Source organism: Haladaptatus sp. AB618, assembly GCF_024136965.1.
Taxonomy (GTDB): Archaea; Halobacteriota; Halobacteria; order Halobacteriales; family Haladaptataceae; genus Haladaptatus.
Genome location: NZ_JAMYJX010000004.1, coordinates 57,672 through 173,014, shown reverse-complemented (window position 1 = coordinate 173,014; position 115,343 = coordinate 57,672). Strand labels below are relative to the sequence as shown.

103 protein-coding genes and 6 pseudogenes are annotated in these 115,343 nt (G+C 57.7%); 53 read left to right on the top strand and 56 right to left on the bottom strand.

The features are described from left to right. Positions 1-68 precede the first annotated feature (68 nt). The 5 genes from NKF26_RS14175 to NKF26_RS14155 all read left to right on the top strand — a co-directional run bounded on the left by NKF26_RS14175 (position 69) and on the right by NKF26_RS14155 (position 5,435). Positions 69-563, top strand: coding sequence for a hypothetical protein (locus NKF26_RS14175; RefSeq protein ID WP_253225733.1), 495 nt, complete (start codon positions 69-71; stop codon positions 561-563). A gap of 336 nt (positions 564-899) precedes the next feature. Continuing rightward, complete coding sequence (locus NKF26_RS14170; RefSeq protein ID WP_253225732.1) at positions 900-2,210, top strand: MFS transporter; 1,311 nt, start codon at positions 900-902, stop codon at positions 2,208-2,210. A gap of 45 nt (positions 2,211-2,255) precedes the next feature. After that, on the top strand, positions 2,256-3,140 hold the full coding sequence (locus NKF26_RS14165) for an aldo/keto reductase (protein ID WP_253225731.1): 885 nt from the start codon (positions 2,256-2,258) through the stop codon (positions 3,138-3,140). Positions 3,141-3,159: 19 nt separating this feature from the next. Further along, positions 3,160-3,927 (top strand): class I SAM-dependent methyltransferase, encoded by a 768-nt coding sequence (locus tag NKF26_RS14160; RefSeq protein ID WP_253225730.1) that lies wholly within the window; start codon positions 3,160-3,162, stop codon positions 3,925-3,927. A gap of 242 nt (positions 3,928-4,169) precedes the next feature. After that, positions 4,170-5,435, top strand: a complete 1,266-nt coding sequence (locus NKF26_RS14155; RefSeq protein WP_253225729.1) for a macrolide family glycosyltransferase — start codon at positions 4,170-4,172, stop codon at positions 5,433-5,435. Positions 5,436-5,529: 94 nt separating this feature from the next. On the opposite strand, the gene NKF26_RS14150 is transcribed toward NKF26_RS14155, so the two are convergent. Together NKF26_RS14150 and NKF26_RS14145 are read right to left on the bottom strand one after the other, a co-directional pair. Further along, positions 5,530-6,300: a deacylase gene (locus NKF26_RS14150; protein WP_253234475.1), complete on the bottom strand. Its 771-nt coding sequence runs from the start codon at positions 6,298-6,300 to the stop codon at positions 5,530-5,532. 538 nt (positions 6,301-6,838) lie between these two features. Continuing rightward, positions 6,839-7,633 carry a winged helix-turn-helix domain-containing protein gene (locus tag NKF26_RS14145; protein WP_253234474.1) on the bottom strand — a complete coding sequence of 265 codons (795 nt, stop codon included), beginning with the start codon at positions 7,631-7,633 and terminating at the stop codon, positions 6,839-6,841. Positions 7,634-7,862: 229 nt separating this feature from the next. On the opposite strand from NKF26_RS14145, the gene NKF26_RS14140 reads away from it, so the two are divergent. After that, positions 7,863-8,864 (top strand): DMT family transporter, encoded by a 1,002-nt coding sequence (locus tag NKF26_RS14140; RefSeq protein ID WP_253225726.1) that lies wholly within the window; start codon positions 7,863-7,865, stop codon positions 8,862-8,864. A gap of 99 nt (positions 8,865-8,963) precedes the next feature. Here NKF26_RS14140 and NKF26_RS14135 read toward each other — a convergent pair whose 3' ends face one another. Further along, positions 8,964-9,383, bottom strand: a complete 420-nt coding sequence (locus NKF26_RS14135) for a disulfide bond formation protein B (RefSeq protein WP_253225725.1) — start codon at positions 9,381-9,383, stop codon at positions 8,964-8,966. A gap of 350 nt (positions 9,384-9,733) precedes the next feature. Between NKF26_RS14135 and NKF26_RS14130 the strand changes: the two genes are divergently transcribed. The 7 genes from NKF26_RS14130 (at position 9,734) to NKF26_RS14100 (ending at position 17,836) form a co-directional block, all read left to right on the top strand. Then, positions 9,734-9,964, top strand: a complete 231-nt coding sequence (locus NKF26_RS14130; RefSeq protein ID WP_066147018.1) for a ribbon-helix-helix domain-containing protein — start codon at positions 9,734-9,736, stop codon at positions 9,962-9,964. 584 nt (positions 9,965-10,548) lie between these two features. After that, on the top strand, positions 10,549-11,727 hold the full coding sequence (locus NKF26_RS14125; RefSeq protein ID WP_253225724.1) for a cation:proton antiporter: 1,179 nt from the start codon (positions 10,549-10,551) through the stop codon (positions 11,725-11,727). Positions 11,728-11,835: 108 nt separating this feature from the next. Then, the gene (locus NKF26_RS14120; RefSeq protein WP_253225723.1) at positions 11,836-12,432 is read left to right on the top strand and encodes a hypothetical protein; all 597 of its coding nucleotides are present in this window, start codon (positions 11,836-11,838) and stop codon (positions 12,430-12,432) included. Next, positions 12,429-13,091: a hypothetical protein gene (locus NKF26_RS14115; RefSeq protein WP_253225722.1), complete on the top strand. Its 663-nt coding sequence runs from the start codon at positions 12,429-12,431 to the stop codon at positions 13,089-13,091. The genes NKF26_RS14120 and NKF26_RS14115 overlap by 4 nt, the downstream gene beginning before the upstream one ends. A gap of 79 nt (positions 13,092-13,170) precedes the next feature. Continuing rightward, entirely contained in the window at positions 13,171-14,253 is a 1,083-nt protein-coding gene (locus NKF26_RS14110) for a Gfo/Idh/MocA family protein (RefSeq protein ID WP_253225721.1), read from the top strand. A gap of 644 nt (positions 14,254-14,897) precedes the next feature. Beyond that, complete coding sequence (locus NKF26_RS14105) at positions 14,898-15,188, top strand: HalOD1 output domain-containing protein (RefSeq protein ID WP_253225720.1); 291 nt, start codon at positions 14,898-14,900, stop codon at positions 15,186-15,188. A gap of 179 nt (positions 15,189-15,367) precedes the next feature. Next, positions 15,368-17,836: a PAS domain S-box protein gene (locus NKF26_RS14100; protein WP_253225719.1), complete on the top strand. Its 2,469-nt coding sequence runs from the start codon at positions 15,368-15,370 to the stop codon at positions 17,834-17,836. A gap of 84 nt (positions 17,837-17,920) precedes the next feature. Here NKF26_RS14100 and NKF26_RS14095 read toward each other — a convergent pair whose 3' ends face one another. From NKF26_RS14095 to NKF26_RS14070, 6 genes are all read right to left on the bottom strand, one after another. After that, a complete protein-coding gene (locus NKF26_RS14095) occupies positions 17,921-18,091 on the bottom strand; it encodes a hypothetical protein (RefSeq protein ID WP_253234473.1) in 171 nt (56 codons plus the stop codon). A gap of 272 nt (positions 18,092-18,363) precedes the next feature. After that, positions 18,364-18,933, bottom strand: coding sequence for a hypothetical protein (locus tag NKF26_RS14090; protein WP_253225717.1), 570 nt, complete (start codon positions 18,931-18,933; stop codon positions 18,364-18,366). A gap of 207 nt (positions 18,934-19,140) precedes the next feature. After that, positions 19,141-19,728, bottom strand: a complete 588-nt coding sequence (locus NKF26_RS14085) for a DUF998 domain-containing protein (RefSeq protein ID WP_256487342.1) — start codon at positions 19,726-19,728, stop codon at positions 19,141-19,143. A 279-nt stretch (positions 19,729-20,007) separates the two neighbouring features. Continuing rightward, a complete protein-coding gene (locus NKF26_RS14080) occupies positions 20,008-20,847 on the bottom strand; it encodes a DUF1641 domain-containing protein (RefSeq protein ID WP_253234471.1) in 840 nt (279 codons plus the stop codon). Between the two features lie 10 nt (positions 20,848-20,857). After that, a complete protein-coding gene (locus NKF26_RS14075; RefSeq protein ID WP_253234470.1) occupies positions 20,858-22,027 on the bottom strand; it encodes an NAD(P)/FAD-dependent oxidoreductase in 1,170 nt (389 codons plus the stop codon). 145 nt (positions 22,028-22,172) lie between these two features. Beyond that, entirely contained in the window at positions 22,173-23,273 is a 1,101-nt protein-coding gene (locus NKF26_RS14070; RefSeq protein WP_369682150.1) for a rhodanese-like domain-containing protein, read from the bottom strand. 255 nt (positions 23,274-23,528) lie between these two features. Between NKF26_RS14070 and NKF26_RS14065 the strand changes: the two genes are divergently transcribed. Next, positions 23,529-24,707, top strand: a complete 1,179-nt coding sequence (locus tag NKF26_RS14065) for a rhodanese-like domain-containing protein (protein ID WP_253225712.1) — start codon at positions 23,529-23,531, stop codon at positions 24,705-24,707. A 92-nt stretch (positions 24,708-24,799) separates the two neighbouring features. Here the strand turns inward: NKF26_RS14065 and NKF26_RS14060 are convergent, their stop codons facing one another. Continuing rightward, positions 24,800-26,536 carry a SulP family inorganic anion transporter gene (locus NKF26_RS14060; RefSeq protein ID WP_253225711.1) on the bottom strand — a complete coding sequence of 579 codons (1,737 nt, stop codon included), beginning with the start codon at positions 26,534-26,536 and terminating at the stop codon, positions 24,800-24,802. 254 nt (positions 26,537-26,790) lie between these two features. Here NKF26_RS14060 and NKF26_RS14055 point away from each other — a divergent pair, with 254 nt between their 5' ends. Beyond that, positions 26,791-27,189: a DUF5518 domain-containing protein gene (locus tag NKF26_RS14055; protein ID WP_253225710.1), complete on the top strand. Its 399-nt coding sequence runs from the start codon at positions 26,791-26,793 to the stop codon at positions 27,187-27,189. Between the two features lie 154 nt (positions 27,190-27,343). On the opposite strand, the gene NKF26_RS14050 is transcribed toward NKF26_RS14055, so the two are convergent. After that, positions 27,344-27,748: a CBS domain-containing protein gene (locus tag NKF26_RS14050; RefSeq protein ID WP_253225709.1), complete on the bottom strand. Its 405-nt coding sequence runs from the start codon at positions 27,746-27,748 to the stop codon at positions 27,344-27,346. Positions 27,749-27,911: 163 nt separating this feature from the next. On the opposite strand from NKF26_RS14050, the gene NKF26_RS14045 reads away from it, so the two are divergent. Together NKF26_RS14045 and NKF26_RS14040 are read left to right on the top strand one after the other, a co-directional pair. Then, on the top strand, positions 27,912-28,328 hold the full coding sequence (locus NKF26_RS14045; RefSeq protein WP_253225708.1) for a DUF5518 domain-containing protein: 417 nt from the start codon (positions 27,912-27,914) through the stop codon (positions 28,326-28,328). 184 nt (positions 28,329-28,512) lie between these two features. Next, positions 28,513-29,322, top strand: coding sequence for an alpha/beta fold hydrolase (locus NKF26_RS14040; protein ID WP_253225707.1), 810 nt, complete (start codon positions 28,513-28,515; stop codon positions 29,320-29,322). A 633-nt stretch (positions 29,323-29,955) separates the two neighbouring features. On the opposite strand, the gene NKF26_RS14035 is transcribed toward NKF26_RS14040, so the two are convergent. Next, entirely contained in the window at positions 29,956-30,729 is a 774-nt protein-coding gene (locus NKF26_RS14035; RefSeq protein ID WP_253225986.1) for an SDR family oxidoreductase, read from the bottom strand. 188 nt (positions 30,730-30,917) lie between these two features. On the opposite strand from NKF26_RS14035, the gene NKF26_RS14030 reads away from it, so the two are divergent. After that, complete coding sequence (locus NKF26_RS14030; RefSeq protein WP_253225706.1) at positions 30,918-31,724, top strand: DUF1801 domain-containing protein; 807 nt, start codon at positions 30,918-30,920, stop codon at positions 31,722-31,724. A 170-nt stretch (positions 31,725-31,894) separates the two neighbouring features. Here the strand turns inward: NKF26_RS14030 and NKF26_RS14025 are convergent, their stop codons facing one another. From NKF26_RS14025 to NKF26_RS14000, 6 genes are all read right to left on the bottom strand, one after another. Beyond that, positions 31,895-32,863, bottom strand: coding sequence for a transcription initiation factor IIB family protein (locus NKF26_RS14025; protein ID WP_253225705.1), 969 nt, complete (start codon positions 32,861-32,863; stop codon positions 31,895-31,897). A 323-nt stretch (positions 32,864-33,186) separates the two neighbouring features. After that, positions 33,187-34,014: a ZIP family metal transporter gene (locus NKF26_RS14020; RefSeq protein ID WP_253225704.1), complete on the bottom strand. Its 828-nt coding sequence runs from the start codon at positions 34,012-34,014 to the stop codon at positions 33,187-33,189. 196 nt (positions 34,015-34,210) lie between these two features. Continuing rightward, positions 34,211-34,633: a GtrA family protein gene (locus tag NKF26_RS14015; protein WP_253225703.1), complete on the bottom strand. Its 423-nt coding sequence runs from the start codon at positions 34,631-34,633 to the stop codon at positions 34,211-34,213. Between the two features lie 112 nt (positions 34,634-34,745). After that, positions 34,746-35,528 carry a hypothetical protein gene (locus tag NKF26_RS14010; RefSeq protein ID WP_253225702.1) on the bottom strand — a complete coding sequence of 261 codons (783 nt, stop codon included), beginning with the start codon at positions 35,526-35,528 and terminating at the stop codon, positions 34,746-34,748. Between the two features lie 140 nt (positions 35,529-35,668). After that, positions 35,669-37,252, bottom strand: a complete 1,584-nt coding sequence (locus NKF26_RS14005) for an alkaline phosphatase (RefSeq protein ID WP_253225701.1) — start codon at positions 37,250-37,252, stop codon at positions 35,669-35,671. 133 nt (positions 37,253-37,385) lie between these two features. Continuing rightward, positions 37,386-37,934: a hypothetical protein gene (locus NKF26_RS14000; RefSeq protein WP_253225985.1), complete on the bottom strand. Its 549-nt coding sequence runs from the start codon at positions 37,932-37,934 to the stop codon at positions 37,386-37,388. A gap of 570 nt (positions 37,935-38,504) precedes the next feature. On the opposite strand from NKF26_RS14000, the gene NKF26_RS13995 reads away from it, so the two are divergent. The 3 genes from NKF26_RS13995 to NKF26_RS13985 are packed head-to-tail and all read left to right on the top strand — an operon-like array spanning position 38,505 to position 41,542. Next, the gene (locus tag NKF26_RS13995; protein WP_253225700.1) at positions 38,505-39,179 is read left to right on the top strand and encodes a hypothetical protein; all 675 of its coding nucleotides are present in this window, start codon (positions 38,505-38,507) and stop codon (positions 39,177-39,179) included. Then, positions 39,166-39,438, top strand: coding sequence for a hypothetical protein (locus NKF26_RS13990; RefSeq protein ID WP_253225699.1), 273 nt, complete (start codon positions 39,166-39,168; stop codon positions 39,436-39,438). Before NKF26_RS13995 ends, NKF26_RS13990 begins: the two co-directional genes overlap by 14 nt. Positions 39,439-39,442: 4 nt before the next feature. Next, positions 39,443-41,542, top strand: a complete 2,100-nt coding sequence (locus NKF26_RS13985) for a type B DNA-directed DNA polymerase (protein ID WP_253225698.1) — start codon at positions 39,443-39,445, stop codon at positions 41,540-41,542. Between the two features lie 29 nt (positions 41,543-41,571). Here NKF26_RS13985 and NKF26_RS13980 read toward each other — a convergent pair whose 3' ends face one another. From NKF26_RS13980 to NKF26_RS13965, 4 genes are all read right to left on the bottom strand, one after another. Further along, entirely contained in the window at positions 41,572-42,345 is a 774-nt protein-coding gene (locus tag NKF26_RS13980) for an SDR family NAD(P)-dependent oxidoreductase (protein ID WP_253234468.1), read from the bottom strand. Between the two features lie 2 nt (positions 42,346-42,347). Next, complete coding sequence (locus tag NKF26_RS13975; protein ID WP_253234467.1) at positions 42,348-43,547, bottom strand: cytochrome P450; 1,200 nt, start codon at positions 43,545-43,547, stop codon at positions 42,348-42,350. Positions 43,548-43,769: 222 nt separating this feature from the next. Beyond that, positions 43,770-44,390: a TetR/AcrR family transcriptional regulator gene (locus tag NKF26_RS13970; RefSeq protein ID WP_066146977.1), complete on the bottom strand. Its 621-nt coding sequence runs from the start codon at positions 44,388-44,390 to the stop codon at positions 43,770-43,772. Positions 44,391-44,482: 92 nt separating this feature from the next. Next, positions 44,483-45,343 (bottom strand): lamin tail domain-containing protein, encoded by an 861-nt coding sequence (locus NKF26_RS13965; protein ID WP_253234466.1) that lies wholly within the window; start codon positions 45,341-45,343, stop codon positions 44,483-44,485. A 1,304-nt stretch (positions 45,344-46,647) separates the two neighbouring features. Here NKF26_RS13965 and NKF26_RS13960 point away from each other — a divergent pair. Both NKF26_RS13960 and NKF26_RS13955 read left to right on the top strand, forming a co-directional pair. Beyond that, a complete protein-coding gene (locus NKF26_RS13960) occupies positions 46,648-46,821 on the top strand; it encodes a carboxymuconolactone decarboxylase family protein (protein ID WP_253225693.1) in 174 nt (57 codons plus the stop codon). A gap of 468 nt (positions 46,822-47,289) precedes the next feature. After that, positions 47,290-47,673, top strand: a complete 384-nt coding sequence (locus NKF26_RS13955) for a hypothetical protein (protein ID WP_253225692.1) — start codon at positions 47,290-47,292, stop codon at positions 47,671-47,673. Between the two features lie 105 nt (positions 47,674-47,778). Here the strand turns inward: NKF26_RS13955 and NKF26_RS13950 are convergent. The 10 genes and pseudogenes from NKF26_RS13950 to NKF26_RS13905 form a co-directional block, all read right to left on the bottom strand. Beyond that, positions 47,779-48,072: pseudogene (locus tag NKF26_RS13950) on the bottom strand (Glu/Leu/Phe/Val dehydrogenase); the annotation flags it as partial. After that, positions 47,991-48,308 carry a hypothetical protein gene (locus NKF26_RS13945; protein WP_253225691.1) on the bottom strand — a complete coding sequence of 106 codons (318 nt, stop codon included), beginning with the start codon at positions 48,306-48,308 and terminating at the stop codon, positions 47,991-47,993. The gene NKF26_RS13945 and the pseudogene NKF26_RS13950, both read right to left, overlap by 82 nt. Continuing rightward, positions 48,308-49,663 (bottom strand): aspartate aminotransferase family protein, encoded by a 1,356-nt coding sequence (locus tag NKF26_RS13940; protein ID WP_253225690.1) that lies wholly within the window; start codon positions 49,661-49,663, stop codon positions 48,308-48,310. Before NKF26_RS13940 ends, NKF26_RS13945 begins: the two co-directional genes overlap by 1 nt. A gap of 165 nt (positions 49,664-49,828) precedes the next feature. After that, positions 49,829-51,355 (bottom strand): aldehyde dehydrogenase, encoded by a 1,527-nt coding sequence (locus tag NKF26_RS13935; RefSeq protein WP_253225689.1) that lies wholly within the window; start codon positions 51,353-51,355, stop codon positions 49,829-49,831. 200 nt (positions 51,356-51,555) lie between these two features. Next, positions 51,556-51,975: a Zn-ribbon domain-containing OB-fold protein gene (locus tag NKF26_RS13930; RefSeq protein WP_253225688.1), complete on the bottom strand. Its 420-nt coding sequence runs from the start codon at positions 51,973-51,975 to the stop codon at positions 51,556-51,558. Continuing rightward, positions 51,975-52,952 (bottom strand): hypothetical protein, encoded by a 978-nt coding sequence (locus NKF26_RS13925; RefSeq protein ID WP_253225687.1) that lies wholly within the window; start codon positions 52,950-52,952, stop codon positions 51,975-51,977. Before NKF26_RS13925 ends, NKF26_RS13930 begins: the two co-directional genes overlap by 1 nt. Beyond that, positions 52,949-54,111: pseudogene (locus NKF26_RS13920) on the bottom strand (thiolase domain-containing protein). The gene NKF26_RS13925 and the pseudogene NKF26_RS13920 overlap by 4 nt, the downstream one beginning before the upstream one ends. Then, the gene (locus NKF26_RS13915) at positions 54,111-54,884 is read right to left on the bottom strand and encodes a CoA-transferase subunit beta (RefSeq protein WP_253225686.1); all 774 of its coding nucleotides are present in this window, start codon (positions 54,882-54,884) and stop codon (positions 54,111-54,113) included. Before NKF26_RS13915 ends, NKF26_RS13920 begins: the two are co-directional and overlap by 1 nt. After that, complete coding sequence (locus tag NKF26_RS13910; RefSeq protein ID WP_253225685.1) at positions 54,881-55,798, bottom strand: CoA transferase subunit A; 918 nt, start codon at positions 55,796-55,798, stop codon at positions 54,881-54,883. The genes NKF26_RS13915 and NKF26_RS13910 overlap by 4 nt, the downstream gene beginning before the upstream one ends. Positions 55,799-56,062: 264 nt before the next feature. Further along, positions 56,063-56,563, bottom strand: a complete 501-nt coding sequence (locus NKF26_RS13905; RefSeq protein WP_253225684.1) for an Lrp/AsnC family transcriptional regulator — start codon at positions 56,561-56,563, stop codon at positions 56,063-56,065. A 246-nt stretch (positions 56,564-56,809) separates the two neighbouring features. Here NKF26_RS13905 and NKF26_RS13900 point away from each other — a divergent pair, with 246 nt between their 5' ends. Together NKF26_RS13900 and NKF26_RS13895 are read left to right on the top strand one after the other, a co-directional pair. Beyond that, on the top strand, positions 56,810-58,147 hold the full coding sequence (locus NKF26_RS13900) for an acetyl ornithine aminotransferase family protein (RefSeq protein WP_253234465.1): 1,338 nt from the start codon (positions 56,810-56,812) through the stop codon (positions 58,145-58,147). A 10-nt stretch (positions 58,148-58,157) separates the two neighbouring features. After that, positions 58,158-59,387, top strand: coding sequence for a M20 family metallopeptidase (locus tag NKF26_RS13895; protein ID WP_253234464.1), 1,230 nt, complete (start codon positions 58,158-58,160; stop codon positions 59,385-59,387). Positions 59,388-59,436: 49 nt separating this feature from the next. Here the strand turns inward: NKF26_RS13895 and NKF26_RS13890 are convergent, their stop codons facing one another. Then, on the bottom strand, positions 59,437-60,594 hold the full coding sequence (locus tag NKF26_RS13890; RefSeq protein WP_253234463.1) for an FAD-binding oxidoreductase: 1,158 nt from the start codon (positions 60,592-60,594) through the stop codon (positions 59,437-59,439). Positions 60,595-60,957: 363 nt separating this feature from the next. On the opposite strand from NKF26_RS13890, the gene NKF26_RS13885 reads away from it, so the two are divergent. From NKF26_RS13885 to NKF26_RS13870, 4 genes are read left to right on the top strand one after another with little or no spacing between them, the layout of a single operon-like run. Beyond that, positions 60,958-62,091 (top strand): PotD/PotF family extracellular solute-binding protein, encoded by a 1,134-nt coding sequence (locus NKF26_RS13885; protein ID WP_253234462.1) that lies wholly within the window; start codon positions 60,958-60,960, stop codon positions 62,089-62,091. 52 nt (positions 62,092-62,143) lie between these two features. Continuing rightward, on the top strand, positions 62,144-63,232 hold the full coding sequence (locus NKF26_RS13880) for an ABC transporter ATP-binding protein (RefSeq protein WP_253234461.1): 1,089 nt from the start codon (positions 62,144-62,146) through the stop codon (positions 63,230-63,232). Next, a complete protein-coding gene (locus tag NKF26_RS13875; RefSeq protein WP_253234460.1) occupies positions 63,229-64,254 on the top strand; it encodes an ABC transporter permease in 1,026 nt (341 codons plus the stop codon). The genes NKF26_RS13880 and NKF26_RS13875 overlap by 4 nt, the downstream gene beginning before the upstream one ends. After that, a complete protein-coding gene (locus tag NKF26_RS13870; protein ID WP_253225677.1) occupies positions 64,251-65,057 on the top strand; it encodes an ABC transporter permease in 807 nt (268 codons plus the stop codon). The genes NKF26_RS13875 and NKF26_RS13870 overlap by 4 nt, the downstream gene beginning before the upstream one ends. A 648-nt stretch (positions 65,058-65,705) precedes the next feature. Here NKF26_RS13870 and NKF26_RS13865 read toward each other — a convergent pair. From NKF26_RS13865 to NKF26_RS13855, 3 genes are all read right to left on the bottom strand, one after another. Further along, positions 65,706-66,149: a universal stress protein gene (locus NKF26_RS13865; RefSeq protein ID WP_253225676.1), complete on the bottom strand. Its 444-nt coding sequence runs from the start codon at positions 66,147-66,149 to the stop codon at positions 65,706-65,708. A 98-nt stretch (positions 66,150-66,247) separates the two neighbouring features. Further along, a complete protein-coding gene (locus NKF26_RS13860; protein ID WP_253225675.1) occupies positions 66,248-67,402 on the bottom strand; it encodes a cobalamin-independent methionine synthase II family protein in 1,155 nt (384 codons plus the stop codon). 86 nt (positions 67,403-67,488) lie between these two features. Beyond that, positions 67,489-68,907 (bottom strand): amidohydrolase, encoded by a 1,419-nt coding sequence (locus NKF26_RS13855; protein WP_253234459.1) that lies wholly within the window; start codon positions 68,905-68,907, stop codon positions 67,489-67,491. Between the two features lie 198 nt (positions 68,908-69,105). On the opposite strand from NKF26_RS13855, the gene epsC reads away from it, so the two are divergent. Next, positions 69,106-69,672 carry a serine O-acetyltransferase EpsC gene (gene epsC / locus NKF26_RS13850; protein ID WP_253234458.1) on the top strand — a complete coding sequence of 189 codons (567 nt, stop codon included), beginning with the start codon at positions 69,106-69,108 and terminating at the stop codon, positions 69,670-69,672. A gap of 85 nt (positions 69,673-69,757) precedes the next feature. Here epsC and NKF26_RS13845 read toward each other — a convergent pair whose 3' ends face one another. Both NKF26_RS13845 and NKF26_RS24405 read right to left on the bottom strand, forming a co-directional pair. Continuing rightward, positions 69,758-70,705: an oxaloacetate decarboxylase gene (locus NKF26_RS13845; RefSeq protein ID WP_253234457.1), complete on the bottom strand. Its 948-nt coding sequence runs from the start codon at positions 70,703-70,705 to the stop codon at positions 69,758-69,760. Between the two features lie 481 nt (positions 70,706-71,186). After that, a pseudogene (locus NKF26_RS24405) lies at positions 71,187-71,288 on the bottom strand (ArsR family transcriptional regulator); the annotation flags it as partial. A gap of 124 nt (positions 71,289-71,412) precedes the next feature. On the opposite strand from NKF26_RS24405, the gene NKF26_RS24400 reads away from it, so the two are divergent. Then, positions 71,413-71,883, top strand: coding sequence for an HTH domain-containing protein (locus tag NKF26_RS24400; protein WP_369682149.1), 471 nt, complete (start codon positions 71,413-71,415; stop codon positions 71,881-71,883). Positions 71,884-71,979: 96 nt separating this feature from the next. Here the strand turns inward: NKF26_RS24400 and NKF26_RS13840 are convergent, their stop codons facing one another. Together NKF26_RS13840 and NKF26_RS13835 are read right to left on the bottom strand one after the other, a co-directional pair. After that, positions 71,980-72,789: an alpha/beta fold hydrolase gene (locus NKF26_RS13840; protein WP_253225671.1), complete on the bottom strand. Its 810-nt coding sequence runs from the start codon at positions 72,787-72,789 to the stop codon at positions 71,980-71,982. Between the two features lie 138 nt (positions 72,790-72,927). Then, positions 72,928-73,554: a MaoC family dehydratase gene (locus tag NKF26_RS13835; protein ID WP_256487152.1), complete on the bottom strand. Its 627-nt coding sequence runs from the start codon at positions 73,552-73,554 to the stop codon at positions 72,928-72,930. A 208-nt stretch (positions 73,555-73,762) separates the two neighbouring features. On the opposite strand from NKF26_RS13835, the gene NKF26_RS13830 reads away from it, so the two are divergent. From NKF26_RS13830 to phaC, 4 genes are read left to right on the top strand one after another with little or no spacing between them, the layout of a single operon-like run. Beyond that, a complete protein-coding gene (locus tag NKF26_RS13830; protein WP_253225670.1) occupies positions 73,763-74,083 on the top strand; it encodes an AbrB/MazE/SpoVT family DNA-binding domain-containing protein in 321 nt (106 codons plus the stop codon). After that, positions 74,076-74,543 carry a hypothetical protein gene (locus tag NKF26_RS13825; protein ID WP_253225669.1) on the top strand — a complete coding sequence of 156 codons (468 nt, stop codon included), beginning with the start codon at positions 74,076-74,078 and terminating at the stop codon, positions 74,541-74,543. The genes NKF26_RS13830 and NKF26_RS13825 overlap by 8 nt, the downstream gene beginning before the upstream one ends. A 44-nt stretch (positions 74,544-74,587) precedes the next feature. Further along, positions 74,588-75,124, top strand: a complete 537-nt coding sequence (locus NKF26_RS13820) for a poly(R)-hydroxyalkanoic acid synthase subunit PhaE (RefSeq protein ID WP_253225668.1) — start codon at positions 74,588-74,590, stop codon at positions 75,122-75,124. Continuing rightward, on the top strand, positions 75,121-76,392 hold the full coding sequence (gene phaC, locus NKF26_RS13815; RefSeq protein ID WP_369682148.1) for a class III poly(R)-hydroxyalkanoic acid synthase subunit PhaC: 1,272 nt from the start codon (positions 75,121-75,123) through the stop codon (positions 76,390-76,392). Before NKF26_RS13820 ends, phaC begins: the two co-directional genes overlap by 4 nt. Before the next feature lie 43 nt (positions 76,393-76,435). Here phaC and NKF26_RS13810 read toward each other — a convergent pair whose 3' ends face one another. Further along, a complete protein-coding gene (locus tag NKF26_RS13810; RefSeq protein WP_253225667.1) occupies positions 76,436-76,876 on the bottom strand; it encodes a universal stress protein in 441 nt (146 codons plus the stop codon). 142 nt (positions 76,877-77,018) lie between these two features. Then, entirely contained in the window at positions 77,019-77,774 is a 756-nt protein-coding gene (locus tag NKF26_RS13805; RefSeq protein ID WP_253225666.1) for a beta-ketoacyl-ACP reductase, read from the bottom strand. Positions 77,775-78,527: 753 nt separating this feature from the next. On the opposite strand from NKF26_RS13805, the gene NKF26_RS13800 reads away from it, so the two are divergent. Then, positions 78,528-79,787, top strand: a complete 1,260-nt coding sequence (locus NKF26_RS13800; RefSeq protein WP_253225665.1) for an aryl-sulfate sulfotransferase — start codon at positions 78,528-78,530, stop codon at positions 79,785-79,787. Between the two features lie 185 nt (positions 79,788-79,972). Next, a complete protein-coding gene (locus tag NKF26_RS13795; protein ID WP_253225664.1) occupies positions 79,973-80,341 on the top strand; it encodes a VOC family protein in 369 nt (122 codons plus the stop codon). Positions 80,342-81,284: 943 nt separating this feature from the next. Here NKF26_RS13795 and NKF26_RS13790 read toward each other — a convergent pair. After that, complete coding sequence (locus NKF26_RS13790) at positions 81,285-82,082, bottom strand: IclR family transcriptional regulator (RefSeq protein ID WP_253225663.1); 798 nt, start codon at positions 82,080-82,082, stop codon at positions 81,285-81,287. Positions 82,083-82,223: 141 nt separating this feature from the next. Continuing rightward, entirely contained in the window at positions 82,224-83,195 is a 972-nt protein-coding gene (locus NKF26_RS13785) for a D-2-hydroxyacid dehydrogenase (RefSeq protein WP_253225662.1), read from the bottom strand. A gap of 189 nt (positions 83,196-83,384) precedes the next feature. Between NKF26_RS13785 and NKF26_RS13780 the strand changes: the two genes are divergently transcribed. The 5 genes from NKF26_RS13780 (at position 83,385) to NKF26_RS13760 (ending at position 88,590) form a co-directional block, all read left to right on the top strand. Next, entirely contained in the window at positions 83,385-84,776 is a 1,392-nt protein-coding gene (locus NKF26_RS13780) for an ABC transporter substrate-binding protein (protein WP_253225661.1), read from the top strand. A gap of 1 nt (position 84,777) precedes the next feature. After that, on the top strand, positions 84,778-85,692 hold the full coding sequence (locus tag NKF26_RS13775; RefSeq protein ID WP_369682147.1) for a carbohydrate ABC transporter permease: 915 nt from the start codon (positions 84,778-84,780) through the stop codon (positions 85,690-85,692). Further along, entirely contained in the window at positions 85,689-86,522 is an 834-nt protein-coding gene (locus NKF26_RS13770) for a carbohydrate ABC transporter permease (protein WP_253225659.1), read from the top strand. The genes NKF26_RS13775 and NKF26_RS13770 overlap by 4 nt, the downstream gene beginning before the upstream one ends. Before the next feature lie 26 nt (positions 86,523-86,548). Further along, complete coding sequence (locus tag NKF26_RS13765) at positions 86,549-87,718, top strand: ABC transporter ATP-binding protein (protein WP_253225658.1); 1,170 nt, start codon at positions 86,549-86,551, stop codon at positions 87,716-87,718. Between the two features lie 86 nt (positions 87,719-87,804). Further along, positions 87,805-88,590, top strand: a complete 786-nt coding sequence (locus NKF26_RS13760; protein WP_253234455.1) for an inositol monophosphatase — start codon at positions 87,805-87,807, stop codon at positions 88,588-88,590. Between the two features lie 351 nt (positions 88,591-88,941). Here NKF26_RS13760 and NKF26_RS13755 read toward each other — a convergent pair whose 3' ends face one another. The 4 genes from NKF26_RS13755 to NKF26_RS13740 all read right to left on the bottom strand — a co-directional run bounded on the left by NKF26_RS13755 (position 88,942) and on the right by NKF26_RS13740 (position 92,600). Further along, positions 88,942-90,006: a linear amide C-N hydrolase gene (locus NKF26_RS13755; protein WP_253234454.1), complete on the bottom strand. Its 1,065-nt coding sequence runs from the start codon at positions 90,004-90,006 to the stop codon at positions 88,942-88,944. Between the two features lie 208 nt (positions 90,007-90,214). After that, on the bottom strand, positions 90,215-91,285 hold the full coding sequence (locus tag NKF26_RS13750) for a 2,3-butanediol dehydrogenase (RefSeq protein WP_253225655.1): 1,071 nt from the start codon (positions 91,283-91,285) through the stop codon (positions 90,215-90,217). Positions 91,286-91,553: 268 nt separating this feature from the next. After that, entirely contained in the window at positions 91,554-91,877 is a 324-nt protein-coding gene (locus NKF26_RS13745) for a hypothetical protein (RefSeq protein ID WP_253225654.1), read from the bottom strand. A gap of 477 nt (positions 91,878-92,354) precedes the next feature. Then, positions 92,355-92,600, bottom strand: coding sequence for a PRC-barrel domain-containing protein (locus NKF26_RS13740; protein ID WP_253225653.1), 246 nt, complete (start codon positions 92,598-92,600; stop codon positions 92,355-92,357). An 808-nt stretch (positions 92,601-93,408) separates the two neighbouring features. Between NKF26_RS13740 and NKF26_RS24395 the strand changes: the two genes are divergently transcribed. From NKF26_RS24395 to NKF26_RS13730, 3 genes and pseudogenes are all read left to right on the top strand, one after another. After that, the gene (locus tag NKF26_RS24395) at positions 93,409-94,458 is read left to right on the top strand and encodes an LEA type 2 family protein (protein WP_369682146.1); all 1,050 of its coding nucleotides are present in this window, start codon (positions 93,409-93,411) and stop codon (positions 94,456-94,458) included. Between the two features lie 128 nt (positions 94,459-94,586). Continuing rightward, positions 94,587-95,387: a winged helix-turn-helix domain-containing protein gene (locus tag NKF26_RS13735; protein WP_253225652.1), complete on the top strand. Its 801-nt coding sequence runs from the start codon at positions 94,587-94,589 to the stop codon at positions 95,385-95,387. Between the two features lie 119 nt (positions 95,388-95,506). Further along, positions 95,507-96,385: pseudogene (locus NKF26_RS13730) on the top strand (complex I NDUFA9 subunit family protein); the annotation flags it as partial. Between the two features lie 1,253 nt (positions 96,386-97,638). Here NKF26_RS13730 and NKF26_RS13725 read toward each other — a convergent pair. Beyond that, positions 97,639-98,703, bottom strand: coding sequence for a thioredoxin domain-containing protein (locus NKF26_RS13725; protein ID WP_253225651.1), 1,065 nt, complete (start codon positions 98,701-98,703; stop codon positions 97,639-97,641). A gap of 442 nt (positions 98,704-99,145) precedes the next feature. Here NKF26_RS13725 and NKF26_RS13720 point away from each other — a divergent pair, with 442 nt between their 5' ends. Beyond that, on the top strand, positions 99,146-100,477 hold the full coding sequence (locus tag NKF26_RS13720; protein WP_253225650.1) for a glutamine synthetase family protein: 1,332 nt from the start codon (positions 99,146-99,148) through the stop codon (positions 100,475-100,477). Here NKF26_RS13720 and NKF26_RS13715 read toward each other — a convergent pair. Further along, complete coding sequence (locus NKF26_RS13715; RefSeq protein WP_253225649.1) at positions 100,474-101,178, bottom strand: helix-turn-helix domain-containing protein; 705 nt, start codon at positions 101,176-101,178, stop codon at positions 100,474-100,476. The two genes, NKF26_RS13720 and NKF26_RS13715, sit on opposite strands and share 4 nt — an antisense overlap. A gap of 193 nt (positions 101,179-101,371) precedes the next feature. Here NKF26_RS13715 and eat point away from each other — a divergent pair, with 193 nt between their 5' ends. From eat to NKF26_RS13695, 3 genes and pseudogenes are all read left to right on the top strand, one after another. After that, the gene (gene eat, locus NKF26_RS13710; protein WP_253225648.1) at positions 101,372-102,904 is read left to right on the top strand and encodes an ethanolamine permease; all 1,533 of its coding nucleotides are present in this window, start codon (positions 101,372-101,374) and stop codon (positions 102,902-102,904) included. Between the two features lie 99 nt (positions 102,905-103,003). Beyond that, positions 103,004-104,443, top strand: coding sequence for an aldehyde dehydrogenase (locus NKF26_RS13705; RefSeq protein WP_253234453.1), 1,440 nt, complete (start codon positions 103,004-103,006; stop codon positions 104,441-104,443). A 229-nt stretch (positions 104,444-104,672) separates the two neighbouring features. Then, positions 104,673-105,867: pseudogene (locus NKF26_RS13695) on the top strand (iron-containing alcohol dehydrogenase family protein). 58 nt (positions 105,868-105,925) lie between these two features. On the opposite strand, the gene NKF26_RS13690 reads toward NKF26_RS13695, so the two are convergent. After that, positions 105,926-106,645, bottom strand: a complete 720-nt coding sequence (locus tag NKF26_RS13690) for a maleate cis-trans isomerase (protein ID WP_253225645.1) — start codon at positions 106,643-106,645, stop codon at positions 105,926-105,928. After that, a complete protein-coding gene (locus NKF26_RS13685; RefSeq protein WP_253225644.1) occupies positions 106,642-107,796 on the bottom strand; it encodes a hypothetical protein in 1,155 nt (384 codons plus the stop codon). Before NKF26_RS13685 ends, NKF26_RS13690 begins: the two co-directional genes overlap by 4 nt. Before the next feature lie 391 nt (positions 107,797-108,187). Between NKF26_RS13685 and NKF26_RS24390 the strand changes: the two are divergent. Next, positions 108,188-108,331 (top strand): annotated as a pseudogene (locus NKF26_RS24390) (hypothetical protein); the annotation flags it as partial. Here the strand turns inward: NKF26_RS24390 and NKF26_RS13680 are convergent. Then, on the bottom strand, positions 108,299-108,538 hold the full coding sequence (locus tag NKF26_RS13680) for a hypothetical protein (RefSeq protein WP_253234450.1): 240 nt from the start codon (positions 108,536-108,538) through the stop codon (positions 108,299-108,301). The pseudogene NKF26_RS24390 and the gene NKF26_RS13680 overlap by 33 nt on opposite strands. 75 nt (positions 108,539-108,613) lie before the next feature. Between NKF26_RS13680 and NKF26_RS13675 the strand changes: the two genes are divergently transcribed. The 3 genes from NKF26_RS13675 to NKF26_RS13665 all read left to right on the top strand — a co-directional run bounded on the left by NKF26_RS13675 (position 108,614) and on the right by NKF26_RS13665 (position 110,542). After that, positions 108,614-108,982, top strand: a complete 369-nt coding sequence (locus tag NKF26_RS13675) for an IclR family transcriptional regulator (protein WP_253234449.1) — start codon at positions 108,614-108,616, stop codon at positions 108,980-108,982. A gap of 131 nt (positions 108,983-109,113) precedes the next feature. After that, positions 109,114-109,455 (top strand): helix-turn-helix domain-containing protein, encoded by a 342-nt coding sequence (locus NKF26_RS13670; RefSeq protein WP_253225641.1) that lies wholly within the window; start codon positions 109,114-109,116, stop codon positions 109,453-109,455. 775 nt (positions 109,456-110,230) lie between these two features. Continuing rightward, positions 110,231-110,542: a hypothetical protein gene (locus NKF26_RS13665; protein ID WP_253225640.1), complete on the top strand. Its 312-nt coding sequence runs from the start codon at positions 110,231-110,233 to the stop codon at positions 110,540-110,542. A 623-nt stretch (positions 110,543-111,165) separates the two neighbouring features. Here NKF26_RS13665 and NKF26_RS13660 read toward each other — a convergent pair. The 3 genes from NKF26_RS13660 to NKF26_RS13650 form a co-directional block, all read right to left on the bottom strand. Further along, positions 111,166-112,749, bottom strand: coding sequence for an aldehyde dehydrogenase family protein (locus tag NKF26_RS13660; protein WP_253234448.1), 1,584 nt, complete (start codon positions 112,747-112,749; stop codon positions 111,166-111,168). A 241-nt stretch (positions 112,750-112,990) separates the two neighbouring features. After that, positions 112,991-114,487, bottom strand: coding sequence for a sodium/proline symporter (locus NKF26_RS13655; RefSeq protein WP_253225638.1), 1,497 nt, complete (start codon positions 114,485-114,487; stop codon positions 112,991-112,993). A 74-nt stretch (positions 114,488-114,561) separates the two neighbouring features. After that, positions 114,562-115,314 (bottom strand): IclR family transcriptional regulator, encoded by a 753-nt coding sequence (locus NKF26_RS13650; RefSeq protein ID WP_253225637.1) that lies wholly within the window; start codon positions 115,312-115,314, stop codon positions 114,562-114,564. Positions 115,315-115,343 lie beyond the last annotated feature (29 nt).

Here is a 115,343-nt window from a genome sequence, read left to right as displayed (position 1 = left end):
CGCCGACTGCGTACGTTTCGACCATCGAAGTAGCAATCCTTTTCGCCGTTGCGTCCTCATTTTCACCAATGAGTCGCAACTCTAGCGACACGGCGGTTCGGTCGGGGGGCGGACGGGACTGGTGGGGATACTACCGTGCCGCGGTGTTGGTGCTCGTCGGACTCATCCCGTGGGAAATCGTGACGTGGCCGAAGGGGTACTACGTCATCTTCATGTTCGGTTCGACCAAGGTCGGCCTCTCCGGTTTCAACTTCTTCTCACTGCCCCCGCTCACGCCGTTTACCCCCGATTTCATGGTCATGCGGATGGTCGGCGTCGTCTGCTATCTACTGGCGTTGCTCACCGCCGCGCTCGGCTATCTCGGCTATGGCGACCGGCGGATTACCGCCGGGTTGCTGTTCATCTCCGGATTGGAGATGTTGCGGTTCACCCTCGCGTTGAACGACCAGAACCAAATCACCGTCTACCCCATCGGCGTCGTCACGCTTTGGATTGCCGTCCTCTTCGCGTACAGCGGGCGACGGTTCCGGAGCGCGCTCACGCGGACGTTTTCGGGGACGTAATCTCCGGCGTTCGGGGACGTAATTACAGACGTGCGATGAACGTTTTCGATGCGATTCGATCCTGATGAAACGATCGACTAGTTATCGTTCTCGATCCGTCAAGTACGCTCACGATACCACAATGGACTTACTGACGAATCAGTCAGCTAGGTGTGTGAAAACGTCCCGTGTGTTCGGTTATCACCGACGTTTCAACGCTCCAAACGGTCGTCGGTGTTATTTGGGGTACATCGGTTGTCGCGAACCGAACGTTTAAGCGGATGGCTGACTGATTGGTTAGTAAGATATGATTCGGAGCCACAGCACACACAGTACGATCGACAGGGGGCCCCGATAGTGGGTATCCTCGACACCGACAGACGCGTCCTCGCGCTCGCGTTCGCGCGGATGGCCGATTCCATCGGGAACTCGTTCCTCATCATCGTCCTCCCGCTCTACATCGGGAGCGGTATGGTGAGCGGCGGGACGTTCGGCCTCAGCACTGCCCTCGTCACGGGGCTCATCCTCTCCGCGTTCGGCTTCTTCATGAGCGGCGTCCAACCCATCGCGGGGAGCCTCTCGGACAAGAGCGGGAAACGGAAGGTCTTCGTCGTCGTCGGCCTTCTCATCCTCGCCGTCTCGAACTTCGCGTACTCCCTCGCCGGGAATTACAGCGCGATGCTCCTCATCCGCATCGGGCAAGGTATCGGCGTTGCCGTCACCGTGCCGGCGACCGTCGCGCTCGTGAACGACCTCTCTACGGACGACAACCGTGGCGGGTCGATGGGCGTGTTCAACACGTTCCGCATGCTCGGGTTCGGTATCGGTCCCGTCGCGGCGGGCACCGTCATCTACGGTGGCCCGTACACGCTCCTCGGCTACAGCATCACGGGCTTCGAGGCGGCGTTCTACATCGCGACGCTCGGTGCACTCGTCGGCGCACTCCTCGTCTTCGTGCTGGTGAGCGACCCCGACGTCGATTTCGATGCGGAGCACACGGCGGACGCGGGCGGCGATCACAGTATCGCTGTCTTCGAGCAACACGCCGGTCACGGTACCCTCGACTCCGTGTTCACGCTCGGTCTCGCGTCGCTGTTCATGGCCATCGGCATCGCCATCCTCTCTCCCCTCGAAAGCATCATCAACAACCATCTCGGGCAAAGTGCGACGCTCTTCGGGATCGAGTTCGCGGCGTTCACGCTCGGACAGGTCGTCATGCAGACACCTGTCGGCACCGCGAGTGACAAGTACGGCCGGAAGCCGTTCATCCTTATCGGTCTCGTCTTCCTCATTCCCGCGACGGTCGCACAAGGGTTCGTCGCGACGCCGCTCGGAATGATCGGCGCTCGGTTCGTGCAAGGAATCGCGGGTGCGATGGTGTTCGCGCCCGCCTTCGCGCTCGCCGGAGACATCGCGCGGAACTCGAACGCCGGAACGACGCTCTCGGTGCTGACGATGGCGTTCGGTCTCGGCACCGCAATCGGCCCGCTCGCGGGCGGATGGCTCGTCAGCTTCGGCTACGTCGTGCCGTTCGTGTTCGCCGCCGCGCTGGCGACGCTCGGCCTCGTGCTCGTGTACACGCAGGTCGAGGAGACGCACTCCGGCGACGACCTCGGCGCGGAAATCTCTCGGATCTTCCTGAACCGCGACTCCCAACCCGCCGACTGATACCCCGAGACATACGCTTTTGTTGACCGGCAGTAATTAGCTACCATGCAGACGCGCTCATTGGGTACCACCGGTCACGACAGTTCCATCATGACGTTCGGTGCCATCGCGCTCAACTGGCTCGAACAGGAGGGTGCGAACCAGATGGTCGAACTCGTGCTCGATCACGGCATCAATCATTTCGACGTCGCCCCGACCTACGGCGATGCGGAACTGAAACTTGGGCCGAAACTCCGCCAACACCGTGAGGAGATTTTCCTCGGCTGTAAGACACAGGAACGGGGATACGAGGGGGCGAAACGGAAACTCGACGCGTCACTCAACCGCCTCGGCGTCGATCACATCGACCTGTATCAGGTACACGGTCTCGAATACGAGGAGGAATTGGACACCATCACGGGCGATGGCGGCGCGCTCGAAGCGTTTCGGGAGGCCAAAGCCGACGGACGAATCGGTCACATCGGGTTGACGAGTCACGGGAACCCACAGCTTATCCTCGACGCCATCGACCGAATCGACGACCTCGAAACGGTGATGTTCCCGATGAACCCGGTCGTCGTGGGCAAGGACGACGACGAGTACGACTACGAAGCGGTAATCGAACGGGCGAATGACGCGGGCATTGGAACGCTTGGCATCAAGGCCTTTGCGAAGGGACCGTGGCCTTCGACCGACGAACTTCCCGAGGCGGACCGTCCGTATTCGAACTGGTATCAACCGGTCGATACGCCCGCCGAAATCGAGGAGCGATTCGATTTCGCGGCCGCACAGGGACTGACGAGCGTCATCAACCCGGGTGACCCGAAGCTGGTCGCCATGGTGCTCGACGCGGCCGAGCGCTACGACGGAATGGAGGAGGCCGCCCAGCGGTCGCTCATCGAGAAACTCCGCCACGAGCGGAGCCCCGTTCCGGAGCAACTCCATCATTAGGAGTTCGCTCGATACAGCCATGGATATCCCGCGGACCGTTACGACCGCTCTCGCCGACCGTCCGGTTTCGGGCGCGACTTGCCTCGAAGCGGGGGCGGGAATGGGCAACACGACGGCCGGTCTGCTCGCCGACGGTGCCAGCCGCGTCTACGCCGTCACGAACGACCCCGAGCACGCGACTGCCGTCCGCGAGCGGTTCGATGGCGGCGAAGGAGGATGGACTGACAGCGAGGGGGAAGGGGAACGAACTGATGGCGAAAGTGGACGGACCGCCGTTTTGGAAGCGGACCTTCGTGCCCTCCCACTCGAAACCGACTCGGTCGAAATCATCACCGCTCACGGTCTGTTCAACCTGATTGGGCCACCATCACTCGAAGCGGTGGCGACGGAACTGACGCGGGTCGCGGACCTCGGTTGTCACCTCGTGGTCGACGACTACCGCCCACCGCCGGACGACGCCGCCGTGCGCGAACTCTTCGCGCTGGAAAACGCCGTGGCCGAGTTGGCTACGGGCAAACCGGCACTGACGTTCTATCCGGAGGCGGTTCTCGAACGACTGTTCGCGGGATACGGCTGGGAGTTCGACCGGAAGCGGATTCTACTGGACCCGGTGCCGTGGACCGCGAGCCATATCGAGGCGCACGCCACCGCGGCGCTCTCGTTGTGTTCTCGACTTCGACCCGAACTCGGCGAGCCTTTGGCCGCGGAAGTAAAACGGGTCGCAACGGCCATCGGCGAGGAATCGACCGGCACGATGTACAGCGTCGCACTGCGATTGCCCGCTTGAATCGTCGAGCATCGAAGTCTCTTTCCAACTCGGCTCAAGAATTGCGAGACGTCTTTTCGTCCCGAATCCCGACTCACTCCCGTACGTCCGCGTGCGACGATTGGATACCATCCGTGTAGAGCACAACGCGTATCCATGTCGTTCTTTGTCCAATTCGACCGACCCCGTGACGTTCAGGAACTATAATTTTGTTACTTAAATTATCGAAAGAAAGAACCCGGTGGGAGCCGAACCCCGACCAAATGCATCGAATCGAAACATCCGAGTCCGAACGTCGAACCGTCGAGTCCACGCTTCACGTCGGCATCTTCCCGCTTCCCGCGTATGGTCACGTCAACCCGACGCTGCGGACGGCGCGCGAACTCGTCGGTCGCGGTCACGAAGTCACGTATTACCTGCCCGAACGGTTCGCGGACGTGGTCGAACCGACCGGCGCGACGTTCGAGCGTCTCGGCGAGGAGTTCGACTTGATGAGTCGGATGAACGACGACGGGAAACCGGGCGTGAACCCGTCCGACGACGGTCAGGGTTCGCGCCGCGAACGCCTCGTCCGTTTCATGTCCGAGACGCTCGATTACGCCCCGCCGCTCGTCGACCGTGTCGCCGGTGACGACGTCGACCGCGTGGTTACCGACCCGATGTGCCTGTGGGGTCGTGTCGTGGCGAACGAACTCGACGCTCCGACGGTGTCGTTCAACACGAGTTTCGCCATGCGGGAGGGGTCGCCGCTGATCGAGAACGTCCGTTCGTTCGACGACGAGGAACCCGGATTCTCCGGCGAGATACTGGAGCTACTGGCCGACGTCGGCATCGAAGACCCCGACCGGAGTGACTTCTTCGTCGCGGATACCGACCGCGCGCTGGTTCCGTTGACCCGCGAATTTCAGCCCGATGCGGCGTCGTTTGGCGACGATCACGTTTTCGTCGGCCCGATGGTGCGCGACGGTGGCGAACAGCGCGACGCCGACCTTCCGCTCGACCGCCTCGCCGAGCGTCGGTCGGTGTACGTTTCCCTCGGAACCGTCATTTGTGGGGACGACGACTTCTTCCGCGTCTGCTTCGATGCCTTCGACGACGGCGAATGGGAGGTCGTCCTCAAGGCGAAGACCGATGCCGACCGCCTCGATGCCGAGAGTCCGGAGAACGTCCACGTCCGCTCACGCGTCCCGCAACTCGACGTGCTCGACCGCGTCGACGCGTTCGTCACCCACGGCGGGATGAACTCGACGATGGAGTCGCTATCGTTCGGCACGCCGACGGTCGTCGTCCCACATATGGCCGATCAGCATCTCGTCGCCGAGCGGGTCAGTTCCCTTGGGGTCGGCGTCGTCCTCGATGACGAGGAGGTAACGGCCGCGGCGGTCCGCGACGCCGCCGACTCGATCACGGCCGAACCGTATCACGAAGCTATCGAGGAGTTCAATGTGTCGGCTCGGTCCGCTGGCGGTGCTGAACGGGCGGCCGATACCATCGAGGAACTGGGAACGACACCCCAACTCGAAGGCTGATCGGTGTCGTGTCTACGTCGTACGGGTGGACGTAACGACCGTAGTGAGACCGATTTCTCGACCCCCTCGCCCACTCACCCGGAAGACCGGTCCGTCAGTTCTCGTAGGTTCGTTCGATTCCGTGGCGACGCAACAGGTGGCGCACGATGTTCAGTTCCCATCTCGTCCTCGTTTCGAGGTCCGTTTTGTATCGGGTCGCCTCGACGATGAATCCGGGTTTGCCGAGGTCCGCATCGACTTTATGGATGAGCAACGGTCGGGTTCCGTTTATCGTGTTTCCACGCTTGAACCGGTAGTACTCGGGGAACGAGTCCGGGAGGTGGTGTCGGTTCATGTACCCCGCCGCCTGCACTGCGTCCTCACCGGCACCGGACGCGGTAGTGGGATAGATGGCTTGCCCGACCCCGTCGGGGCCGACGTCCTCGTGATATATCCCTTTCGAGCTATGAAGGTTGATCACGATGTCCGGGTCGGACGATTCGATGACGTCCCAAATCGCCCGTGCGAGCGGCGTGGTTGGGGTCTCCCCCGGCGGGAACTTTCGGTTGAGGTTCCCGTTGTCGTTGACGTAGGTATCGCGTTCGATGGCGACTTGGTTCGCCCGCGGAATTGTGATGAGTTTTCCACTGTCTATCGACCACGATTCGATACCGCCCGCAGTTCGATTCCCGGCCGGTTCGTTCCCCTGAATGCCGCCGACGACGACGGCAGTCGTTCCACCCTCTCCCGTGTCCGTGACGTACACGTCGGTCTCGTCCGGCGTCCCGTCACGAATCGTGTACGTCGTTCGATCCGCAGCACTGCTCGTCCCTTGCATGGCGAGCACGGCAGGGATTCCGGCAGCTACGAGACCTGTACGACGCATAAACGAACGACGCGTTCGATCCGACTCCGCTGTCTCAGTCGTCACCTGTTCTTTCATAACATCCCGCATTACGGACAAATTCGATTTAGTTATAATCCGACATCCCTTTCGAAGGGACCGAATAGCAGCGAACAGGTTCGGCATGAGTCCGTATGTAGTGACGAAACGTATCCGAGCCACGGATATTCGATACCTCGACCGATGGCCGGTCGAACGACCGAAATCGTCGAAAAATCGGACGGACGATCACGGTCGAATTACGCGCATCCATCCACAAATTTTGTTCTTCCTATCAGATATTATCCCGCCGACGAACCTCCATCCGACTCACGCCGCACCGATCGACGGCACTAACCGACGCTCTTCAACTACGTCACCGAGGGAGACGACGTATTGGTGGCCCATAGGACGACGTAGTGGATGCCTGTGGTGCTCTCGAACCTCTGTCGGTGCTCTCGCTGCGTCCAGGAACGTTCCACTCGAATCGGCCCTTTCCAAGCACTGTGGAAGTACGGAGAGGGAGCTGAATCCGGCAAAATTACTCGGAGAGCGTTTCCGCATCGACCGGTGACGAGCGCTGCCAGTATCCCTCGAATTTCCCACGCGCCCACGTGAGGACCGCCTCGTCGTCCGTGTCCAACGCCGCACGAAGGAAGTCGTCCTGATCGCGTAACAGGAGGTGCGTGACGTCGTCGGTAATCGTTACCGCAAACGGGATTTCCCCGTCGTACAGACGGATTTCGGCGTCCCCGGACTCGACGAGGTCACGCAGTTGCTCCCGTAACGCCGAATCGTGTGTGATCATGGCGAGCGCATCCTCGGACAGCACCCCTTCGAACGTCTGTGCTCCGTCCAGTACCCGTTGCCGAATCACACCGAGACTCTGTTCGTTGAACGCGTACGAGAACAACTGGACGTGGCTGGAGCGATGGAGGAGTTCGAGCACTCGCTGAACCGGCGCACCCGGTTTCGTTTGACTCGGCGTCGTGATCGTCGCATCCGAAAGGTGTCGGAGGTCGAAATCCATCGCCTCCGTGGGTAACCATTCGACTACCTCTCGAAGTTTGAGCTCGGTCTCGACGGTTTCCAACAGATCGACGAACTCCTCCGCGACGAGTTGACCGGTCGCCGTGGTGGTGTATCTGCGACCATCGTACGTTATCCATCCCCGTTCCTGCAGGTCACGGAGGATACGTCCAAGCGTCGGCTGGGACGCGGTCAGTTGCTCTTCGAGTTCGCGTCGCGTGTATGAATCATCGCACAACGTATCGAGAACTGTAACGCGATTACTCGACAACGCGAGGAATTCGATCTCGTCGAGTGCGGAGTCCATAGCAACCCCATTTCTCCCGACGCGTATAGCTGTTTTCACACCGTGAATGTTATTCACGGTATGAACGCTCTACACGGAGTAGTTGTTCTTCCACTGTATGAATCTATTTCTGGACAAGTTCATACGGATATACGTCTTTGTTAGAGTGAAGAACGATGTCTACCGGAATTCAATATGAGATGCTCAAGAAAAGTGTGGCTCCGTTTCGTCACTGGAGGTGTCGGTAGGGATGGGACGGAGTCGCTACCACCTCCTCGGTTTCTTCCTCGCCGCGAGCGCCTTCTTCGGCGGAACCTTCGTCGCGGCGAAAGCCGGGTTGAACTACTTCCCGCCGTTGTTGTTCGTCGCGTTTCGGTTCGACATCGGCACGGCGCTGTTGCTGACCTACGTGTTGTTCGCGTTTTCACGGGAGGAGTGGCTTCCCCGTACACGCTCGGATTTTGCCGGTATCCTCGCCGCTGGCGTGTTCACGGTCGGCTTGACGAACGCGTTCATCTTTCTGGGACAGCAGTACACGTCGAGCGGGGTCGGGTCGATCATCTACAGTCTCAACCCGATTCTGACTCCCGCCCTCGCGACCGTGCTGCTATCTGACGAGGACCTCACTCGCGTCGGTGCCGGTGGATTGGCGCTCGGATTCGTCGGCGTCGCGCTCGTGGTCGACATCGACCCCGCTCACGTGCTGGACGGTGCCGTTATCGGGAAGGGAATCCTCCTCGGTGCCGCGGTCTGTGGTGCGCTCGGAAGCGTTCTGATTCGGCGGGCGGGTTCCTCCCTCGGCAGTACCGTTCGCACCGCATGGGCACTCCCGGTCGCCGCGCTCCTCTGCCATACGTTGAGTTTCGCCGCCGGTGAACAACCGGCCGCGATCGCGTGGACGCCGACCGCGTTCGCTGCGCTCGGTTACGTCGGCGTCTTCTCGGGCGCGCTCGCCTTCATCGCGTACTTCGGCCTGCTGGACGAGGTCGGGGCGATTCGGGGGAACTTGATCTTCTACCTCGTCCCCATCGTGGCCACGCTCGGTGGATGGGCACTCCTAGGCGAAGCGATATCGGCACGGACGATCGTCGGATTCGTCACGATCTTCCTCGGGTTCTCGATACTCGGGCACCGAGCGATCGGAGCGGAAGTCTCCCGAATTCGGAACCGCGTCACGACGACGCTCGATCCAGCGTCGAAGCCAGTGGCGACGCGCGTCAACGAGACGTCGAGTTGGGGCGAGCAGGATTGAGTCGAAAACGAAAATTCGTACCGAGGCGACCATAACCCCGAATCAGCGCCGAACCCGTCCCCCGTCGACTTTCATCCGGTTACGCGACCCGGCTATCGGTCAGTTCGACCATCGCGCGATCACGAACAGTACCGCGGTAATCAAGACGAACGCGGTCAACGAGAGGTTCGGGACCGTTATCCCACCGATTCGATACTGCACGATGCCGCAACTGATCTGGCCGACGGAACAGGCCGTCGGAGCCCCCGTGTACTGTATCCACGAGTGGTACGCCGCGATCAAAACGCCGCCGATCGCGAGCGGGAATGCGGTCCGGTAGACGAGCGGTCGCCCCTCGATCGTCGCGACACCGAGTATGACCACGAGCGGATACATCAGGATCCGTTGGTACCAGCACAGTTCACAGGGAACGAGTCCGAGGCCGAAACTCAGCCAGAGACTCCCGCCAGTTGCGACTGCTGCGATGATCGTCCCCACCGCCAGCCATCGTCGGCGATCGATCGTTGTAACGTGTCTCATTGATTTAGCTAACTGACTCGGTAGACTGCCTCCAATGCGGTTACCGTTCGTGATTGGAGTGGGAATCGAAGCCCGAAGGGTGGTATCGAAGACGATGGGGTTCCCGGTTCGACCACCGTCGTACCCGTATGCAGTGGTCGATGAAACTCACCAGACTGCGTACATGACACGGGAACCCCATCGGTCATACACCTACGTATGTAAGCGGGGTATGCTAAATGTTCGCTTCTTTGCACGCGAGCATCGTTCTAGCTCGTCGAAACGAATCGACCGCGTATGGGATGACGCCAACCGGAGGCAAAGAGAACGGAGACCAGAGAATTCATTTGCCCTCGATTATGAGTGGGCGTATGGTCACATTCGAAGTATCCCTCCCCGACCGTATCGACTCCGATATCGACCGACTCGTCGACCAAGGTGATTTCCTGAATCGGGAACAAGCGATCGAAGAACTCATCACGCTCGGCGTGTCGGCTCACGCACCTGCTAACGAGGTTGACGAAGAAATGGCTGAGAGCCTCTTTACCCAGGCTGTCGACGACCAACAGGACCCGGCCAGTTACCAGGACGAACCCCTCTAATTCGAGATCGACCTCGTTCCGGGTTGTGTCTTACCGCTACGGACTTCCGTGGCGGATTCCGTACGCATGATTCGAGCAGGAATCACCGCAGTATCGAGAATAATAGGTGGGTTAGGTGAAATAGGTGAGATAGGTGGGATTTGTGGATTTGGTCGAATAGTTTAAATTGGTGGTGTCGTTCGGTCAGAGGAGATTCCGTAGAGGGAACCGAAGTCGGTTCGTCGTCTACCAATGGTGTCGAATTCGGGACCTCTCCCAACGATGATTTTTAAGAAGCGGTCGAAAGTTACCGTGACAGTAGTATTTTATACTCACCAGAGACGTGTAGTTACCGTTGCTGGAACCGCTAAACTTCGAACATGAGATCTGCATCTCGACGGTGGGGACGAGGCCGCAATCCGTACACTGCGAGGATTCCGACCCTCTTGGAGAGCAGTTCGGTTGCACACTGGGCGCACATCGCTCACGAAGAGTCCCGACAGATTTCCGATTGATTTAGTTATGTTCAGTCAGAATAGACTTCGTGGTATCGACGAAGGGAACCCGATAACCCGACAGTCTACCCATCGAGTTGTTGCACACTAATGTCACTATCATTTCATTTCGTTCTCGTTCTCGCGCTCGTCTATGGAACGAGTCTGGTTTTCAAATCGCTGACCGAGTACAACGTTCCGATATTGGCGGTCGAGATGTTGGCCGGGATACTGTTCGGCTCGATATTCGACATCGTCAATCCATCGATGCCCGGGTTCGAATTCTTCACCGCGCTCGCGGCGTTCGGACTCCTCATGATCATGTTCGACGCCGGTTTGGAACTCGATCCGGATACGATCCGGCGGAATCCACGGCAGATCGCGGAGCTAGCCGTGTTCACGTTTTTGCTCCCGTTCATCTCCGGATTTGCCCTCGCACGAGTGCTCGGACTCAACCTCTTCGCATCGTTTCTGACCGGCGTCACCATCTCGACGACGTCGCTCGGGCTCATCTATCCCCTCGTCGAGGACTTCTCGCTTCTCCAGACCGATACCGGGCAGACGATTCTCTCCGTCGCGGTGATGAACGACCTGTTATCCGTCGCGGCATTGGCATACGGGATCACCTTGATCACCGCCCCGAAGCCGGTGATCGGCGTCATCCTCGTGACGATCGCGCTGTTCGTGTTCTTCATCGGCCTGCCGTTCTTGCTCGAAGACTATCTCTCGAACACGCTTCAGGAGGGAATGTTCGAAAATCCGGTGAAAGTGGGCGTCTTCCTCATGGTCACGCTGGCGTACTGCATGGAACTCATCGGTATTCACGCGATTCTCGGCGCGTTCTTCGCCGGGCTTCTCGTCGCGGTGATCACACACGAGGGCCACTCCATCCAAAACTCGATGAAGCCGGTCTCGGACCTGGTGACCCCCGTATTCTTCTTCTACGTCGGGCTGAATTTCGATCTCGAAAGCTTCTCGTCGGCGAGCCCGCTTCTGCTCGCCGGTATCCTCGTCTTGGGAATCGGATCGAAAGTGGTCGGTTCGGTGGTAGGTGGATGGTTCGTCGGTCTCGAACAGGAAACCGTCGCGCTCCTCGCGTCGTCGATGCCCGGTCGCCTCAGTATCAGCGTTGCCGCGGCGGAGATCGGCCTGACACGCGGCATCATCTCCGAGGGTCTCTACAACGCGTTCCTGATCCTGTCCGTCGTTTCCGTCTTCCTGGCGATCCTTTCGTTCCGGTACTTCGTCTTGCGGGACTCGGAGATGGAGTTACCCAGACAAGTGCTGTAACCGCTCGAAACGAATCCCGCCAACAGATAAGTCGATCCGTGTCGTTCTATAGGGGGGATACCGCAGGTCGCTACGACCAGCGTTCGTGGTCTCTATGGGGGATACGGGATGAGTCAAACACTTCCGGAAACGTGGTTTATCAAGGACACACGAGTGAACGCGATGATCGCATGGGCGCTTGCGATCGTTCTCGTCGCACTCGCAATCGTGAGCTTCCTGAACGTTCTGTTGGTCGAAACGGTGATGGCCACGATTGCGGCGTTCGTCGCCATCTCGCCCGCCGTCGTCTTTCGATCGTGGACTCGAACGGTTCCGTGGCCACTGTTGCTCATCGCCTCGTTGCCGCTGTTCGTCGCGACGGCCCGGCCGGAGTTCTTCGGCGAAATCGTGACCGGAATCAGCGTCGCGACCCTCGCGATGCTCGTCGTCGTCGCGCTCGAATTGACGACGGCGGTTCGAATGACGCCGCAGTTCGCGGTCTTCTTTACCGTCATCGTGACGCTCGCGACCGCTGGATTCTGGGCAGTTGGATCCGCGGCTTCGGCGACGTACCTCGGGACGACGTTCATCAAAACGAACACCGAACTCATGACCATCTTCACGGCAACGCTCATCGCGGGCATCGTCGCTGGCGTGCTGTTCTGGTTGTACTTCCGGCGTCAACTCTCTGCGAACGCCGACCGATCACGGGGGAGTAGCACGTGAGTTTTCACTCGCCCGTTCACGTTTCGGAACGCCGGGAGGATCAGTTGGTTCGGATCCTCCAGGCGGCGATGGCCGCCATCCTACTGATCGGCCTCTGGCAAGGGAACGCCGGTATCGTGGTGAACTCCGGTATCGGTTTGCTCGTCACGTTCCTCCCCGCGCTCTTCGAGCGAAATTACCGTGTCACGATGAACGGCGGAATCGTGCTCTGGATCTCCGTCGCGATGTTTCTACACGCGTTCGGGACGCTATCGGTGCCCGCCTTGGGTTTCATCAGCCCGTACAAGTCGACGTGGTGGTGGGATCACATGACGCATGCACTGTCCTCCTCGCTCGTCGCCGGTGTCGCGTACGCCGTGACGCGAGCGCTGGAAGAACACACGGAGTACATCGTGATGCCACCCCGGTTCATGTTCGTCTATCTCCTGTTGTTCGTCATGGCGTTCGGCGTCATCTGGGAACTCATCGAGTTCTACGTCGGCGTCGTATCGAGCCTCGTCGGCGTCGGGAAAGTCCTCACCCAGTACGGACTGGACGATACGATCTTGGACCTGTTCTACAACACGATCGGCGGATTGCTCGTCGCGACCTTCGGGACCGCCCACCTGTCCGATCTATCCGATCAGCTACGGGCGCGGATGGACTCCGCGAACCGATAGGTGGTTTTCTTCCGTAGCGAGTTCCACGACGTCGTCCTCTCAAAACCATAATATCGATACGGGACGACGAAACGAGCAAATGGAGAACGATGCGCCCTCGATCGGCATCCTCGGCCTCGAAACGCACGGAACGAACTACGCCGAGGTACTGACCGCATTGGACTGCCCTCCCGTCTGTGGCGCGGATGCTGATCCGACCGCTCGTCGCGAGTTCCGGGAGCGATTCGGTGCCACGACCTACGAGAACCTTTCTGACCTCCTCGAAGCCGATCTCGACGCCGTCATCGTTTGTACTCCCACGAAGTTCCACGAACCGACGGCGACGGCCGCGTTGGAACACGGACTCGACGTCTTTCTGGAGACCCCGCTCAGCCACGACTTGGAATCCGCGGAGAACATCGCCGCGGTCGCCAAGGAAACCGATAACATCTGTATGGTCGGCTTCTACGAGCGGTTTCGGAACATCTGTGACGTCACGAAATCGTACATCGAGGAGGGATACTTCGGGGAGATAATTCACATCCACGGGAAGTTCGTCAGACGGCGCGGCGTTCCGGGCCGAGGGACGTGGTACACCTCGAAGGACATCGCGGGCGGCGGTGCCCTCATGGACATCGGTGGCCATCTCCTCGACCTCCTGTTGTACTTCCTGGAGTGGCCCGAACTCTCCGATATCATGGCGACGTCCCGGTCGGATTTCGGCCACCACAAGGACTATTCGTACATCTACATGTGGGGGGACGACGGGGACGCGAAGATGTACGACGTCGAGGATTCGGTGACCGCGTTCTGTCAGTTCGATACGGATACGACCGCGACGATCGAAGTCGCGTGGGCGACGAACACCGAATCCGAACACTCCTACACCATTCGTGGGACCGAAGCGGGTGCCTTCCTGGATCTCACGGACACGTTGCCCGAGGTCGAACCGGTACCGGATCGGCGGAACCATCTCGAACTGTACGAAGCGCGAAGCAATGGCACCGACCACTTCGTGAACTCGGAAGTCGTCGCCCCATCGAACTACGCCTATCACGACGAGTTACGCATGTTTATCGACGCCGTGAGATCCGGCGACCGACCGGAGGCGAACAATATTCACCAGGGTCTCGCAGTCCAACGCATTATCGACGAAATCTATCGGGCCGGTACCGACGACTGAGTATCCTTCCCGACGGCTGTTTGCTCGTCGATTACTCCCGGTCTCGCCCTCGAGAACGAGGGATAGAACCGAATTGCTGACCATGATCGGTAAGATGGATACCTTCTCGGAGTGTATTGACACATGTTACCTATTTACGCATGTGAGTGACTACAATTGATTTTTGTGCTACCGGAACGGGTTTTATCCACCCGCCGAATGGTACAGGTGCACTCTCACCACTTGCCAGGGCGCTTTCCCAAAGTCAGCTATGCGACGCTGCCGCACTTGGTTGGTGGTGAGGGTTTTGCGGTAAAATCGTTCTTCGAGGGGTGAATACCGGTGGTACGACAACCGGCGGTGAAACTGTAAGTGAAAGGGAGAGGTCTATTTCCGGGAGACACCCATGTGGTCACGGGTAATCGACTAGAAACCAGTCAGGAAGTGGTTCGAAGCGGTTGAAACGGTCAGGAACCGGTCGAAGCGACCGAACCGACCGAGGAATCTCGTTCTCTATTTCCAATGCACAATGTTCGGCACTGTTGGACAAAAATACCCAATTAATTTCTTAGTAGTGGCTCCTGTCTACCGACTCGTCAAGGGCAGTAGACACAATAACTCCTTGCGATGTCAGGGTAACTGTTCTTGTGGGAGGAGTGATCCAGATGGACACAACAGAATCCGGGATGGGATCGTCGAAGAAAAACGCGACTCGCTTCTTGAGCACCCGAATTCTCACCGCGATTGCGGAGCGAGACGACCGATCGATAGACGACCTTCGCCCGCTGTACGAGGTGATCGATCCGGACGCACTCGACGCGCTCTTTGCACCGCGAGTGGACGGATCACTACGGGAGGGTGGTTACGTCTCGTTTCCGTATGCGGGATACGTGGTAACCGTATCAAGTGACGGTGTCGTCGAGATCGATCCCGAGGGCGATCAGTCCGACGGTTGAGTGCCGTAATCGGTGGTTCTCGAACTCCACGATCACCGCTCTATCTTCCGTCAGTACCCCACTCGAAGGTAGATCGAGCCGAGGGTCAGGGTCGTCATCGATACGATTATCCAAACTATTATATCGGTTCTCGCTCTTCGATTCCTCCACCGAACGGTGCTACGATATCACATATCACCATGACTCATCAACCCGATCACGGTCACGATTCCGATACCGAGGAGTTCGCAACCCAATTCCGTCGTAATGGCCCTTTCTTTCGTGATCTCGTCGAACATTCACTCGATGGGTTCCTTACGTTCGATCCTGGTGGTACCATCGTATTCTCGAATCACGCGGCCGAACGTCTGTTCGGATGGACCGAGGACGAACTCGTCGGTGAACCGGTCACCCGACTGTTTCCAAAACGGTTCCGTGATTCCTATCTGGAGTCACTTCACCGACACGCTCGCGACGGTTCGGGCGCGCTCGATCACGAGTACGTCGAACGAATCGGGCTTCGGAAGGATGGTTCCGAGTTCCCCCTCGCGTTCTCGTTCTACGAACACGAACACGATGGACGACGACTCTTCACGGCGATCATCCGTGATATTTCGGAGCGAAAGCAACGGGAACGGGAACTGGAGAACACCAAGGAGAAGTACGAGCGACTCGTCGAAGCGGCCCCGGACGCGATTTTCATTGCGGACACGGAAACCGGGACGATCGAAGACGCGAATCGAGCGGCGGCGACGCTCATGGGGAAGTCACAGGACGAACTCTGCGGGATGCATCTGGCGGACCTGCACCCAACAAAACAGCCGGAGCAGTATGCGACACGACTTCACGAGTACTCCGAGAACGGCGGCGATAACGGGGACGCGACGGGCACCAGCGGACACGAACGGACCCGGCATATCGTCCGCGATGATGGAACCCACATTCCGGTCGAGGTCAGTACGGGCGTCACCGACCTCGCCGACAAAACGGTCGTCCAGGGAATCTTCAGGGACGTCTCCGGCCGACAGGAGCGTAAAGAAGAGCTTCGACGGGAACGGGATCTCACCGAACGAATTCTCGAAACGAGCCCGATCGCGATCGGCGTTTTCACACCGGACAGACGGCTCGTTCGGGCGAACGAACAGGTCGCCGCTATTCTCGGCGAGCCAATCGAACAGTTGTTGTCCCGTCCGTCACTGGACGATTTCACTCTGTACGATTCCGAGAACCGACCGATCGATCCTCGAGACGCGATTATGGCAGAAGTCATCGAAACCGGCTCCGCAGCGTACGATTACGAAGCGATTCTCGAACGAGCGGATGGCGAGCGACTGTGGGTTTCGTTGAGCGCCGCTCCACTCCGGTCCCCCGATGGTGAACTCGAATATCTCGTCCTGGTCGGGGAAGACATCTCCGAACGGAAGGAACGTGAAGCGGCTCTCGAACGCCACCGTGATCGCCTCGACACGCTCAATCGGATCAACCGCCTCATCCGTGAGATCAATCAGACACTCGTTCGAACGACGACGCGGGAGGAAATCGAGACCAGCGTCTGTGAACGACTCGCCGCGTCCGACCTCTATCAGGACGCATTTATCGGCGAACGTTCGTTGCCAAATGGCGGCATCGAGCCTCGAACGGGGGCAAACCTCGATGCGAACTATTTCGATCTCCTTGCCGAGACGGATACGGTCGAAACGAGTACCGGCGGTGCTGCCGAAGCGATCAGTACACAGGAACCCCAACTGATCACGTCGATCCAGTCCGACCCTCTCTTCCCCGATTCGTTGCGGGACGAAGCGCTATCCCGGGGATATCGTTCCGTGCTTTGTATCCCGCTCGTTTATCGGGAGACGACGTACGGCGTGTTGGTTCTCCATTCGTCTCGTTCCGACGCATTCAGTGAACGGGAACGAGCCGTTTTCCAAGAACTGGGCAAGACGATCGGCCACGCGATTCATGCCGCGGAGAGTAAGAAGCTACTCCACACGGATAGCCGCTATGAACTCACGTTCGATCTCACCGAGACGACCGCGTTCTTCGTCACTGCATCCGCCGACTTGCAGTGCTCTATCACGCTCGAAGACCTCGTGCCTTCGACGGACAGGGAACTACTCTACTATATCACGTTGGAGAATGCACCAGCCGATGCGTTTCTCGAAATGACGCGTCGGCAATCGATCGTCAAAAAGGCCCGCTGTATCAGGGAGGAACCGGAACAAAGCCTCCTTGAAATCGTGTTCGTTGGAGCATCGACCTCCCCACAGGTTCTCATCGAACGGGGTGCCCGTATCAAACACGCAAAGGTTATCGAAGGGAGTGGATCGATCGTTGCTGAAGCCCCGGCCGATGCCGATATCCGTGTACTCACTGACGCCGTGCAGTCGATCTATCCAAATGCTCGGTTGACGACGAAACGGGAGGTCAAACGGTCCCTCTCTTCCTTCGGTAGACGCCAGATGCACCTCACGGACCAGTTGACTGACCGCCAACAGGCCGCCTTGACCGCGGCATACAATGCCGGTTTTTTCGAGTGGCCACGTGAGAGCACCGGTGAAGCGGTCGCAGATTCGCTCGCCGTATCGGCACCCACGTTCCACCAGCATCTCAGAGCGAGCGAACGAAAACTGTTGCAGGTGCTCTTCGAAGGGACGGAAACGATGGAGTAGCACGTGATTCCTAACTGTTTAGGGATCCCGTTTTTTGGGAGGGATACTCAATCACTGCTCATGAGTACGCATCAATCGACCAACTCAGACCGACTCACAAAAGCTCAGGTCGTCGGCCTGTTGCAGCATCGACATCGTCGTGCTGTCATTGCCTTCCTCAAGCGAGAGCAGACCGGCCGTGCCCGCTTCGATGACCTCGTCGAATACGTTCTCTCCACGAGTCAACGGGAGGAATCGTCGGTCGATCAGCGTCAACGGGTCAAAATCGGGTTACTTCACAACCACCTACCGAGATTGGCGGATGCTGGTTTGCTCGAATACGACCAACGGAGTGAAACGGTACGGTATTGGGGTGATTCTCGATTCGAACCCTTCCTCGAAACCGTTTCCAGCGACGAATTCTCGCGGTAGCCCTTCTTCCACAGTCCCGTCTCAACTCATTCTCCACTGGTCACAACGCACGATAGCGGTACTGAAAAAGGCCGAAATCACCGACTATCCGAATTCGGAGTCCGAAACTCCCGCGATCAGGCTCCTGCTTCGTGCGATCCGCGTCGGCCGCCGGAGTATGCCGACCACCACAGAATTATCGCCGCGATGACGAGGGCGACGAGGTCGAACAGGGAAACGACGAGGTGAATCGCAACGAGCGCTTGCGATGGGTTCGGGACACCCGTGAGGACACCCAGATAGGCTTCCAGCGGAAGTACTGCCGTGGCGGCGGTGAGGCTCCACCGTGTGATGGTGAATTCCTTGACGCGCCACCACGCGAGTCCCGTCGCGACGAGCATCAGCACTCCGGTAACGAACGCCGTCGCCCGGTGGAACCATTCGGCGAGAATCTGTCCATGAGTGTACGTTTGGGAGAGCGATCCGGGGGAGTGAAGCAGGGGTATGTAACTCCCTGCGCACTTCGGAAACCCGCCGCCACAGGCCATCCATCCTCGAAGCGCTACGGAGTACGTCGCTGCACCCATCAGAATGAACATCCCGATCAGCGAGATGGTAACGAGGTATCGGAGTACGGTTCGTTCGGTCGTCGCCCGGCCGTCATCGCCGAACGACTCCCCTGTCGTGTCCGATCCGCTGTCTGTCATGGCTTACCGGGTAATTCGATTCTTCTTCGTATAACTCCCTCGAAACATCGGCGTCGGACTCTCATAACCATGTTCATAATTTCTCCCGGCGGTGACTAGTATCATCCCTTTTGCGGCCTGTACGAGCATCTTCGACGGTATCGTGGACCCTGCTCGATGCACGACCATGTGTCCCTGTGACGTGTGGAAAATGCCGATCTCATCGCGTCAGTGATTCCGTGATGAACGATCGCTACCGAGTAGATATCCCCCAAACGTCGGAACCCAGAGGAGAAGCGGATACGCAACCCATCGTTCGATACCGCCGGAGCCAAGCGCTGCCAACGGGCTAGGTTCCCGGAGGACGAGACCGTAGAAGAAGACGCTCACGAGGACCAGTAAGGACACCCCACCGAACAGGACGCAGAGATATGCGAACGGACGAGCGACGACCCGCGAGGAGAGAACGACGGTGATTCCTCCGCTGAAGAACGTGAGGAGTGCGAAGAGGCCGTGCCAAGGTGTGATGTTCCCGGGAAACACTCCAACGCCGAAAACCCCGATTCCGAACACTGCCAGGGGGACGGTGAGAATGCGACGGCCCCACGCTCGATGAATGAAGTAGGTCGCTATCAGAAGGAGGGCTCCGGTCATCAACATCGTCCCGTTGAAAATGGTCGCGGATGGTTGCTGTATAATCGGATTCGGTGGTTGGGTAGACCCGAGGTCGCTGATGTCCTGTCGGGTCGAATATCCCGGATAGAGAACTTCCCCGGTGATGATTCCCATAAATGCGATTCCACCGGCGAGGATCATACAGACTCCTGCGACTGACGCGTTTACGCCTCCGACTGTAGACGCACCATCCCGACCTCCGGCGTCGTTCATGACACCGAATGCAACGATCAACCTGTTAAAATAGATACGTGATTACTTCTGTCGCATCTCTCCCCTAATAATGGGATTTGCACGACGATTCCCAACCGTGAACGTATTTCGACGACGTTCCGCGCCTCGGTCACTGACGACGGGAGTACGACAATGGGGTCGTGGTCGAGGCCCGCAGCGTCGTCCGCTCCACCGGTGCCGTCCGTCTCACCGTTCGTCGTTCGCCCGTGCCATCCGTCGCGCCGCTTCGACGAGGACGCCGAGCGACTGTTGAACATCATCGTCGCGTAGGGCCGCGAGCAGGCCGAACGGGCCGAGTTTCTTCGGCTTCGTCTCGTCCGTGAACGCGCTCAACCCGGCGTCGAGCGAGTTCACGACCTCGGGTTGGGCGGCCGTCTCGGTCAGCGCGACCAAGCCCTCCATGTTCCGACCCAGTTCGTACATGTCCGGCGTCTCGCGCTCCCGACGGGCGTCAGTGAACCCCTCGACGGCCATCCGGAGATCCGCGATCGGTTCGCGGTTGTTCCGAGCGACGTTCGTGAGTTCGGGAACGAGGTCGTTGGCCAGTCCACGCGTTACGTCGAGCAGTTCGAGGAGTTCGACCAGTGCGTCGGCGTTTTCGCCGAACCGTTCGAGGAGGACGATGGTTTCTTCCTTCTCGAAAGCCGTTCGCAATCGCTCGACTGTCTCACGGTTCTCGCGAACGACCGTGACGAGTTCGGGAGCGAGGTCCTCGGTCAGACCGACGCTGACTTCGAGAACATCCAGCAGTTCGACCAACCGTTCCGAGTTGTTTCCGACCTTCTGGAGCAGGACGAGTGTCTCCTCGCGCTCGAACGCCATTCGAAGCTCACGGAGGGGTTCGCGGTTGTCGCGAGCGACGTCAGTGAGTTCAGGGACGAGTTCCTCCGCGAGGCCCTGCGTCGCGTCGAGGGCGTCGAGCAACGCGATGAGGTCCTCGGCGTTGTCGTCGATTTTGTCCACGAGTGCGTCGAGGTCCTCCGAGTCGCGTTCGATGACCGCCTCCTGTGTTTGTGTATCACTCATTCGTGATCACCTACGGGAGCGGGTCGTAGCCGTGCAACCAGAGGTTCCAGTACACCGACGGCAGCACGTTGACGTCCAAAATCCAGTTCATCTTGCTCTCGACCGGCGCGGAGATGCTCTCCTCATAGTCGAACTCCGCCATCATCGCCTTCCCTTTCCGCGTAAGGAGCGGACAGGCGGCGTATCCGGAGTACTCCGTTCGTGGCGCGCGCCCCTCGATGAGCGCTTCGATGTTGTCAGCGGCGACGTGCGCTTCTTTGCGGGCGGCGGCCGCGGTCTTCGAGTGCGGCGCGTTCTCACAGTCACCCAATGCGAACACGTCGTCGTACTCCGTGTGCTGCAGTGTGCGCTCGTCTATCGTCACGTACTCTCCGCTCTCGCTGCCCTCGGTCAGGGGGGAGCCTTCGGTGATTGCCGTCTGGCCGTACTGCGGTGTCACCGGTGCGAGGAGGTCGTATTCGATCACCCGGCCGTCCGCGCTACGGACGACCCGTTCGTCGGGGTCGATTTCCTCGACGGAGAAGTTCGCTTCGAACTGTATGTCACGGTCGTCCCACAACTCGTAGAGTTTGTCCCGGTAGGGTTGGACACCGAAGTGGTGGTCTGCGTTCCGGGTCATGATGAACTCCGTCTCCTCGCGGATTCCCTTGCGCCGAGCGAAATCCTCGGCGAGCATCGTCATCTTCAGCGGTGCACCGGGACACTTGATGGGCGTATCGGGTTGGGTGACCACGAACGTTCCCCCGTCGAAATCCTCGAACGCCTCCCGCATCGCCATCGCCGCTTCGTAGTGATAGAATGGGTAGACAGAATCGGTTTCCTCCCATCCTTCGAGTAGCCCGGGAATCGCTTCGGGCGCGAGGCGGTGGCCGGTGGCGACGACGAGGTAATCGTACTCGAAATCGCCCTCGGAACATTCGACGACCTTCTCGTCGGGATCGACGCCGGTTACCTCGTCCTGTACGAACTTCATGCCGTTCTCGAAGAGTTCGCGGATGTCTCGACTCTGCTCTTCGGCCTCGAGATAGCCGAAGGGAATGAGATAGAACGACGGCTGATACATGTGCTTCGTGCTCTTGTCGATCACCGTGATATCGGCGTCGGTACCCAACTTCCGTCGAAGGATGTTCGCCGTCATGGCACCACCCGTTCCCGCACCGAGAACGACTATTTTTACCATACCTACTCGATACGTGTGGTCCGACGCCAATCAAGCTGAAGATAGAAGCAATATTGTTGTGCAATACTCACAATATCGATGAATGGCGGAAATTTTTGTATCTTGAAGATCCGGCGGGTTAAAGCCGCTTGAAACGGAATCGGGCTCACTCGGTCTCGATCGGTGCGTCCACGAGGTTTCCCCATTCACTCCACGATCCGTCGTAGTTACGCACGGTCTCGTAGCCGAGCAGTTCCGAGAGGACGAACCACGACAGGGCGGAGCGCTCGCCCACGTGACAGTAGACGATAACATCGTCGTCCTGTGCGATCCCTTCCCCCTCGTAGATGGTCCTGAGTTCGTCGCGACGCTTGAACCTGCCGTCGTCATCGAGAACGTCGAACCAAGGGACGTTGACGGAATCGGGAATGTGCCCGCCCACCATCGTCATCGGCATCCCCTCGCCGTTCGGCGGTGCCCGGACGTCGCCGACGAACTCCTCGGAACTCCGGACGTCGAGCAACGTCACGTCCTCCGTGAGCGCCCGTTCGACGTCGTCGCGAGTCGCCCGTAGGTGGTCGAACGGTCCACTCGCGTCGTACTCACGTTCAGTGACCGATGGTACCTCGGTCGTGGTGGGGTAGCCCGCTTCGATCCAGTAGTCACGGCCCCCATCGAGGAGGTAGAGGTCGTCGTGGCCGTAGAATTTGAACAGCCAGTAGGCGTAGGCGGCGAACCAGTTCGACTCGCCCCCGTAGAGGACGACGGTGCTATCCTCGGTGATACCGTGCCGTCCCAGCACCGCCTCGAATGTTCCCTTTTCCGGAACGCCACGGCCGTTTTCTCCCGTCAGATGCATTTGCCAGTCGAGCTTGATCGCCCCGGGAATATGCCCGTCCTCGTAGGTGTCGCTCGTGTCCACCTCGATCAGGAGGAGCGACGGGTCGTCGTTTCGAACCTCGTCCAACCGTTCGTCGAGCCACTCCGCCTCGACGAGGACGTCCGTTGCGTAGTCGCCCCGGTCCGCCCCGTCCAACGCCAGTCCGTAACAGGTCTGACGGGCGTCACGGAGCGCTGGTGTCGATTCGAGTAAGTCCGCATCGTCGAGCTGTTTGATACCGTAGCGCGTCGTTCGCGCCGATAACATCGTCTCCTCGATGATCGCTTTCTGTGTCATTCGACCGTTCTGGTCGAGTATCTTATAGATGAACTTGGAGCTAGGAGGAAGACCATCGAGTTTCTCACGCACCGAATCCGGATTGGACATTAAATCACTAATTCGTCGTAGCGACTCCAACGTAATGTGATTGCCGGTTCGAAGCGGGTAGTCGAGATAATAGTACACAATACTGCCGAGGTTTTTCATCCCTCGCCGCGAACGCTCTCCGAGAGAGTTGAACGGGCCATAATGGGGCAATAATGTGGTCTTATCGTCCCAATCATCCGATATCGGATCGATGTCCCGGCAATAAATCTGACCTGACGAACCCTTATTATTGCATGGAAGATACAATTCAATGCAATGGTTCAGGAAATTACGGTGGAGCAGTTGCGAGATAAGATCGATGCGAACGACGACGTCACCCTGTTCGATACGCGAAACCCGGACGATTACGCCGACTGGCACATCGCGCACGCCGAGAACGTCGAGTTCTCGGGTGCGAACGACGAACTGGTCGGCGATTTCGACGCCCACCGCGAGGAACTCGCTCCCGACGACGAGGTAATCACCATCTGTGCGACCGGCAAGTCTGCCGGGCAGTTCGCCGAGTGGCTCGAAGCGGACGGGTTCGAGAACGTACTGACGGTCGAAGGTGGCATGGAATCGTGGAGCATGCTCTACGACGTCGTCCCCATCGCAACGCGGAACGATGACGTGGAAATCCTCCAGTTACAGCGCCGCTCGAAGGGATGTCTCGGCTACGTCGTCGGCGACAAGCGGACCGGCGAGGCCGCCGCAATCGACGTGACTCGTGCCACAGGGACGTTCATGAACGCCGCCGCGGAGCGAGGCTTCGAAATCACGCACGTCTTCGATACCCACATCCACGCCGACCACATCTCCGGCGGCCGCCGACTCGCCGACGAACTCGACGTTCCGTACCACCTCGGTTCACCCGCTGCGACGCGCGACCCCGAGTACGATTTCGACGGTGTCGACCCGAACGACACGGTGGATATCGGCGATGTCGATATCAAGGCCGTCCACACGCCCGGTCACACGACGGGTATGACTTCGTGGTTGATCGACGACGAGGCGCTGTTGACAGGCGACACCCTGTTCGTCGAGTCCATCGGCCGCACCGAACTCCAGTTCGCCGACGCCGACGCACGCGACGGCGCACGCGTCCAGTACGCGACGCTCCAGAAGGTCATCCTGTCCCTTCCCGACCACGTGAAGATTCTCCCGGGGCACTTCTCGGTCACCGACGACGGCAAGTACGTCGACGTCACGCCCGGCGTGCCGATGGTCACGACGGTTGGCTCCGTCCGGCGTACCAACGAGATCGTGCAGTTAGCGGAGGACGAGTTCGTCGAGCACATGTTCGAGAACCTCCCGTCGAAACCGCCGAACTACGAGACCGTGATCGCCACGAATCAGGGGAGCTACGTACCGGAAAGCATCGACGAGGAGAACGAACTCGAACTCGGACCGAACCGCTGTGCGGCGACCGAAGACAGCGTCGTTGCCGACGATTAGACAGCACCGTTCTCTCTCGGTACCTGCCCCTCTGGACGATTTCCGAGGTGTGATGGCGATATAACGGCGCTACAACTCCGGATGATATCCGGTCAGTCCGACGCTCCTCGATCGTCGATGATCGCCTCCACGGTCCCCTCCTCGCGAATCTCTCCGAGTGTCTCGTCTAAGGACGCGGCCTCGAACGTTTCCAAGACTTGCTCGTTTACGCCAGCCAAGCGGAGTTCTATCCCACGCGGTTCGAGGGTGCGATGCAGGTCTTCGAACATCTCTACGGACGCGAGGTCGACCATCGGTGAAGTGGAGAGGTCGAAGACGATGAGGTCGACCGGCGATTGTCGCTCCTCGATCCTCTCCAGTAGATCGTCCAGAACGCTGTTCGTGTTCGCGTAGAACAATCCGGCGTCCACACGATACACGAGCACGCCCGGTTCTTCGACCGCTTCCGGGTGTTGCTCTCTGCTGACGAAGTGGTCGGTGTCAGGAATCCGGGCGAGCACCTCCTTCTTGGGGTTGCTCGCCCGCGAGATGGCAATCGTGAGCGAGAGGAAGACGCCGATGAACACCCCCCAGAGCATTCCGAGGGCGAGCACGCCGAGCAGCGCCGCCGCCGCGATGAAGAACTCGTTTCGGCTGATGGTGTGTAGTCGTTGCATGCCATCGACGTCGACGATGCCGATGACGGCGACGATGACGACCGCACCGAGCGTCGCATCCGGAAGCGTCCTGAACAACCCGGTCAGAAACAGGAGGACGACGACGAGGACGCCGACGATCACCGCGCTGACGATCTGTGATTTCCCGTTCATGGAATCGTTGAGCGCGCTTCGGGACATGCTCCCCCCGACGACGAAGCCACCGAACAGTCCCGAGGCGACGTTCGCAGCGCCGTCCGCGAGAAGTTCTTGGTCGGGGTCCGCCCGGTAATCGTTCCGACGTGCAAACGTTTGAACGGCCCCGATGCCTTGCACGTACGAGAGGATGAAGAGGGCGATGGCCACGGGAACGAGCGATTCGATAACCCCGACCGACGGTACCGACGGAACCGTCACCGGGGGGAGGCCACTCTGAATTTGTCCGACTACCGTGACCCCTCGCGCTTGGAGATCGAGTGTCGACGACACGACGATGGAAAGCAGGACGACGAGGAGCGCGGTCGGTGCACGCGGGAGGAAGCGTTTCCCGAGGAGCAACAGGGCGATGGAAACGAGTCCAACCGCGACCGTCGTGGACTGTGCCTCGGTCAAGTGAGTGGCGATGAACCAGACGCGCTGGAAGAAGGTGCCCGACGACCCCGAGATGCCGAGGAGTTTCCCGAGCTGCGTGGAAATGATATAGAGCCCGGCACCGGACGCGAAACCGGTGAGCACCGATCCGGAAATGAAGTTCACGAGGTAACCGAGTCGGAACACCCAAGCGACGACACAGATGATGCCGACGATGATCGTCGTGATGGTGACGAGGGAGGCATATTCCATCCCACGTCCGGTTGCGATCGGTCCCACCTCCGTGAGGAGCAGGATGGCAAGCGGCGACGTCGGTCCGACGATCACTTGCCGGGACGAGGCGAAGAACACGTACGCGAGGGCACCCATCAGGGCGGCATACAGTCCCGTCTGCGGGGGTAGTCCAGCGAGCGAGGCGTACGCCAATCCACCGGGGATGACCGCGGCCGAAACCGTGAGTCCCGACACGATGTCGATCCGTAACCACGATCGGTCGTACTTCGGAAGCCATTCCGTCACCGGAAGTTCCGACTTGAGATCCTCTCTAACTCGTCGTGAAAGACTGTTGCTGGCCATCGATTTCCCCCCGATGTTGGAACCCATCAGTGTACGCTGTCCGAGGGCAAAAGTGTTGTGAGGGAAACAAATTTGGGATTGGGGAAGTTCAGGTTCGATAAGCTGTCGGATGTATGGGTATGCGAGCATCGTGAGTTCACCTCCTCGAACCATCTCCCCCGAGAGACGCCGTACTAGCGGTAATACCAATATTCCAGTGGGACGGGGAAACGAGAACCCCTGATACATCAGATATTTTTATAGAATATTTATCATGTCTTGTGGTGTATTCTTGTTCGATCATGCAAATTGACTGGAGAGCTGTCATCACCGGTTTCTTGACCGCGTTCATTCTCGGACTACTCGCTGCCTGGTTCGTCCCGATTACGGCGATGTCGGGACTCGTCCACGCACTACCTGGCCTCATCGGCGGGTTCGTCGCCGGTTACATGGTCGTCGGGACCGAACGCGGTGCCGTCCACGGTGGACTTGCCACCGTCATCGGCGGGGTCGTTCTCCTCGTCGTGTGGGCAGTGCTCGGCGCGCTGTTCTCCGGTCTCTTCCCGGCGTTCACGGGCCTCGCACTCGGCCTATTCATCCTGCTCATCCAGGCGATTCCCGGTGCCATCGCTGGTGCCATCGGTGGATGGGCGAAAGGTCGCAGCACCGAGACACGGGAAACCGTCGGGACCGCCCGCTGACGGACGACGGCTGGTCGCCATCTTACGGCGACAACGTGTCGTTCGTTGGGAGTAATCGAGTTTTGTATCGACAGGGGTTGCATGCTGCAACCTCTACGTAGCTCGAGTAACGCTGTAACCTCGACACAGCTTGAGTAACTTCTACGTAGCTCGATTACGAGGGGCTCGGAGTCTGAACACGGGACAGATACGCCGTGAGATCCGTCGTGGAAATCATTCCGATAACCCCTTCGGTTTCATCCACCACGGGCATGTGGTGAATTCCGTGTGTAATCATACGATCGGAGACATCGCGGATCGAGTCCTGTGCCGTCGCAGTCATGACATCGGTCGACATGTACTCGGATACCGGCGTTTCGTCCTTGGGTTGTCGTTCGGCAACGATTCGAACGAAGTCGGTGGTCGTCAGAATTCCCAGCAGATGGTTCTCGTCATCGGTGACGATTACCGAACCGATCCCGCTCTCGATCATCTCTCGTGCTGCCTCTTCGACGAGCGTATCGGGTGATGCGGTGTGGAGGGTCGTCGTCATTAGCTGACCGACGAAAATATCGTCCATACACGTAGTCTTTTTTGAATATTGATAAAAGTTGTCGCTACTCACGCTCCTTGCCGACTTTCTCCCCTTCGCCAGTCACGCGACACCGTTCGAAGGCGAACCTCGTTCGAGGATACCCCGATCCAGCCAAAGACATATACGGGATAGCAGTGCATTACTGTTAATGGTTAGCAAACCGGTCTATCTCGGAGCGTCACTCACCGCAGTGATCAGTACGCTCGCGGGGATTCTCGGTGGCAGTGGCGCGCTCGCCCCGTGGGGGATCGTCGGTGGACTCGTCGCGGGATGGACCGCAGAAACGGTCTCGGACGGGCTATACGACGGTGCGCTCGCCGGACTCTTCGGTGCCGTCGCGACCGTGATACTCATGGGTGTCTTCAGCGCGGTAAGTGCCGCGCTTACTGCCGCGAACGTCGGTATCGCTGGCTTCGTTGGTGCATACACGTCCACCGTCATCGCCGTGATGATCGTTCCTACGTTTGCGGTCGAAGGGATCATCATCGGTCCACTCACCCGGTACGCGAAAACCACGCTCCAGCGACGGCCCCCAAACGGTAGCGGCAAGGTGGAGGAAACGTGATCGCGGAGATCGGTTGATCGTCGTTTGCGGGCGATTTTTCGGACGGTGGTCGTCCAACCGAGCGCTCTCGGACGTCGCATCGCATCTCGGCATGTGAACGCGTTCGCCATCCGGTCGACGAGAATCACGCTGGAAGCGACCGCCCGAACCGTTTATGCCTATGTCGATTGATTGATACTCCGCGATGCCATACTTCGAGACCCACGATGGCGTGCCGATCTACTACGAGGATCAGGGACAGGGGGAGACGATTCTACTCGTCCACGGCTGGATGATGAATGCCGAGTACTGGTGGCAGAAGAACTTCGATGCCTTGGCCGACTCCCACCGCGTCGTGGCCCTCGACCTTCGGGGACATGGACGCTCCGGAAAGACTGACGCGGGGCACACCCTCGCACAGTACGCACGGGACATCCGGGAACTGATCGAGACGCTCGAACTCACCGACGTTACCCTCGTAGGATGGTCGATGGGGACGATGGTCATGTTCGAATACTTCGACCAGTTCGGAACCCACCGGCTATCCCGTGCCGTATTCGTGGACCAGAGTCCAAAATTACAGTACGATGACGACTGGCCTCACGGGTCACCCGGTGAGTTCTCGGGTATCGATGGCGTCGATATCACGACGAACCTCACGTACAATCGTCCGTCGGTTGCAAAACCGTTCTTAAAGGCGATGTTCAACGAACCACCGGCGGCGGACACGATCGACGAGATGTACGCCGAGACGACCAAGACTCCGACGAGCGTCGCCATCGATATCTTTCTGGATGTCGTGTATTCCGACTTCCGACCGGTGGTACCCACGATCGACGTGCCGGTCCTGCTTCTCTACGGCGAACGGAACGATATCTTCCCGACGGACGTAGGGGGGTGGCTCGAAGACCACCTCCCCGAGGCGACCCTCGTACGGTTCGAACGGAGCGGACACTGTCCCTTCTGGGAGGAGCCTGAAAAGTTCAATCGGGAGATCACGTCGTTCGTGGAGTGAATCCGTCACGAAGACGATTGCGCCGTGTCCGGATCGATCGTCTTACCGGATCGACTGAGGGTAACTGCTCGTGTGGTCGTTACAGAGTCGGTACCCGTGCCTCAAACGTTCAGACCGGGAATGTGGCACTTTAGGTCGGCCATACTATCGATTCTCACTTTTTGGGAATGCGAAAAAGAACTATGTCCCCTGGAGCAAACGGAATAGATGTGGCGAGCAAGACGGCCACTGGCTTGCTCACTCGACCACCGTCAACACTCTGTGGAACGACAAGGACTGTCGTCGTCGAAAACTGTGGTTGAATCGAGCTTACCCGCGTCGATTCGGCAATCGGAGCACGAAAATTCGCGGTCACCCCGGACCTCCCGGACTTGAATCGTTTCCCACCCGCACCCATGTGACGTTCGACCCAACGGGGAACGAGAGACGCCGGTTTCAAGCACGTAAGGTCCGTGGGACAGGCCACAAACGTCTGCCCGAAATCCTCCCATCGGAAGGTGGGAGGAGAGTAGGCCGTCTCCCGCCAATTTTACACTGACGACGAGATGATCGCCCAGCGCATGCTGTGAATTACGGCCATCGGACACGACTACGGCGACAGAGTGTCGATAAAAATCGATAAAACGGGACGACTTATCCGGTGTTCGTAAGCCCACCGTCCAGCACGAGTGATTCCCCGTTAACGTAATCCGCGAGATCGGAAGCCAGAAACAGCGCTGCATTTGCGACGTCCTGTGGTGTCCCAAATCGCTGCGAAGGAATCATCTGCTCGTACATCTCTCCTTCTTCGGTGCCGACGATTTCGACATCGTCGGTGGTCATCATCGTTTCGATGACCCCGGGGTGAATCGCATTGACACGGATTCCTTCGGAACCGAGTGCGTCAGCGAGCGCGTAGGTCATCAATCGAACGGCACCCTTCGAGGTACAATACGTAACGTATTCCCCGGTTCCTTCGAGTCCGGCGACACTGGAGAGGTTGATGATACTGCCACCTCCGTTCGCCACCATACGCTTGGCAGCGGCTTGCGCCCCGAAGAACACGCCTTTGACGTTGATGTCCATGAGTCGATTGTAGTCGTCTTCGGACACCTCCAGGAAATTTTCACCGCGGAAAATCCCGGCATTGTTGATCATGATGTCGACCCCGCCGAACTCCTCGGCTGCTTCGACGCTCGCTTCGAGATCGTCTTTCTCGGTGACGTCACATTTGACGAACGTTGCCTCGGATCCCGTTTCCGCAGCGATCGCTTCGTGCGTCGGAGTCCCGCCCTCACGCGGAGAGTCACGAATATCGGCAACGACGATGTCGGCACCTTCCTCGGCGAACGTTCTTGCAATCGCACGACCATTGCCACTCGAACCGCCCGTTATGACCGCTACCGAACCGGAAAGCAATTCATCCATGGTACCACTTCTTGTCACACGTTAGCAATCGAAATATCGATTATATAATAGTGGGGTCACGACTCTCGCTCAATTATTGATCCCGTTCGTTATCGTTTCCTTCCGACGTTCATAGTCAAGCTTCTCGGAATCAAGATCGCGACACTTCGCGAAAATATTGATACTCATACACCACCTAGTCGGTGAATATGAGCGTGTCCGGCCCAATTACAGTCCAACGGGTCAACGAACTCGTCACGGCTAATCAAGTGATCAGAGCACCCTACTACCATGCCGACCACGACGAGGGGGTTCGTTTCACGGACCCGGAAAAAGGGCTCCAATGGGGTGCCGACGTCGTTCCTGCCATGATGGGTCTCTTCCGAGTCGAAAAAGACACCCGTGGCGACCACCCCGACGGCTGGGTGGGTTTCGCTCGCCACTGGCGAGGAGGGACGATGCGGCTGGACTTCGACATGTTTTCTAGATCCGATGAGACGGACTCGATCCTGGTCGTGACCGCGATATCGGGGCGAGAGGGAGAGCAGACCATCGTGGACGAAGACTTCGGAGAAATCGAGCTTTCGGACCAGGTTCCGACGCAGGAGGATTGGGGAGGACGGCAAAAACGGTACCAGGCGATTCGGAGGGACGATACTGCCGATGGATCGGCAGCGGTACACGCGTATATTGCGGCGCTGCCGGGGTGGAATCGTGAGATTGCGGCACGATTCGACGAAATCGTTCGAAACGAGTTACCCCACGTGCGCCGCGCCGTGAAGTATCACCAGCCGTTCTACGGCGTCGAGGACCAGGGCTGGTTCGCGTCATTCAGTGCGTTCTCGAAACACGTGAAACTGACATTCGTGTGTGAAACGTACCTTGAGCCGAAGCCTCCCAGCGGGACGGGTCCGAAGAGACAGGCCCTGGACCTGAAGGAGACGGACACACTGGACGAGGAGCAGGTCGCTTCCTGGGTCCAACAGGCCGCCGCCGATCCGGGAATGGGCTGGTGAGGAACCCGACGCCTCCGCCCACGAATCCGACATCGAGGGCGAAGTGCAACCCGTTGACGAACGTTTCGATGAGCAGGTCTCCGAGCGTCCGCGGATTTGCTATTCAAAGACCTATCTTCCTTCCCGAATCGATTGATCAGATAGCGATACGTAGAGAACGATCCGTAGTATTAGCTCTCGTAGGTCTCTAAAAGCTCCGTGTATCGTTTTCGGATCGTCACGGGGGCGATATGGGCAACGGACCCGACCGCTTCCTGTGTCACCGATTCGTTGCTCAGCGTTGCGGCCGCATAGACCGCTGCGGCCGCAAGTGCGACGGGACTCTTTCCGATGTGGACGTTGTGCTGTTTTGCAGTATCCAGCAAAGCACGAGCCTGCCGTTCCGCGTCACCGCTTAGATCGAGTTCGGAGACGAAACGAGGAACGAACCGTATCGGATCCGTCGGTGCGATACCGATCTCCAGTTCGGCCGTGATGTAGCGATACGCTCGGTGAATACGGCGCCGCTCGACTCGACTGACGACCGCAAAATCGTCGAGACTAAGCGGTGCGTCTGCCTGACGAGCGGCAGCATAGAGGCTCGCGGTCGCCATCCCTTCGATCGACCGTCCGGGAAGCAGGTCGGCTTCGAGCGCACGCCGATAAATGACACCGGCGGTTTCGGTATCCGACCGCGGTATATCGAGCGCCGCAGCCATGCGGGAAATCTCCCCCAGCGCCTGCTTGAGATTTCGCTCCTGGTTCGATTTCGAGCGGTACCGTTCGTCCCACGTACGAAGTCGTTTCATTTTCCGCCGCTTTCGACTCCCGAGGGGCTTCCCGTTCGCATCGATGTTTCGATGGCTGATCGTCGTACTCAACCCCTTGTCGTGGAGTTGATTGGTCATCGGCGAACCGACGCGGCTTCGTTGTTGATCCTCTTCGGTAGAAAACGCCCGCCATTCGGGGCCGTGATCGATTGGACGATCGGAGATGACGAACCCACAGTCATCGCAGACTATTTCGGCTGCTTGGTTTGCGACCGAAACCCGTGTCTCACATTCCGGACACTCAAAGGAGCCAGCAGCGACATCCCTCTCTCGACGGTTCGAATGGTCCGTCTCGGTTTGCTGGTCCGGGGGTCGTGTTCGTCGTTCCATTTTAGCAACTCCTTCCGTATCTCAGGTTCTTCTGTGACTATGACTGCCATATACCATAGTCGGGGGCGATGGTTTTCACAAAGTAGGAATGAGGGATGGAAACCAGCGGACTCGAACACACGAAGGATGCAATGATGCTACCGCCGACCGGCTAGCCGTCCTTCCGTGAACGGCCGTCTATCCACCATCGGTCGTCTGAACGTCTCTGTCCATCATCGGTCGTCTGAACGTCTCCGTCTGTCAGTCGATGCTCGTTGAGTCGCCATCGTATTCCGGGAGGCTGATTCAGCGAAACTGTTGGGTCCACTCATCAGGGCGGTACTTCATCCGAGCGAAATGTCGAGATACAGCATCACGATCGTTCCGAAAATCGTCCCGAGGGTTGCGATACGCTCGTACCCTTTCGTGTGTGTCTCCGGAACGATTTCGTCGCTGATGACGAACAGCATCGCTCCCGCGGCGAATCCCATCGCGTAGGGGAGTAAGGCCGAAACTGATTGAACGGCGTACGCACCGAGGACCGCGAGTGGTATCTCGACCAGACCGGAACGAACCCCCGCGAATGCAGCATAGAAGCGTTTGTCCAATCCCGCGTTGATCGCGGCCACCGAAACCGCCAATCCCTCCGGAATATTCTGGATACCGATGGCGAGCATTAGCGGAATCGCCGTACCGAGATCACCGCTGCCGAAACCCACGCCAACCGCGAGTCCCTCGGGCATATTGTGGAGCGTAATCGCGAGAATAAACAGGATGACACCGGAGAGTCGTTCGTCGTCTACGGGTAAATCGGTACTCGGATTCGCGGCGTCCGTTCTCCGTCGACCGGTGAGTAGAAAGTGTGCGTGCGGCACGAGTACGTCTGCACGGTCCAAAAAGAGCGCACCCAGTGCGATTCCGACCAGGACTGGGATGGGATTTCCATCGGAATAGGTTTCGATCCCGGGAATAATGAGGCTCGTAAAACTCGCAGCAAGCATTACGCCGGCAGCGAATCCGAGCGCACCGTCCATCGCCCGCTCGGATGGATCCCGCCAAACGAAAACCAACGACGCTCCGAGAAGGTTGAGAAACGCGATGATCACCCCTCCGATAAGCCCGTTGACGACCGGATCCGACCCAAACCACGCTGTAAACTGCGGGACTACCATCGGAGCCACCTCTCATCGTTCGAAACCATTGTTCCCCGGAGAATATTCACCGTCTTCCCGTATTAATGGTTGAGTGATACTGGTTTCGGGAATCGGTTCACTCGGTCCGTCGGGTCTGGCCCGGCAAGCACGGTCCGGGAGTAGTCTAAAGCCATCACCGCCGGATTTCCGGCGTTTTCTTCGTTCGAGGGCCAGTTCATCCCCACGTCCACCGCGCGTCGAGAACGTACCGGTACACCCCACTGATACCGATCGCAACGGCGTTCGCGAGTAGATAGAGAACGTTCCCCCAGTTCACGAGGCAAAAGAGGATGCCGAGCTGAATCGGGATCGCCGTCCCGCGGACGACGTTCGTTTTGAGCAATCCGACGAGGTAGCCTTTCGAACTCGTGTTTCGACTCGCCTGGAACGTCCACGCGTTATTGAGATTGTATTGAAACAGAATCGTAATCTCGATGGCGATCAGTGCGCCAAACAAGTAATCGAGGCCCGTTTTATCGACGAACATCCATAGCAGGATCGTTTGCACTCCCGCGGCGACACCCCCGACGAAAACGAACCGCCGCAACTGGGGCGTGAACAGGCCGCTGTGGAGATTACGAGGGAATCCCCGTGACATCTCTTATAGCTGAGGTGCTCGGGTCGTGTAGTCCTGTCGCTTCCGTCGTGGCTGTGAACGTCCTTCGACCAACAGGGTGGGACGCCCGTTCGAACGGGAGCGATCGGCCGCTCTAGGCGGCGGGGCGTCCTGTAGTGGTGTCCTCGTCGTCGCTGGCCGTCTCACCAAACTCGTCATCGTCGTCCGCCGTGAGTTCGGTGTACGCCGTTGCGAGCACGGCGGTCGAGAAGACCGTCGTGATAGCGCTCGCGGCCTGTGCGAACACCAAGGCGACGATATCGCCAGCGAGACTCCCACTTGCGAGGTCACCGAGGCCGAAGACGAGGTTGACGAGTACCACGAGGAAGAACACGGCCACGCCCAACACGAAGAGGTTGAGGCGGTATCCACGCGTCAATCCCCAACTGTTGCGGAACGCCGTGATGAAGTTCTGATCTTCGACGGCCACGTACACCGTCCAGAACGCCAAGGTCACGAGCAGGAAGATACCCGGGACGACGAACGCGACCAAACCCAGTGCGACGATGATTCCGAAGACGATCACGCCGACGAAGAGGTTGATCGCGGCCCAGACCATATTCCGGGTGAAGTATTCTCGGGGGAGACGTTCGGTTTCGTCGCTCACGAACACGCGAATGGCCGCGATGCTTACGACGAGCAACGCGATGCCCAACAGTAACGAGACGATTCCTGCACCGAGGGACGGGACGAGCAACGTCGGGTCCACTTGTCCACTGTTGGCGAACTGCTGCCCGGCGTTCAATCGATCGACGCCGAGTCCGAGCACGCCGTCGAGGACGGAGATGACGAAGATGATCCCCATGAGGGTGAGTCCGTTTCGTTCGGTACTGCGGCGGTAGCCACGCTTGAGCACGGCGGTGATATCGATCGGCATAATCACCCGTATAGTACGTCATGTGAGGAGATATAGATGTCGTGTGGTTGCCACCTGGCGAGAACTAGATCGTGATCCACGCCGCGGCGGCGGTGATCAGCGGCCTATCGGGTAACGATCAGCAGTCGACCGGGTAACGATCAGCAGCCGTGGGGGGTAAGCTCCTTCGTGTACAGCGAATCGTCGTTCATATCCTTGAGCGTTACCGTCAGTGCGTCGGATCGACCATCGACGTCGACTTGCCCGAAGAACTGCAGTCCGTCGCTCGGCGGAAGGTTCGCTTCCCCTTCCGGTGGACTCTTCTCGAAGACGACTTCCGGTCCGAAGGTGTCGTCGAGTTCGTTCGGTCCGAACGTTCCGGCGTGAAGCGGACCGGAGACGAACTCCCAGAACGGTTCGAACTCGGAGAACGACGCCCGTTTCGGGTGGTAGTGGTGGGCCGCCGCGTAGTGGACGTCCGCCGTTAGCCAAACGACGTTCCGAATGCCTTCCGAGCGCATGAACGAGAGCAACTCTTTGATCTCCAGTTCCCGACCTTTCGGTATCCCGTCGTCCGCGTTTGCGACCGCTTCGTACTTGTCGCCATCGGTGACCACGAGTCCGATCGGCATGTCCGCCGCGATGATCTTCCACGTCGCCTCGGAGTTCGAGAGCGCGTCTTTGAGCCAGTCCAGTTGCGTGTCGCCGAGGAAGTCCGTTTTCGGCCCCGGTTCCGTCTGCGTGTTCCCCGTGTTCGGACCTCGATAGCTCCGCATGTCGAGCCGAAATACCTCCAGCGAGGGGCCGTACGGGAAGCGCTGATAGATCGCATCGTCGACGTCCTCCCGCGGGCGAATCGGCATGTAGTCGAGGAACGACCGCTGGCTACGTGCCGCGAGTAGGTTCACGCTTTTGACGTCGTGCGGATCGTCCGCCGGTAGTTTCTCGTTCGGGTACCAATTGTTGAGGACTTCGTGATCGTCCCACTGCGGAATCATCGGAACCTCGGAGACGAACTCTCGGTAGTGGTCGTCCCGGAGGTTGTACCGGTAGTTCCCACGAAACTCGGCGAGCGTGTCGGCGACGTCGGATTTCGCTTCCGTAACGACGTTGTGCCAAACGCTGCCGTCGTCGAGTTCGACGCGTTCTTCGAGCGGCCCATCGGCGTAGATCGAATCGCCGGAGTGGATGAAGAAGTCGGGGTCCGTTTTCCGCATCGATTCGAACGTCTTCATGCCACCGAAGTCTGGGTTGATCCCCCACCCTTGCCCGACGACGTCTCCACCCCAGACGAACCGGATATCTGTTCGATCCGTCGGGGGCGTTCGAAACGACCCTCCCACCGGATCGCTTCGGGTTCCTGGCTCCCGAAGGCTCTCGAACTCCACCCGATACTGAATCTCTTCACCCCGAGGGAGTCCCTCGATGTCGATCGTTGCGGTATAGTCGCTGTCCGCGAGTGCCGCCGGTCCACGGATCGTCCGTTTCTCGGAGAACTCCCGGTCGGTCGAAAGGTGGAGGTACATTCGTGCCGGGCCGCTCGCCCGACTCCAGATAAGGGCTCTATCTCCGACGATATCGCCGACCTGTGCACCGTTCGGTGCTGACAGTACGTCCGTCGAACGGGAGTCCCGATCCGCTGGCTTCGACTCTTCGGCTATCGTCGATTCGGGAACCATCGTCCCGCCGAAGGCGACAGCGGCGGTCGTTCGCATCGCATCCCTTCTCGTTACGTTTTCCAGCATGTTGTTTATCGATTCCAGGACGATAATATAGCAGTTTATAAGAGTGAACAATACTGCTATGGTATCCCCCGAAGCTGTACGAGGGGTCATGGAGACGTGGAAATTCGGAGCGAATCAACGGTACGAGAGCGGACTAGTCGACGCGCGGATAGAGGTTTCGAAGGAACCGGTCCCCGAATACGAGGACGAGTAGCGCCCCGAATAGATCGAACAGGAGGTCGAAGAGGATATCCGATCTGCCGTAGGAAACGAGGATCGGTTCGCGGTCGAAGCGGTCGGCGATGGCGTGAATCAGATACTCCATGAGTTCCCACAGAACGCCGAGACCGACGACGACCGCCAGGACGCGCGGACGGGGGTCGCGGCCTTGGCGGCGAGCGGTAACGAAGGCGAGTCCCCCGAGAAGCGTCGCCGAGTGCGTGTGGGTGAGGTGGTCCCACCACCACACGTCGTCGTACGGACCGAGCATACCCACGGTGTGGGTCAGCATCGCGGCGTCCGAATAGACGCGCTGCCACGGTCCAAAGCCGACATCGTACTTGTGGTCGATAGCGTCGGGGAGATACGTCGCTACGAATGCGACCAGCGCGTTGACGGCTGCACCGGGATTTCGCCGACGGAGGCCAAGGACGAACACGGCGAGAATCGCGTACCGGATCCCTCGCTCCGTCTCTCGGGCCATCGGTTGGTGTTGATCCTCTGCCACGGGTATCAATCGGATGATAACGGTTGCGTTGCACAAATACTGTGCGCTTCCGTATGTTCCATCTCCGATGAATCGACGACCGGTCTTTCGGAAGTCGGAATCGGAAACCGTGGAATCGTCCCGAATCTCGAAGCCGCGGTCCCTCCTTCGAGGGGGGATGACGATTCGGGTTCGTGTCCTGCCGTGGTATCCTCGGCAGTGGTACCCCATCTATTGCTCCGCGGTACCGGTTCGATGGGTGGTGGAGCGCTCGTTTCAACCTTACCGGTCGAACCACCCGGCATCATCCCGCCGTCCTCGATTTTCACGAGCGAACTGGCGGATTTTGATCCGCCCGATATTCCGTGACGTATCGTTCTCACAGACCGCCCTCTTCATCGGGGTCCTTCGTCTACACCATCACTCGTTGTGGGGGGTATTCCCGTCACGTTTCGATGTTCGGTACAACGATCACGGGGACTCGGTGACGTCGGTCGTTCCGGTATCGGAACATTCGGAACCGACCCTGGCTTGCCTATCCGATAGTCGGTCGATGTAGCATCCGTGATGATATCCGATACTCCGCCGGAACTCCCGTCGCTCGACTCCGGAGTCACAATGCTCACTACGGACGAACGAACGACCGGTCCGCTCCACTCGCTCGTGCTCGACCGACTGCTCCTCGATCAGGGGTCGGCCGTTTGGGTCGACGCTCGTGGTCACGGAACGACGCGCTCGCTCACCCAAGTCACCCCGTCGATGCGTGTCCTCGACCGGATTCACATCGCTCGGGCATTCACGCCGTGGCAACACCTGAGTCTCGTGCGGGACCTCGCTGGCGAACTCACGGACGAAACGTCGATCGCCGTCCTCCCCGCCGTCGACTGGTTCTATCGGTCGGAGGACCTCCCCCGAGGAGCGGACGAACGCATGCTCTCGGCCGCGGCAGAACGGATCGAAGCGCTCGCCGAGACGTTCGAGAATCCGATACTCGTGACCTTGCATGCGGACGATGCGCTCTCGGCACCGATTCGCGAGATTGCGGATCGGACGGTCCGGTGTGAGCGAACGCGGTTCGGACCACGGTTCACGGGCGATGAGTACGAGACGTTGGTTTACCCCCTGGAGAATGGAATGGTGCAGACGACGCTCGCGTATTGGAAACGCGTCCTGGCGGATCGGCATCCGGCGATGGTCGATGCCGACGTTCCACCGGAGGTGCGTGCGAATGGGGCGCACTAACTCGACGTATCGTGAGTTGCTCCGGGCGACGGAGTCCCGATGGGGTGACTACCGACGGGCACTCCGACGCGCCGACCAGGGCGTCTTCGATCGCCTGTTCGAGTATGCCCGTGCCCATGCCGACGCGAGTGGGCTTTTGAACCACCAACTCGTCGAGATTCCGGCGCTCGTCTCGATGCTGATCGAACAACAGAAGCGACTCGACGATCTGGAAGACCGACTCGCTCACGTCGAGGACGATTTGAACGACCGGGGATGAGGCCATGGTGTACAAAATCGACTACGTCGACGGCGACGTTCTCACCTGGTCGGTAACCGAGTCGGGTGTGAACTGCGAAGTGGACGAATCGTACACGCCGACGATCTACGTGTCGGTGCACGGCGACGGTGAGTTTTCCACGGCACGTGCTGCGCTTCGTGACCTCCCTTCCGTCGTGGAGGTTGCCGTCGTCGATCGACGCGTGAGCTTCCGAAACGATCCCGAGCGCGTACTTCGGGTGGATGTGGTCGACCTCACAGCAGTCGACTCGGTGGCCCGAACGGTGAGCAAGTGGGGTTCGCCCGGCGAGTACCGATGTTACAACGTCGACTTCTCGCGGGAGTTTCGCTACTGTCTCGAAGCGGGAATCGACCCGCTTCCGGAGCACGAACTCTCGCGGATGCGAATCGCCGTCGCGGAGACGGAACTCGCGAGCGGAACCGTCACGGAACTCACGATCGACGACGAGACGGTAACCGGAAGCGGTGCGGACGTGGTGGCCACGCTGTCGGCCCGCGTCGAACGGGCCGATCCGGACGTTCTCTTCCTGAATACCAGCGACCTCGTTCCCGTCCTCTTTGGGCAGGCCGAGCGGCTCGACGTGGCGTTTCAGCTCGGACGACGGCCGGGGTGGCAGCAGTTGGCGGGTGAATCGACGTACGAGAGCTACGGACGAGTCGGCCACTCACCGGCACGCTACAACCTGCCCGGTCGGGCGATCATCGACGGTTCGAACACGTTCATGTGGAATCAGACGAACCTCGATGGCTGTCTGTATCTCGTGAAGCGGTCGGGGAAACCACTGCAGGAACTGGCGTGGTCGTCGATCGGGAACGTTTTGACCGGGATTCAGATCCGGGAAGCCCGCGAACGGGACGTGCTCGTGCCGTGGCACTCGTGGCGTCACGAGCGGTTCAAAACGATGCGCCAATTGCGCGATGCCGACCGCGGTGGATTCACCTTCGCGCCGGACGTCGGCCTGCACGAGGACGTCCACGAACTCGACTTCTCCTCGTTGTATCCGAACATCATCGTCACGCGGAACGTGAGCCCGGAGAAGATTCGCTGTGAATGTCACGCCGGGAGGAAGGACGTGCCGGGAATCGGCTACTCGATCTGTGACGAGCGGGGCTATCTTCCGGACGTGCTCGAACCGCTCATCGAGGATCGAGATAGAATCAAAGCCGAGATTCGCGGGACTGAGAACGAGGAGCGTCGCGACGAGTTGGCGGGCCAATCGAGCGCGATCAAGTGGATCTTGGTGTCGTGTTTCGGCTATCAGGGCTTTTCGAACGCGAAGTTCGGGCGCATCGAGTGCCACGAGGCGATCAACGCGTTTGCCAGGGAAATCCTGTTGGAGACGAAAGCGGTGCTCGAAGCGAACGGGTGGCGGATCGTGCACGGCATCGTCGATAGCGTGTGGGTGACACCGATCGAAGGCGAAGAACGGACGCCGCTGTCCCAGCTTGCGACTCGGATTTCAGAGCAGGTGGAGATTCGGCTCGAACACGAAGCCCACTACGACTGGATCGCGTTCGTTCCGTTGCGCGATTCGGATGCCGGTGCGTTGACGAAGTACTTCGGGAAGGTCGCTGGCGAAGACGAGTACAAGTACCGCGGGATCGAGTGTCGCCAGCGCAGTACGCCGTCGTACATCGACGAGGCGCAGAAAGCGTTGATCCGAGCGGTGGACGAGCATCGTGATCCGGAGGCCGTTTGTGAGGAGTTACGGTCGTGGATAGACCGACTTGAGCGTGGCGCGGTCGACCCGAGCGAGTTGGTGATCACGAACCGGGTTTCGAAAAATCGGGAGGAGTACACGCAATCGACGCGGAGCGTGGCGGCACTGGAGCGAGCGGCCGAGTTGGAGTTGGCGCGGTCGCCGGGTCAGAGCGTGTCGTACGTGGTGGTGGACGATGCGAAGAAATCGCGTGAACGAGTGGCGTTGGCGGTCGAGGAGCCGACCGAGTATGATTCCGGCTTCTATCGGGAGTTGCTAGTACGGGGGGCAGAGAGTGTACTGTCACCGCTGGGATGGCGTGAGAAACACATCGAACGATTCCTCTCGGATCACGACGAACGCAGCCTCAAATCGTTTTTCTAATAAGTACGAATTCGGAAAATTGATAGTATTTAGTCAGCCGCTTGACCACCGTCCACCGGCAGTGTGTGGCCGGTGATATACGAGGCGTCGGACGAACAGAGGAATGCGACCACGCCAGCCATTTCCTCCGGCTCTGCGACGCGTCCCATTGGGACATCGGTCATCGCCGACGTATCGAACGGCATCGATGTCGGGTCACTCCCACTTCCCACCGAGCCGGCCTGAATGTTCGTTTTCGTCGGACCCGGCGCGATTGCATTGACCCGAATACCACGAGTAGCATATTCGAGGGCGGCTGTTTTGGTTAGACCGACAACCCCGTGCTTACTGGCCGAATAACTAGCGAGTCCGCCCATCCCAACCAGTCCCGCCTCGGAAGCTGTATTTACGATTACTCCGCTTCCCTGCTCTTCCATGACAGGGAGTTCGGCCCTCATGCACGCCCAAATACCCTTTAGATTGATCGCGAGGAGTTTGTCCCAATCTGTTTCTTCGATGTCTGCCATCTCTACGAAGCCTGTGAGGATTCCCGCGTTGTTGTGCGCGAAATCGAGGCTTCCGTACGTATCGACCGCGATATCGACCATCCGCTCGACTGATTCGACGTCGGAAACATCGATTTCAACGAACGTCGCGTCACCGCCATCGTCTTCGATCAGATCAACTGTTTCACGTCCAGTTTCCTCGACCACATCCGCGATAACGACGTTTGCTCCCTCCTTCGCGAGACGCTGTGCCGACGCGCGTCCGATCCCCGATCCTGCTCCCGTTACCACTGCCGTCTTTTCGTTTAGTCCGTTCATGATCATTCCTCGATGGTGCACGTGAGCGATTCGAGACCGTACAGGCTGTATAGCGGCTGTAGATCCGTCAAATCCGCCTCTATCGTTTCGAATCGGTCGAGCAGTACTTCGAACGCGACGTCCGCTTCGATTCGTGCGAGCGGAGCGCCCAAACAGTAGTGGACACCCTTTCCGAATGCGATGTGTCGGTTCGGACGTCGCTCGGGACGGAACTCTTCGGGAGCATCGAAGAGTTCAGGGTCACGGTTGGCCGCACCTAGCCACGCCGTTACGACGTCTCCTTCCCGAATCTTGTGCCCGTTCAATTCGACGTCCTCCAACGCAACACGGTCCAACGATTGAATCGGAGAGCGATATCGGAGCACCTCCTCGATCGCCTGTTTTCGATCGATCTCTCCGGTTCGAATCGCATCGGTCATTCCCCGTTCCTCGAAACACCAGAGGGCGTTCGTCAGAAGGTTCGTCGTCGTGATATTCCCCGCAACGAGAAGGAGCATACAGAAACCGATCTGTTCTCCCCTGCTCAACTCCTCGCTCGTCGCGGCAAGCGTAATGAGATCGTCCCCGCTTCCGTCTTGGCGTTCTTCGAGCAACTGGGCGAAGTACTGGCCCATCTGTTGTTGTGCCCACTGAGTCCGCTCTTGGCTCCGTTTGATCGAAGCTTCGGATCCATCCTCGGGACGTGCGACGAGTGCATCCGACCATTCTTTGAACTCATCACGACGTTCGACAGGAATTCCCAACAGTTCAGCGATGATCGTTATCGGAAGCCGAATTGCGAACTCGTCGACGAAATCGAATCGGTCCTTGCCATCGATTTGGTCCAATACTTCTTCGGTCAACTCCTCGATTCGAGGCCGATACTCTCTGAGCGTCCCCGGTTGGAATCGTTCGTTGACGAACCCGCGTAGTCGCTCGTGTCCCGGTGGGTCGACCATGATCATCGTCTGAAACATCGCCCCGTCATCGTCCGTGACGTTCTCGGAGCCTGATCGATTCGCGGTAAACGACTCGTAATCGGTGAGCACGTGATTGACCTCCTCATACTGAAAGAGGTCCCACTGCTGTCGCTGCTCGTCGAAGTGTACAGGAGAGCGCTGACGCATTTCAGCGTACCACTCGAAGGGCTCCAATTGTCCGTTTCGACTACGGATCGCTTCCGGCAGTTCGCTCTTCCCCGCGACCGGATCTGTGGACTGCATGAGTTAATTGACCAATTAATCAATTATAGGCTTTTTTCTTATTCTATCTGATACCGGGGTGCAGAAACACGGGTTGTGCGAAAGCAGGACCTCTACAAACAGCGCTCAGAGGGCCTTATTTCGGAGAGAGGGGGTTTCTCGAATTCGGGCAGAAGTCGTTCGTGATTCCGAAGCGAGGACTCGACGGAAATCGATGACAAACCGCCCACGCGAGAGCGGAGATTAGTCTTCGCGAGAGATGTCCGCTACGATTCCATCGATGATCGTCAGAACTCGTTCGACGGCGTCGTCGCGGTTCGTCGTCGTCCGTGTGTGTAGTCCCTGTTCGATAAGAAAGCAGATGTGGTCCGCCGTCAGTTCCGCATCGACCGACTGGAACTGCCCGCTTTCTATCCCCGCTTGGAGTATTCGGGTGATCATCGTCCGGAGACTGTCCTCTGCTTGCGTCGTTTCCTTTCGGAAGTCGTCGTCCCACGTCGCGTGCGCCCACAGTTCGACGTAAACCCGTGAAACCGCCGTCTCGATGTCCGACGGTGGGGAAAATATGGCTCGTTCGACTTGTGCTGATGTCGGGTGTAGTATCTGTCTCACGAACCGTCTCAGTTCGTCCTCCGCATCGATGATCGGTTGCTCGTTCTGCTGTCCGACGAATATCTCGACGAAGACGTCGAGCATCGAGCGGAGGAGGTCGTCTTTACTATCGTAATAGTGGTATATTATGGAGGGATTTTGACCCAGTTCGTTACCGATATCCTTGATCGATAGATCCGCGTATCCGTGCTCGACTAGCGCGCGAAACGCGGCCTCTCTAATTCGCTGTTCGGTTTCCGGATAGCTGCTCATCGTAGTATCGTTATGTTGGATGTAGGACTAGAAGGTGACTTCAATATTGCCCATGGCGGGAGCGAATCCGATCACGTAAAAAGGAGGTGTCGTTAGTACGCCTTCGTCGCTACCGATGCTCCACCGCTGTCGGTGACTGAAACGGTGTCACCGCCGTTATTCCAAACGGCACCCGACCGACCCCAGTACACATCGCTATTCGTATCCGACCCGCTTCCCGAATGAAGCGTGACCGTCTGGCCCGGACTGAGCGTCAAACTGGAGAACGTGTACGTTTTCCCAGACTCGTCCGAGACGGTCCATCCGGTTACGTCGATCGATGTCGTACCGGTATTCTCCAGAACGACATATTCGTCGTTCAGATTGTCGTTGTCGTTGCCCGCTGCATCCTCGTGGATCCGTGAGATACTCACTGACCCACCGCCGTCACCGACATTTCGACAACCCCATGCGTTCTGTTCGCCGTCCTGTGCCGACGCTTCGGCGCTGTAGTACGAGTCACTCTTGGTGAACGTCGAATCGTACACACGAGCCTGACCACTTTGGACGAGTTTGTAATTGTAATCGGCTCCCCCATAGTAAACGTAGGCGAGGAGACGACCGTAATATCCTCGGTGGTCCGATTCGGAATCGAATTTGAGGGTTATCTGTTTCCCTTCGAGGTTGTTCTTCATGAACGCTTTTGCGTTCTCTCCCTCCGAGTGGAGACAATCCTTTCCGGCTTGTGTGTTTGGAACGCCCTCCCACTCATCAGGAGTGTTTTCACCGTACGTTTCAGGGGTGTCGACGCCGAGTAAACGAACGGTATCGGTCGTCCCGTTTGCATACTGAACGTCGAGGGTATCGCCATCGACGACGTTCGTTACCGTCACTTGTTGGCTATCGGTTATCTCGGCAGTAGCTGGTGTGACGACGAGTGCGACTGTTAGGCCACAGACCAGTAATACTGTCACTGTCGCTATAACAACCTTCGCGCCGCTGTTTTCTTTTCCCACAAGAAGGAATTAATTTGAAGGCGTATGTAAATTTGTATTGGGAATATGATGAAATAAATAGCCGAATATATCGTCCGCTTTTCGGACCGTAGACTATCCCGTCTACCCCTACCCGGTATACAGATTGCCGATATTCTCGCCGGAAAACGTTGTACAACGGTGCTCCTCGTCGCTGATAACGCTCGTTCAGTCGCTGAAAGAGGAAGACTTTCCTCTCGTCTTTTCTTCGTCGGTTCGAGAAGACCCCTCCGACCAAGGATAGATGGAACGCATCAGATGAGCGATTCTCGACGGCAAAGACGGCGATTCCGTCTTTCGTTGTGCCACTGTAACGTGATCGTCTATCTTCGTCAGTCGTCGTTCGATATCCTCTTCGAACTGTGCCAGTGTCTCTCGGTCGATATGTGGATTCTTTCGGAAGCGTTCCAAATCCGACCTGATGTCGAGCAAAGCGCGTGCTCGTTCTTCCGGTTCCTGTTCTGCCGCTCGATTCAACCGCCGTTTCATGTGATTAACTAATGACTTCTTCATCGTTCCCCCACCCGGGCCAGTGATGTGATGAGTGATCAGGGACGACCCGGTATAACCGCTTACCTGGTATGCCGTTGTCCATTAAATTTCTACTGGTAGAATGTCCGGTTTTATCCCGATAGATCCGGTTCTATATTCTTCAGAACATTCGTGAGAACGATTACAACATATCTCCCGATCGCATTTCCACAAACGACAATCGTCTCTAATAACGGCCGAAATAGCTCTACAAACGGTCCGACCGTTGCTGTCGCTTGTGTCTTCGCTGTCCCCGGTTCGATTCTGACACCAAAACACCAGATTATTTATACGATGTTTGTCCGGGATATGTATCTATGGGATAGTATGCGTGGGTATTTCTCACACAGTATCGAAGACGTCCTCTAAATCGAGCAGTGGACCAAATAACGGAAATTTGCCATGATTCGTTCTGCAGTCAGCAACAGTTCGACACGATGTCGAGATGATCGTCTCTGGATGCTAAAGAAAATGGCATAAATCTGCGGTCCACGAGGATAGGACCCGTAAAGACATGAAGGCCGATGACGATTGAATTTTCATGACACGATCTGAAGAGTTGGCCGAGTTCAAAGAATCGCTCGGGGAACTGATCGAAGAGGCACCCGAACTCGAACAGTTCGTCGGGTTCGTCGAGTCCTCGGAAGCGACGTCCGTTATCGACCACAAGACCAAGGAGTTGATGTCGCTCGCCATCGGCGTCGTCACCCGCTGTGATCATTTGCATCCTCTGGCACATCGATGCCGCGCTGGAGGCCGGTGCGACCCACGAGGAGATCGTCGAGACGCTGAAGATCGCCGTCGTCATGGGAGGTGGCCCGGCGATGACCTACGCAACCGTCGCGTACGAGACGCTTCGGGCGCTCGAAGCCGAGCGCGAGACGTAACTCGTCGGTGGACCCATCGGTGCCGACATCGGAAACCGTCTTCTTGAGACGACCGAGGGGAAACTCGAAGCGCTAGCCGACGACCGTCACAAACGCGATGAGGATTCCAAGGACGACTCCCGACACACGTAACATCCGACCGACTGTTCTTTTCAATCCATCAGCCAAAATGTTTACCGACTTCGTGTTCTCATCATTGCGTGGATGCTGGGTGACTCGGCCTTGACCAGTACAACGGTCGATATCATATCGTAGGACACCGAGTCGTCTTGCATCCTTGAGAGGGGGAAGTGACGAACTGATAACTCTCCACGCTTCTCCCGTTCTCCTTCATCGGTTAGCTCGGCGTGTGTTCCCGTCACTGGAACCGATCGTTCTAGAGGCGAGGATATCGAAACGACGCTCGCAAGTCCCGTCCTCGATGTGTCCGGATGAAGTTTATCTTGTTGGGTATCTAACTATCACACGATGTTCCGTATGCTCCTTTCGGCGATCGGTCTCGTCGAACTGTTGTCTCCGGAAGCGCTCATCGATCGGGCGGAGCGCCTCGCACTCGATAATCCCGACGACTGTGAACTGCGGCCATGGGTCGTTCCTGGTGCGCGGGTCGAAGGACTCGTCTTCTTGATTACCATGTGGCGAAGCGACCGCTCGTACGCCGCGTTCAAGCAGTTCCTCGGTGTTATCGGACTTCTTGCGCTGGCGTTCCCACGTGCCTACGTCGACTATGGGACCAAACTCGCGTACACCGATGCCAACGACTGTCGGTGGAAACCGTGGGTCTACTTCGGTACCCGCTTGATCGGAGCGCTGTACGTGATCATCGCCCTCGACGAACTACGGAAGGACTGATCTCGAACTGAGGTTCACGACGAGTTGGCGGTTTCGAGGCGTGTGGTCGGGGACCTGACCGTTCGAAACGGTTCGATCCTCGTCACTACCGTTCACCCATCCGAATCAGGGCCACAATCCACGGGACTCTTTGGCCTCGCCGATTCGGGAGAGGGCGACCACGTAGGCGGCGTCTCGCCACGTCACGTTCAACGCCGATTTGGCGTCGGACACGTCGTCCCACGCGCGGAGCATCGCCGTCTCCAGTTCGTCGTTCACGCGTTCGAGCGACCACGACCGACGGTTGATGTTCTGGAGCCACTCGAAGTACGAAACGGTCACACCGCCCGCGTTGGCGAGGATGTCGGGAACGACGGCGACGCCCTTCGATTCGAGGATCTCGGCGGCCGCGAACGTCGTCGTGTTGGGAGCGGTAACCGGTATAGACCTCGACGGAGCCGTCGTCGCACTTCAGCGGGGACCGTCACACGTTGCACCTTCGTCGGGTGCATCAATCGCTCGACGATACCCGGGTTCACGTCCACGAGTCCCGCAACCCGTTCCAGTTGTCGTCGGGCCGTGTCGAGTGCCGTCTCGGATTCGGGTTCGGCGTGGGATTCAGGCTCCGAGGTCACGTTCCCTTCATGCTTCACCATCAGGTGGTCACCTCCGGCTTGATGCGGCGGTAGACTGACTCGACTGAATCGATAACGGCGTCGGCGATTCGAGAGACCGAGGTCTCACTGAGTGTCAGCGGCGGAGCGAGCAGCAGGTGGTCGCCCGCCAGCCCATCGACTGACCCCTTTCCTGGGTACGTGTAGACGCCGCGGTCGAGTGCCGCGTCGTAGATCCGTTTGTACACCTTCGAGGAGGGGTCGAAGGGCTCTTTCGTCTCCGTATCGGCGACGAATTCCAGTCCGACCATCGGCCCCATCGCACGGAAGTCGCCGACCATCGGGTGGTCTCGGAGCGTGTCGAGTTCGGAGACGAGTTGGCGGCCACGGGTGCGACCCTGTTCGAGCACGTCGTCCGTATACTTGTCCACGACGAAGCTCGCCACGGCCGCGGACAACGGGTTCCCGGCGAACGTGTGGCCGTGGGAGAACGAGACGCCGTCGTGGGTGAACTCCTCGGCGACGTGGTCACGGACGAGCACGGCACTCATCGGCGTGTAGCCGCTGGTGAGGCCCTTTCCGAGCGTCATCATGTCGGGAACGACGCCGTAGTGTTCCATGGCGAACAGCGGCCCGGTTCGGCCGAATCCGGTCATCACCTCGTCCGCGATGAAGAGCACGTCGTACTCGTCGCAGATGTCGCGGACCTCCTCGTAGTAAACGGGGTGCGGTGCGGCCGCGGGGATGCTGGCGCCGCCGACCGGTTCGGCGATGAAGGCGGCGACCGTCTCGGGACCACGTTGGCGAATCGCCGTTTCGAGTTCACGCGCGGCGGCGCGGGCCTGCTCTTCGGGCGTCCCCTCGAACGGCCACCGGTACGGGTACGCGGGCGAGATATGCTCCCAGTCGGCCAGGAACGATTCATAGCCACGCCGTCGAAGCGTGTTCCCGGTCGCGGACAGCGCCCCGAACGTCGCGCCGTGATACGACTGCCAGCGGGAGATCACGACGGATTTCTCGGTCTTCCCGCACGAACGGAAGTACTCTCGTGCGAGTTTGAACGCCGCTTCGTTCGCCTCGCTCCCCGAGTTCGTGTAGAACACTTTGGAGAGATCCCCGGGAGAGCGCGTCGCGAGCGTGCGCGCGAGCCTTTCGGGTGCATCGTGGGAGAAGTGAGACAGACTGAGATACGAGACTTCCGACGACTGTGACTCGAATATCCGATCGATGCCTGGAACCGAGTGGCCGAGATTAGTCACCGCCGCGCCCGACGCGGCGTCGATGAGTCTCTCGCCGTCTTCGGTCACGAGGAACTCGTCGGTGGCGTAGTCGACCCTCGGCAGGTTGGGCTCGATACCACCACCCCATTTGTAGAATATGTGGTTCTGATGTGCCATCTATAACGATTGACTGCACTCTAAGGTGAAATAAGTCTTACTAAGAAAACCGAATTTTGGAGAGGTTACAAACGACTCTGGTCGATATAAAAATGGCGTCGGATGGACTCGCGTCTCGGGGTCGGTATGAATGGAATGGTCGGGAGGCCAGAATCGACGGCGGATTCAGAGCGTCGGTTCCTGCTCGATGGGAATGTGGACCGTCTTCTCTTGGGTGTAGGCGTTGAGCGTGTCGCGGGAGCACTCGCGGCCCATGCCGGAGCGTTTGAACCCGCCGAACGGGCTACCGGTGACGGTGCGTCCGTAGAACTTGTTGACCCAGACGCTTCCCGCGTCGATGTCGGCGGCCGCGCGGTGGGCGAGCGAACCGTTCTCCGTCGCCACGCCCGCGGCGAGGCCGAACTCCACGTCGTTGGCGAGTTCGATGGCCTCGTCGTAATCGCTGAAGGTGATGACCGTCTCGACCGGACCGAATATCTCCTCTTGAGCGATTCGCATGTCGTTGTCGGCGTCCACGAAGACGGCGGGTTCGACGAACCAACCGTCGTCGGTGCCCTCGGCTTCGACGGCGTTTCCGCCCGTCGCGAGGGTCGCACCTTCTTCGACGCCGAGTTCGAGGTACGAGTTCACCTTCTCGTACTGCGCTTCGGAAACGAGCGGGCCGAAGGTGGTCCCCTCGGAGAGCGTGTCACCGATGGTGTGTGACTCCATCTCCTCGACCAATTTCTCGACGAACTCGTCACGGACGTCCTCGTGGACGAGCGCGCGTGAACAGGCGTCACACGACTGGCCGGTGTTGTACGTGATGCTCCCGGCGACGGTCTCGGCGGCCTGCTCGATGTCCGCGTCGGGGAAGACGACGAACGGCGACTTGCCACCGAGTTCCAGCGTGACGGGCGTGATGTTCGAGGCGGCCGACTTCATCACATCCTCGCCGGTCACGTCCTCGCCGGTGAACGAAACCTTCTGCACGTCGGGGTGACCCGTGAGGGGCGCGCCCGCCTCTTCTCCGAATCCGGGGACGACGTTGAAGACGCCGTTGGGCAGAACACCCTCGGAGAGTTCGGCGATTCGGAGCGCCGTGAGCGGACTCTGCTCGGCGGGTTTCAACACGACGGCGTTGCCAGCGGCGAGCGCCGGACCGATCTTCCAGGAGGTGAGGACGAGGGGGTAGTTCCACGGCGTGACGCATCCGACGACGCCGTAGGGCTCACGGCGGGTGTAGATGTGTGCGTCGTTTGCCGCCGCAATCTGCTTGCCGCCCTCGGCGCGACAGATGTTCGCGTAGTATTCGATGAAGTCGATTCCCTTCGTGATCTCTCCTTTTGCGTACGACAGCGGCTTCCCCACGTCGAGGCTTTCGAGGAGCGCGAGTTCTTCGAGGTGATCGCGGAGCACCGACACCCATTCGAGGAGGGTTTCGGACCGCTCCGCGGGCGTCGCGTTGCCCCACTCGCTCTCGAAGGCGTCCTGTGCGGCATCGACGGCCGCGTTCACGTCGACGTCGTCGCAGCGAGGGACCGAGAGGATGGGTTCGTCCACGACGGGGTCGCGCGTCTCGAACGTCTCGCCGCTTTCCGCCGGGCGGGACGACCCACCGATCCACGCTTCGAACGATCCGAACGACTGGGCTTCCTCGCTCGCTTGCTGATGATTCTCCTGAATCGAGTCGGTGTAGTGTTCCAATTCCATGATGGTTGTCCTCGTTCGTCATGCACCTTGGATCGAGCGCTAATAAAACTAACTAGATACCAAAATTGACGAAGTTATTTTGTGATGATTCTAATTTGGAGGGTGTTTGTTAGCTCGGAGATGAATGAGTGGGTGAGACGGTGGCGTAGTTCGGAACGATCGACCGACGACCCGAGTATCGCGTACTCACCCCACGCGAGTCACTCCGTCGCGGGGACGAACTTGAACCCGTATCTGACGACTCCCTCCTCCTCGTAGATTCGGCGAATGCGACCCGAGACGGGCATACCGACCGCCACCTCGGTAGGGTCGACATCCGTGACCTGTGCGGTGATTCGCGGCCCCTCGTCGAGTTCGACGATGGCGACGACGTACCGCCCCTCCGCCTGCGCCTGCCCGGCGAACTCCGGGGGCGCACCACCCGGCGAGAGGACGGTGTAGGAGTAGATGATGCCCTCTCCCGAGAGGTCGGCCGCCTCGAACGCGTCGCTTCGGCAATCGGGACAGGCTCCCTTCGGGGGGAACACGACGGTCCCGCAGTCGGTACAGCGTTCGCCCTCGAACGCCAATCGTTGCCCCACGGTTCGCTCGTACATCGGAATCGAGATGTGTGCACCCATCAGTTCGACACCTCCTGCAATCGCGCGTACTCGGCGTAACTCAACTTCTCGGTCGCATCGAGCGAGGCACCGACGCCAGCCGACGCGCCATCTTCTTCGACCCTGTCGGTCGTCTCGAAGACGAACGCACTTGCACCGTGGCCGTACCCATACCCCGCGACGAGGATTCTGGAACCCGATTCCGCGGCGTCGAGGGCCGCGGAGAGACCGACGAGGGGCGAGGCGACGCCCGCGAATCCCATGCGCTTGACGACGAATCCGGCACTCATCTGGTCGGCGTCGAATCCGAGTCGAGCGCCACCGCGCCATGACATCTTCACGTCGTCCTGCGGGAACACCGCGTGGTCGATATCCTCGGCCGCGCAGTTCGCCTCAGCGAGGGCGTCGTCCACGACGACCGAGAGCGCTTCCACGAAGCCGTCCGTCGTGTACCCGCCGAGCGAGAGGTCGGTCACCTGCCCGTCCGTTCGGAACTTCGCCGGGAGGTAGGCGTCCACGTAGTGGGCGCTTCCGACGCGGACCGCGAGCGGGTCGTCACCGACGACGAACGCCGCGGACCCGGCACCGAGGACGTGCTCGGCGTCCTCGTCTCGCGGAGCGTCGGGCGTATCGGATGCGACTACGAGGGACGACCCGAACGAGAGTCCGACGTCGAGTGCTTCGAGGCCCGCCTTCCACGAGTTGCCGAACTCCAGTGTCCGGCATGCCCCGTCGATACCGAGCGCCCGCGAGAGCGGTCCACTCACCAACGACCCCGACTGCGGATTCGACGTGGTGGCGAACGCGAGCGTCTCCGTGCCCTCTACGTCGACCGCTCGCCCAGACTCCGTGGCCATCGTGATGGCGTCTTCGTCGTAGGAGAGGACCGTCTTGCGGTCGATTCTCGCGGCGAATCGTCCCCACGCCTCCTCGTACGTTTCAGCGGTGACGTGGTAGGACGGAAGCGAGACGGCGTAGTCGGTTATGCCGACGCTCATGCGTCCACCTCGTAGATGAAGACGGTCGCCGCACCGCCGGACCCGCCGACGTTGTGCGAGAGGGCGACGCTGCCATCGACCTGTCGTTCGCCCGCGTCGCCGCGGAGTTGGTCGAACACCTCCACGACCTGTCCGATACCGGTCGCGCCCAGGGGGTGACCCTTCGACTTTAGCCCGCCGCTCGTGTTGACGGGCAGGTCGCCGTCCCGTCGCGTCCGACCCTCGTCGATGAGTCGCCATCCCTCGCCGCGGTCGGCGAATCCGAGGTCCTCGTACGCGAGGAGTTCCGCGATGGTGAAGCAATCGTGGACCTCCGCGAGGTCGATGTCGTCGGCGGTTCTCCCCGCGCGGTCGTAGGCCGCGTCGGCCGCCTCGCGGACCGCCGAGAGCGACGTGATGGTGTCCCGGTCGTGGAGCGCGAGATGGTCGCTGCCGCCGCCGAATCCGGTGATGTACACCGGGTCGTCGGTGTACTCGTGCGCCTCGTCGGCCGGGACGACCATCGCGCAGGCCGCGCCGTCGGTCGTCGGGCAGGCGTCGTAGAGGTTCAGCGGGTCGGCGATTTCCGGCGCACCCTGTGCCTTCTCCAGCGAGACTTCCCGTTGGAACTGGGCTTTGGGGTTCACCGCACCGTTCTCGTGGTTCTTGACCGCGACCTTCGAGAGGTGTTCGTGTTCGGCGTCCGTCTCGTGGAGGTATCGCCGGGCGGCGATGGCGTAGACGCCCGCGAACGTCATGCCCGCGAGACGCTCGTACTCGGTGTCGCCGCTGACGCCCAGCCAGTACTTCGATCGGTCGCCGCTGAGGTCCAGCATCTTCTCGACGCCGCCCGCGAGGACGGCGTCGCTCGCGCCCGACCCGACGGCGTGAACCGCGTCGAGCAGGGCGAAACCGCCGGAGGCGCAGGCGTTTTCGACGCGCTGGACCGACACCCCCGTCAGTCCGAGGTGCGACGTCAGCGACGCGCCCGTGATGCCGAGTTGGTAGCCGCCGACGCCGAGACTGCCGACGTAGGCTCCGTCGAGGTCGTCAGCCTCGAATCCGTGGTCGACGACTCGACCATCGCGTCGTAGGCCGATTCGAACAGTTCCTTGATGCCAGCGTTGGGGTGTTCCCCGTAGGGACTCTGTCCCGCGCCGACGAGTGCCACGTCACGCACTAGTCGCCACCACCCGTGTAGATGCCGTCGGGGTCGAGTTCCTCGCGGATGAGTCGAATCTCGTCGTCGTCGGGGGTCGGCGTCTCGGTCACGTCGTCGGCGAACTGGACCTCCCAACCGGTCGCCTCCTGTACCTCGTCGCGGGTGACGCCGAGGTGCAGCGTTTCCACGTACATCTCCCCGCTGTCGTCGAATTTCATCACGGCCTTGTCGGTGATGACCGCCTCGGGGCCGCCACGGAGGCCCATCTCCTCGCGGCCCTCGCGTCCTTCGATGTACCCCGGCGAGGTGACGAAATCGACCTCCTCGGGGAATCGGCGCTTCTGGTGGGGTGCGATGATGAGTGTCCGATGGGCGTTACTGGAGATTTCACAGGCCCCACCGCTACCCGGAAGCCGAACCTTCGGGTCGTCGTAGTCGCCGATGACGGTCGAGTTGATGTTACCGCGTTTGTCGATCTGTGCGCCGCCGAGGAATCCCACGTCGATGCGTCCGGCCTGAAGATAGCGACTGAAGCCCTCGTACATCGGAACGATGCTTCGAGCGCCCGTTGCGAGAACCGGGTCACCGATGGAGAGCGGGAGCGCGTCGGGGTTCGAATCGACGGTCCCCGATTCGTATATCATCTGGAGGTCCGGCGCGTGCGTCCGCTTGGCGAGGTTACACGCGAGGTTCGGGACGCCGACGCCCACGAGGACGGTGTCGTCGTTCTGCAGTTCGAGCGCCGCGCGCGTTATCATCTGTTCCGTATCGGTGTAGTCGAGGTCGCTCATGCGTATCGCCCCATGTCGATGGGTTCGGCGTAGTCGTGGGTCGGTTCGAGGTCGAGGAGGCGCTCGGCACCGAGTTTCTCGACGTATTCACGACGGTCTTCGACGCCGTAGACCCACTCGTCGAGCCATTCCTGGGTGGTCTCGTGCGTCTTCGACATCTCGTTCCAGTCGAGGTACGCGGCGTTGTCGCGGCCGTAATATCCCTGCGTGTAGGAGGGGTGCGATCCGTAGGGTGCTTCGACCACGTAGTCGACGACGGTCCCCGGAATTTCGGTCCGATTGGGGTCGCTTCGGAGCGTCTCGGCGTCCACGATTTCCTCGACGCAGAGAACGACCGTGTCGGCGGCAAAGGCCGCGTCGACCACGTCGCCAGTTATTCCCCAGAGGTGCGCGTCGCCCTCGGGACTCGCGCGCTGCCCCCGGACGATGGACACGTCAGGGTTCAACGGTGGGACGACACAGACCTGTTCGTCGGGGGCGAACGGGTTCTGAACGGTTCGGATATTGTCGTTGTGCTCCGGGAGACTCGACCCGACGAGGCTCCGAAGGGGAACGAACGGCATGTCACGCGCGCCAGCGAACAGACGCGAGACGAGGCCGAAGTGCGAGTACTCGTCGATGGTTATCTCGTTCGGGACGCCGTCCTCGACTGCGCGACGGAACGCTCGAAGACTCCCGACGCCGGGGTTGCCCGCCCACGAGAAGGTGACTGCCGAGGCGCATCCGGCGGCAATCATCTGGTCGAAGACGAGGTCAGGCGTCGCCCGCATGAGGTGGAGGTCCTCGTACCCCTGTCTGATAATCTCGTGGCCCGCAGCGAAGGGGATGAGGTGCGTGAACCCACCGAGGTAGACGCTATCCCCGCCGTCGACAGCACCCGAGATCGCGTTCGTCAAATCTGTTACCTTCGTCATCTCTGTCCTGATTTGTAGCGATCCTATTTTTATCTTCCCCTCGCGGAACCAATTACAATTCAGACCGGTATATTTTGACTATAGTGCAATATATGGTATGTGTTGGCATTCTACGTGGCGGTAGAATGGATGCGGGATCGAGAGGAATCCGGTGTGTGTGTGAAGAGGACAAGTGAGGATGAGAAAGAAGGTGAGGATGAGAACGGAGGAGAGGGGAGATTCGAAGTCGGTCGCGAATGGCACTTGTCGAACGACCGTCGAGGCTCAGGAACGGAGGGCTTCGAGGTCCTCGTCGTCGTAGTTGACGAGGAGGCGGGGTTCGTCCTTGAACGTCTTGAGGACGATGTTCGTAGCCGAGTGGGAGACTCCGTCGGTGTGGATGATGTCGTCGATGAACTGCTGGAGGTGGTCGTGGTCGCGGAGGTGAGCGATGAGGATGAACGACTTCTCACCGACCATGAAGTACGCCGTCTGGACGCCGGAGATGTTGGAGAGACGCTCGCCAATATCGTCGTATCCGGGGCCGTACTCGCTCTTGATTTCGCTGATAACGGTGAGATTCAGTCCGAGTTTCTTCCGGTCCATATGCGGTACCTCCCCCGTGACGATGCCCCGCTCGCGGTACTTCTCTATTCGGTAGTAGACCGTCGAGGGACTGATCCCGAGTTTGTCGCTCAGTTCCTCTACGTCCACGTCAACGTCGCCTTCTCGATCCAACCAGCGGAGTATCTCGAAATCTTTCTCATCGAGGTTCACGTCGGCCATGGTTGTAGTAAGATGAATAGAGTATATAAGTGCTTTCCAATTTGTTGAGCTTTCATCGATAATTGTCGAGCAGGGGTCGTGGACGGCGGTCGCGTCCGGGGCTCACTGGACCCTATGGTACGATGACCGTTGTCCATCCGCGCGCGGTCCGCATGCGACAATTCAGACCAATAATAGTCGCGCATATTCCGAACTGATGCAATTTTTTCCCTATAATTTAATACTCAGCACAACAGACCCCGTGCCATGAGCAAGCAAGACAATCGGTCGGTAGCGGGACCAAACATCGTGACGGACCTGCCGGGAAAGAAGGCGAAACGACTCGTCGAGGCGGACGGCGAGGTCGTCTCGCCGAGTTCGCCGCGGGCGTACCCGCTCGCCGTCGAGAGTGCGCAGGGACTGAACGTGACCGACGTGGACGGCAACCGCTTTTGGGACTTCGCCAGCGGTATCGCGGTGACGAACGTCGGCCATCGACACCCGAAGGTCGTGGAGGCGGCGAAGAACCAACTCGATTCGCTGGTCCACCCGGCGTTCTGCGACTACTACTCCCCGGAGCCGACGCGACTGGCCGAACGGCTCGAAGTGATCGCTCCCGGTAACTCCCCGAAGAAGGTGTTCTTCGGCAACAGCGGTGCGGAGGCGGTCGAAGCAGGGATGAAACTCGCACGGCATCACACGGGCCGCCACCGATTCGTCGCCTTCGAAGGCGGGTTCCACGGGCGGACGATGGGCGCGCTTTCGCTCACCGCGAGCAAGACGAAGTACAAGCGCGGTTTCGGCCCGCTCGTCCCCGGTGTGGACCACATTCCGTACCCGAAACCCGGAAAGTACGGTAGCGACGAGGCCGCGATGAAAGCGACGTTCGACGCCTTCGAGGACCTGATTCGGACTCGTGTCCCCGTAGACGAAATCGCGGCTATCGTCGTCGAACCCGTACAGGGCGAGGGAGGCTACGTCGTGCCACCGGAGGGATTCCACGAGCGCCTCCGCGAGTTCGCGGATGACCACGGGATTCTCCTCATCGCCGACGAAGTGCAATCGGGATTCGGCCGCACCGGCGAATGGTTCGGGATGGACAACTGGGGCGTCGAACCCGACATTACCCTGATGGGGAAGGGCATCGCCAACGGTCTCCCGATGTCCGCGATGGTCGCCAAAGAAACGGTGATGACGTGGGGTGCGGGAACGCACGCGAGCACGTACCACGGGAATCCCGTGGCCGCTGCGGCCGCGAACGCCGTTATCGACGTCATCGACGACGAGAACCTCCTGGACAACGCGACCGAGGTCGGTGCACACCTGATGGGCGAACTCGACGCGCTCGCGGAGGAGTTCCCGCAAATAGCGGAGGTGCGCGGCCTCGGCTTGATGATCGGTGCCGAATTCGTCGACCCCGAGACGGGGAAACCCGACGGCGACCTCTCGGAAGCGGTCATGCACACCGCTTGGCGACACGGTCTGATGATCCTCCCGTGCGGCCAGAGCACGGTCAGATTCGCGCCGCCGCTTACCATCACGAAGGAACAGGCGACGGTCGGTATCGAACTCTTCGGCGAGGCGCTCGCGGAGGCGCTGGAGTAATTCTCCCGCCATGTCCTCTGATACGACATCCGAGACTTCCGCCGGTATCGTTGACGAGATAGATCCCGACGAGACGGTCGAGTTGCTCCGGGACATGGTTCGGATTCCGAGCCCGTTCTTCGAGGAAGAAGAGATCGCTGCGTACATCTACGACTGGTTGGACCAACGCGGCCTCGACCCGGAGTACCACGCCGTCTCGGAGCCAGAAATCACCGACTTCGAGGGGAACAACGTCGTCGCCCGCCTGGAAGGCACCGACCCCGACGCGCCGACGGTCCTCCTGAACGGGCATATGGACACCGTCCAGCACGTCGACGGTTGGACCGAAGATCCATGTTCGGGCCGCATCGAGGACGGTAAACTGTACGGACAGGGCGCGTGCGACATGAAAGGCGGCCTCGCTTCGCTCCTCGTCGCCTTCGAGACCCTCTCGAAGCGCAACCTCCGCGGCGACGTGATTCTCACGACCGTCGTGGACGAAGAGGGGCCGTTCGGCCTCGGAACCGACGCGACGATTCGAGACGGTCTCACCGACGACTGTGACCTCGCCGTCGTCACCGAACCCGCGCCGACCATCACCCAACAGGACATCGAGAACCCGGCCATCGTCCTCGGCGCTCGTGGCCGCTTTCTCTACGAGGTGACTGTCACCGGAACGGCCGCACACGGATCACAACCGGACATGGGGGTGAACGCTGCGCTCGACGCCGCGCGTCTCGCAACGGCCTTCGAAGGGTTGGAACTCGGCCAGCATCCGAAACTCGGTTCCGGTTCCGTCTGCCTGCTCTCCATCGAGGGTGGAGGCGAACCGCTCTCGGTCCCCAACCGCTGTGTGATGGAGATCGACCGTCACGTCGTGCCCGGCGAGACGGCCGAATCTGTCCTCGCGGACGCGGAGCAACTCGTCGCCAGCCTCGACTTGGAGAGCGACGTGGACGTTTCACTTCGGGGGACGCCGGAGCCGGATATGTACTTCCAGCCCTACGTGACCGACGAGAACGACCCGCTCGTGCGACCGTTCTTCGAGAGCATCCGCACGCTGTTCGACGCCGATCCCGACGTGGGCTACTTCTCCAGTATCGGTGACTTCAACCACCTCGGCGGCCGCGCCGGGATTCCGACCGTCATCGTCGGACCCAGCGGCGCGAACGTCCACGGAACGGGCGAGTACGTCCAACTGGACGGGGTAGTCGAGACCGCACAAGTCGTTTCCGACGCAGTGAGTCGGTTGGTCGAGTGAGCGGTAGGAGAGAGCAATCAGGCCGTTCAGGGTGATCACCCCACGCCACTCACTCGCGAAACACGTCGGTGAAGCCATCGAACCGCGAGAGCCGAACCGCGTCGAAGTATTCCGTCGGATTTCCGCGAAGGAGTTGTTCTGCGACGACGTGTCCGATGACCGGTGCGAGTTGGATACCGGCGGCGTTGAACCCCGTAACGTAGAAGCCGTCTACCTCGGTCCAACCGGCAATCGCGCCGCCGTCGGGTGTCAGCGAGCGCACGCCGACCCACTCGTCCGCAATGCGTGCTCCCTCGGTCCATGGAAAGTACGTCTCGACCACGCGCCGAATCTTCTCGCGGAGGTCCGCGGGAACCGCAGTCGGCGCGTCGGTGGGGTCGATGTCGCGTCTGGCCTCGTCGTAGCCGCCGGGATAGTGGCCCGCGAAGACGGTTCCGTCGGGTTGCTGGCGGAAATAGACGCCGCTCTCGGCGTGTTTGACGCTGAACGTGTCGTAGGGGACGTCTGCGGGCGGATCGAAAACGAGAATCGGGCCGAGGGTGTGTCGAATCGGGAGTTCGAGGTCGACCAATCCCGCGACGTGGGTGTTCCACGGTCCGGCCGCGGCGACGACGGCGTCGAACTCGCGGTAGTCGCCGTCGGCAACCAGACCCGTCACGGAGCCGTCATTCGCCGTCACGTCCTCGACGTTAGTACCCGTCTCGAAGGTCACGCCTCGATCTCGCGCCCGTGCGACGAACTCCGCGGCGAGTTCGGTCGCGTCGAGAAATCCGATGTTCGGACGGAAGAGTGCGCCCTCGACAGTGGATGTATCCAGTCCCGGGTGGAGGAGTTCCGCGTCGAGTTCATCGCCGGGGACAAACTCGACCGGCCCGGAAGCGTACTCGCGGGCCTCGGCTCTCAGCTCTTGGGCCTTCTCCGGTGTTGAAGCGATTCCAAGGCGGGGCGCGAGCGTGTACGACGAGTTCGCCTGCGGAGCTGCGAGGAACTCGTTGTAGAGGCGAACGCCGTAAGCCTTGAGGAGACGATATTCCGGCGATTCATCGCCCCAGAGACCGCAGAACGCGCCCGAGGCGGCCGTCGTCTCGTCCGCGAGTTTGCCTTGTTCGAAGACCGTCACGTCCGCGTCGGCCGTCCCGCCGAGGTGATACGCGACGCTCGAACCGACGATTCCGCCACCGATGACTGCGATTCGTGTCGTTTGCATGGAAGTGGTCGTTACGCCGACCCGGAGGGCCGTACGTCCGTCCCATAGTCGTAAATGGGCGGCATTAACAATTATTCCGATTATCCAGAACGAGATGGGAGATTATATAGACGATGTTGTAGATACTGCAATTGAACGGCAATAATCTCCATCTCGTCCGGGCGGCCTCGCCAGAAAGGCGGCAGGGAACCTCCGGTAAACAGTTGGGTTCTGCGAGCGATTTTTGAGCAACACTCGATTCAACACACTCCATTACTGGATGGCCAATTTTAGAATTTGGACGAAATTATGAACCTAATATTCTACTGCGCCCATCCAGGCCCAAAAATTTTAAGTAGTAGCGATGGGATGGCTCGATATAGTATGATAGAGAAACTCAACCGTCGTTCGTTCCTCAAGGCCACTGGGGCGACGGCGGCGATCGGTTCTTCGGCCCTGGCAGGATGTACGGGGAACGATGGAACGACCACGAAATCCGGCAGTAACGAGATGACCGATACGCTGAAGTTCTACTCGTGGGGTGGATCGACCCAGGAGGCGCTCAACAAGCACGTCATCAAACCGTTCGAAAAGGAGTACGACGTCACGGTCAAGCAGTCGAGCTTCGGCGGCCAGGACAAGATGCTGGCCAACGTCCGGTCAAGCTCCGAGGGTGCCTACGACATCATCATGCCTTCGACATCGACCTCCTACGCGGCGGCGAAGCAGGACCTCGTCGAACCGCTTCGTCTCGACAACATCGAGACGTGGTCGAACCTCATGCCGGTGTTCAAGGACTTCATCGTCGACCCCGGAGAGAAAGTCCACACCGCGCCGCTGTACTACGGTACCATCGGAATGGCCTACAACACCGACCAGGTCGACGACTCCAACGGCGTTTCGTGGGACATGACCTTCGACCAGAAATACAAGGGCAAAGTCGCCATGGAAGGCGTTCCGTACGTCCGCGTGTTCACGACTGCACTCAAACTCGGTATGGACCCGAACAAGATGGTCGGTGACGCCGGATCCTACAAGGAGGGCGTGAAGAAGGTTTACGATGCGATGGCCGAACAGCACGACCTCGTCAAGAAGTACTGGACGAGCGGGCAGGAACTGACCTCGCTGTTCTCCAACGAAACGGCCTACGTCGGCGAGGCGTGGGGCGGTCGTATCCTCTCGCTTCAGGGAGAGGGCTACGAGAACCTGAAGTACGCCATCCCCAAGGAAGGTGCCATGGGCTGGACCGACACGTTCGCGATTGCCAAGGGCTCGAAGAACCGGTACACCGCCGAGAAGTTCATCGAGTTCGCCTACCGCGACGACGTCATCAAGAACCTCGCGCCCGAAATCGGCTATCCGCCAGCGACGAAAGTAACTTCGAGTGACATCAAGTCGCTTCCTGATTTCGACTCGTCCGGCGGTGAGGGTCTGAAATTCCAGGATATGGAGTTCAAGAACGAACACCAACAAGACTGGTCCCAGACGTTCGAACAGATCAAACTTGGGAACTACTGAGAGATCTCAGACAGTTGTTTATATTCAAATACACGATTACCCCCGATACAACATGAGCTACGTACAAATTTCCGGTGTCACGAAGTGGTTTGGTGACGTGCATGCAGTCGACGACGTCAGTTTCGAAGCCGAACGCGGTGAGTTCGTCTCTCTCCTCGGTCCGTCAGGGTGCGGCAAGACGACGACGCTCCGAATGATAGCCGGACTCGAAACGCCGACGTCGGGAACCATCGAAATCGGCGGTGAGGTGGTGACCGAACAACCCCCCTACGAGCGCGACATCGGCATGGTGTTCCAGCACTACGCGCTCTTTCCGCACAAGACCGTCGGCGAGAACGTCGGGTTCCCGCTGAAGATGCGCGGCGTCGGCAAGGAAGAACGTCGAACCCGCGTCGAAGAGGCACTCGAAATGGTCAGACTGCCGGGTATGATGGACCGGTCGCCGACCGAACTCTCCGGCGGCCAACAACAGCGCGTCGCCCTCGCGCGGGCGCTCGTGTTCGAGCCGAACGTCCTCTTGATGGACGAGCCACTCTCGGCGCTCGACCGCGTCCTTCGACAGAAGATGCGCATCGAACTGGAACGCATCCAAGAGGAGATCGGCATCACGACCATCTACGTCACCCACGACCAGATGGAGGCGTTCTCGCTGTCCGATCGGGTCATCGTCCTCGACAGCGGCGAACTGTCCCAACAGGGCAGTCCGCTCGACATCTACGAGAACCCGCAGTCCGAGTTCGTCGGCGAGTTCATCGGCCAATCGACCAAACTCGCAGGGACGATCACCGACGGAGACGACAACGTCGCACTCCGGACCGACTCCGGCTTGACGCTCGAATCGACCGAGAAAACCCTCCCGCCGAACGCGCCAGCGCTGGCCTTCCTCCGGGCGGAGAAACTCAGCATCTCGAAGGTCTCGACCGGGGCCACGAACGAACTGTCGGCGACGGTGAGGACGATGAGTTATCTGGGCGAGAAGACGCTGTTCTTCTGTACGCTCTCGACCGGCGAGGAGATAACCGTCGCCGAACACGGCTTCACCGGCGTCGAAGAGTACGAGTCCGGTGACGAGGTGTTCATCACGATTCCGGCGGAGGAACTCCTCCTCGTGGACAGCAAATCCGAGGGAGAACCCGCATGAGTAGCGAGCAAGAGTCATTCGGAAACGGCGTTCAATCGGCCTCCGTCGAGACGGACGGCCTCCGCGAGTGGCCGTTCAAGATCAGGACCGCGATACTTCGATCCGGGCCCGTCACCGGCCCGTTCGAACGAATCAAAAACCGCGAGAGCATCCTCGCCAGCGTGCAGGCGGGTCTCGGTCTCGGTTGGATGGTCCTGTTCCTCTTCGCCCCGCTCCTGTACATCGTGACGCTGTCCTTCTGGCAGCGCGGCGCAGGTGGTGTCATCATCCAGCAGTTCTCGCTGAGCAATTACGAGTACATCCTGACACAGAACGTCGATCTCGCCACGCTGACGTTCGATAACCTGTATCTAACCATTCTCTGGCAGTCCCTGAAATACGGCTTGTTCGTCACGCTGGGCGCGCTCGCCCTCGGATACGTTCCAGCGTACTTCCTCGGCCGGACCGTCTCGAAGTGGAAGGCGGCGTTCCTTCTCCTCGTCGTCCTTCCCTTCTGGGTTCCGCTCATCATCCGGTACTACGCGTGGATCCTCGTCCTCGGGAACAAGGGCCTCCTCGTGTCGATGCTCGGGTGGGTCGGCATCGAGAGCGGTGGGTTCCTCTACTCGGACCTCGCCGTCATCTCGGGACTCACGCAGGCGTTGCTGCCGTTCATGATTCTCCCGATCTATAACAGCGTCAACGAGATAGACGACTCGCTCATCGAGAGCGCGAAGACGATGGGTGCGACGCCTCTACGGACGTTCTACGAGGTGACGCTCCCGCTGACGCTGCCGGGTATCAGCGCGGGCGTGATTCTCGTGTTCATCCTCTCGGTCGGGAGTTATATGGCACCGGCGCTGCTGGGTTCCCCGTCGAACACGATGGTCGCCAACCTCATCGAGACGACGTTTGGCCAGAACTTCGATTGGCCGCTGGCGAGCGCCATGGGCGTCGTCTACCTGCTCGTGTTGTTCACCCTCATCAGTGTGTTCAACCGGTTCGTTGGCCTCGACGACGTGATCGGAGGTGGTGCCGAATGAGGACCCGCGACGAACTCGGATGGAGCGCGATCAAGGGGACGACCGGGTTAGTGTACCTGTTCCTCCTGTTCCCGCTCCTCGCGGTCGTGATCATCTCGTTCCAACCGTCGAAGTTCCCGACGTTCCCGCCGGAGGGGTTCAGCCTCAAATGGTACCAGGCGTTCCTCAACAGTGACCGGATGCTCACGGCACTCAGGAACAGTTTCATCGTCGCGCTCGGCGCGTCGGTGTGTGCGGGCATCGTCGGCACCATAACCGCCCTCGGATTCGTCCGGCGGTCGTTCCCCAAGAAGGACATCCTGTCGAGCGTGCTGTTCCTGCCGATGATAATCAGTCCGGTCGTCATCGGCGTGGCGCTGACGGCCTTCCTCACGAAGATGGGGTTCCAGAAGAACTACCTGTTCCTCATCGCGGGCCACACGACGCTCGTGTTGCCCTATATCTTCGTCACCGTCCGAGCCCAACTCTACGGGTTCGACCAGGAGGTCGAGGAGGCGGCGATGACGCTCGGGGCGAACGAACTGGAGACGTTCTTCGAGGTGACCCTCCCGCTCATCACGCCGGGGCTCGCCGCTGGGATGCTCCTCGCGTTCGTCATCAGCTTCGGCGAGTTCACGGCGACCCAGTTCTGGGTCCAACCGTCGACCTCGACCGCGCCCATCGAGATTTACACGATGGTCCGCACCAGCATCACGCCGATGATCAACGCGATGGCCACGGTGCTGATGCTCATCACCGTGGTCGTCCCACTCACTTTGGATCTCATCCTCGGCAAGAACCTCATCCTCAAATCGGGGCTCTGAGACGTCGCCGAGAATTTCTTCACGGGTGGGGAGGAAAGCCTGCCACGTCCTCGAAGCATGGACTGGTATCAATAGGATCGATTAGAACGTCGTACGCTCGCCACCGCCAGTGACCGACTAGCCGATTATTCCGTCTTTTGCCAGCGCGGTGCAGAATGAAGTTTTGGAACTGCCGCACTCAAGTCCATTTGAGCAGCGCCGTAGAATTGCTCCCTGCCGACGGGAGTAGTAACGCGGATGATCGAGGTCTCACTCGTCGATCGGAAGATGGACAGTTTCCAGTGGTTCTCGTGTCCCCATTCACTGTGGAGTGTCGACTCGGAATCTCCGACGGACCGTGACCCCAACTCCCAACTCAACCGAGTCAGATGGGATAGATCGAACGGCACTATGCCAGGTAACGTTACACAACTGGAGGGGTTTTTCGGAGTGTCGTGGATGGCCATACCATACTACTTCGAGACCATGATTAAAAATGTAGGTATCTGCCGCTTATCTGAAATCTCGTTCCGTCCGTCTCGTTCGGTATCGGACTTCCCACTGGTGTGACGCGACGAATCCCGTGGTCGTGTCGACATCGCCATTTGGCTACCCACTTCGAAATCGGATCCGGTTACGGATACACACGCGCTGAAATCGCCCTGACCATCAGACCACGTGAACGGGGACGTCGGAAAGGCCGAGGACGCGCTTCGTCGTCGAACCGATGAGGGGTTTGTCGGGGTCCGACCGCCCCCGCCGTCCCATCACGACCAGATCGATGTCGTTTTCGTGGACGTATTCGACTACCTCGTCCTCCGGGATTCCGGATTTTACGACGGTAACACAGTCGACGCCGCTTTCTTTGGCTTGCTCTTTTACTTCGTTTACGAATTTGTGTCCCTTCTTCTCCAGTCGCTTTCGGGTCTCCTTGATATCGCTCGGGATCGCGACGAACCCCGCGTCCCCCATGTCCATCACGTAGAGCGCGTGGACGGTTCCACCGCTATCCTTCACGAGTTCCATTGCTTGTTCCGTTGCGCGTTTCGCCGCTCTGCTCCCGTCGGTCGGCACCAAAACACGCTCGTAAACCGCCCCCTCCGTTTCGTCCATACGTACTGTCTCGACCCGACAACTAATGAATAGACGCCCATTTCTTCGCGCGTTACCGCCTTCGTTGAAGGGAATGTGCTTATTAAATCACCGTCGAATCAGTGGATGCGTTCGGTCGCGATCTCGGCACCTTCGACGAGCGCCCCTAGCTTCTCCCACGCGATCTCGGGGGAGACCATTCCGAGTCCGGCCTGCGTGCCGAAACCGCAGTCAGGCGCGGCGATCAGCGGCGTCGAATCGTCGACCGCGTCGACGACCCGTTCGAGGCGATCCGCGATCGTTTCGGGGTGGTCGATGATGTTCGTCTTCACGTCGACGACACCGGGGATCAGCGTCCAACCGTCGGGTACCGGGTGTTCGGCGAACGCACGGTACTCGTGTTGGTGGCGGGGGTTGGCCTGCTCGATGCTGAGTCCGGTGATGTCGGCCTCGTAGATTTCCGGTAGCATCTCGGCCAGATCCATATCGAGGTGGTGGGGTCCCTCGTAGCTCCCCCAACAGGTGTGGAGTCGGACCTGCTCTTCGGGGACGTTCGACAGCGCGTCGTTGAGCGCCTCGACGTGGAGGCGCGTGGCCCCCTTGATGTCTTCGAGGGACTCGCCCGCGTACGCCGACGTCTGACCGACGGTGAGGAGTTCGGGGGCGTCGATTTGGAGGGTCATTCCGGTCTCGGCGACGAGTTCGTACTCCTCGGCCATCGCGTCCGCGGCGGCGAAGAGGAACTCCTCGTAGGAGTCGTAGTAGTCGTTGACGTGCGTGGCGGTGACGATACTGGGCGACGCGGAGGTCACGAACGTCCCCTCGAAATCGGCGTCGGTGGCCGCCAGCGCGTCGCGGAACCCTGCGAGTTCGGCCTCCGCCTCGTCCTGGCCCGTGTACTCGATGGGACCGGTGACGACGGGTTGCATCGAGAGGTCGATGACGTCCGTCTTGAACGTCTCGTCCGCGTACTCGGGGAACTCCTGCAGGTCCGCCCAGAGTTCCTGCTCACGCTTGCCCTCGATACCGCTGAGTCGGTCCGCGACGTACCAGTTGAACGAGACACGGGACTGCTCGCCGTTGTTGGCGATGTCGATACCGACCTCGGCCTGCCGTTCGACGATGTCGCGCGTGGCGTCCGCGACGGTCGCGTCCCACTCGTCAGCGTCGACGTCCTCGCCCTCTTGGCGTTTCTTGAGGAGGTCGAGCAGTTCCGGCGGTCGAGGGAGGCTCCCGATGTGCGTCGTACGAATTCGGTCGTCGTTCGTGGTCATTCGGTAATCATGTGGGTTATAGAATCCAAACAAAATATAACCCACGGTAGTCACAAATTCGTTCTCACGACGCTATTCGAGTTCGATCACGGCGAGGTGATATCGAACGGCGGTTCGGTCCCCGACGGGAGCGGCGTTTCGTAGCCCCGCTCGCCGGTTACCTCGTGGAACTCCTCGGTGGCCTCCGCTACGATGTCCGGGTTTTCGAGGAGTTCGTACGCGGTTCCGCCGAGAACCTTCGCGGCATAGACGGCTCCTTTCTTCCCGAAATCGCCGTTAGCCGCCGTCGCCTGCCACGTATGCCCCGGCGTCCCGACCGCCCACGTTGCGGCGCGGAATTGGCCGGTCGGGGTAATCCAACTCACGTCACCGACGTCGGTCGAACCCCCGCCGACGTTCCCCTCCGCGTGTGGCGGCACCGGGACATCGTAGATGCTCGCATCGCGTATCTCGTCCGCGTACTCCTCGGGGACGTCTTCCAGACTCCCTTCGACTTGCTCGTCGGGAACGGTTCCCTTGAGATCCGCTGCAAACGCTCGGTCTTCGTCGGAGTATCCGACCTCTCCGAGTTCCCGCATCGTTTCCCAGATGACGTCGCTCACCGTGCGATTGGGGAGGTAATCCCAACAACCGGTGACGTACTGGCGATCCACCTCCGTTTGTGTCATCATCGCCGCGCCGTCGGCGATCTCGGTCATCCAGTCGCTGATGCGCTCGACTTCGGCCCTCGTCGGGGCGCGGACGTAGTACCAAACGGTCGCCTCCGCGGGCACGACGTTGGGAGCCTCGCCGCCGTTCGTGATGACGTAGTGAATACGGGCCTTCTCCGAGACGTGTTCCCGCATGTACTCCACGCCGGTGTTGAAGAGTTCGACGGCATCGAGCGCACTCCGGCCGGATTCCGGCGACGCGGCGGCGTGAGCCGAGACCCCTTCGAACGTGAACCGAATCGAGTCCATCGCGAGCGACCGGTCGAGCGTCGGCGTACTGAGAGTCGATGGATGCCAGGTTATCGCGGCGTCGAGGTGATCGAACGCACCATCGCGGGCCATGAAGACTTTGCCCACGAGCGTCTCCTCCGCCGGACAACCGTAGAATTCGATCGTCCCGTCGACGTCACCGCGTTCGATGGCACGCTTCACCCCGATGGCCCCGCCGACACCGGCGACCCCGAAGAGGTTGTGACCACAACCGTGTCCCGGACCACCGGGTTCGACGGGGTCGTGTTCCGCCTTCACCTTCTGTGAGAGGTCCGGCAGCGCGTCGTACTCACCGAGGATACCGATCGTCGGGTCGCCGCTTCCGTACGAGGCCCGGAACGCCGTCGGCATCTCACCGAGTCCCTCCTCGACGTCGAACCCTTCTTCCTCCAATCGGTCGATGAGAACCTGCGCGGATTTCTCCTCGTGGAGACCGAGTTCCGGCGTCTCCCAAATACGCTGGGCCATCGCTCGCAGTCGCTCCCGTTCGCGTTCTACCGCTTCGAATACGTTCGCTCTCGCCATGCCTTCGGCTCTCGTGCCGCGAGTATCAACGTTCGGCTCCCTATCAGGGTTCTCCGGTTTTCGGAGTTCGTCACCCCAAGTTCGTTCTCACGGGTATGTTCCGTGCGATCGAGTCGTGGACAAATTCCGGAAAGGAGGCATGGGAAAATCCCAGGATGGAGGTCTTTTTGTGATCCGGAGCCAATACCATGTAACGCCATGATCGACAGGCTCAAAGAGGACGTTCAAACCGCGATGCGCAAGGACCCTGCGGCACGGCACCCGCTCGAGGTCGCGCTTGCGTATCCCGGTCTCCATGCGATCTGGCTGCACCGCATCGCACACGCCGTGTGGTCCGCGGACCACTTCATCATCGCGCGGTTGATTTCCCATCTCTCCAGATTTCTCACGGGCATCGAAATTCACCCGGGTGCCTCGATCGGTCGTCGGTTCTTCATCGATCACGGGGCTGGCGTGGTAATCGGTGAAACGGCGGAAATCGGTGACGACGTCATGCTCTATCACGGGGTGACGCTCGGCGGTGATTCGATGGAACGAGAAAAGCGTCATCCGACCGTCGAGGACGGTGTCACGATCGGGACGGGTGCAACCGTGCTCGGCCCCATCACGATCGGGAAGGAAGCGAACATCGGCGCGGGGGCCGTGGTACTGAATTCGATTCCACCACACTGCACCGCGATCGGAAACCCCGCGGAACTCACGGGCGATTGTACACAGACGGTCCGTGAGTGGGAAGCGTCCCTCCGCGATACGGACGAGTCCTAGCTCATCAGCGATCGTTTCCCGACACATAGATTTCGATTCCCTGCTACCCGATTTTGGACGCCGCTGACCGCTCCGAGGGCCGGATCTAGTCGGATTCGAGATCGTCGCCGAGCGAACCCTCGTACTTGTCCTGCTCCTCGTCGGGAAGATACTGCCGCTCCCACTCGATCACCTCCGGAAATCCGGCGAATTCGTGAAAACTACCGACAGGCTGGGCGTCGAAGTTCTCATCGATGCGTCGCATCGCTGCGACGGGGTCGTCGGCGAAGTCGCTGAAATCGGAGTAGACGTTCGCGATGGTCGATAACGTCGCGGCGATGGGGAACAACACGATGTCGAATCCCCACGATTCGAGCGACGACAGGTCGACGTACGGCGAGGTGCCGGTCTCGCCGACGAAATTGTAGACGAGGGGGCCGTCGACTTCCCGGCCGATGTATTCGAGTTCCGATTCGTCGGTGGGTCCCTCGATGAATGCGACGTCGGCACCGGCTTCGAGGAACTCGTTTGCGCGAACGACTGCTTCGTCGAGCGACCCATCACCGGTTCCTCGGGCGTCAGTTCGGGCGATGAGAACGAAGTCCGGCGCGCGGTCGTCTCGAACGTCGGCCGCGGCCGCTATCTTCCCGACGGCCTCCTCACGCGGGATGACTCGTCTCCCTTTCGTGTGGCCACAACGTTTCGGGAACGTCTGGTCTTCGAGGTGGATCGCACCGACGCCAGCTTTGATGTACTCCCGAACGGTCCGAACGACGTTCGTCGCGTTTCCGTAGCCGTTGTCGGCATCGGCCACGAGTGGAACGTCGATACGCTCCTGAATGTTCGCCGCGTTGCTGATCATCTCCGGCATCGTGATGAAACCAGCGTCGGGATAGCCGGTTTTCGATAACGAGGTTCCATACCCGGTCATGTAGATGGCGTCGAAGCCGACAGCATCCGCGACGGCGGCGGTGAGTGGATCGTGGACTCCAGGGCAGACTAGCAACCCGTCGCGATCGAGGCGCTCCCGGAGCACAGCACCGTAGTCAGTCATGGACGATCACGCGGTCGACGCTGGGGAATCGTCGTTGGGGAGTCGATGTCGTTGCAATTCGGACGTCGCCGATGTCCTCACACAGTGTTGGAGCGGTGTTCGAGTACATCGTCGGTCAGTACGACAGCACCGTACTTTGCGTTGGCGTCGAAGCGGGTGGCAGGGTGTCTGTCTTCGGCGGGAGCGTACGAAAGCCGTGCTGGCGGAATGAGATCTCGTTTCTAATCGTCGAAAAACAACCCGTAACTGATCGCCTGTCACCGACCGTGTTATTCCATTCGTTCGAACAGGTGCTGTCTGATAGCAACGGTTAAATATGATAACACACCACATGAAGTTGCGTCGTATTGGCTTGCAAAAACTACGCTCAGGACGTTCACCTGTCGTCCACGCCAAGCAGATGTCGGTCCTATCGTCTGCTTTCGACGGCTCACAATTTTCACTCCACATACCGGGTTACGGTAGTCGATCGAAACGGAGCGACGGGACGGTGGACCTGGAAAATGATCTCTGCAGCGAGGGGTGAAATGTCCAAACCGAGTGCCAGTAATTGGAGGGTCACCTCACCGCGTTCACGCACAACGGGAAGTAGGAGACGGTGAGTGCGTGTTCCAGTTCGCACCATCAATGACACATTATTGGTAAAAAGACTTTAGACCAAATTCAATGTAGCTTTGCTACCCGCTAACAATGGGAGTGAGTCGCCGATGGGTTCCGATATTACACAAGATATGCATGTAGAACTGTTCGTCCGAGTAAATCCCTCACATGGAGTAGAGCAACAAAAACAAGCAGTTATCGATCGGCTCAGGACGCTCGAACGAAAAGGAAACATCGCGAGCGTGGACGTCCATGTTTGGGGGAGAGAGATTCGGTTGAACGGTCCGCTTGAGGGAACTGACTATCATGAGTCAGTCATTAACCATGTGACCGAGTTCGAACAATGGCTCGCTGAAAACAGCGCGTCCATGGACGGCTTCTTTTCCCATCGGGACATCGATTCGAGCATTTCGGACGAGTGTTATTCAGTCATATCGCTCCCGTTTACGTGCCTTGCAGTTTATCAGGATGACGAACTACGGGATCTCTATCCACATCGTGATAGTAAGACGATCCATACGGTTCATGACTGTCTCAACCGTCTCGAAACGGAGAATTCTCGAAAGGGGACACAATAATTGTTCCTGCTTCGGTTGCCCTTCGGCTTCCCAAAACTTTTGACATGTCTATCTCTCGCTTGCAAGAAGTAGTCGATCTGTAGCTATATTGGTTGATCACAATCCAGAAATAAAATCGTCGACCTCGGAATTGAACTCTCTGGAATTATCCATATTCACTAAATGTCCCGCGTCGGGGATCTCTACATGGGAACTGTTTCGTATATTTTTCGTGATTTGGACGTTTTGCTTGCGGACTGCATAATGCTCGTGATCGCTAGTGATCACGAGCGTCGGGTTCGTTATCTGAACATTGTTTCGCAAATCACAATTGTACATCGCATCAAAAATCTTCACGAATTCGTCGGCGTGTATTCGATCAACGTCTCGTAGCACGTAGTTCCGAGTATCTTGTTCGAGTGATATCCACTGGTGCCCCTCTAAAAGTTGGAAGAATGGAAATGAAAGTTTAAAGTACAATTGTGGTCCCAGTCCATACAACATAAGGTGCCGCTGTATCTTCGGAAACAGCAATTCTTTTTGGGTGTGTGTTAGCGGGAGCGGTGGGAACGATTGAACTGTATTCGCAAGAATAATTCCCGAAACATCGTTCGGATATCGGCTTGCATACCTTTGTGCAATCATACCACCAAGTGAGAGTCCACAAAGAACGGGCATTTCGACGGAAAGATCAGTGAGCAGGCGTCGGAGATCCTCGGTGAAAAGATCGATCGAATAGGCTGATTTGGATGAGCTACCTGTCTGTCCATGCCCACGAATATCGTACGTAATAACGCGATATTCGTCCTCAAATCGTTCGATTTGGTTTCTCCACATCTTTTCGCTCAACCAACCACCATGGATGAATACGAGTGGAGAGCCCGTGCCGCGTTCCGTATAGTTCGTCGTCAAGCTTTTAGTTTCCATTCGTTGAATTCCGTAATTTCTGACCGAGTTCGATTATCTTCCTTTGACAGGAGGACAACGGTATGAGTTACTAGCGGCGGTGACCCATTTATTGATGTTCTCCAACAGCAAGCCGTAGGTTTGCGCTAATGGCCTGTCTCACTTTGATTCCTGTTCGGTGTCCGGAATATCATCGATGAGAACCGTCGATTTCCCCTTGATAATCTCCTGGTCGTCTTCGTTGTAGACGAACGTCGAAAGTGCATATCGGTTGTCGTCGAGAATATCGATCACCTCGACCACTGCTGTTAATGTTTCACCGGGTTCGACTGGCCTGAGGAACTCAAGGTCTTGCGAGAGATAAATCGTTAGACCCGGTAGACGTGCCAATGCCGCGCTGATCAATCCCGAAACAAGGGTTCCATGGACGATTCGTCCACCAAACCGGGTCTGCATCGCAAATTCATCGTCCAAGTGGAGCGGGTTCGTGTCCCCACTAGCTTGTGCAAATGCACCGATATCCGTGTCAGTGAGGGTCTTGGTAAACTCGACGGTATCTCCGATGGAGATGGCGTCCGGCTCTTCGACAGAGCGCTCAAAAGACCAAGTGGGTTGTTCGCTAAGGTTAGGTTCGTCATCAGCACTGTTTTCTCCGGTTGAGAAGCCAAAGGCAGCGAGTGAAGCCCGATTTACCTCGACGAAACTATTTAACACGTGCCCGGAAGCTTCCAGCCATGATTTGGTGATACTTCGAGTGGGGTTGAGCGAGGATTCGTTTTTGCTCATGATAAGTTACTATCCGAACTAAAGAGTACGTGGTGGAGCATATTAATAGTAATTTCGGCGTTTTCAACTCGACTGTTCGATAGAGTGGAGAAATCAGAATGTGAACAGCCACGTAAAACCCACTCGATACCATTCAATGGTTCAACTCACCACTGAGTGTCTTTCAGGGGTAGATTTTTACAGTAGGACCTCGTACTGCCGGTCGAAGATGGCGAATCAGGACGACCGAACCATGTGGCCACCCGCACTGTTCGCAGACCAACTGCAACAGGCGAGTGAGGACGTGGCAGAGCAGCAGGTAGAGATGTGGAAGCAGATGGTATCTGGAAACGCTGGCGCGAGGGATGATGAGCTCTCGAAGATCAGATCGCTCGGGAGCGAAACCGCGATTTTCAAAACTCGCGTTCAGAGTGGCGGGCGAATCAGTATCCCGGATGCCGAAAGAGAAGCGCTCGATATCGCTGAAGGAGACATCGTCCAAACGATCGTCATCCCCATGAAAAATCAATCGGAGGAAACCCATGAATAACAACCCATTCGCCCCGATGTTCGAACTGCAGCGTCAGTCGATAGAACAAGGTCAGAAGATGATCGAACAATCTATCGAAGTCCAGAATGAAGTGAACAAATCCTTCGTCAAGGCGGTTGAGAGTCAAAAATCGGCTCAAGAGAAAGGTGTTGATGCCTGGAAATCGGCCACCGAGACGTCCCTCAACGTAGCCGATTCGACGACACCAACGGACTCGACGGCGTTCACCGATATGCAAGAAACGATCGATGACCAGTTCGATGTGTTGAGCGACATTCACACCGAAATCTGGGAGTCGGTTGAACGTAATATAGAGACCGGTACGGAAGTCTCAGAGGACATGAACGAAACATTCCTTTCGTTCGTTAATGACTCCGTTGAGATGGCTATGAAGACAAGCGAACAGTTCGAAGAACAGTCCGAGACCGTCGTCGATGCGACTGACGTTGAGATCGAATAACCCCGTAACAACGTTTTTGCCACCCCACATCATAATAATAATCCATGGCGAATCCATCTGAGAATTGGAACGAGTATATGGGAGAGATGAACGAAGCGTTCCTCGAATCACTCGAACAGAACGTCGAAGCGCAAACCGCCTTCGTCGATTCTTGGATGAACGCATTCGAGAGCCAGGAATCGGACGAAATAACAAAGGACGGAATGAGAGGGTACGTTGGTGCGTATGAAGCGTGGATGAATGCCGCTCAAAAACAATTCGAGCGAATAAACGACGCACTCGAGGGCGAAGAGGTCCCAATCGATGAGTTTCGTGATATATGGCTGAAGGCGGCCAACGATGCATTCAAGGAAGTGACAACTACATCGGCATTTTCCTCGATGACTGGCGAATCCGTCGAGAACTCGATGGCATACAAACAGACTGTCGACGAAGCCACTGAACAGACACTCAGTACCTTTGGCCTTCCGACGGAAGGCGATATTCAAGAGGTCGGTGAGCGCTTACTCGAAGTGGAACGCCGTCAGCACGAAATAGAACAGAAATTGGATCGAATCCTCGAAGAGATTGAGAGTGAATGAACCCCTTTACACTCATCGCCGACATGCAGCGGCAACAGTGGGAACAAGCAGCCGACATCATGGAACGTGGCACCGCTCTCCCGGAGCAGACCGAACGGATGATGGATGTCGAAGTCGGTCAGACCCCGTGTGAGGAGGTGTACTCCGAGAACAAACTCACCCTTAATCACTACGAACCAACGACGGACGAGCAACACGACGTTCCCATCCTCATCGTTTATGCGTTGATCAACAGACCGTACATTCTAGACCTACAACCGGATCGTAGCGTGGTCAAAACGCTGCTCGACGAGGGATTCGATGTGTATCTGATCGATTGGGGCGAGCCGTCGAAACTTGATGCACACCTCACACTTCACGACTATGTGGACCGATACATCGACAATTGCGTCGATGTCGTTCGCGAACGTTCCGGTGAGGATGCGATCAATGTTCTCGGCTACTGCATGGGTGGGACGATGAGCGCGATGTATGCGTCCTTGCATCCGGAAAAAGTTAGAAATCTTGGATTGATGGCTGCTGGACTGTGCTTCGATGGAGAAGGGGGTGTTCTCGAACAGTGGGGGGACGAAGAGTATTATTCTCCGGAGGCAATCACGGAGACGGTTGGGAACGTCCCTTCGGACTTCCTCGATGTCGGATTTGCGCTCATGGATCCCGTGGATAACTTCGTCACGAAGTACGTTCGTTTGTTCGATAACATCGAAAACGACGAGATGGTCGAGAATTTCGCCCGAATGGAAAAGTGGATCGGCGATGGGATCGATGTCGCTGGGGAAACGTATTGCCAATTCATAGAAGACATCTATCAGGATAACAAATTGGCGAAGAACGAACTGTATCTGGGAGATGAGCATATCGATTTGGGCAACATCGATATGCCTGTTCTTCAGATCGTTGGGGAGTATGATCATCTGATCCCTCCAGAAGCCAGCAAGCCGTTCAATACTGTAATCGCGAGTGAGGATACCTCTATCATCGAATTCCCAACAGGACATATCGGCCTGTCCGTTTCATCTAGCTCGCATACAAAACTGTGGCCCGAAGTCAGTGAGTGGTATGCGGAGCGGTCAGTAACTCGGGCTGATCTCGAGGACGTTCCCGGAATCGGTTCGGCATATGCCGAACGATTGAACAATGCCGGTATCGACAGCCTGACGAAGCTCGCTAACGCCGATGTAAATCGCCTTGCAGAAGAAACCGATGTTTCGGAAGCAACCGTGCGTAAGTGGGTCGATGAGGCGACTCAAATAGAGGCATCCGAGTAACCTCATTTCGGAAAGTCGATTGAAGGTTCATCGGATTGTAGACTCAAACGGTGAAAACAGGAACTCCCGAGGATCTGATCACTCGTTCTGTGGTGCTTCCAACGTGGGGAGATCCGTGTGCTGAAATACCGTGTTTTCCCATCACGATCAAGTCGATATCGTTCCCATTCGCATACTTTACGATTTCCTGATGCGGAACTCCTCTGAGACATTCGGCTGTCGTTTCCAAATCCCTCTTATTGGCGTTCGAAGCGACCTGTTCGAGTAACTCGTTCCCGTTCGTTTCGATTTGTTCGAGAAACAGTTCTTCACTACTCATGGCTGGTGTCTCTCCATAGACACCTTCATCGACGACAAATAGTATGTGAAGCTTCGAATCGTATTTCTCGGACAGATCGATCGCGTGTTCCACTCCCCGTTTTGCTCCTTTGCTTCCATCAGTGGGCACGAGTATGCTTTCGTACATCGCTGTATTCTCTATCATCTCGATTGCACTTCAATTGGTGGGTACACTTGAGGATGAGGGCACTATTATTGCGTATATTTCACTTGTATGAAATAGAAATGCGAAAAAGAAATGTGCATGTCGGTGTCTTATCGCGAAATTGTGATAAGTTGCCGTCCGTCTACCACTCCATGCCGCCGTTGATACCGAGGATTTGGCCGGTCATGTACGATGACTCCTTGCTCGCCAGGAACCGAACAACGCCGGAGACGTCTTCAACTTCTGCAAACCGATTGAGTGGAATTCGGTTGCGGATCTTGTCCTGTATTTCCTCGTCGACATCTGCGAGCATGTCCGTCTTCGTGAAACCTGGTGCTACACAGTTCACAGTCGATCCCGAGTTTGCTAATTCGAGCGCAAGTGTGCGGGTAAATCCAAATATTCCGCTTTTCGTGGTTGCGTAGTTTGCCTGGCCGTAGTTTCCCTGTTGCCCAACGACGCTAGAAATGTTGATGAGCCGCCCTTGTGGCGATTCCTTGATATCATCGTAGAAGGCTTTCGTGCAATTGAAAACGCCGCCGAGATTAACATTGACGACGTGATCCCAATCTTCACGAGTCATATTCTTGAACGTTCGATCCACGGTGACTCCCGCATTATTCACTAGCACATCAGCAGGACCAAACGTATCACGGACGCGTTCTTCCATCTCGTCGACTTCCTCCCTGTTGGTTACGTCTGCCTGTATGGCGATCGCACTGTTTCCTTCGGCTTCGATCTCCTCTGTAACATCAAGCGCTTCACGTTCAGAAGATCGGTAGTTCACAACGACATTTGCACCGTGGTAACCGAGATCTATTGCGATTTCGGCTCCAATTCCGCGTGAAGCACCAGTGATGACGCACGTTTTCCCGCTCAGGTATTCCGTTTCGCTCATGTATTCTGTCATATTATGATGGTCTTGTCGATATCGTTATTTGCAAAATTCAGCGACCCTCCGACTTCCACTTGTCATCTTTGAAATTTTAACGCTTGGTTCGACTACGACTCTGTATATAAAAATTGTCCACAAATTCGTTATCTTTGAGTTTTTATATGTATGTTTCCACGGCTTTACTAAACAAACACCCCAACGCTTATAAAATATTTTGAATATATGGCTGGAGTATCCCTCTCTTAGCGGTGCCCGTCTTTCCACAGCAACGATAGACGAACGAACATCCACTTTTCGTAGAGAAGTCGAATTATCGAGCCACTCGTCACGGAGACAGCAACCGATGGTACTCGACGTCTACTCGTTTAGCGAACGGTACGGTTGGACCGAAGACAAGTATCGCGTGTCGTGGTAAATCGTCCCGTCATCCCCTCCGGAGTTCTGCAGAACGAGACGCTGAAACAGCAGGACGAGTTCCGAGATAAACGCCCCAAATGAAGAAAATCGAGGTATCAACGTTGGCGGGAAAGTATCCAGCTAAACGAAGCGGAATATCGGTTCGAATCTCGATTTTCCACGTCCCATCTCGTCTTGCTAATCCCTGTGACGTCTCCATTTTTGACAAGAGTGGAAAAGAGAAGTGGAGGAGGAATAGTCGTCACTTCCGGGAAATACTGTAAGTTGATTAATATCTAATGAGCCCGTTATCGGCAATAGATGCCAACACAGAAGTTTCGAGTTTCGATGCTTATCATCGTGGTAGTACTTCTTGCACCTGTCGTGTCGAGTGGACTGGTGTACAAGGATTTGGCGGTCACGGAGGATGCAACTCAACGAGCAAACGACATTCCGATAGAGAACGTCACGTTCGTTTCCGCCCAAGGGAAGGAGTTTCCGTCGGGACAAGCGAGATTAGTAGCGTTCGACACGGCGACGAACAAACCGATCTGGATACACAGCAAGTACGACCGATATATGGATGTGGACCCTCTCGGACCGAATCGCGTACTCTTTGTCGCACGTGATGGGAGTATGGAGAAATCCGCGTTTTCTTCCGATGTGACATTTTACGCCATCGAGATGAACTGGCGCACGGGGGCGGTGCTCAAGAAGTTCGAGATCCCTCCCGGAACACACGATATCGACTACCTCGGAAACGATCGATACGCTATCGCCGACTTGAGCGCCAAAAACCGGGTTTTCGTGTACGACCGTTCCGAAGATGAGATCGTGTGGGAGTATCGGTTTCGCAACCACTTCCCCGCGAGTGCGGGAGGCGGCCCCGGTGGATACACCCACTTGAACGACATCGACGCGGTCGACAACGGTTCCGCGTTTCTCGTCAGTCCACGGAACTTCGACCGTGTCATGCTCATCGACCGGAAGTCGAAACGCGTTCGCTGGACCTTGGGAGAGGAGGACAACTACGACATCCTCAACGAACAACACAACCCGGTTCTCCTCTCGCAGGATCCGGTCACAGTTCTCGTCGCGGATAGCGAGAACAACCGCGTCGTCGAGTACGAAAAGACGAAGAGTGGGTGGAATCAGACCTGGTCCTATGGGACGGGGTTGGATTGGCCGCGGGACGCGGATCGACTTCCGAACGGAAACACGCTCATCGTCGACAGCAACAACAACCGTGCCCTCGAAGTGACACCAGGTGGCGACGTCGTCTGGAAAGTCGAAATACCGTTCGAACCGTACGACATCGAACGACCGGTGTACGGCGACGAACCGTCGGGACCACCCATAAACGAACTCAGGAAAAACGGTACCATCGGCACGAAAGCAGTCGGACAGGATAGTCAGAGCCTAGCGAACAGAATCGATGCCACATACACATACGTCTACACTACCGCACAATGGGTTCTCCCAACCTGGATCGGTCCGCTAGAATTCAATCTCCTCATCCTCGCAGCGCTTGTCATCGGAGTCTGGGGCGCAGTCGAGGCGTTTTATTGGAGGGAGTGGACGGTAGCGAAACGAACGAGGTTCCGACACGACGACAACTGAGGACGATTCGGTTACGAGTGGCCGAATGAAAGCTCTCGATCCAGTCATCGATCAAACTCACCGTCGTTTCCGGTGACCCCTCCGAGAATCCGACGGACCATCGGTCGTCCCCATTGGCCATGCGGTTCTCCGATTTGATTGACTCCGAGAAATACCTTTATTATCCCGGGAAAGTAGCGGAACACATGGGCATAATACACGTCTGTCTCAACGTGACGGATGCCGAGGAGTCAGTCCAGTTTTACACGGAACAGCTCGGATTCAAGGAGTCGTGGTCGTTCGAGAGCGGCGACACCGTAAACCGGTACGTCACCGACGACGATGGTGTCGAAATCCAGCTCTCGGATACGAGTGGGGTGGATGAAGTGGAGACCGGTACCGCTTGGGACCACCTGGCGCTGTCGGTGGAGAGCGTCGACGACGCGTTCGAACGAATCGATCACTTCGGGACCGTCCAAGAACCACAGGATCAACCCGCGGCGGGGGCGCGCACGGCGTTCATCGAAGACCCGGATGGCCACGTCGTGGAACTCGTCGAACCACTCGAGGAGTAACCAACCGTACGAGTGAGGTTTGCAGCGAGCAGCGATTCAGGGAGACCAAATGAAGTGAATCGTACGCGAACTCGTTACCGGTCACGGGACCCACTACTCAAAAATCCGACCTATTTTGGAAAGACAATGAATACCCGTGTGACAGAGGAATCACCGTTGTACCATCATATTATATTGTAGAATATTTGCAATACAATAGGTGATAAAAACTTGTTGTCTTGAACTCCCTTGTCGTATCAGATCGAGAAATGAGAAAACGAAAAGCTCTCTTATAGCGGTAAGTATCACATTCAGCCCCAATACGGATTCCATATAATACCACCAGCATATTGATATAACGGAGAATAGTGGTAGCTGGTAGCGAGATTGTATTGTATAAATATAACAATATTAACTCGGTCCCGTTGAGACGGGAGTGTTAGTCTGAATATATTCGAAATCCATTATTTTATTCAAACACCTCATGATCACTCTGTTGAAATATTTCCTTGAGACACTGATCGTGACTAGTGATACTGGAAGGAATGGAAACCCACGATGGACTCTATCGAGAAACTTCACGATCGGTGTATACGACAACACACGCATTTGTGCACGTGAGGATATCACAGAAGCGTCCCTCATCGGAACCGGAGGTTTCTAAAACGCGTTCAAGACTATTGAATATCTAGCTCGAACAGCATACCCGAAGGAGCGGTCGATTGAATCTTTACTACGGGCTAATTTACGCTTCCATCGTTCCTACGCGTCTCAAAGCATTTATCTCATCACCGCTTTCGTGAAGAGTAGTCGGATACCCATGATGATCTTTTGATCGGGATTACAGGCATATGTTTGTAATTCCAATTTGGTTCATTCCGATCTCGGCCTCCACACGGCAAAATACGTTCAATACTATTGAATAGACTAACATCGATCCATTTCTCGACATCTCGTGTTGGAACTAGTAGTGAGTGTATCGGAGTTCGATAACGTTTGCCGCCTGTTTAACCGCGCTAACGAGATCTTCGAACATTTCGGATTCGTCCAGACGGCTTTTCGGACCCGAAACCGAAATCGCACTGATGACCTCGTCCGAACTCCTGTCCATGATGGGTGCCCCTATCGTAAGGACACCCTGTCGTCTTTCTTGATCCTCAACCGAGTATCCTCGGTCGCGGATTCGCTCCAACTCGGTAAACAACGTGTCTCTATCCGTTATCGTGTGTTCGTTCGCTTTTGGAAGCCCGTGCGTCTCGATTATGGATTCAACGCGAGATCGGGGAAACTCCGCCAACATCGCCTTTCCGAGCGCGGTCCAGTGCATGTGCGTATACTCCCCGATCGGAGCGTTGTCGTGAATAGCGTCCCTCCCACCTGCCTTGTAAAGTAAGATACGTTGTCCATCCTCCTCGATGCCCAGATTTGCGACTTCCCCCGTGTCCATCGCGAGCTGGTCCACTTCCAATTTCGCGACTTGGTAGAGCTTGGAACGGTTCCTGATCCGCCCACCATACTCCAGGAACCGGTAGCTGAGCGTGTAGTCGTTGTTCTCCTGGACGACGAAACCCAGCTTCCGGAACGTTTGGAGGTAAATGTGAACCGTACTCTTCGGAAGGGATAGTTCCCTTGATAGGTCCGAAACACCGGCCCGTTCGACCGTCTTCAATTGCTCCAGGATGAGAAACGCCTTTTCGACCGACCCCAGTGTGTCCGCCCCGGTATCGTTCGTCGCGTCGTCGTTCATCGGATTCTCGTTCATACCCACCATCACGCAAGAGTTCGGTTTAAACGTAATTCCTCCACGACCGTGGAATAGGGGAATCGGTGCGACCGACACTTCTTCCCGGGAGAATTGATCGTTGGCAACTGAAAGGCCACGCCGAACGGTGCCGACAGCGAGTTAGGATCGAACGACGTTCTCTAACTCCTCCCTCCCGTTCGTTTCGGCGAGTCGATTCACGTTGTTCGCTACGATCTCCGCCAACCGATCCCAGTGCTTCGGACTGTGACCCGCGTTGTGCGGAGTGATCGTGACGTTCTCGAATCGCCAGAGGGGATGGTCCGCCGGTAACGGTTCGGGATCCGTGACATCGAGTGCCGCACCGTTGATCTGGTTGTTCTGAATCGCGGATACCAACGCATCAGTGTCGATTATCTGTCCTCGACCGACGTTGACCACCCTCGCGTTTGGCGGCAACGTCTTGAACTCCTCCTCCGAAACGAGTCCACGGGTCGTGTCACTTAGCGGTGCGGCGATCAGGAGATAATCCGTCCTCGATACGGCGTCGTGGAACGCCTCCCGTTCGAACCCGATGACCTCATCAGTCGGACCACCTTTTTCAGGAGTGTACCGTACCCCGATGGTATGGACATCGAATCCGGCGAACCGATCGACGATCGCCGTTCCGATCGCGCCGAGTCCGACGACGGTGACGGTGCTGTCTTTCAGTTCCTCGGCTTGGAAATGTCGCCACTCGTGTCGCTTTTCGCGCTCCCATCCCTCTCGAAGTCGGCGCGAGAAGGAAAGCACGTAGCCGAGGACCTGTTCCGCGATGTTCGGCGCGTGAATACCTGAGGCGTTCGTCACCGTGACGCCCATCTCGGAGAATGCTTCGAGCGGGAGGTGGTTGTAGCCGGCCGCAACGCCCGCGAACAACCGAAGGTTTTCCGCGTACTCCAGGAGGTTTTCGTCGATATCGACGCCGGAGACGACGTCCGCTCGCTCGATGAGGTCACGCTCGTCGGACGAAGTCCGGGCGAGATGAACCCGGTGATTCGGCAGGCGTTGGGAAAGCAGATCGGCGTAATCTTTCGCTGGCAGTCCGTGTGTGTCACTTCGCAGTACGAGGATGTCTGCTGTCTCGTCATTCATGGGTATTCTCCGCCGTCGGGTATGACACCCGTGGCGGTAATCTAAACAGCCAAAGGTCGGTATATTAGTGTTTTTCTCAATGATTTATGTTACAGAACCCACGACATATCGTTCATCATTGTTCTTCGAGTAGATAATTTCTCATTTCACACCAAAGATTTATACCTGCGTGTTCATTTGTGGCAAACCATGTCGGCTGAGGCATCAAGACGACAGTTTGTCAAAACGATAGGAATCGGTGGAATCGCCGGGCTTTCCGGCTGTATCAGTGCCGTCACCGACGGAAACAGTTCCGGTGGTAGCGGGAAGGACTTCCAGTACTGGGAGTACTTTCACTCCCAGTCGGAGGTCGCAAAGCAGTTGATGGAGTCGTCGGTCGACGACTTCGAGAAGCAACACGACGCGACGATGAAGATGAACTGGGCGAGTTGGGACGACATCAACGGCGGCAAATGGAAGAACAACATGCAGAACGGAAACCGCCCGGTCATCTACGATTCGACGAACTCGCTCAACGGACAGTTCATCGACCCTGGCTGGGTGAAACCGGTCGACGAGTACAAACACCGACTCGACTCTGACGCGCTGAAAAACGCCAAATGGGCCTTCGAGATGGCCCAGAGTTGCTACCGTGGCTTCGACGCGGACCTCTACGAGGTCCCGATCGGACTCGAAGTCGGCGCACCGTTCATCGCCCGGGCCGACCACTTCGAAAAGGCCGGTCTCTCCATCGAGGACGACTTCCCGCCGAAGGATTATCAGGACCTCCTTCGAATCGCTAAGCAACTACAGAACAAGGGTCCGGGAGACTACGGGTTCCAGATTTACGGCGCACAGGGGGACGTCACCGACGAAGCGCTCATAACGTGGACCGCATCCGATGGCGGCTACGACGGTATGTACCTCAACGAGGATTGGTCGGACGTCAACTACGACAACGACGTGTGGAAGAAAGCGACCAGACGGTACGTGGATATCTACCAGAAACACGGGCTCTCGTCGGACAAGGCCCCGACGGCGTCCAACGAATCCGTCGCCCAGAATCTCATCTCCGGTTCCGTGAGCATGTACCAGGGTAGCACGAAGGACTTCGGGCTCTTTCGGAGCCGTGCCGAAGATATGCTCAAGTCGGGAAAAATCGTGTTCGCACCGTCGTGGAAAGGGAACGCCGGAAATAGGGGCGATTTCTTCACACAGTGTGTCGCGCTCATGCGTAAACCGGACGGCGTGAAAAAGAGCGTCTGGAAGAAACACGAGGATACGGCTATCGCCTGGATAAACAAGCTCCTCTCGAAGGATTTCCAGAAACAAGTCCCGAGTTCGTTGGCGACACTCCCCGTCAGAAAGGACGTTTGGGACGGCGTGAAAAGCAACGAAGCGATCGGGAACAGCAAGTTCATCTCCACGCTGGAAACGACGGTGGACGGCATGGAGAACGGGTGGGCCAGCCATCCCAAGATGAACGCCATCCAGTACAACATCGCCGGTCCGCTCTTCCAGGAGGCCGTTCGCGGGAAAATCTCCCCCGAGCAAGCCTGTGACCGCACCGCGAAACAGATCCGCAAACAAATAGAGCTCTGATATGTCGACGCGAAATCTATTCAACGTGAGAAATCGAACCGAACAGTTATCGGAGGACTGGTTCTCCTATCTGCTGATACTTCCGGTTCTCCTCTTCCTCGTCGTGCTCATGTGGATGCCGTTCATGCAGGGAATCTACATGAGTTTCAACAACTGGCCGTTCGGCGGTGAACCAACGTGGACCGGCATCGAGAACTACACGTTCCTGTTCGGATGGAACCCGTTTTACACGTCGCTGAAGGTGACCTTGATGTTCACGCTCACCACCGTGTTGCAATTGGTCGTCGCCGTGATGGCCGCGCTCGCGGTTCGTGAACTTCGGCGTGGGAAAGGGTTCGTAACCGGGACGTTCCTCATCTCGTACACCGTCCCCCCACTGATAACGGGCACCATCTGGGCGTACATGCTCGAACCGGACCTCGGGCCTGTCTTCGGCTTTCTCACGAAATGGCACGTCTTAGATAAGACCGTCTACTGGGGTAGCCACGGGGATATGGCGCTCGGCGTCGTCATGTTCGTGACGACCTGGACGTTCTGGCCGTTCATGTTCCTCATCATCTCCGCAAACCTCGAAAGCATCCCCGAGGAGATGTACGAAACGGCACAGATGTACGGCGCGAACCGATATCAGACGTTCCTTCGCGTGACGCTTCCCCAACTGAAAAGCGCGATTTTGGTCGCGGTGAGCATCAGGCTCATCTGGAACATGACGAAGATTTCGCAGGTGCTCCAACTCACCAACGGAGGACCGGGCTACGATACCTCGATCCTCGCGGTGCTACTGTATCGGTTCGCCTACGGTCAGGGACAGATGGGCGTCGCCTACGCGGTCGGAATCGTCCTGCTCCTCCTGACCATCGGCTTCGTGTTCGTGTTCATCCGCGAGTTCGAGCGAGCGAGCGAGGGGGGAGCATGAGCACCGAAGGCTACGACACCGTCGGTGTCACTGTCAAAGCGACCACGTACGGCGTGGTCGGATTTCTGGTGTTGTCGAACCTGATCCCCCTCTTGTTCATCGTTTCGGTGTCGTTCATGCCGCCGAACGAGTTCTTCGGTGCGCCACACATCATCCCGCACGCACCGACGTTGAAGGCGTGGACGAACGGCTTTACCGAACTCAAGACGAACCTTCTGAACAGTTTCCTCATCGGTGCCGGGACCGCGATACTGGCGTTGATCATCACCATACCGGGGGCATACGCGTTCGCTCGAAAGGAGTTCTACGGGAAGAAAGCGGGGTTTTACGCCATCATCTCGGCGATGATGTTCCCGTACATCCTCCTCGTCATCCCGATCATGGACCTCTGGAACGACCTGGGACTGTACAACACCATTCCCGGGATGATCCTGGCGTATCAGGTGTTCGTCACCCCGTTTGCGATTTGGATCCTTCGGGACTTCTTCGAGAAACTCCCGGACGACATCGAGGAAGCGGCCCAAGTGTACGGCTGTACGCAGTTCACGGCGTTCCTGCGGGTCATCCTTCCGCTGGCCGCGCCCGGAATCGTCGCCGTCGGCTTCCTCGCCTTCCTCACCGGTTGGAACGACTTCCTCTTCGCGAACCTGCTGACGACCGGTACCGGACCGGTTCCGGCCGTCCCGGTGCTGTATGGGACCATCGGCGGTGGCTCGGGTGAACGGGTGTATTGGGGGAAACTGATGGCCGAGACGCTCATCATCGGAATCCCACCGACGATAATCTACCTCGTCGCACGGAACTACCTCGAGAACGCATTCACCGTATGACACAACCAGCGAGAACACATCCAACAATGACGCAAGCAACAGACGAGACCGGTTCGAACGAATCGACAGTGGAATCGAACGTCAACCAACCCTCCGGAGCGAGTGGGACGGCACACATCAAAATCGATGGAGTTCGGAAAACGTTCAACGACGGACAAATCGTCGCGTGCGACGACGTGAACATCGACATCGACGAGGGGGAGTTCGTCGTCTTCGTCGGGCCATCGGGATGTGGAAAAACAACCACGCTTCGTTGCATTGCCGGGCTCGAAGAACCGGATGACGGTCACATCCTCGTGGACGATGAGGACATTACGGGACTGAAATCGAAGGATCGAAACCTCGCGTTCGTCTTCCAGAGCATCGCCCTGTTTCCACACATGAGCGTGCGGAAAAACATGCGGTTCGGTCTCGACATGAACACGGACCTCTCCAAGGACGAAAAGAACGGACGTGTGGAGGAGGTGGCGGAAACGCTCGACATCGCTTCGATGTTGGATCGAAAGCCCTCGGCGTTGTCCGGTGGACAACAACAGCGCGTCTCGCTAGGTCGTGCGATGGTGATGGAACCCGCCGCGTTTCTGCTCGATGAGCCGTTCTCCGCGCTCGACGCCAACCTTCGGGACCACATGCGCGTCGAAGTCAAGAAGATCCAGCGTGAACTGAACACGTCCATGATCTTCGTCACACACGACCAGGAAGAGGCGATGACGCTCGGCGACAAAATCGTCGTGATGAACGACGGTCACGTGCAACAGATCGGAAGTCCGTACGACATTTACAACGACCCCACGAACCGCTTCGTCGCCGACTTTATCGGGTCGCCGTCGCCGAACTTGATCGAGGGGACGGTCGAACGCGATTCGACTGGTCTGTCTTTCGTTACCGACCTCGGCACGATTCCCGCGACGGATGAGCAAACCGCGGTGATGAAAGACCGCGTGGGAGAAACCGTCGTTTACGGTATTCGACCCGAGTACCTGCGTCTCGATAGTGGCCGAGACACGTTCGTTGCAGACGTCGACGTGATCGAACCGCTCGGCGACAGGGATGCGATCCACCTATCCGCAAACGGAATTTCCCTCTCGGCGCTCACGTCACAAGGAGAAATCTCACAGTACACAGACCGCGTTCAGGTGGATTTCGAGACCGAAGAGGCGTGGGTATTCGAAAAATCAGGGGCTCGAATCGTCTGATTTCACCAGTTAGATTGTTTCCCCGGCTGTCCGGCGATAATATGTAATATGATGGGATTCGAATGTACACGACGAAAACGGCAACCATGACACGACAAGATACCACATTCCGTGCGGCAGTAGAGGGTGCAACCGTCGCTCACAGACAGTTCCGAACCGAGTTGGACGTCGAAACCAAGGATTCGAAGATGGACTTCGTCACGCAAGCGGACACCGACACGCAACACCGTGTCATCGAAATCATCAAAGACCGATATCCGGAAGCGACCATCGTCGGCGAGGAAGAGGACGAACGCAAGTCCCTTCCCGATGACGGAAACGCTTGGGTCATCGATCCCATCGACGGGACGACGAACTTCGTCAGAGGGGTTCACCTCTGGACGACGACGGTAGCCGCCGTCCGTGATCACGAAACCGTCGCCGCGACGACCGTCGCTCCGGCCGTGGACGATGTCTACACCGCGGATTCGAACGGCACGATGCTGAACGGCGAGCGAACCGCGGTGAGTACGGAAACCGACCCCGAGCAGTTCATCGTCGCGCCCATTCTCCGGTACGGCTCCGAACGGGACGAGGAATTTGGAAACCTTCTTCGGGGATTGATACGCCAATTTGGCGATTTGCGGCGTTTCGGCTGCGCACAGGTGACGCTAGGAATGGTCGCTAGCGGTACCATCGACGCTGCCGTCTCGACGCAACCGGAGCCAAATCCGTGGGACACGATCGCAGGGGTCTATCTGGTCGAACAGGCAGGTGGAACGGTAACCGATATCGATGGCACCCGCTGGACGCCGGACGCCGAGGGTATCGTCGCAACGAACGGCAAACGACACGGCGAAGTAGTCGAATACGTCGCACAGATGATTCGGTAAGCCAAATCCGAGCCTTCCCGAGACGCCGTTTCCATACGGATCATGAACTAGTTTGAGAATGCATCTATCGATGACTGATCAACTGAACTCCTCACGCATTAGTTTATGACCAAAGATAAAAGAATAGATTCTCTGCTTGTATAAAAAATATTCTGGTGAAACATGTGGAAATAAGAAAAGACCACAAATTCACCTCGTGAGAGGTAATTCGTTTATACGTCCATAATTTGTTAGATCTCAGAAATGGAAATAGGAAGTTCATGTATGTATAGTTGATTAACCACGATACACAGACTCGCAGGAAAGGTGGCCGTGTTCGGTATCAATCCTGAATTTGATCGACCACGATATTTAGCTCCGTGACCCACCAGTGTTGTGTGGGTTATCTCTTCCAAATTCGGCGTTCGAAACCACGATGACGTGATTGCTACTCGGCGGGGCCCCGAGAAACGTAAACGGCTCGCTAGCGACCATTCGATCGGACACTTCTCCCGAGAAGGTGTTGGACTGATTCGATCCCAATTCGAGAACTCGCGCATCCGCTTCGGAAGAGACGTCGATGTCGTCCAATTCGATCCAAAAGACGTTGGGCGTGAGCGCCGACTCGAAGTAGTAGATCAGGTCCTTGTGATCCACGACCGTTCGCCAGCGCGTCGACGAGATGTGGGGTTCATCCGGCGTGCTGATACCGTACGGCACGGATACGTTTCGAATGACGCTAAATACGCTTGCAGTCGCAGTACGCCGATCCTCAACGTGAGGAATCGCGTCCGCGTAGAAACGGGCTCTTACGAACCGATCCGCAGGACGGTTCGTTCCGGGAAGCATGACCGTTCCACCGATCTCTTTCCAGTACTCAGCCAATGCGAGCTGTTTGTCGAAGGTCGGCGAGTTGGTCATGACTTGGTAATCGTGGCTATGATGGACGACCAACTCCCCGTCGACGAATTCCATAATCGCACTGTCACCGGTGGCGTCCGATAGCGAGAGGTGGAGTGCAGCCAACCGATCTTCGCCCGGAACTTGGGCGGTTACGACTGCGAAATCCTCCTGTCGAACGTTCTCTACGGCCTCGGCGACGGTTTCGAAATTATCCAGCATATACTGCGCCCACAGAGAAATCGACATTGCGGATGACTCGCCGTCCCAGTCCGGATATTCCGATTCGGGCAACCAAAGCAAGTTGGCTACTAAACCTGCTTCGTTCACGCCGTCCGTCGTGACCTCGTCGAAGGCAGTAGCGACCACGCTTCCATACCGAGCCGTCCAGGTCAACGAGGCCGGTCCGACCTTGCCATCGCGCTCTATGCCACGGGGGAGCGTCCAAATGTTCGTTCCGATATCCACTTTCCAGTCCATCGACCGGGCGGTGAGAGTGCGGTCATCAGGTCCGAGATATGAGAGGCGAGTACACATCTATGGCCGACCTCCTGTGGACCGGTTCGAGATCACAGTGTAATCCATGAGTCAGTAGATCGACATCAGATTTGATAAACATTTGTTTCGGAGTCACGGCACACCGCCATCGGTTTTACACGGACGCCACCAAACTAGTTGTCATAATTTTGAGAAGGTAATGTGCAGTCCGTTGGAATCATGTGACTCAAATGAACCGGAGTGAAAATTACGGTTTGACGAAGATTTTCACTTGATCGCTCCCTTCGTCGAGGAGCGATTCGAACCCCTCGTCGACGATATCATCGAGATCGATGCGGTCGGTAACGAGCGGATCCGGATCGAGCGTCCCGTCCGCGAGCATATCGATAACCATCCCGTATTCCTCGTTCGAGCGAGGTCCTCCCAGATATGCGAGCGTTCCGGTGAGTGTCCGTTCGCCGAGGACGAGTGTATTCGGGGGCATATTCACCGTCTCTTCCCAGATACTCACCACGGTAACGGTCCCACCCGGTCGTGTGCTTTCGAGCGCGGCGTTGAACGTCGGTTCGATGCCAGCGACTTCGAACGCCGCGTCGACTCCACCGTCGGACGATGAGCGTATTTCGTCGACGGCATCGACCTCGGTTGGGTCGATGAGATGGTCGGCCCCGGAGTCCGCCGCTCGGTCACGGCGGGCCGCCCGGGGTTCCGAAACGAAGATCCGTCTGGCACCGGCCGCCCGTGCACATTGAATCACCGACAGGCCGATGGGGCCGCTGCCGAAGACCGCGACGGTGTCGCCTGCACTGATACCCGATCGACGAACGGCATGGAGACCAACGCTCAACGGTTCGACTAGCGCGCCGTGTTCGAGCGGAACGTCCTCCCCGAGTGGAACTGCCTTCTCTGCACTCACAACCACGTTTTCGGCGAACCCACCGCCGCCACCGGACAGACCGACGAAACCACCGGAATCACAGATATGATAATTTCCCTCCCGACATTGGCGACACTCGCCACAATAGAGGATGGGATTGATCGCCACTGCGTCACCCTCGGTAAGGTTTTCCACGTCCTCCCCTACCTCACTGATAACACCGCTGAACTCGTGTCCCATCGTGATCGGTGCCTGTTCACCTGAAATCGCATGTGGATCTCCTTCGGGGATGAATATGGGTCCTGCTGCGTACTCGTGTAAATCGGAGCCACAGATCCCGCACGTATCGACCTCCACACGTACATCCGTCGCTCCAACACTCGATTCCTCCGTCTCTTCGACGCGAATGTCACGTTGTCCGTGCCATCTTGCGGTCTGCATAGCACCACAACTTCACCAAGATTCGTGATAGATGTTGTGGTGATTTCGCTGAGAATCGGCGGAACGGGATCACGGATAAAAATAGTTAACTGAGTTACCTATTGTACCTATTTCTTAGGATTTTACCGGGTCAAGATATACGACGTGATCGACGCTCGGATGAATACGACACCGGTAGCTTGGCTCTGGAGTACGGCCCTTGGAGCAAGTTGACTGTTTGCGTCTGAGCGTCCAAAGCGACGAAAAGAGGGATGGTCCATTCGGCGGTTTATTCGGGATTCGAACTCTCGTTCAGTTCCGTGTTGTTCCGTATCGATTGACTGTTCGGACTCCGTCGTTCGAGCACTATCGTGACGATCCGAATGGTGACGTAGGGGATAACGACGGAAAGCGTGGCGATTCCAGCAATCGCCGCGACCACTACAGCAAGGACCGGGGCCGTGCTCACCAACAGTCCCACTACCAGGTACAGGGGGAGTCCGAGTAGGGTCACGACGACCGCGTCTATCGAATCCTGCTGCCCTGGTGGCGGACGACCGGTACTCTGATGGCTCTGTTCGTGGGGTAATCGTTTTCGGGGTGGTTGTTTCATAGATATCTACTCGTGCAGTCGGTTGAATCGATTCGCGGGCGATACACCGTCTCTCAGCGCAGCGATACCGCTAACGCGTATCAGGAACGCCTCCCACCAGCAGCCCCGTCACCGTTTTTAGACAGGGCGTCCGTCAGGTTCGAAATCGGTTTTCGTGAATCGGTTTTCTATCAAGTCCAGTCTTCATAGCGACGGCTGCTACGTGTACGGACCACAGCGTGACCGATGCGTAAACCGAGAAGCTCCTTACTCCGGGGAAAATCTCATGATTGATGACCTCTCGTATCACTTCCGTCGTTTCAGAATGTTATAAAATCGTATTGAATGTTGGTAGCCAGCCACATACTGCAAAAAGCGATCGGACGACCAGCGACGACGACAGTGGTTGCTCTCATCTGCGTCTCATCGAGCAGTCACCGCCGGAAACTCCGTCTCCTGGTTCATCGTGACGACCGTCTTTTTGATGTAGACGGATAATCACAATTCTACGACGATATAGTCATTGACGGCGTGAATCCGATCGATGGGCAATTCGAAGAAATCGTTCTCATCGACAGCTATATCGATGCTATCCTGATCGGCGGTTTCATCGGGGTCGATAACGAGGTGCAAGAGTTCCCCCACATTCACGTTCGTTGTAATATCAGAGACCTCTCCCAGGGTAGTTCCATGCGTTCCGATGGTTGTCATCCCGATCAAATTAGTAGCGAAGACATCTGCCATACTATCTTGTATTGGTGTATACTATTCAAATATTCCCATACAACCCCGACGAAATGTTCGAACTGCCGAGGGATTCGAAATCCATGTTCGGCCAAATTCGTGATCCAATCGTCTCACTGTTCCCGACGTAGGGAATAACCCAACGAGCGTTGGAAATGGGCATTCCGGGTGGGGAAATCGCTACTGGGAAAACGAACGGGGGCGGAATCGAACCACCGGGGCCACGAGGTGGCCGCCATCGACGCGGTGTCGATGGTGCTTCTACCAACAAGCAACCCGTTCTCCTCGGATATCTCTCCATCGAAGCGTAGATTGGCTATGCCAGGAGAGTGGGCACAGCCAGGCTAGCGTATGTTTGACGTGCGACATGGCGTTGTTTGCTCAGCGATGCTCGAACGCGTAGGAACCTGGCGATAGAGTCCACGTCCTACGGCGCTCGCATTCCAGTCAATGGCCGCATCCGGTATTGTTATGCGGTTCCTTCTGTTGAGATTTCTACCACGAACGGAATGAAACAGTCTTCACGAAACTGTCTGACTGGATCGACAAATCCTCGAATAGCCACGTCGAAACTCGATCGAACACGAAAATATCGCAGTCGAACCCGTTGCTGGACGGGTTCTCACTATCTTCGACGGTAGAGTGTGAATGTTTCCCCATCTCGGAGTCGTTCATATCGTTCTACTAATGAAATTGTGTGGATAATTACAAAGAGATAGCCAAGGGAATTACGCTCCTTGGAACACATTCTCCCGTCGTACTGTGGACCGAGGTCGCTGACGATCGATTCGGAAAGATTCGAACACTCATGACACGAATACGAAACCTCGTTATCGGTGGTGTACTAGTGATACTCGTTCTCGCCGGAAGTGGATACTTGGCGGTGACGAGCGGGGCAGTACCGAAACCAACCGCTGGCGTTCAGGACTTCGGAGATTGGGGTAGCGTCACTCCTCACCAAACCGAGGTCGTTACCACGTTCTGGACAACCAACCCGTACCCCATCGATTTTACAACTGGCAACACACTGCACGCACGCTACTCGATTTCTCTCAACGGAGTCACCGTTGCGAAGGGAACTCGAAACAGGGTCGACCTTCCCCGCGGGAACACGACACAAACACAGTCTACATACATCCAAAATGACCGGCTGAAGGACTGGTGGGTGAATTTCATCGAGGCGAACGAAACGATCCATGCGACTGCTCAGGGGACCCTTCACATCGCTACGCCCGTCAAAAATTGGTCGTATCACGTCTCAAAGACGCATACCCAGTTTGCAAACCAAGCACCCATTCTCGATTCGCTCTCACACGCCGCCGCAAAAACGGAAGGGAAGTACGTCCGTACTCGGCGGGTCGACGTTGGTCCTGTTCATCGGAACGTGACCGTCGGCGCGGAGGTGCAGGACGTCGAGACGACGCTGGGGCGAGTCAATCGGAATCGGACGACGGTCCTAGTGCGATTTCGAATTCACAATCCGAGCAAGACGGTTCCGATCGTCGTCGATCCAACCGGACTCAGAATGAGAGCAGACGTAAACGGCATACCCATGTTTCACTCGGGAAGCGGTGTCCTTTCAGCGAACGCGACGAAACGGAAGCTTCTATTGCCGGGGGAAACCCGGGACGTCGTCATCCCGGTCACGATGAACAATGACAAAGTCGATGACTGGTTCCGATCGCACGTTCGTAACGATGAGCGTTCCACCATTGCAGTCCATACACAACTCGTCGTTAACCCGCTCGGAGTCGGAAAACCGATTCGTGTGCCCGACGGGGACGGTATCACCTATCGATGTACCATGCAAACTGCCATTTTCGAGGATAATCAAACGGCCAAAACGACGTGTGGATGAATCACTCGGTTGCAGGCAGGGCCATTCCTCCTGCTCGAATCTGCCTCGGTGATTGCAGTTCCGTCGACCCCGTTCTGCTATCGAAGAGCAACTTATTTTTTGGAAGTGGAAGCGTAGTGACCGCTAGGATGTCAAACGATCTCGCTCGATTCCTCGCCGGTTCTCCGGAACGCCGAGAGTTGCTCACTCATCTCAGGAAACAGCCCGGATCGCCAGCGGAACTCGCCGACGTACTGTCCCTCTCCCGGCGGAGCATTCAACGCCATCTCGGTCAATTCGTCGAACGTGGCTGGGCGACCAAAAGCGGTGGCACGTATCGACTCACGACGATCGGTGACTGCATCGTCGACGAACACACGACCTACTTGAAGGCGTTGGACCGAATCGAGACGTTTGGGCCGTTTCTCAGGAATCTCCCCGATATCGAACACTCTCCCGATCCACGGTGGTTAGATGGCGCTTCCCTCGTCACAGTCTCCCCCGAAAATCCGCAAGCACCGATCCATGCATACCTCGAACGCGTCCGGGAGTTCGACTCCGACCATATTCGAATGATTTCGCCGGTTCTCAGCCGGTTGTTCCACGACGTCCACGCCGAACTAGCACTGGATGGCGTCCACACCGAACTGGTGATGGCCGAAGACACGATCGATCGAGCACGCAGTCTGAATCCGACCGAATTTAAAATCGTCGTGAGCGTCGGTGTCCTCGACCTCTACCGGTATCCGAATAGCCTCGGGTTCGGCCTCACCCTCGGTGACGACCAGCTTCTAATGGGGGCATACGACAGTGGAGGCCACCTCGAAGCGTGCGTCCATTCGACCGATACGGAGTTCCTCCAGTGGGGCGAGGAATTGTTCGAACGGTACCGCGGACAGGCCGATTTGATCGAGCCCTCGTTTTCACTCCCGTTTTCGCTCGGACCCTGAGGAGTATCACGCGGGTTTTGCAGGAACGATTCGCCATGGACGGTGACTGGCGGAGACGCCACTGATTGGCACGTACGTCGGCAGATATCGTAAATTGTCCCGCAGATAAAGCTATGCGTATGAACGTCCTGGTCGTCGGCGGTACCGGATTTATCGGTACTAACGTCGTTCGCGAATTGGTGGATCGAGGGCACGCGGTGACCGTTCTTGCGCGTGCGGCAGAGAACGATCTCCCCGCGGACACCGTTCGAGTAGCGAATGGAGACGTGACCGAGTACGGTTCGATCGAAGGAGCGTTCGCCGAGCAAGAAGTCGTCGTCAATCTCGTGGCCCTTTCGCCACTGTTCACGCCGGATGGCGGGGAAGGGATGCACGAGCGCGTCCATGCTGATGGCACCGAAAACGTGGTCGAAGCGGCAGAAGCACACGACGTCCGGAAACTCGTACAGATGAGTGCCCTCGGTGCGGATCCCGATGGCCCGACGGCCTATCTCCGAGCGAAAGGTGCGGCGGAACGAACGGTTCGCGACGCCGCTCTCGATTGGGTACTCATTCGTCCATCTGTAATCTTCGGCGACGGTGGCGAGTTCATCGACTTCACGAAGATGCTCACGACCCCATACGTAACCGGCCTCCCGGGCGGTGGAACGACCCGTTTCCAACCACTGTGGGTCGGCGACCTGGCCCCGATGCTCGTGGATGCGGTCGAAAACGACGAGCACGACGAGGAAGTCTACGAACTCGGCGGTCCGGACGTACTCACGCTCGCCGACGTAACACGGTTGGTCTACCAAGCCGACGGTACGTCGATCAGGGTCGTTCCGATACCGATGGTATTCGTCAAACTCGGGTTACACGTCGGTGACAAACTTCCGGGGTTCCCCATGGGAACCGACCAGTATCGGTCACTCCAGTTCGACAACACGGTCCGAGAGAACGACGTTCGAGCATTCGGTCTGGAAACGGACGACCTTCGTTCGCTGGCCGAGTATCTCTCGAACGGGACAGATGGACAGCAGTCGCCTAACACCCGATCGGCGTGGACGGCAAGATCGACCCTGCTTCTATTCGCCTTCCTAGCGCTGACGTGGCACCTCCCCGATGTGGTCGATATCTACAGCTATGGGGAACTCCCTCGGGTGTTATTCGTCCCAGCGTACCTCCTCATGCTCGTTCTGTATGATAATCTCTGGGGGCTTGAGAACGTCGTCTACGCCATCGATCCGATCGTTCCCGGTTCGGGGAGGTATCTTTGGGACGCCGGTCTCATCGTAACGTACTACCTGTTCGCTGTGGCCGTGACGTGGCTCGGACGGCGTTTCAAACCAAGCCGGCACACGATCACACCATCCTGAATACAGACGTGCCACCCCGATGGTCCTTCCGTCCCCGTGTACCACTTCTATCGCAACACCGTCCGTAAGCACGGTTGCCATCGACAAAGACATCGACGACGGAGCGTTCGATAGTTTCGCTCGGAGAACGACGAAGACGATGGCGAACCGGCAAACCGTGACTGGAACGGACCCGGTAACTATGAGAGGATTATATCGGTTCCCGCCAGTCGAAGACGAGCCAATGATAGGCAGTCTCGAACTGCCGCTGTGTAAGTAGTACAGCCGTGACTGTTACGATCAATAGCGTCGTAAAGATCGCCGTCAGTGGGACCAGTACGACCCTTTCAGCGACACTCCCTTCCGGAATGGTTGTCGAGACGTCCATATACATTGATATAAATCGCGCTGGTAAGTGTTTTGTGTTTTTGTTATCCACCGCTTGTATCACGCTTCGGCAAGAATTGCACGGTTCGTGGAACGGAAAGACATGTTGGATTGGTAACCATCCACAAAGCTTATTACTGATTGACAAGAGGGATTGATATGAGAATCGTACCTCGCATCCACCACCTCTTCGTATCTGATGATCGATCAGATACCGTCGTTGAGTGTCGGAGGTGTGGAAAAACGCTCTGTGGGACTGCCGAAACGTGTCCAAATTGTGGTTCCGATTCTATTTGCCGTCTCGAAATCTCGTAACCACCGGTCGTTTGTCGATTCTCTGGGAAATTCGTCGACGCTGATCACCGGACGACTTCTCAATCAACATCGTATAAATTGTGACAGCCAGTAATGTATTTTCTGAGGAATTGTTCACAACAGTTTGAGATTGCAGTTTACCACTATAGATTGCGCTTCAAATTGGAATAGATTCATTTTGCTTCACAAGACGGGTCGATCACCTCGGAGGATAATCAGACAGGGTTCAAGATGATACGGCAGATCTCTCTGATAGAGATCGTTTCATTTTGAACGTCATCGGTACTTGGCTCGGAGCTATCGATGGGATTATCCTCGTCGTTCGTCGATGCGTCCTTCGATTTAGACGTCGAACTCTGAGTCTCCGCCGCCGAGGACTGACTTCCTGCCTTCGAGGATTCGGATGACTGATCGGAATCCTCCTTCGTCCCTCCTGCCGTGGTATCCTTGGAGCTATCTTCGTCATTACTAGACGACTGAGTGTCTTCGGAATCCGTAGAGTCGGATGCAGCATCCGAATTCGACCCATCCTCCGAGTTCGATGTATCGTTCGAATCCGTGGATTCCGACGAACTTTCGGACGTGGTCGTTTCTTCGGGCGAGAAGTCACTCGCACTCGAAAGCTGACCTCCGATCCAGTTCAGTAAGGTATCGGTATCGTGATGGGGAGCGATCGTTTCCCCATCGAGAACCATCGTTGGAGTGAACGTGACTCCGTAATCACCGGCATCGTAGCGGTTTTCTTCCACAGTATCATCGAATCGGCCGGAGGAGGCGCGGTCGATGATCGTTCCTCGATCGGAGACGTCTGCCGTCTGCATGCGGCCTTTCATCTCGCTGAACGAGACGTTTCCGGAGATGAGACCCGAAAACATGTAGTCGAAAAATTGCCAGTAATCGTCCGGCGAGACGTCCCAGACGCTCAATGCGGATTCAGAGATCAGCGGATCGCTATCGGAGATGTAGTAGGTCGAGGTACCGTGCGAGGATGTCCCCGGCGGTTGGTATGCGAGCGCCCGAAACCGTAGGTTCATTTCACCGGATGTGACGTATTCGTTCAGTACCGCTTCGAGATTGCCCTCTCGGACGAATTTTTGGGTGAACGGGCATTTGAAGTTGCCATATACGGTCGCGGTGGGATTGTTCGGATCCGTTCCCATCGTCGCGTACGTAAGTTCGTCGGTGTCGTTCGGCACCGGCGCTTCGGGAATTGCCGTTTCCGCGCTCGCGGGTATGGCGCCACCGACTCCGATCGCTGCGAGAACGCCCGTCGTCTTCATAAATGTCCGTCGAGATGGATTATTCTTTGACATCGACTGGGTGGAATCACCGGTTGGTTATAGACCCGCTCGGTCGTCCAGATGAATTTCGCTGTTTTGAACTCTTGCGTGACTGTTCGAACTCATTTTCGAACAGTTCATTCGTTATTAACGATATTAAATGCAGTCTAAACCGACACTATTGTGCGGATTTATTATCAATATGGGAAGTGGTCTGAAACGGGGTACAGTTAGTACGGCAGTAGAGAACTCACACGGTCGAATACGTGCTTTCGGTCGGTCTATCCGTCTGGATACGCCGCCCGTAGTCGTCCTCCGTTCCGTTTTCGTCGTGGAAGTAGTATTTCCCGCGTCTGCATTCAGCGCCGAAGTCGATTATTAATAAATCGCAAGTTTGGGGGTAAACACATATGCCCCGATACAACGATGAGAAAGCGTCCCAATGATTTCCCTTTCAGATTACGAAACCATACGCCTGGTCTGGACCGACATCAATGGCGTTGCACGCGGAATCTCCCTCTCCGGTGACGAAGCCGCACACGCGATCGAAGAGGGAGTCGGGTTCGCCAACGGGGTCGCCGAACTGACCCTCGAACCTGGACTCCTCGACGACCCGAAATACGGTGCCGAAGCGGGCGACATGATGGCGGTCCCCGACGCCGACTCCGTGATGCCGATAGAGTGGGCCGACGACACGGCAGCGGTCTTCACGGACCTGACCAACGTCGATAGCTCACGCTTCGACCTCTGCAGCAGGAGTGCGCTCAGGAGCGTCCTCGAAGACCTCGAGTCGGAGGGATACACGGCACTTGTCGGTGTCGAAACCGAGTTCTCGCTCCTGCGTCCGGACGACGATGGTGGATGGGTCCCCTACAACGACCGCTGTTCCTACGACCTCGATGCCCTCGACATGGGATCGGACCTCATCCGCGATTGGACGAACGCGATGGAAGCAGCAGGGGGCCACGTTCTCGGTGTCCATCAGGAATCCCAACCGGGGCAGTACGAGATCAACATCGAGTACGACGAGGCCCTGCGGACGGCGGATACCGTCATGTTTCTCCGCCATATGCTCAAATCCGTCTCGCGGCAGCACGGATGTAAAACGACGCTCATGCCCCGACCGCACTCACACGAGGACGCCAATGGGATGCATCTCCACCTCAGTCTGTGGGACCGTACGGGGTCGGAGAACGAGTTCAAAAGCGACACCGACGATATCCGCTTTCCCGCGGGAAAGCATCCCGCCGGGGAGTCCGGGCTTTCCGAGACGGGACGGCATTTCGTCGGTGGCCTCCTCGAACACATGAAAGCGCTGACAGCGATCTGTGCTCCGACTGTCAACTCGTACAAACGGCTCCTCCCGGGTATCTGGGCCCCGGTCAATATCGCATGGGGACCGGACAACCGTTCGACGGTGGTTCGCCTACCCCCCGAGCTCGATTCGGCGACGCGTATCGAACACAGGGTACCCGACTCGTCGTGTAACCCGTATCTCGGCCTCGCAGCCTCGCTCGCGGCTGGGCTGGACGGTATCCGAAACGAGATCGATCCGGGAGAGCCAACGATCGAGAATGCCTACGACGAAGGCTACGAGAGTCTCCCCCGTACCCTCTGGGCGGCACTCGAACACCTCGAGAACGACGAAGTGATCGAGGATGCCCTCGGTTCGGCGCTCGTCGAGGAGTTCATACAGTTAAAGCGGGACGAGTTCGACCGATCGATGGACCACGTGACCGAATGGGAACGCGAGGAGTATCGGGACGAGTTCTAGTCCTTTGCGGGTTGGTCCAGCATCGGACCGATCGCTTTCAGAATCTTCGCCTCCGAGAGGCGAAGATGTTCTCCGACGGTCGAGACGCCCGTCGGGTCGTGTTCGGCTAAATCTTTGAGTTTACACGAACGGGGGGAGTCGTAGTATCCTTCTTCTATGGCGAGCGAGAGCACTTCGAGTTGCCGAGCGGAGAGGTTCTGTATCGCTTTCTTGACTTCGAGGAGTCCCATGAACATTCCCTCGAACTCGGGGGAGTGCAGCGAGTCGATCTGTACGGTGCCTAGTTGCTGTAACTCCTCGTGAGCGCGACTCACCTGTTCGTGCGTCGGGGCGAGGACGTCCCAATGTTCCCACCCATCGGCGACGGTCGCCGGTATCGTCGGGAAACAACTGTTTCCGAGTAGTACGTTCAGTACCGGTTCGGTCTCGGTGTCGTAATCGCCTTCTAGACAGACGACGCCCCGGTTGGTGGCGCTGGTGAAACTGACGAGTCGACTCGTGTTCATCACCGGATGGTCCTCTAGCCAATCGACGAGGTCGTCGATCTCTCCGTCTTCGACCTGCGTCACCTCGATCATCGTGACGCTCGTTCCGTGAACGAGATAGGAGTAGATGATGGATGCACGCGCGTTCGGGAACGCATCGTTGAAACTGTTGGTCCAGCATCCCTCGTGCTTTATTCTAAACGAGTATTCGATCATGGCGGAAATAGAACCAGCGTATCCCTATATGGTTGTGGATAACTGAAAATTTTGAAATATTTCATCGGCGTTGATAGCCCGGACGACGAATTCTGCGCCAACGTCTCCGCACGGACTCGGCGCGCGCTGATAAGTGCTCCCAAAATGCCGGAGATACAGTTTAGGAGATCATAGATAATTCAGAGTTGGAACAATGTCAGATAAAGAAGGGGGTAGCGTTACGTACAACGATGTGGATGATAGTTATTTCGAAGATCGTGGCTTACGGCGGCATGCGAAGATTTGGTCGCTGTGGGCACTCGGCGTCGGTGCCGTCATCTCGGGCGATTTCTTCGGCTGGAATTTCGGTCTCGCTGCCGGTGGGTTCATGGGCCTCGTCATCGCCACGGTCATCATCGCCGTCATGTATCTGGGCCTCTGTTTTTCCATCGCGGAAATGGCACCAGCGCTGCCTCACACCGGTGGAGCCTATTCGTTCGGACGGACGGCCATGGGTCCCTGGGGTGGCTTTATCACCGGCTTGGGTGAGAACATGGAGTACATCATCACCACCGCTGTCATCGTCGTCGGTATCGGCGGTTACATGAACTCGGTTACGCAGGCCTTGCTCAGTTTTTCGATGCCCGCGCCGGTTTGGTGGGCGATATTCTATGGTATTTTCGTCGGACTCAACATAGTGGGCGTCAAGGAAAGCTTCCGGTTCACCGTCTTCATCACCTTTCTCGCGTTGGGCATATTGGCGGTCTTTTTCATCGGTGCGATTCCGCACTTTTCGTTCGACTGGGCCCTAAATGTGCCTGCTGATTCGGGTCAGAGCAAGCTATTACCGAAAGGCATCAAGGGTATCTTCCTGGCGTTGCCGTTCGCAATCTGGTTTTTCCTCGCGATCGAAGAACTGCCGCTTGCGGCGGAAGAGGCACACGATCCGGAACGTGACCTGCCCAAAGCGACGATACTGGGCATCGTGACGCTGATCATCACGGCGTTCCTGACGTTGTTCCTCAACAGCGGCATCGCACCCGGTGCGGCAAAGGTCGGCCAAGCGGATAATCCGTTGTTCTTGGGCTTCAAAACCATATTCCCCGGCAGCGTCGGTGCGGCGTTGCTCTCGTTGATCGCCGTGGCAGGATTGGTGGCGAGCTTTCACGCGATCATCTTCGCGTTCGGGCGTAACATCTACTCGCTGTCCCGGGCGGGATACTTCCCACAGTGGCTCTCCGTCACCCACGACGAGCGAGATACGCCACACGTCGCTTTGATCGCCGGTTCGTTGATCGGCTACGTCGCGGCGCTGTTGATCTGGCTCACGCCGAGCGACAGTCCTGTGGGAGCGGTCCTGTTGAACATGGCGGTGTTCGGCGCCATGATCTCGTATATCATGCAGTCGTTGGCGTTCATCCTGCTCCGGCGAGAGTATCCGAACCTCAGGCGACCGTATCGGAGTCCGGTCGGCGTGTTCGGTGCGGTGGTCGCAATCGTTATCGCGGCCGTTACCTTCGTGTTCCTCTTCCTGAACCCGTCGTATCGGTTCGGCGTTATCGGAGCGGCGCTGTGGTATGCGGGTGGGATCATCTATTTCGCTGTCAGGGGTCGCCACCGGCTAGTGCGGGCACCGGAGGAGGATTTCGCTCTGAACCAGCAGAACGCGGCGACGAACGACGCCGCCCCCGATATGGCCGAGCGGCGCGATTCGACGGGCGACACCGTTCGAGAACCCTCCGAGTGATCCGACTCCCCGTCTGCTGGCGGCTCTCCCGACGTATTTTATAAACAGTCCCACATCAGCCGGGAAATATTTAGGCCGGATCCGAGGGTTGTGACCGGTATGCACAGCTACGAGATGCGAATCGACGGGCAGGTTCGAGATGGGACCGAGCGTTCCGTCGAAAACCCCGCCACGGGAGAGACAGTCGGTACCGTCTCGACCGGAACACGAACCGACGCGAATGATGCGGTCGAGGCTGCGCGGAGTGTACGAAAGGAGTGGGCGGAGAGCGACCCCGCCCGACGAGAACGTGGATTACGTGCCGTTGCCGAGCGGATCGAGGCGGATCGGGACGAACTCAGCGAACTCCTCGTCGCGGAGACCGGGAAATGTCTCGGCACGGCCGAAGGCGAGGTCATGGAAACCGCCCAACAGTTTCGCTTCTTCGCGGGCGTGGTGGACAAGGTTCGAGGTGACACGATCCCAACTTCGACGAATCGACTCAACTACACGAAACGGGTCCCCTACGGCGTTACCGCACACATCATCCCGTGGAACTATCCGCTCCTGTTGGGGTCTCGGGGGATTGCGGCCGCCCTCGCCACGGGAAATACGGTCGTCGCGAAACCACCGAGTCGAGCACCGCTATCGACGATGTGGTACGGGAATATTCTCGTCGAGGAGTTCCCCGACGGCGTCGTAAACCTCGTTCCAGGGTCGGGGCGCGAGGTTGGAGCGGCCCTGAGTGATCATCCCGGTGTCGATCTGATCACGTTTACCGGTTCGACTGCGGTCGGTCAACAGGTGCTGGAGGCTGCGGCAGCGAACATCACGCCGGTCGACCTGGAACTCGGAGGGAAGGCTCCGGCGGTCGTCCTCCCCGACACCGACGTCGAGAACGCGGCACGCGGCGTCGCCCGAGGAATCTTCTCCAATGCCGGGCAGAATTGCGTCGCTACCTCACGCGCCATCGTCCACGAAGACGTGAAGGTAGAATTCACCGAACTCGTGGTCCGGGAAGCGGAACGTATCTCCCTCGGGCCGGGGGGTGATCCGTCGACTGATATGGGGCCGGTCATCTCGGCGGGAGCACAGGACGACATTCTCGGCTACATCGAAGCGGGACGGGAGGAGGGGGCGACCCTCCGAACCGGTGGGAATGTCCCGGACGATCCGGAGTTGCAGGACGGATACTTCGTCGAACCGACGGTGTTCGATGACGTGACGCCGGACATGCAAATTGCGCGCGAGGAGATATTCGGCCCGGTACTCTCGATACTGAGGGTCGAATCGGTCGATGAAGCCGTCGCCGTGGCGAACGACTCGCCGTACGCGCTGGCGGCGTCCGTCTGGACCGACGGGTTGCACGCCACCCGTATCGCTGACCGACTCGACCACGGCCTCGTCGCAGTCAACACGTTCCCCGTGTCGATGCCCCAGAGCCCGTGGGGAGGGAACAAGGAGAGCGGTCTGGGACGGGAAGGCGGTTACGAGGGTGTCGAGGCGTTCACCACCGTAAACAGCGTCGTCGTCGAGCACGGCGAGATGGAACCCTATTAACCACGTCAGCAGGGCGACGGACGTCAGGGAATCGAACAAGGATGAAACCGATTCCCGCTCAGTGTACTCCCCGAACGAAGAAATCCAAGCGAGCCGCCGTGACTATTTAAATACTCATAGGTATGGGGAGTAACGGGTATGAATCGAATACTGGTACTATCTACTCCGTAACCGGAACGCTGCACACAGTGCCGGATTCACGATACTCATAGAACACGGTGCCATAACAATGACACAACAATTAGCGGAATGGAACGTCCCGAATAGGATCCTGTTTGGTCGCGGAGCTTCAGACGAAGTCGGTTCGTACATCGACCGATTCGATGCGGAACGTGCGCTCGTCGTGACCGACGAAGGTGTTCGCGAGGCGGGCGTTCTCGAACCGGTACTCGAATCGATCGAGGAAGCCGGAAAGGAGTATGCCATCTTCGACGGTGTTCAGCCGGATCCGACTGACACAGTCGTTCACGAGGCAGCGGATGCCTACGACGACGCCGACGCGAACCTCATTCTCGGAATCGGTGGTGGGTCGTCGTTGGACACCGCAAAAGCGGCATCGATCATCGCAGCGAACGACGGCCACATTCTCGACTACGAAGGGAGTGGAAACGTCCCGGAATCCCCCCCCACCGAGTATCTACATACCAACGACGTCCGGAACCGGGAGCGAGGTCGGTCATTGGTGTATCGTGAAGGACTCCGAGACCAACGTCAAAGAGGAAATCGGGGACGTGAAACTCCTCGCCGACCTCGCGTTGATCGATCCCGATCTGACGGCGAGCGCACCACCGCCGGTAAAAGCGGCGACTGGAATGGACGTGTTGACGCACGCCATCGAAGCGTACGTATCGATCAAGGCACAAAGTCAGACCTCCGCTATCGCGCTCGATTCGGTCGAGAAAGTCGGCGAATTCCTCCCCCGTGCCGTCGAGTACCGTGACGGCGACCCCGCTGCGCTCACGGCGATGGCGAGGGCAAGTATGCAGGCCGGGATGGCGTTCAACGGCGCTGGATTGGGCGCAGTGCACGCGCTCTCTCACCAAGTCGGCGGTCAGTTTGGTGTTCCACACGGATTGGTCAACGCGATCATCCTTCCGTACGTGATGGAGTACAACCTGCCACAAGTTCCCGAGGAGTTCTGTACTATCGCGGAGCGCCTCGGCGAATCGATCGACCGCAACCGCCGAACACAGCTAGAGGCCTACAAAGCCGTTCGTGCGGTACGCGAACTGGGTGACTCGGTCCGGATCCCCAGGACGCTGAACGAGACGGCGGCCGAACGCGAGGCGATTCCTTCGTTGGCAGCGCAGGCACTCGAAGACGGAAGTCTCACCGGAAATCCTCGTTTGACCGATGTGGACGACATGGAGAACATCCTCGAACGGGCGTTCGACGGCGTATTCGAGTACGAATCGCGCCTGTGAATCCCCGTCGGGGGTAAAACTCACGCGTTCTTTGCCATCTCCGCCGACAACCGAACTTTCAGTGTCGAAAGAGGGATCCCAACTCGATCTCGGAATAATCGACGTCGATTTTCCGAAGTGCATTCCACAACGTCGCCTGATTGCTCGTTATCACTGGTTTATCCAGATCCCGTTCCAATCGGTCGATGATCTCGAACGTTCGATACCCCGTACAACTGATGAATATCGCGTCCGCATCCTCCCGGTTCATTTCCCGGGCTTGTCGATATGCCATCTCCGGGTGGTGGGCACAGATTTCTTCGTCGGTCCGGCATCCCAACCCGTATATGTCGAGCACTTCGTAGCCTGAATCCTCCAAGAAATCGACTTCTAGCTCGTTGAGCTCCGGTATGTACGGAGTCGCAACTGTAAGCGATTCGATATCGAGTGCGTCTAACGCCCGCTTGATCGACGCCGCCGTCGCAACCGCAGGCACACCGGCCACCGTTTCGATCCGTCGTTCGATCTCCGTTTCGAATCCCTCGCCTTCGAGTAGGCTACCGGTCGTACAGGAGTAGGCGATAACGTCGACATCGGTCGTTTTGAGCAATTTTGCACAGCGCTCGACATCGGCCGACATTCGCTCCAAGGTTTCCGCGTCGGCGACTCCATCCTCAAGTAGCATGCGGGCCGCGTGTACGGAGACGCCATCGGGTGTGTGCCGGAAGTACTCTCCCTCGCTCGTTCTGTCGGACGACGTTACGACGAGTCCGATCCGATTTCTCCACCCGTACATCATTCGGCCTCGATGCCGCTACTTTGGGTTTCGGCACCGCGTTCTCGCCAAAACTCGCGCTTCCATGCGGGATTCGATAGCCGATAGAGTCCAACGGTGAGCAAGGGAATCACGAGTACCGCGGTGAACAATACGGCCAGAATCGGATACACCTCACTGACGAGGCTGATGATACCGATTCGGGAGAGCGCGATCGCACCGAGGAGGATCAGTAGTCCTACTGACCCACGTTCCAATGACGAGAGACCGTCCCTGGTGGCAAAGAACCGATGATCTGACTCTTTAATATCCTCATCGATGCGTTCCGTGATGGAGTGAACGAATCCGACTCCGGTTTCGGTCAACGTCCATCCGATCGCGATTCCGTAACACACCAACAGAACGGGCGGATCGAGCATCTCCAACCATGGCACGGACGCACCCATCACATCGCCGTTGGGATAGTACGCCAGCAGGGATAGATACGATAGAACGAGGGGAATCCCAAGCATGAATGCGCTCAGTACACCGGATACGACCGCTTCCGAACGGTTTTCCATCCGGTCAATCAGGAACAACGGTGGAATAAATCCGATGAGCGAATATCCGGCGTAGATCAGCGCGGATTTGATCGCGGCAGCGACGCTCGGATCGTTCACGTATGCCGTACTCCCACTTCGAAGGATATCGAGGGCCTGTCCGCCGTTGGTTGCGAGGACGTATCCGAACATGGCGAGATACACCGCGTAAATGAACGTCGTCCCGTAGACGCTAAATCGCTCGATGGCTTCGCGTCCGAAGTAGAGGACGAAGAAGATGAATCCGATGAGAAGAACGTTTGCCAAGAACACCGGAACGCCGAGGATCTGATTCATCAGGTTACCCCCTGCGGAGGCGACGACTGCGATAATGACGACGGCGAGAATCACGTAGATCGCCTCGAAGACGGGCCACCCGTGCCAGATGAGGTTCTTCATGAGCGATTTATAATCATAGAGGTCGAACCTCCTCGAAAACTCGTAAACGAGGGCACCACAGATCGCAAGCACCGTCACGTAGGTGAGAATCGCGACGCTTCCAAGCGCCCCATACTTCGCTACGTACTCCACCACCTCCCGGCCCGTCGAAAATCCTCCTCCAACGCTTACCGATTGGAAGACGATCGCTGGAACCATGATCCGTCGAAATCGTGATTTTGTGAGGTATGCGAACACAATCCATGACTCGTGAGTATTGGATATTAAGGTTTTTACGCCAATTTTATGAAATTCATGTGGTGATTGACCCATATAGACTCCGATCCTAACGAACATTTATATGATCGAGTTCCATTTTTACTCCATGACACCACCGCTAAATCCCTCCCCCCTTAAATACTGTACGGCAAAATTGGTGCCCTCATCGAGAATTCCCATATAACAGTCCACCGCATCAAAACGCGGCATATCGCTTGTGCTCGGGTAGCAAGGGTTTCGGAGACGGGGATTCCGCTCCAAAAAGAATCTCCATTGGTGCCAACCGAGGTTTAAACCAGTTCGGGTATAGCGAACATATTAGTGGTGTCCAATGTTATCTATGGGCATGGAAAATCAGAATGGAACATCCTCTTCGTCGGTATCGACGACCGAGACTTCCTTAGCGGTCATAGAGACGATCAGGACGCACGATGGTATTCGGTTACGCCAGTTGACCGAGGAACTCGATCTCTCGAAAAGTACCGTTCACGCTCATCTGACTACCCTCCGTGACACCCGATATGTCGTGAAGGAAGGCGAATTCTATCACCTGGGACTGAAATTTTTCGAATTGGGGGAGTACGTCATCTCCCGGAAGGAAATCTACGACATCGCCGAGGAAGAGATCACTGCTCTCAACGATCGAACGAATCGAATAGCGGATTTCAGTGTCGAAGAACATGGACGAGTCGTCTCACTCTTCAGCGAACTTTACGATTCCCGATCGACGTTTCTCAGTGATCGGCGGACGTTTTATATGCACAATACCGCGTCGGGGAAAGCCATCCTGGCCGAATTTGGTGACTCACGCGTAGAGAGAATCGTGGATCAGTGGGGACTTCCCCGTGAAACCGACCACTCGATATCGACCGCCGATGAGCTTTTCGTGGAACTCGAAAACACTCGTGAGCGAGGCTACGCCGTCAACGATGAGGAGGTAGTTACCGGCCTCTATTCCGTCGCCAAACCAATTTATCAGCCTCATGGACGTGTTTGCGGTGCTGTGAGCCTGGATTGTCCCAAATATCGCGTTACCAACGATACTATCGACGATTTCGTATCACACCTCGACCGGACCGTCCAAAACATCGAGCGAACCCTCAGTGAACGCTCTTCTACCGGATAAACGGTATCCGCTGTCGCCCGGAATAGCAACTGAATCGGTATGCCCGATACTCTCCGGAACCGGTACATCGTCCGTCTCTTTTCGCAAGAGACTATACAGTTTGCATCCAACTTTTCGGCGTTGGTGATATAATGGCTCTTCTACCCGAACCATCGCCCGATATCGATACTGCACAGGCGGGGGATATCGAATTGTTGGATATCAATGAACAGAACATGGACTCGGTTTTGAGTACGCTGTCATCCGAAACCGCTCGAACGCTCCTCGTCGCAATTACAGAGGAACCGGGAACGCCGTCCGCGCTCGCTACCCGTCTCGATGTCTCGCTTCAGACGGTCTCATACCATGTCGACGCCCTCGAAGGAGCGGACCTGATCAGGGTCGCGGGGACACGGTACTCCGAGAAAGGACGCGAGATGAAGATCTATGCACCGTGCGAAAATCCCGTCGTTCTCGTCTTCGGTGCCGACTGAGGAGCGATTATTCCTCTCGTCGATCCATCTCCTCCGACGTACTCCCCCAGACTTTTTCCGATTCCACAACGAGTGTACATTACCACCAATGGGTTTCGTGAACAAACTCAAAGAGCTATTCACGACGAAGAGTGATGCGCGATTTGAATGCCAGATGTGCGGTGAAACCTTCGATACCGTAGAAGGGGTATGTCCGGAGTGTGGTGGCCAAGTCACGAAGCAGGGCCAACTGTCGTCCGATAATCGGCCCGGACCCTGATGGCGGGTGCGTGTACTGTTGGCTGACGACCAACGTCGATCCATCGTCTGTCCAAGTACAAACGAATCCACACAACGGATACGGAGCACACGACAGACGGGATTGTCTCACGATGTTCGAGGAGTTCGAACTTCCGACTCCGATAGTGAGAACGGGTCTGCAAGTAGACGTCGAATCCCCATTTATGGTGCTACACATTACTGTCTTATTTTCGAACATTAGCACAAAGCATATACCGAACCCCCCAAAGGGACAAGTGTGGCGAGGTTGCCTCTGACACCCTGAATGTGTCCCCGTGGGTCTGGCGCCATCACTCCTGATCCATACTACCCCCTGCACCCGCCACGTCCTCCCCACCTGCTCGCACGCGTGCCATGGCGTGCCCCGAGCAGGAATCGATCATTCATAATGCATACACTGCCCACGTCAATACGTTCGGATCCTGATCGACGGACGCGATCACGGAACGGTCTAATGGCTCTTGGGTTATTTCTGTGTTCGGCTGGATTTTTGGCCGTGATTGCACGGTTCGATCCGCCAGTTTTCCGATTTCTTCGGTTGGAGTACTTCGCTGTCGGCCTTCTCGCCGGAAGTGCGATGCTCGCCCGTTACGATCGAAACCTCCGTCGCGTCTGGCTATTCAACTTCGCGTTCGCCGCGGGATTTGGAATCCATCTCGTTGGCATGGGCATTACCGGCGAAATGCCAGGCCTCCCGTTCCGGATTCTATGGGCGATCACCGTCGGACTCGTGATCGCTGCCGTTCTCGGGACACTGGGTGGAGTACTCGGAATGGGCGTTTCTCGATTGGTTGCTAGCATCCGCTGATTCCTGGTCGTTGGGGTTTCCCAGTGCCGGTACGTCGCACACTGAAATTCGATGTAGCCGACCCCGTGAGAAGTTTAGGACCACGGAGTCAGGTACGGATGAACGAATCCTCCACGATGGTATTATCCACCAGTGACACCGATTTGCCATAGTTATACACTACGTACCCAACAAAAGAGCAGCCATCAGACAACAGTATCAAATGGCCTGTTAAATTATGATTTGATGGCAGAAATCTCCGAGCAACATTCTTTGAAATAGTCTCTTCAAGGACATAAATTCGTGAATATCCTCTGGTTTAAGACTTTTTTCTGGAAACAGTCGAATTCTATTCGATATATCGACTTCATCGAGACGGAGTACATTCCGATCAATAAAATTTCCAACTATTATTTGGAATCGACAAAAAGATCCAGGAATCATCCGAATACGGTAATCCGGAACGGAATTCGGTCCAGGAAACATGCGTGTTGGCGGGCGACTGCTGCACGTTCGATGGTTTTAGACAGAGGCAAAGTCATCTAGGTTTCATGGCTGGTGACGAGTCCCACATCGATCAAGCACACGCCCAGTGAAATCCAGTGAAATCGAACGGTTACTGATGGTTTTCCGCCATCGATCGTTCAGTCGACCCGAGTTCGGCTCTGTTCGCGCATGAACTGCTGGAGGTACCAGTAACCGCCTGCAAATTTACCGGTCGTGCCGGAGTACTTCCAACCGCCGAACGGTTGTGCCTGAACCAACGCGCCCGTCGTCGCACTCTGGGAGCGGTTTACGTAGCACATTCCGGACTCGATTTCATCGAACCACCGATCGATCTCGTCGTCGTCTTGCGAGAAGAGTCCGGCACAGAGCCCGTATTCGGAGTCGTTCGACTTCTCGATTCCCTCGTCCAGATTGGATATCGGGTGAATCGTGACAAATGGGAGGAAGTGTTCTTCACGGGCAAGTTCGTGGCTGTGAGGGATGTCCGTGACGACGGTCGGTTCGACGAACCGACCGTCCGCGAGTTCACCGTCCGTAGCGACGTTTCCACCGGTTCGAACCGTCCCCTCTTCTTCCGAACGTGCACAGATATCCTGGTACGATTCGAGTGCGCTGTCGTTGATGATCGGTGAAACGAAGGTCTCCCGTTCCGTCGGCCGACCGATATTCAGTTTTTCCGTTTCGGCGACCAACCGATCGGTGAATTCATCGATCAGATTCTCCTGGACGTACACGCGTGAGGTCGCGGAACATTTCTGTCCGCTGAAGGAGAAGGCACCCTTCATTACGCCTTCTACCGCGTCTTCAAGCTCTGCGGTGTCACTGACGATCACCGGGTTCTTCCCACCGAGTTCAGCGATCACGGGTCCGTGTTTTCCGTGCTCGGAGAAGGTCTCTTGAATGGACAGTCCGACTTTCCGCGATCCGGTGAAAACGACACCCGAAACGTCTTCGTGCTCGACCAGAGGCTGACCGACATCGCGTCCACCGCCCATAACGAGGTTCAGAACACCGTTCGGCATCCCTGCCTCGGTGAAGATGTCGACGCACTTGTGTGCGATCAGCGATGTCGCTTTCGCGGGCTTCGTGACGACGGTATTGCCGGTGATCAATGCACCGGCGGTCATACCGACGAAGATGGCCATCGGGAAGTTGAACGGTGCCACGACCCCAAACACGCCGTACGGTCGTAGCAAATTCCTGGTGTGCTGGCCGGGGGTTGGCTCCCCGGTGTCGAAAGCGTACCCATCGGACCGCTCGAATTCACGGCTGTAGAATTCGAGGAAGTCGATGGATTCGTCGACGTCGGCCATCGCTTCCGTCCGGTTCTTACCGTTCTCCAGTGAGATGGTCGCGGCGAGTTCGAACTTCTGGTCACGCATGATAGCCGCAGCGTTGCGGAAAATCTCCACGCGGGTATCGACATCGGAAGCCTCCCATTCGGGGGCGACGGCAGCAGCAGCGCTGACGGCAGCGTCCACGTCTTCCGAACTGCCCGCGGCGAACTCGCCGACCTCTCGGTCCAGATTCCCGGGGGATACGACGTCGAAACGGTCCCCCGTATCGACCCTCTCGCCGTCGATCCAAAGCAGGTGGTCTCCCCCGAGTTCCGCTTGGACGGACTCGACGGCTTCCTCGTACGCTTCGTGAAACTCCTCGACGGTACCGTTTTGCTCGTACTCGTGGAACGTCAATTCGTTATCAAAGTCTCTCGCTTGCACACTCGTAGGTGGCACTCGACCGGTATTATAGTTTGGGATTTACTGGCATACCCTACTCGGTACGGTACCGGAGCCACCCCTATCGGAGGCACCAATCCTTCGACTGAAAAACCGGCGACGAACTGACGGAGAACGGAGATGAAAACCACGTTCCGCAGGATCATACTCTCCGTATGATATCCCGATACGCGGCGGCATTCGAAGCGGTGTACCGTGTCGATACACCCGTTCGTTCGTACCGTCAGTCCTGGTTCGCGGCGCTCGCGGACGGGGCAGGGCTGGTCAGTTCTCCGCCCGGCCACAGCAGGGAGGCACCGATCGCAGCGGCGAACCCGATCGGCGGTGCGATGAGACGAACCGTGATGATCGAATTCATTCCGAAAGCGATCCAGAGGATGGTCGCGCCGGGACCGGCGACGAACGCCGCCACGAGGCCCGCCACGGAGAGGTTCCGTCGCCAGAAGAAGAGGAGGGTGAACGCAGGCCCGAAGGCGGAGAAGAGCCCGGTTCCGGAGTAACTGACGAGCGTGTACACCAGGTTCGACGTCAGGAGTGCGATCACGAGCCCGATCACGCCGACCGCAAGCGTGGCGGCGCGGGAGACGCGTAGTTGGGCCTGGTCGCTGAACTCCTGTCCCTTCTTCAGGATATCGGTGTAGACGTCCTGTGCGACCGCGGAACTGGCGACGACGATTTGCGAGGAGGCCGTCGACATCATCGCCGCTAGCGCGCCTGCGAGGAGGATTCCCCCGAGCAGTCCCGGGAGATGTTTCAGGACCATGAACGGAAGGACCATCTCTCGATCCGCCTGTAAGGCCTGCGGCGCACCGTCGATGACGCGTGCGAGGAGGCCGAGGAGCACCGCGCCCGACGAGGTGAGGATACCCCAGACGGTCGCCACGACGATAGCCGAGCGGCGGTCGTCACCGTTGCGGACCGCCATGAACCGAGCGTCGAGGTGCGGGTACCCACCGAGGTAGAGGAAGAACCAGCTCAGGTTAGCGCCGAGGAAGACGAGCGCGGCGGCACCGGTCCGTCCGCCGAACCACGCCGACCGGTTTCCCCCGGAGGCCGCGAGTCCGCCCACGAGTGAGGTGGAGGGATCGAGGAACACACCGACGAGGAGATACCCCGGAAGCACCACGAGCGTGAACACCATCAACAGTGCTTGCATCACGTCGGTCCAGACGACGGACGGGAATCCACCGGCGAGCGAGTACGCCGTCACGATGCCGCCAATGAGGAGGACTCCGATAACGGGATCAATCCCGAAGGCCTTCTTGAAGATGTTGCCGCCAGCGAGGAACTGCGACCCGACGTAACCCATGTAGAACACGAAGGTGACGAGCGCCGGGAGCGCACGGACGACCGGCGAATCACCGGGGATTTTCTCCGCGAGAAGCCCTATCGGCGTGACCGCGCCCGTCTCCTTGCGGCCCTCCATGAACGGCCGCGCGTAAACGATCCACTGGAAGATGGCACCGCCGGTCGTGCCGACGAGCACCCAGACGGCGGAAAGTCCTATCGACCACGCCAATCCCGGAACGCCGAGGAGAAGCCAACCGGACATCCCGGAACTCCGTTCGGAGAGTGCAAGTGCCCAACCGGGGATCTGTTCGCCCCCGAGGAAGAAGTCCTCCTCGGAGGAGACCAACTTCGTTCCCCAGTGACCGATCGCTACTACCAGGATCAGATAGCCAACTAGCCCGATAATGGTTTCCATACCCGCTTGTACCATATTCGTATGGGACTTTGTAGCATAATATATCAATGTACCGGTTCGGTTTCATCCCCTTCGAGTCGAGACCGCGTTCAGTTGATTTCGGCTTCGATCTCGTCGATCGTGTCGAACAGTTGCTGTACCGTGTGTCCCTCGATCTGGTCGTTGGTCAGTCGATAGGTCGCACCGTCGATGGCGAGACCCCCGAGAACGGACCCATCGGGCTTCGTTATCTTCGCACCCACGCTCCGGAGTCCCTCACGCTGTTCCTCGTCGTTGATCGCGTACCCGCGTTCGCGGACCCGGTCTAACTCCTCCTTCAGTGTGTCCCGATCCGTGATCGTGTTCTCCGTGAGTTTCGGAAGTCCCCAGCGATCGATGATCTCGTCGACGCGCTCCTCGGGCATCTCCGCGAGCATCATTTTCCCGCTTGCGGTCACGTGCAAGTACAGGTACTGTCCGATCTTGAAGTCGGTCATTGCGGAGCCGCCGATGTTGTGGTAGACCACGACGAGACGACCGTTCTCCTCGGTAGCGAAGGAGATTTCTTCGGGTATCCTGTCGGCGAGGTCGCGGGCTTTCGAACGGACGACGTCGAACGCTGGCTCCTTGTTCTTGGCGTGCTGGGCGTGCGAGAGGAACCGCAAGCCGAGTTGGTACGTCCCGCGTTCTTTCACCACGTATCCGTATTTTTCGAGGGTGGTCAGATGGTAGTACAGCGTACTCTTGGAGAGGTCGAGTTGCGACCTGAGTTCCGCAAACGTCGCTCCGTTCGCGTCCTCGATCGCGTGGATCACCGCGAACGACGTTTCCGTCGTGGTGAACGTCCGGCTTCCGTCTGTCATAGTATCACATCACACAACCTCGACGCAAA

Bases quoted from the DNA above. Each gene is read 5' to 3' on its own strand.
- NKF26_RS14175 (WP_253225733.1), top strand. From the start codon at position 69: ATGAGTCGCAACTCTAGCGACACGGCGGTTCGGTCGGGGGGCGGACGG.
- NKF26_RS14165 (WP_253225731.1), top strand. From the start codon at position 2,256: ATGCAGACGCGCTCATTGGGTACCACCGGTCACGACAGTTCCATCATG.
- NKF26_RS14160 (WP_253225730.1), top strand. From the start codon at position 3,160: ATGGATATCCCGCGGACCGTTACGACCGCTCTCGCCGACCGTCCGGTT.
- NKF26_RS14155 (WP_253225729.1), top strand. From the start codon at position 4,170: ATGCATCGAATCGAAACATCCGAGTCCGAACGTCGAACCGTCGAGTCC.
- NKF26_RS14150 (WP_253234475.1), bottom strand. From the start codon at position 6,300: ATGCGTCGTACAGGTCTCGTAGCTGCCGGAATCCCTGCCGTGCTCGCC.
- NKF26_RS14145 (WP_253234474.1), bottom strand. From the start codon at position 7,633: ATGGACTCCGCACTCGACGAGATCGAATTCCTCGCGTTGTCGAGTAAT.
- NKF26_RS14140 (WP_253225726.1), top strand. From the start codon at position 7,863: ATGGGACGGAGTCGCTACCACCTCCTCGGTTTCTTCCTCGCCGCGAGC.
- NKF26_RS14135 (WP_253225725.1), bottom strand. From the start codon at position 9,383: ATGAGACACGTTACAACGATCGATCGCCGACGATGGCTGGCGGTGGGG.
- NKF26_RS14130 (WP_066147018.1), top strand. From the start codon at position 9,734: ATGGTCACATTCGAAGTATCCCTCCCCGACCGTATCGACTCCGATATC.
- NKF26_RS14125 (WP_253225724.1), top strand. From the start codon at position 10,549: ATGTCACTATCATTTCATTTCGTTCTCGTTCTCGCGCTCGTCTATGGA.
- NKF26_RS14120 (WP_253225723.1), top strand. From the start codon at position 11,836: ATGAGTCAAACACTTCCGGAAACGTGGTTTATCAAGGACACACGAGTG.
- NKF26_RS14110 (WP_253225721.1), top strand. From the start codon at position 13,171: ATGGAGAACGATGCGCCCTCGATCGGCATCCTCGGCCTCGAAACGCAC.
- NKF26_RS14105 (WP_253225720.1), top strand. From the start codon at position 14,898: ATGGACACAACAGAATCCGGGATGGGATCGTCGAAGAAAAACGCGACT.
- NKF26_RS14100 (WP_253225719.1), top strand. From the start codon at position 15,368: ATGACTCATCAACCCGATCACGGTCACGATTCCGATACCGAGGAGTTC.
- NKF26_RS14090 (WP_253225717.1), bottom strand. From the start codon at position 18,933: ATGACAGACAGCGGATCGGACACGACAGGGGAGTCGTTCGGCGATGAC.
- NKF26_RS14085 (WP_256487342.1), bottom strand. From the start codon at position 19,728: ATGATCCTCGCCGGTGGAATCGCATTTATGGGAATCATCACCGGGGAA.
- NKF26_RS14080 (WP_253234471.1), bottom strand. From the start codon at position 20,847: ATGAGTGATACACAAACACAGGAGGCGGTCATCGAACGCGACTCGGAG.
- NKF26_RS14075 (WP_253234470.1), bottom strand. From the start codon at position 22,027: ATGGTAAAAATAGTCGTTCTCGGTGCGGGAACGGGTGGTGCCATGACG.
- NKF26_RS14070 (WP_369682150.1), bottom strand. From the start codon at position 23,273: ATGTCCAATCCGGATTCGGTGCGTGAGAAACTCGATGGTCTTCCTCCT.
- NKF26_RS14065 (WP_253225712.1), top strand. From the start codon at position 23,529: ATGGTTCAGGAAATTACGGTGGAGCAGTTGCGAGATAAGATCGATGCG.
- NKF26_RS14060 (WP_253225711.1), bottom strand. From the start codon at position 26,536: ATGGGTTCCAACATCGGGGGGAAATCGATGGCCAGCAACAGTCTTTCA.
- NKF26_RS14055 (WP_253225710.1), top strand. From the start codon at position 26,791: ATGCAAATTGACTGGAGAGCTGTCATCACCGGTTTCTTGACCGCGTTC.
- NKF26_RS14050 (WP_253225709.1), bottom strand. From the start codon at position 27,748: ATGGACGATATTTTCGTCGGTCAGCTAATGACGACGACCCTCCACACC.
- NKF26_RS14045 (WP_253225708.1), top strand. From the start codon at position 27,912: ATGGTTAGCAAACCGGTCTATCTCGGAGCGTCACTCACCGCAGTGATC.
- NKF26_RS14040 (WP_253225707.1), top strand. From the start codon at position 28,513: ATGCCATACTTCGAGACCCACGATGGCGTGCCGATCTACTACGAGGAT.
- NKF26_RS14035 (WP_253225986.1), bottom strand. From the start codon at position 30,729: ATGGATGAATTGCTTTCCGGTTCGGTAGCGGTCATAACGGGCGGTTCG.
- NKF26_RS14030 (WP_253225706.1), top strand. From the start codon at position 30,918: ATGAGCGTGTCCGGCCCAATTACAGTCCAACGGGTCAACGAACTCGTC.
- NKF26_RS14025 (WP_253225705.1), bottom strand. From the start codon at position 32,863: ATGGAACGACGAACACGACCCCCGGACCAGCAAACCGAGACGGACCAT.
- NKF26_RS14020 (WP_253225704.1), bottom strand. From the start codon at position 34,014: ATGGTAGTCCCGCAGTTTACAGCGTGGTTTGGGTCGGATCCGGTCGTC.
- NKF26_RS14015 (WP_253225703.1), bottom strand. From the start codon at position 34,633: ATGTCACGGGGATTCCCTCGTAATCTCCACAGCGGCCTGTTCACGCCC.
- NKF26_RS14010 (WP_253225702.1), bottom strand. From the start codon at position 35,528: ATGCCGATCGATATCACCGCCGTGCTCAAGCGTGGCTACCGCCGCAGT.
- NKF26_RS14005 (WP_253225701.1), bottom strand. From the start codon at position 37,252: ATGCTGGAAAACGTAACGAGAAGGGATGCGATGCGAACGACCGCCGCT.
- NKF26_RS14000 (WP_253225985.1), bottom strand. From the start codon at position 37,934: ATGGCCCGAGAGACGGAGCGAGGGATCCGGTACGCGATTCTCGCCGTG.
- NKF26_RS13995 (WP_253225700.1), top strand. From the start codon at position 38,505: ATGATATCCGATACTCCGCCGGAACTCCCGTCGCTCGACTCCGGAGTC.
- NKF26_RS13990 (WP_253225699.1), top strand. From the start codon at position 39,166: ATGGGGCGCACTAACTCGACGTATCGTGAGTTGCTCCGGGCGACGGAG.
- NKF26_RS13985 (WP_253225698.1), top strand. From the start codon at position 39,443: ATGGTGTACAAAATCGACTACGTCGACGGCGACGTTCTCACCTGGTCG.
- NKF26_RS13980 (WP_253234468.1), bottom strand. From the start codon at position 42,345: ATGAACGGACTAAACGAAAAGACGGCAGTGGTAACGGGAGCAGGATCG.
- NKF26_RS13975 (WP_253234467.1), bottom strand. From the start codon at position 43,547: ATGCAGTCCACAGATCCGGTCGCGGGGAAGAGCGAACTGCCGGAAGCG.
- NKF26_RS13970 (WP_066146977.1), bottom strand. From the start codon at position 44,390: ATGAGCAGCTATCCGGAAACCGAACAGCGAATTAGAGAGGCCGCGTTT.
- NKF26_RS13955 (WP_253225692.1), top strand. From the start codon at position 47,290: ATGTTCCGTATGCTCCTTTCGGCGATCGGTCTCGTCGAACTGTTGTCT.
- NKF26_RS13945 (WP_253225691.1), bottom strand. From the start codon at position 48,308: ATGGTGAAGCATGAAGGGAACGTGACCTCGGAGCCTGAATCCCACGCC.
- NKF26_RS13940 (WP_253225690.1), bottom strand. From the start codon at position 49,663: ATGGCACATCAGAACCACATATTCTACAAATGGGGTGGTGGTATCGAG.
- NKF26_RS13935 (WP_253225689.1), bottom strand. From the start codon at position 51,355: ATGGAATTGGAACACTACACCGACTCGATTCAGGAGAATCATCAGCAA.
- NKF26_RS13930 (WP_253225688.1), bottom strand. From the start codon at position 51,975: ATGGGTGCACACATCTCGATTCCGATGTACGAGCGAACCGTGGGGCAA.
- NKF26_RS13925 (WP_253225687.1), bottom strand. From the start codon at position 52,952: ATGAGCGTCGGCATAACCGACTACGCCGTCTCGCTTCCGTCCTACCAC.
- NKF26_RS13915 (WP_253225686.1), bottom strand. From the start codon at position 54,884: ATGAGCGACCTCGACTACACCGATACGGAACAGATGATAACGCGCGCG.
- NKF26_RS13910 (WP_253225685.1), bottom strand. From the start codon at position 55,798: ATGACGAAGGTAACAGATTTGACGAACGCGATCTCGGGTGCTGTCGAC.
- NKF26_RS13905 (WP_253225684.1), bottom strand. From the start codon at position 56,563: ATGGCCGACGTGAACCTCGATGAGAAAGATTTCGAGATACTCCGCTGG.
- NKF26_RS13900 (WP_253234465.1), top strand. From the start codon at position 56,810: ATGAGCAAGCAAGACAATCGGTCGGTAGCGGGACCAAACATCGTGACG.
- NKF26_RS13895 (WP_253234464.1), top strand. From the start codon at position 58,158: ATGTCCTCTGATACGACATCCGAGACTTCCGCCGGTATCGTTGACGAG.
- NKF26_RS13890 (WP_253234463.1), bottom strand. From the start codon at position 60,594: ATGCAAACGACACGAATCGCAGTCATCGGTGGCGGAATCGTCGGTTCG.
- NKF26_RS13885 (WP_253234462.1), top strand. From the start codon at position 60,958: ATGATAGAGAAACTCAACCGTCGTTCGTTCCTCAAGGCCACTGGGGCG.
- NKF26_RS13880 (WP_253234461.1), top strand. From the start codon at position 62,144: ATGAGCTACGTACAAATTTCCGGTGTCACGAAGTGGTTTGGTGACGTG.
- NKF26_RS13875 (WP_253234460.1), top strand. From the start codon at position 63,229: ATGAGTAGCGAGCAAGAGTCATTCGGAAACGGCGTTCAATCGGCCTCC.
- NKF26_RS13870 (WP_253225677.1), top strand. From the start codon at position 64,251: ATGAGGACCCGCGACGAACTCGGATGGAGCGCGATCAAGGGGACGACC.
- NKF26_RS13865 (WP_253225676.1), bottom strand. From the start codon at position 66,149: ATGGACGAAACGGAGGGGGCGGTTTACGAGCGTGTTTTGGTGCCGACC.
- NKF26_RS13860 (WP_253225675.1), bottom strand. From the start codon at position 67,402: ATGACCACGAACGACGACCGAATTCGTACGACGCACATCGGGAGCCTC.
- NKF26_RS13855 (WP_253234459.1), bottom strand. From the start codon at position 68,907: ATGGCGAGAGCGAACGTATTCGAAGCGGTAGAACGCGAACGGGAGCGA.
- epsC (WP_253234458.1), top strand. From the start codon at position 69,106: ATGATCGACAGGCTCAAAGAGGACGTTCAAACCGCGATGCGCAAGGAC.
- NKF26_RS13845 (WP_253234457.1), bottom strand. From the start codon at position 70,705: ATGACTGACTACGGTGCTGTGCTCCGGGAGCGCCTCGATCGCGACGGG.
- NKF26_RS24400 (WP_369682149.1), top strand. From the start codon at position 71,413: ATGGGTTCCGATATTACACAAGATATGCATGTAGAACTGTTCGTCCGA.
- NKF26_RS13840 (WP_253225671.1), bottom strand. From the start codon at position 72,789: ATGGAAACTAAAAGCTTGACGACGAACTATACGGAACGCGGCACGGGC.
- NKF26_RS13835 (WP_256487152.1), bottom strand. From the start codon at position 73,554: ATGAGCAAAAACGAATCCTCGCTCAACCCCACTCGAAGTATCACCAAA.
- NKF26_RS13830 (WP_253225670.1), top strand. From the start codon at position 73,763: ATGGCGAATCAGGACGACCGAACCATGTGGCCACCCGCACTGTTCGCA.
- NKF26_RS13825 (WP_253225669.1), top strand. From the start codon at position 74,076: ATGAATAACAACCCATTCGCCCCGATGTTCGAACTGCAGCGTCAGTCG.
- NKF26_RS13820 (WP_253225668.1), top strand. From the start codon at position 74,588: ATGGCGAATCCATCTGAGAATTGGAACGAGTATATGGGAGAGATGAAC.
- phaC (WP_369682148.1), top strand. From the start codon at position 75,121: ATGAACCCCTTTACACTCATCGCCGACATGCAGCGGCAACAGTGGGAA.
- NKF26_RS13810 (WP_253225667.1), bottom strand. From the start codon at position 76,876: ATGATAGAGAATACAGCGATGTACGAAAGCATACTCGTGCCCACTGAT.
- NKF26_RS13805 (WP_253225666.1), bottom strand. From the start codon at position 77,774: ATGAGCGAAACGGAATACCTGAGCGGGAAAACGTGCGTCATCACTGGT.
- NKF26_RS13795 (WP_253225664.1), top strand. From the start codon at position 79,973: ATGGGCATAATACACGTCTGTCTCAACGTGACGGATGCCGAGGAGTCA.
- NKF26_RS13790 (WP_253225663.1), bottom strand. From the start codon at position 82,082: ATGAACGAGAATCCGATGAACGACGACGCGACGAACGATACCGGGGCG.
- NKF26_RS13785 (WP_253225662.1), bottom strand. From the start codon at position 83,195: ATGAATGACGAGACAGCAGACATCCTCGTACTGCGAAGTGACACACAC.
- NKF26_RS13780 (WP_253225661.1), top strand. From the start codon at position 83,385: ATGTCGGCTGAGGCATCAAGACGACAGTTTGTCAAAACGATAGGAATC.
- NKF26_RS13775 (WP_369682147.1), top strand. From the start codon at position 84,778: ATGTCGACGCGAAATCTATTCAACGTGAGAAATCGAACCGAACAGTTA.
- NKF26_RS13770 (WP_253225659.1), top strand. From the start codon at position 85,689: ATGAGCACCGAAGGCTACGACACCGTCGGTGTCACTGTCAAAGCGACC.
- NKF26_RS13765 (WP_253225658.1), top strand. From the start codon at position 86,549: ATGACGCAAGCAACAGACGAGACCGGTTCGAACGAATCGACAGTGGAA.
- NKF26_RS13760 (WP_253234455.1), top strand. From the start codon at position 87,805: ATGACACGACAAGATACCACATTCCGTGCGGCAGTAGAGGGTGCAACC.
- NKF26_RS13755 (WP_253234454.1), bottom strand. From the start codon at position 90,006: ATGTGTACTCGCCTCTCATATCTCGGACCTGATGACCGCACTCTCACC.
- NKF26_RS13750 (WP_253225655.1), bottom strand. From the start codon at position 91,285: ATGCAGACCGCAAGATGGCACGGACAACGTGACATTCGCGTCGAAGAG.
- NKF26_RS13745 (WP_253225654.1), bottom strand. From the start codon at position 91,877: ATGAAACAACCACCCCGAAAACGATTACCCCACGAACAGAGCCATCAG.
- NKF26_RS13740 (WP_253225653.1), bottom strand. From the start codon at position 92,600: ATGGCAGATGTCTTCGCTACTAATTTGATCGGGATGACAACCATCGGA.
- NKF26_RS24395 (WP_369682146.1), top strand. From the start codon at position 93,409: ATGACACGAATACGAAACCTCGTTATCGGTGGTGTACTAGTGATACTC.
- NKF26_RS13735 (WP_253225652.1), top strand. From the start codon at position 94,587: ATGTCAAACGATCTCGCTCGATTCCTCGCCGGTTCTCCGGAACGCCGA.
- NKF26_RS13725 (WP_253225651.1), bottom strand. From the start codon at position 98,703: ATGAAGACGACGGGCGTTCTCGCAGCGATCGGAGTCGGTGGCGCCATA.
- NKF26_RS13720 (WP_253225650.1), top strand. From the start codon at position 99,146: ATGATTTCCCTTTCAGATTACGAAACCATACGCCTGGTCTGGACCGAC.
- NKF26_RS13715 (WP_253225649.1), bottom strand. From the start codon at position 101,178: ATGATCGAATACTCGTTTAGAATAAAGCACGAGGGATGCTGGACCAAC.
- eat (WP_253225648.1), top strand. From the start codon at position 101,372: ATGTCAGATAAAGAAGGGGGTAGCGTTACGTACAACGATGTGGATGAT.
- NKF26_RS13705 (WP_253234453.1), top strand. From the start codon at position 103,004: ATGCACAGCTACGAGATGCGAATCGACGGGCAGGTTCGAGATGGGACC.
- NKF26_RS13690 (WP_253225645.1), bottom strand. From the start codon at position 106,645: ATGATGTACGGGTGGAGAAATCGGATCGGACTCGTCGTAACGTCGTCC.
- NKF26_RS13685 (WP_253225644.1), bottom strand. From the start codon at position 107,796: ATGGTTCCAGCGATCGTCTTCCAATCGGTAAGCGTTGGAGGAGGATTT.
- NKF26_RS13680 (WP_253234450.1), bottom strand. From the start codon at position 108,538: ATGTTCTTCGACACTGAAATCCGCTATTCGATTCGTTCGATCGTTGAG.
- NKF26_RS13675 (WP_253234449.1), top strand. From the start codon at position 108,614: ATGCACAATACCGCGTCGGGGAAAGCCATCCTGGCCGAATTTGGTGAC.
- NKF26_RS13670 (WP_253225641.1), top strand. From the start codon at position 109,114: ATGGCTCTTCTACCCGAACCATCGCCCGATATCGATACTGCACAGGCG.
- NKF26_RS13655 (WP_253225638.1), bottom strand. From the start codon at position 114,487: ATGGTACAAGCGGGTATGGAAACCATTATCGGGCTAGTTGGCTATCTG.
- NKF26_RS13650 (WP_253225637.1), bottom strand. From the start codon at position 115,314: ATGACAGACGGAAGCCGGACGTTCACCACGACGGAAACGTCGTTCGCG.